Source organism: Streptomyces sp. NBC_00258, from assembly GCF_036182465.1.
GTDB lineage: Bacteria > Actinomycetota > Actinomycetes > Streptomycetales > Streptomycetaceae > Streptomyces.
Genome location: NZ_CP108081.1, coordinates 5975196 through 6090538, shown reverse-complemented (window position 1 = coordinate 6090538; position 115343 = coordinate 5975196). Strand labels below are relative to the sequence as shown.

The 115343-nt window shown below is 69.8% G+C and carries 101 protein-coding genes, 2 tRNA genes, 3 rRNA genes and 1 riboswitch (2 of these 107 cut by a window edge); of the genes, 56 read left to right on the top strand and 50 right to left on the bottom strand.

The genetic code is table 11. From position 1 onward, the window contains the following. Positions 1-177 carry the 5' portion of a metallophosphoesterase family protein gene (locus tag OG718_RS27020; protein WP_143643640.1) on the bottom strand. 1398 nt of this gene lie to the left of the window's left edge, so the window shows 177 of its 1575 coding nt (coding positions 1-177); the start codon lies at positions 175-177; the stop codon falls past the left edge of the window. Positions 178-302: 125 nt separating this feature from the next. On the opposite strand from OG718_RS27020, the gene OG718_RS27015 reads away from it, so the two are divergent. The 5 genes from OG718_RS27015 (at position 303) to OG718_RS26995 (ending at position 5742) form a co-directional block, all read left to right on the top strand. Continuing rightward, positions 303-653, top strand: coding sequence for a metallopeptidase family protein (locus OG718_RS27015; protein ID WP_055613650.1), 351 nt, complete (start codon positions 303-305; stop codon positions 651-653). A gap of 121 nt (positions 654-774) precedes the next feature. Continuing rightward, positions 775-1296 carry a hypothetical protein gene (locus OG718_RS27010; RefSeq protein WP_143643641.1) on the top strand — a complete coding sequence of 174 codons (522 nt, stop codon included), beginning with the start codon at positions 775-777 and terminating at the stop codon, positions 1294-1296. A gap of 290 nt (positions 1297-1586) precedes the next feature. Further along, positions 1587-3788 carry a DEAD/DEAH box helicase gene (locus tag OG718_RS27005; RefSeq protein ID WP_328845380.1) on the top strand — a complete coding sequence of 734 codons (2202 nt, stop codon included), beginning with the start codon at positions 1587-1589 and terminating at the stop codon, positions 3786-3788. Positions 3789-3956: 168 nt separating this feature from the next. After that, on the top strand, positions 3957-5492 hold the full coding sequence (locus OG718_RS27000; RefSeq protein ID WP_143643643.1) for an amino acid permease: 1536 nt from the start codon (positions 3957-3959) through the stop codon (positions 5490-5492). 177 nt (positions 5493-5669) lie between these two features. Further along, positions 5670-5742: transfer RNA gene (locus OG718_RS26995), tRNA-Lys, on the top strand. A gap of 63 nt (positions 5743-5805) precedes the next feature. On the opposite strand, the gene OG718_RS26990 is transcribed toward OG718_RS26995, so the two are convergent. From OG718_RS26990 to OG718_RS26980, 3 genes are all read right to left on the bottom strand, one after another. Then, the gene (locus OG718_RS26990) at positions 5806-6213 is read right to left on the bottom strand and encodes a RipA family octameric membrane protein (protein ID WP_143643644.1); all 408 of its coding nucleotides are present in this window, start codon (positions 6211-6213) and stop codon (positions 5806-5808) included. An 88-nt stretch (positions 6214-6301) separates the two neighbouring features. Beyond that, positions 6302-6928: a GTP cyclohydrolase II gene (locus OG718_RS26985; protein ID WP_143643645.1), complete on the bottom strand. Its 627-nt coding sequence runs from the start codon at positions 6926-6928 to the stop codon at positions 6302-6304. A gap of 132 nt (positions 6929-7060) precedes the next feature. Next, positions 7061-7597: a MarR family winged helix-turn-helix transcriptional regulator gene (locus OG718_RS26980; RefSeq protein ID WP_143643646.1), complete on the bottom strand. Its 537-nt coding sequence runs from the start codon at positions 7595-7597 to the stop codon at positions 7061-7063. A 140-nt stretch (positions 7598-7737) separates the two neighbouring features. Between OG718_RS26980 and OG718_RS26975 the strand changes: the two genes are divergently transcribed. From OG718_RS26975 to OG718_RS26955, 5 genes are all read left to right on the top strand, one after another. Further along, entirely contained in the window at positions 7738-8877 is a 1140-nt protein-coding gene (locus tag OG718_RS26975) for a dihydrofolate reductase family protein (protein WP_143643648.1), read from the top strand. A 160-nt stretch (positions 8878-9037) separates the two neighbouring features. Continuing rightward, positions 9038-9111, top strand: a tRNA-Met gene (locus OG718_RS26970). Between the two features lie 142 nt (positions 9112-9253). Further along, positions 9254-10360, top strand: coding sequence for a PP2C family protein-serine/threonine phosphatase (locus OG718_RS26965; protein WP_443055144.1), 1107 nt, complete (start codon positions 9254-9256; stop codon positions 10358-10360). A 306-nt stretch (positions 10361-10666) separates the two neighbouring features. Beyond that, positions 10667-10824: riboswitch (cyclic di-AMP (ydaO/yuaA leader) on the top strand. 11 nt (positions 10825-10835) lie between these two features. Then, entirely contained in the window at positions 10836-11885 is a 1050-nt protein-coding gene (locus OG718_RS26960; RefSeq protein WP_143643652.1) for a M23 family metallopeptidase, read from the top strand. 96 nt (positions 11886-11981) lie between these two features. After that, complete coding sequence (locus OG718_RS26955) at positions 11982-12926, top strand: aldo/keto reductase (RefSeq protein WP_143643654.1); 945 nt, start codon at positions 11982-11984, stop codon at positions 12924-12926. Between the two features lie 70 nt (positions 12927-12996). Here OG718_RS26955 and OG718_RS26950 read toward each other — a convergent pair whose 3' ends face one another. From OG718_RS26950 to OG718_RS26935, 4 genes are all read right to left on the bottom strand, one after another. Beyond that, the gene (locus OG718_RS26950) at positions 12997-14295 is read right to left on the bottom strand and encodes a PrsW family intramembrane metalloprotease (protein ID WP_306938830.1); all 1299 of its coding nucleotides are present in this window, start codon (positions 14293-14295) and stop codon (positions 12997-12999) included. Positions 14296-14390: 95 nt separating this feature from the next. Beyond that, the gene (gene trmB, locus OG718_RS26945; RefSeq protein WP_328845379.1) at positions 14391-15233 is read right to left on the bottom strand and encodes a tRNA (guanosine(46)-N7)-methyltransferase TrmB; all 843 of its coding nucleotides are present in this window, start codon (positions 15231-15233) and stop codon (positions 14391-14393) included. A gap of 255 nt (positions 15234-15488) precedes the next feature. Then, positions 15489-16700 (bottom strand): L-2-hydroxyglutarate oxidase, encoded by a 1212-nt coding sequence (gene lhgO / locus OG718_RS26940; protein ID WP_328845378.1) that lies wholly within the window; start codon positions 16698-16700, stop codon positions 15489-15491. A gap of 205 nt (positions 16701-16905) precedes the next feature. Next, positions 16906-18330, bottom strand: a complete 1425-nt coding sequence (locus OG718_RS26935; RefSeq protein WP_143643663.1) for an MFS transporter — start codon at positions 18328-18330, stop codon at positions 16906-16908. A gap of 775 nt (positions 18331-19105) precedes the next feature. Here OG718_RS26935 and OG718_RS26930 point away from each other — a divergent pair. After that, the gene (locus OG718_RS26930) at positions 19106-21199 is read left to right on the top strand and encodes an asparagine synthase-related protein (protein ID WP_143643665.1); all 2094 of its coding nucleotides are present in this window, start codon (positions 19106-19108) and stop codon (positions 21197-21199) included. 231 nt (positions 21200-21430) lie between these two features. Next, positions 21431-24856 carry a BTAD domain-containing putative transcriptional regulator gene (locus tag OG718_RS26925; protein WP_328845377.1) on the top strand — a complete coding sequence of 1142 codons (3426 nt, stop codon included), beginning with the start codon at positions 21431-21433 and terminating at the stop codon, positions 24854-24856. A 55-nt stretch (positions 24857-24911) separates the two neighbouring features. Here the strand turns inward: OG718_RS26925 and OG718_RS26920 are convergent, their stop codons facing one another. Both OG718_RS26920 and OG718_RS26915 read right to left on the bottom strand, forming a co-directional pair. After that, a complete protein-coding gene (locus tag OG718_RS26920) occupies positions 24912-26852 on the bottom strand; it encodes a sigma-70 family RNA polymerase sigma factor (RefSeq protein ID WP_328845376.1) in 1941 nt (646 codons plus the stop codon). A 300-nt stretch (positions 26853-27152) separates the two neighbouring features. Then, positions 27153-27947, bottom strand: a complete 795-nt coding sequence (locus tag OG718_RS26915; protein ID WP_143643670.1) for a TetR/AcrR family transcriptional regulator — start codon at positions 27945-27947, stop codon at positions 27153-27155. Positions 27948-28325: 378 nt separating this feature from the next. On the opposite strand from OG718_RS26915, the gene OG718_RS26910 reads away from it, so the two are divergent. The 3 genes from OG718_RS26910 to OG718_RS26900 all read left to right on the top strand — a co-directional run bounded on the left by OG718_RS26910 (position 28326) and on the right by OG718_RS26900 (position 32347). Continuing rightward, positions 28326-29690: an NAD(P)/FAD-dependent oxidoreductase gene (locus OG718_RS26910; protein ID WP_143643672.1), complete on the top strand. Its 1365-nt coding sequence runs from the start codon at positions 28326-28328 to the stop codon at positions 29688-29690. A gap of 123 nt (positions 29691-29813) precedes the next feature. Then, positions 29814-31460 (top strand): ATP-binding SpoIIE family protein phosphatase, encoded by a 1647-nt coding sequence (locus tag OG718_RS26905; protein ID WP_143643674.1) that lies wholly within the window; start codon positions 29814-29816, stop codon positions 31458-31460. Between the two features lie 56 nt (positions 31461-31516). Next, the gene (locus OG718_RS26900) at positions 31517-32347 is read left to right on the top strand and encodes a class I SAM-dependent methyltransferase (RefSeq protein ID WP_306938824.1); all 831 of its coding nucleotides are present in this window, start codon (positions 31517-31519) and stop codon (positions 32345-32347) included. An 82-nt stretch (positions 32348-32429) separates the two neighbouring features. Here the strand turns inward: OG718_RS26900 and OG718_RS26895 are convergent, their stop codons facing one another. After that, the gene (locus OG718_RS26895; RefSeq protein WP_328845375.1) at positions 32430-33701 is read right to left on the bottom strand and encodes an MFS transporter; all 1272 of its coding nucleotides are present in this window, start codon (positions 33699-33701) and stop codon (positions 32430-32432) included. A 147-nt stretch (positions 33702-33848) separates the two neighbouring features. On the opposite strand from OG718_RS26895, the gene OG718_RS26890 reads away from it, so the two are divergent. The 4 genes from OG718_RS26890 (at position 33849) to rrf (ending at position 40279) form a co-directional block, all read left to right on the top strand. Next, positions 33849-34397, top strand: coding sequence for a MarR family winged helix-turn-helix transcriptional regulator (locus OG718_RS26890; RefSeq protein WP_143643678.1), 549 nt, complete (start codon positions 33849-33851; stop codon positions 34395-34397). A 701-nt stretch (positions 34398-35098) separates the two neighbouring features. After that, positions 35099-36627: ribosomal RNA gene (locus tag OG718_RS26885) — 16S ribosomal RNA — on the top strand. 316 nt (positions 36628-36943) lie between these two features. Next, a 23S ribosomal RNA gene (locus tag OG718_RS26880) occupies positions 36944-40066 on the top strand. Positions 40067-40162: 96 nt separating this feature from the next. After that, a 5S ribosomal RNA gene (gene rrf, locus OG718_RS26875) occupies positions 40163-40279 on the top strand. Together the 16S, 23S and 5S rRNA genes form the textbook arrangement of a ribosomal RNA operon. Before the next feature lie 92 nt (positions 40280-40371). Here the strand turns inward: rrf and OG718_RS26870 are convergent. The 4 genes from OG718_RS26870 to OG718_RS26855 form a co-directional block, all read right to left on the bottom strand. Further along, positions 40372-41040: a response regulator gene (locus tag OG718_RS26870; RefSeq protein ID WP_306938823.1), complete on the bottom strand. Its 669-nt coding sequence runs from the start codon at positions 41038-41040 to the stop codon at positions 40372-40374. Continuing rightward, complete coding sequence (locus OG718_RS26865) at positions 41037-42287, bottom strand: sensor histidine kinase (protein ID WP_328847837.1); 1251 nt, start codon at positions 42285-42287, stop codon at positions 41037-41039. The genes OG718_RS26870 and OG718_RS26865 overlap by 4 nt, the downstream gene beginning before the upstream one ends. A gap of 205 nt (positions 42288-42492) precedes the next feature. After that, positions 42493-43266 carry an ABC transporter permease gene (locus OG718_RS26860; protein ID WP_143639384.1) on the bottom strand — a complete coding sequence of 258 codons (774 nt, stop codon included), beginning with the start codon at positions 43264-43266 and terminating at the stop codon, positions 42493-42495. Further along, positions 43263-44177: an ATP-binding cassette domain-containing protein gene (locus OG718_RS26855; RefSeq protein ID WP_143639386.1), complete on the bottom strand. Its 915-nt coding sequence runs from the start codon at positions 44175-44177 to the stop codon at positions 43263-43265. Before OG718_RS26855 ends, OG718_RS26860 begins: the two co-directional genes overlap by 4 nt. Before the next feature lie 95 nt (positions 44178-44272). On the opposite strand from OG718_RS26855, the gene OG718_RS26850 reads away from it, so the two are divergent. Next, positions 44273-44863 (top strand): GNAT family N-acetyltransferase, encoded by a 591-nt coding sequence (locus OG718_RS26850; RefSeq protein WP_328845374.1) that lies wholly within the window; start codon positions 44273-44275, stop codon positions 44861-44863. Positions 44864-44874: 11 nt separating this feature from the next. Here OG718_RS26850 and OG718_RS26845 read toward each other — a convergent pair whose 3' ends face one another. The 7 genes from OG718_RS26845 to OG718_RS26815 all read right to left on the bottom strand — a co-directional run bounded on the left by OG718_RS26845 (position 44875) and on the right by OG718_RS26815 (position 54019). Further along, the gene (locus OG718_RS26845) at positions 44875-46446 is read right to left on the bottom strand and encodes a type VI secretion protein (protein ID WP_328845373.1); all 1572 of its coding nucleotides are present in this window, start codon (positions 46444-46446) and stop codon (positions 44875-44877) included. 14 nt (positions 46447-46460) lie between these two features. After that, positions 46461-47885, bottom strand: a complete 1425-nt coding sequence (locus OG718_RS26840; protein ID WP_143639392.1) for an ATP-binding protein — start codon at positions 47883-47885, stop codon at positions 46461-46463. A gap of 12 nt (positions 47886-47897) precedes the next feature. After that, positions 47898-49457, bottom strand: coding sequence for an SCO6880 family protein (locus tag OG718_RS26835; RefSeq protein ID WP_143639394.1), 1560 nt, complete (start codon positions 49455-49457; stop codon positions 47898-47900). After that, positions 49454-50779 carry a hypothetical protein gene (locus OG718_RS26830; RefSeq protein WP_143639396.1) on the bottom strand — a complete coding sequence of 442 codons (1326 nt, stop codon included), beginning with the start codon at positions 50777-50779 and terminating at the stop codon, positions 49454-49456. Before OG718_RS26830 ends, OG718_RS26835 begins: the two co-directional genes overlap by 4 nt. Then, entirely contained in the window at positions 50769-51608 is an 840-nt protein-coding gene (locus OG718_RS26825) for a hypothetical protein (protein ID WP_143639398.1), read from the bottom strand. The genes OG718_RS26830 and OG718_RS26825 overlap by 11 nt, the downstream gene beginning before the upstream one ends. 191 nt (positions 51609-51799) lie before the next feature. Further along, positions 51800-52108 carry a hypothetical protein gene (locus OG718_RS26820; protein ID WP_055613376.1) on the bottom strand — a complete coding sequence of 103 codons (309 nt, stop codon included), beginning with the start codon at positions 52106-52108 and terminating at the stop codon, positions 51800-51802. Positions 52109-52684: 576 nt separating this feature from the next. Further along, on the bottom strand, positions 52685-54019 hold the full coding sequence (locus OG718_RS26815; RefSeq protein WP_328847836.1) for a S53 family peptidase: 1335 nt from the start codon (positions 54017-54019) through the stop codon (positions 52685-52687). 356 nt (positions 54020-54375) lie between these two features. Here OG718_RS26815 and OG718_RS26810 point away from each other — a divergent pair, with 356 nt between their 5' ends. Both OG718_RS26810 and OG718_RS26805 read left to right on the top strand, forming a co-directional pair. Then, complete coding sequence (locus OG718_RS26810; protein WP_143639400.1) at positions 54376-54759, top strand: ArsR/SmtB family transcription factor; 384 nt, start codon at positions 54376-54378, stop codon at positions 54757-54759. Beyond that, complete coding sequence (locus tag OG718_RS26805; RefSeq protein ID WP_328845372.1) at positions 54756-55406, top strand: SRPBCC family protein; 651 nt, start codon at positions 54756-54758, stop codon at positions 55404-55406. Before OG718_RS26810 ends, OG718_RS26805 begins: the two co-directional genes overlap by 4 nt. Before the next feature lie 7 nt (positions 55407-55413). Here the strand turns inward: OG718_RS26805 and OG718_RS26800 are convergent, their stop codons facing one another. From OG718_RS26800 to OG718_RS26790, 3 genes are read right to left on the bottom strand one after another with little or no spacing between them, the layout of a single operon-like run. Next, positions 55414-55659, bottom strand: coding sequence for a DUF397 domain-containing protein (locus OG718_RS26800; protein WP_328845371.1), 246 nt, complete (start codon positions 55657-55659; stop codon positions 55414-55416). Then, the gene (locus OG718_RS26795; RefSeq protein ID WP_143639406.1) at positions 55652-55840 is read right to left on the bottom strand and encodes a DUF397 domain-containing protein; all 189 of its coding nucleotides are present in this window, start codon (positions 55838-55840) and stop codon (positions 55652-55654) included. The genes OG718_RS26800 and OG718_RS26795 overlap by 8 nt, the downstream gene beginning before the upstream one ends. A 9-nt stretch (positions 55841-55849) precedes the next feature. Then, positions 55850-56695: a helix-turn-helix domain-containing protein gene (locus OG718_RS26790; protein WP_186001254.1), complete on the bottom strand. Its 846-nt coding sequence runs from the start codon at positions 56693-56695 to the stop codon at positions 55850-55852. A 198-nt stretch (positions 56696-56893) separates the two neighbouring features. On the opposite strand from OG718_RS26790, the gene OG718_RS26785 reads away from it, so the two are divergent. The 5 genes from OG718_RS26785 (at position 56894) to OG718_RS26765 (ending at position 61816) form a co-directional block, all read left to right on the top strand. Beyond that, positions 56894-57316, top strand: a complete 423-nt coding sequence (locus tag OG718_RS26785) for an ATP-binding protein (RefSeq protein WP_328845370.1) — start codon at positions 56894-56896, stop codon at positions 57314-57316. A 68-nt stretch (positions 57317-57384) separates the two neighbouring features. Further along, on the top strand, positions 57385-58128 hold the full coding sequence (locus tag OG718_RS26780) for a trypsin-like serine peptidase (protein ID WP_328845369.1): 744 nt from the start codon (positions 57385-57387) through the stop codon (positions 58126-58128). A gap of 22 nt (positions 58129-58150) precedes the next feature. Next, positions 58151-59887 carry a serine/threonine-protein kinase gene (locus OG718_RS26775; protein WP_328845368.1) on the top strand — a complete coding sequence of 579 codons (1737 nt, stop codon included), beginning with the start codon at positions 58151-58153 and terminating at the stop codon, positions 59885-59887. A gap of 36 nt (positions 59888-59923) precedes the next feature. Continuing rightward, positions 59924-60931, top strand: a complete 1008-nt coding sequence (locus OG718_RS26770; protein ID WP_328845367.1) for a C40 family peptidase — start codon at positions 59924-59926, stop codon at positions 60929-60931. 183 nt (positions 60932-61114) lie between these two features. Next, complete coding sequence (locus OG718_RS26765) at positions 61115-61816, top strand: phosphatase PAP2 family protein (protein ID WP_328845366.1); 702 nt, start codon at positions 61115-61117, stop codon at positions 61814-61816. 134 nt (positions 61817-61950) lie between these two features. On the opposite strand, the gene OG718_RS26760 is transcribed toward OG718_RS26765, so the two are convergent. Further along, positions 61951-63504, bottom strand: coding sequence for an FAD-binding oxidoreductase (locus tag OG718_RS26760; protein WP_328845365.1), 1554 nt, complete (start codon positions 63502-63504; stop codon positions 61951-61953). A gap of 506 nt (positions 63505-64010) precedes the next feature. Here OG718_RS26760 and pstS point away from each other — a divergent pair. The 4 genes from pstS (at position 64011) to pstB (ending at position 68133) form a co-directional block, all read left to right on the top strand. Further along, positions 64011-65135, top strand: coding sequence for a phosphate ABC transporter substrate-binding protein PstS (gene pstS, locus OG718_RS26755; RefSeq protein ID WP_143639417.1), 1125 nt, complete (start codon positions 64011-64013; stop codon positions 65133-65135). 104 nt (positions 65136-65239) lie between these two features. Then, entirely contained in the window at positions 65240-66241 is a 1002-nt protein-coding gene (pstC, locus tag OG718_RS26750; protein WP_143639418.1) for a phosphate ABC transporter permease subunit PstC, read from the top strand. Continuing rightward, a complete protein-coding gene (pstA, locus tag OG718_RS26745) occupies positions 66238-67308 on the top strand; it encodes a phosphate ABC transporter permease PstA (protein WP_143639420.1) in 1071 nt (356 codons plus the stop codon). The genes pstC and pstA overlap by 4 nt, the downstream gene beginning before the upstream one ends. A gap of 48 nt (positions 67309-67356) precedes the next feature. Further along, positions 67357-68133, top strand: coding sequence for a phosphate ABC transporter ATP-binding protein PstB (pstB, locus tag OG718_RS26740; protein WP_055612687.1), 777 nt, complete (start codon positions 67357-67359; stop codon positions 68131-68133). A gap of 307 nt (positions 68134-68440) precedes the next feature. Here pstB and OG718_RS26735 read toward each other — a convergent pair whose 3' ends face one another. Continuing rightward, positions 68441-69439 (bottom strand): inorganic phosphate transporter, encoded by a 999-nt coding sequence (locus OG718_RS26735; RefSeq protein WP_143639422.1) that lies wholly within the window; start codon positions 69437-69439, stop codon positions 68441-68443. A gap of 7 nt (positions 69440-69446) precedes the next feature. Further along, positions 69447-70067 (bottom strand): DUF47 domain-containing protein, encoded by a 621-nt coding sequence (locus OG718_RS26730; protein ID WP_055614694.1) that lies wholly within the window; start codon positions 70065-70067, stop codon positions 69447-69449. Positions 70068-70270: 203 nt separating this feature from the next. Between OG718_RS26730 and OG718_RS26725 the strand changes: the two genes are divergently transcribed. Further along, positions 70271-70645: a metal-sensitive transcriptional regulator gene (locus OG718_RS26725; RefSeq protein WP_143639424.1), complete on the top strand. Its 375-nt coding sequence runs from the start codon at positions 70271-70273 to the stop codon at positions 70643-70645. A 125-nt stretch (positions 70646-70770) separates the two neighbouring features. Here OG718_RS26725 and OG718_RS26720 read toward each other — a convergent pair whose 3' ends face one another. The 9 genes from OG718_RS26720 to OG718_RS26680 form a co-directional block, all read right to left on the bottom strand. Further along, complete coding sequence (locus OG718_RS26720) at positions 70771-70965, bottom strand: hypothetical protein (RefSeq protein WP_186001256.1); 195 nt, start codon at positions 70963-70965, stop codon at positions 70771-70773. A 100-nt stretch (positions 70966-71065) separates the two neighbouring features. Then, positions 71066-71905, bottom strand: a complete 840-nt coding sequence (locus OG718_RS26715) for a hypothetical protein (RefSeq protein ID WP_328845364.1) — start codon at positions 71903-71905, stop codon at positions 71066-71068. A gap of 344 nt (positions 71906-72249) precedes the next feature. Continuing rightward, positions 72250-72684: an NUDIX hydrolase gene (locus OG718_RS26710; protein ID WP_143639429.1), complete on the bottom strand. Its 435-nt coding sequence runs from the start codon at positions 72682-72684 to the stop codon at positions 72250-72252. A gap of 23 nt (positions 72685-72707) precedes the next feature. Further along, positions 72708-73763: a CHAD domain-containing protein gene (locus OG718_RS26705; RefSeq protein WP_328845363.1), complete on the bottom strand. Its 1056-nt coding sequence runs from the start codon at positions 73761-73763 to the stop codon at positions 72708-72710. Beyond that, entirely contained in the window at positions 73744-75975 is a 2232-nt protein-coding gene (locus OG718_RS26700) for an RNA degradosome polyphosphate kinase (protein ID WP_260695326.1), read from the bottom strand. Before OG718_RS26700 ends, OG718_RS26705 begins: the two co-directional genes overlap by 20 nt. Positions 75976-76300: 325 nt before the next feature. Then, complete coding sequence (locus OG718_RS26695; RefSeq protein ID WP_260695327.1) at positions 76301-77185, bottom strand: hypothetical protein; 885 nt, start codon at positions 77183-77185, stop codon at positions 76301-76303. Beyond that, positions 77182-78198 carry a hypothetical protein gene (locus OG718_RS26690; protein WP_328845362.1) on the bottom strand — a complete coding sequence of 339 codons (1017 nt, stop codon included), beginning with the start codon at positions 78196-78198 and terminating at the stop codon, positions 77182-77184. Before OG718_RS26690 ends, OG718_RS26695 begins: the two co-directional genes overlap by 4 nt. Beyond that, positions 78195-79217, bottom strand: coding sequence for an ABC transporter ATP-binding protein (locus OG718_RS26685; RefSeq protein ID WP_143639435.1), 1023 nt, complete (start codon positions 79215-79217; stop codon positions 78195-78197). The genes OG718_RS26690 and OG718_RS26685 overlap by 4 nt, the downstream gene beginning before the upstream one ends. Continuing rightward, a complete protein-coding gene (locus tag OG718_RS26680) occupies positions 79214-79603 on the bottom strand; it encodes a GntR family transcriptional regulator (protein WP_143639437.1) in 390 nt (129 codons plus the stop codon). Before OG718_RS26680 ends, OG718_RS26685 begins: the two co-directional genes overlap by 4 nt. Positions 79604-79740: 137 nt before the next feature. Between OG718_RS26680 and OG718_RS26675 the strand changes: the two genes are divergently transcribed. From OG718_RS26675 to OG718_RS26650, 6 genes are all read left to right on the top strand, one after another. After that, entirely contained in the window at positions 79741-80283 is a 543-nt protein-coding gene (locus OG718_RS26675) for an RNA polymerase sigma factor (protein WP_306938803.1), read from the top strand. 44 nt (positions 80284-80327) lie between these two features. Next, positions 80328-81185, top strand: coding sequence for a zf-HC2 domain-containing protein (locus OG718_RS26670; RefSeq protein ID WP_328847835.1), 858 nt, complete (start codon positions 80328-80330; stop codon positions 81183-81185). Further along, positions 81185-81349: a hypothetical protein gene (locus tag OG718_RS26665; RefSeq protein ID WP_266758707.1), complete on the top strand. Its 165-nt coding sequence runs from the start codon at positions 81185-81187 to the stop codon at positions 81347-81349. Before OG718_RS26670 ends, OG718_RS26665 begins: the two co-directional genes overlap by 1 nt. Before the next feature lie 84 nt (positions 81350-81433). Then, a complete protein-coding gene (locus tag OG718_RS26660) occupies positions 81434-82312 on the top strand; it encodes an ABC transporter ATP-binding protein (protein WP_327396171.1) in 879 nt (292 codons plus the stop codon). Continuing rightward, the gene (locus OG718_RS26655) at positions 82309-83853 is read left to right on the top strand and encodes an ABC transporter permease (RefSeq protein WP_328845361.1); all 1545 of its coding nucleotides are present in this window, start codon (positions 82309-82311) and stop codon (positions 83851-83853) included. The genes OG718_RS26660 and OG718_RS26655 overlap by 4 nt, the downstream gene beginning before the upstream one ends. Then, positions 83850-84521 carry an ABC transporter gene (locus OG718_RS26650; protein WP_143639445.1) on the top strand — a complete coding sequence of 224 codons (672 nt, stop codon included), beginning with the start codon at positions 83850-83852 and terminating at the stop codon, positions 84519-84521. The genes OG718_RS26655 and OG718_RS26650 overlap by 4 nt, the downstream gene beginning before the upstream one ends. 91 nt (positions 84522-84612) lie before the next feature. Here OG718_RS26650 and mshD read toward each other — a convergent pair whose 3' ends face one another. After that, positions 84613-85539, bottom strand: a complete 927-nt coding sequence (gene mshD, locus OG718_RS26645) for a mycothiol synthase (protein ID WP_328845360.1) — start codon at positions 85537-85539, stop codon at positions 84613-84615. A gap of 226 nt (positions 85540-85765) precedes the next feature. Between mshD and OG718_RS26640 the strand changes: the two genes are divergently transcribed. From OG718_RS26640 to OG718_RS26625, 4 genes are all read left to right on the top strand, one after another. Continuing rightward, positions 85766-87577, top strand: coding sequence for a bifunctional metallophosphatase/5'-nucleotidase (locus OG718_RS26640; protein WP_143639449.1), 1812 nt, complete (start codon positions 85766-85768; stop codon positions 87575-87577). A 91-nt stretch (positions 87578-87668) separates the two neighbouring features. Next, positions 87669-88916 (top strand): LmeA family phospholipid-binding protein, encoded by a 1248-nt coding sequence (locus OG718_RS26635; RefSeq protein ID WP_143639451.1) that lies wholly within the window; start codon positions 87669-87671, stop codon positions 88914-88916. 233 nt (positions 88917-89149) lie between these two features. Further along, positions 89150-89278 carry a hypothetical protein gene (locus tag OG718_RS26630; RefSeq protein WP_328845359.1) on the top strand — a complete coding sequence of 43 codons (129 nt, stop codon included), beginning with the start codon at positions 89150-89152 and terminating at the stop codon, positions 89276-89278. A gap of 139 nt (positions 89279-89417) precedes the next feature. Next, positions 89418-91205, top strand: a complete 1788-nt coding sequence (locus tag OG718_RS26625) for an ABC transporter ATP-binding protein (protein WP_328845358.1) — start codon at positions 89418-89420, stop codon at positions 91203-91205. A 93-nt stretch (positions 91206-91298) separates the two neighbouring features. On the opposite strand, the gene OG718_RS26620 is transcribed toward OG718_RS26625, so the two are convergent. The 5 genes from OG718_RS26620 to OG718_RS26600 form a co-directional block, all read right to left on the bottom strand. Further along, on the bottom strand, positions 91299-93440 hold the full coding sequence (locus OG718_RS26620; RefSeq protein ID WP_328845357.1) for a pectinesterase family protein: 2142 nt from the start codon (positions 93438-93440) through the stop codon (positions 91299-91301). A gap of 137 nt (positions 93441-93577) precedes the next feature. Beyond that, positions 93578-94426, bottom strand: a complete 849-nt coding sequence (locus OG718_RS26615) for a hypothetical protein (RefSeq protein ID WP_328845356.1) — start codon at positions 94424-94426, stop codon at positions 93578-93580. 161 nt (positions 94427-94587) lie between these two features. After that, positions 94588-94770: a hypothetical protein gene (locus tag OG718_RS26610; RefSeq protein WP_143639458.1), complete on the bottom strand. Its 183-nt coding sequence runs from the start codon at positions 94768-94770 to the stop codon at positions 94588-94590. A gap of 322 nt (positions 94771-95092) precedes the next feature. Then, the gene (locus tag OG718_RS26605) at positions 95093-95920 is read right to left on the bottom strand and encodes an intradiol ring-cleavage dioxygenase (protein WP_328845355.1); all 828 of its coding nucleotides are present in this window, start codon (positions 95918-95920) and stop codon (positions 95093-95095) included. Between the two features lie 197 nt (positions 95921-96117). Then, on the bottom strand, positions 96118-97287 hold the full coding sequence (locus tag OG718_RS26600; RefSeq protein WP_328845354.1) for a class I SAM-dependent methyltransferase: 1170 nt from the start codon (positions 97285-97287) through the stop codon (positions 96118-96120). A 364-nt stretch (positions 97288-97651) separates the two neighbouring features. On the opposite strand from OG718_RS26600, the gene OG718_RS26595 reads away from it, so the two are divergent. Together OG718_RS26595 and OG718_RS26590 are read left to right on the top strand one after the other, a co-directional pair. Then, positions 97652-98344, top strand: a complete 693-nt coding sequence (locus OG718_RS26595; RefSeq protein WP_328845353.1) for an RNA polymerase sigma factor — start codon at positions 97652-97654, stop codon at positions 98342-98344. After that, positions 98341-99450: a CU044_5270 family protein gene (locus OG718_RS26590; RefSeq protein WP_306938788.1), complete on the top strand. Its 1110-nt coding sequence runs from the start codon at positions 98341-98343 to the stop codon at positions 99448-99450. Before OG718_RS26595 ends, OG718_RS26590 begins: the two co-directional genes overlap by 4 nt. A 21-nt stretch (positions 99451-99471) precedes the next feature. Here OG718_RS26590 and OG718_RS26585 read toward each other — a convergent pair whose 3' ends face one another. The 4 genes from OG718_RS26585 to OG718_RS26570 form a co-directional block, all read right to left on the bottom strand. Continuing rightward, complete coding sequence (locus OG718_RS26585; RefSeq protein ID WP_143639466.1) at positions 99472-100929, bottom strand: sensor histidine kinase; 1458 nt, start codon at positions 100927-100929, stop codon at positions 99472-99474. Continuing rightward, complete coding sequence (locus OG718_RS26580; RefSeq protein WP_328845352.1) at positions 100926-101657, bottom strand: response regulator transcription factor; 732 nt, start codon at positions 101655-101657, stop codon at positions 100926-100928. The genes OG718_RS26585 and OG718_RS26580 overlap by 4 nt, the downstream gene beginning before the upstream one ends. A 105-nt stretch (positions 101658-101762) precedes the next feature. After that, a complete protein-coding gene (locus OG718_RS26575; protein WP_328845351.1) occupies positions 101763-101948 on the bottom strand; it encodes a hypothetical protein in 186 nt (61 codons plus the stop codon). A gap of 68 nt (positions 101949-102016) precedes the next feature. Continuing rightward, a complete protein-coding gene (locus OG718_RS26570) occupies positions 102017-103174 on the bottom strand; it encodes a S1C family serine protease (RefSeq protein ID WP_328845350.1) in 1158 nt (385 codons plus the stop codon). Between the two features lie 249 nt (positions 103175-103423). Between OG718_RS26570 and OG718_RS26565 the strand changes: the two genes are divergently transcribed. Further along, positions 103424-105181 carry a trypsin-like serine protease gene (locus OG718_RS26565; RefSeq protein ID WP_328845349.1) on the top strand — a complete coding sequence of 586 codons (1758 nt, stop codon included), beginning with the start codon at positions 103424-103426 and terminating at the stop codon, positions 105179-105181. 172 nt (positions 105182-105353) lie between these two features. Here the strand turns inward: OG718_RS26565 and OG718_RS26560 are convergent, their stop codons facing one another. Both OG718_RS26560 and OG718_RS26555 read right to left on the bottom strand, forming a co-directional pair. After that, the gene (locus tag OG718_RS26560; protein WP_143639483.1) at positions 105354-106376 is read right to left on the bottom strand and encodes a LacI family DNA-binding transcriptional regulator; all 1023 of its coding nucleotides are present in this window, start codon (positions 106374-106376) and stop codon (positions 105354-105356) included. A 23-nt stretch (positions 106377-106399) separates the two neighbouring features. Beyond that, positions 106400-107224, bottom strand: a complete 825-nt coding sequence (locus tag OG718_RS26555; RefSeq protein WP_143639485.1) for a response regulator transcription factor — start codon at positions 107222-107224, stop codon at positions 106400-106402. A gap of 278 nt (positions 107225-107502) precedes the next feature. Here OG718_RS26555 and OG718_RS26550 point away from each other — a divergent pair, with 278 nt between their 5' ends. From OG718_RS26550 to OG718_RS26515, 9 genes are all read left to right on the top strand, one after another. After that, a complete protein-coding gene (locus tag OG718_RS26550; RefSeq protein ID WP_143639487.1) occupies positions 107503-108396 on the top strand; it encodes an alpha/beta hydrolase in 894 nt (297 codons plus the stop codon). Positions 108397-108478: 82 nt separating this feature from the next. Further along, positions 108479-108733, top strand: a complete 255-nt coding sequence (locus tag OG718_RS26545; RefSeq protein ID WP_143639489.1) for a MoaD/ThiS family protein — start codon at positions 108479-108481, stop codon at positions 108731-108733. Positions 108734-108740: 7 nt separating this feature from the next. After that, a complete protein-coding gene (locus OG718_RS26540) occupies positions 108741-110054 on the top strand; it encodes a hypothetical protein (protein WP_328845348.1) in 1314 nt (437 codons plus the stop codon). A 328-nt stretch (positions 110055-110382) separates the two neighbouring features. Then, positions 110383-111150 (top strand): LmeA family phospholipid-binding protein, encoded by a 768-nt coding sequence (locus OG718_RS26535; protein WP_143639493.1) that lies wholly within the window; start codon positions 110383-110385, stop codon positions 111148-111150. 254 nt (positions 111151-111404) lie between these two features. Then, a complete protein-coding gene (locus OG718_RS54450) occupies positions 111405-111485 on the top strand; it encodes a putative leader peptide (protein WP_350310325.1) in 81 nt (26 codons plus the stop codon). Between the two features lie 157 nt (positions 111486-111642). After that, positions 111643-112482 (top strand): sulfurtransferase, encoded by an 840-nt coding sequence (locus OG718_RS26530; RefSeq protein WP_143639494.1) that lies wholly within the window; start codon positions 111643-111645, stop codon positions 112480-112482. Positions 112483-112526: 44 nt separating this feature from the next. Then, positions 112527-112814, top strand: coding sequence for a DUF1416 domain-containing protein (locus tag OG718_RS26525; protein ID WP_055617549.1), 288 nt, complete (start codon positions 112527-112529; stop codon positions 112812-112814). A gap of 467 nt (positions 112815-113281) precedes the next feature. Then, the gene (locus OG718_RS26520) at positions 113282-113542 is read left to right on the top strand and encodes a DUF3099 domain-containing protein (protein WP_143639496.1); all 261 of its coding nucleotides are present in this window, start codon (positions 113282-113284) and stop codon (positions 113540-113542) included. Between the two features lie 9 nt (positions 113543-113551). Next, entirely contained in the window at positions 113552-113968 is a 417-nt protein-coding gene (locus tag OG718_RS26515) for a VOC family protein (RefSeq protein ID WP_328845347.1), read from the top strand. 41 nt (positions 113969-114009) lie between these two features. Here the strand turns inward: OG718_RS26515 and OG718_RS26510 are convergent, their stop codons facing one another. Next, positions 114010-114372: a DsrE family protein gene (locus OG718_RS26510; protein ID WP_328845346.1), complete on the bottom strand. Its 363-nt coding sequence runs from the start codon at positions 114370-114372 to the stop codon at positions 114010-114012. Between the two features lie 158 nt (positions 114373-114530). Between OG718_RS26510 and OG718_RS26505 the strand changes: the two genes are divergently transcribed. Together OG718_RS26505 and OG718_RS26500 are read left to right on the top strand one after the other, a co-directional pair. After that, on the top strand, positions 114531-115256 hold the full coding sequence (locus OG718_RS26505; RefSeq protein ID WP_328845345.1) for a hypothetical protein: 726 nt from the start codon (positions 114531-114533) through the stop codon (positions 115254-115256). A gap of 32 nt (positions 115257-115288) precedes the next feature. After that, on the top strand, positions 115289-115343 hold the 5' portion of the coding sequence (locus tag OG718_RS26500; protein ID WP_328845344.1) for a hypothetical protein. It continues 746 nt past the right edge of the window; 55 of the gene's 801 nt are visible here — the first part of the coding sequence; its start codon is at positions 115289-115291; the stop codon falls past the right edge of the window.

The following is a 115343-nucleotide window of genomic DNA, read 5'->3' as shown; positions in this document are numbered from 1 at the left end:
GCCGAACAGCACCACGGTGACGAGGCCCAGGGCGCGGACCCAGGGATGCGGTTGGTGGACGAGTTCGACGACGGGGGCGACGGGGTGTGTGCGGCGTGCGCGGTAGCGGCGTACGAGGGCACGGGGAACCCTTCGTACACGGTGCAGAGCGGTGGCGGCAGCGGGGACGCGGGCCATTGGTCCCGTATGCCCAGATGCGGGGGCGGGTATGCGGCGCGGCTCCCGCTCCCGGGCGTGCCCCGGGGTGTGTTCTCGTCGCCGCGTCCCGTGGCGTCCGCGCGTCGGTACCGGACAATGGCCCTGTGCTGGAGATGACGCGCGAGGAGTTCGAGGAACAGGTTGCCGAGGCGTTGGACCGGATTCCGCCGGAGCTGACGCGGCTGATGGACAACGTGGCGGTGTTCGTCGAGGACGAGCCGCCCGCCGACGACCCCGAGCTGCTCGGGCTCTACGAGGGGACTCCGCTGACCGATCGCGGCGAGTGGTACGCCGGGGTGCTGCCCGACCGGATCACGATCTACCGGGGGCCCACGCTGAGGATGTGCGCGACGCGGGAGGAGGTGGTGGCCGAGACCGAGGTGACCGTGGTCCACGAGATCGCCCACCACTTCGGCATCGACGACGCGCGGCTGCACGCCCTCGGGTACGGGTGACGCATCTCTCGTACGTATTTCTGGGGCGGTTCTCCCGTGTCTCTCGGGCGTTGGCGTGTCTTCTTGCGGGCGGCGGGAGTTGGGCAGGGGGACTCCCCACACCGCCCGGAGGTGGCTGCCCGTGCGCGCCAAGTACGTACCTGTCCGTCTGGTCGCCGCCGCCCTGGCCGTCGCCGCGTCCGCCGGCTGCATGAGCGTCGGTGACGACGAGGGCGACCACGCGAAGCCCTCGCACTCGGCCGGGCAGCGGGGCGGTGAGGCGCCCGACGGTGGCTCCGCGGTGAGCGGCGGGGGCCCCGGCCACCGCGGGGCGAGTGACGGAAAACACGGTCCGGCGAAGCCCCATGAGTCGGCGTCGGGGTCGGCGTCCCCGTCCGCGGGGGAGAGCGGGACGGCCGCTCCGCCCAAGCAGGGCAAGGACGGCAAGGACGGGAAGAAGCCCAGGCCGGGGGCGGCCTCACCGACGAAGGCTCAGCCCACGCCGACGCGACCGGCCCCCGAGCCGACGCCCACCAAGGAGGAGCCGCCGCCTCCGTCGCCGGACCCGACCACCGCCGAGCCGTCGTCCTCGGCGCACCCCGAGCCCGAGCCGCAGCTCGTGGAGCGGCGCGAACCGGCACCCCAGGCCGGTGTCGAGGCCTGAAAGGGCCTGGTCACAGTGCCTGAACGGGCCTGGTCACAGGGGGTGCGCCCGGGTTCGGCGAGAGAGCCCGGATGCGGTGTGACCAGAGCCTCTCGGAGCCGGTTTGCCTTACCGGGTGGGGGGTGCGTATGGTGGTAGATCGTTTGATCCCATTGCCCGGCGCCAGTTAGAGCGCGCCGTGTGGCGCGTACTCTCCCTTGCCGTGGCTGACCGCATTGAGGCGGTCGTTTGCGAAATCACGGAGTTGACGGGCGCGTGCCGTACGAGACTCCGGAAGGTTTCGCATTCGCATGTCCATTTCCAGTACTGATCACGTCGTCGTGCCCGAGAACGAGAACATCGGGGACGCTGTCGACGAGACTGCCGCGCCTGCGGCTCCCGAGGTTCCCGAGGTCACCTTCAGCGACCTCGGTCTGCCCGAGGGCGTCGTGCGCAAGCTCGCGCAGAACGGCGTGACCTCCCCCTTCCCGATCCAGGCCGCGACCATCCCGGACGCCCTGGCCGGCAAGGACATCCTCGGCCGTGGCCGCACCGGCTCCGGCAAGACCCTCTCCTTCGGTCTGCCGATGCTCACGCAGCTCTCCGGCGGCCACACCGAGAAGAAGAAGCCCCGCGGCATCATCCTCACGCCGACGCGTGAGCTCGCGATGCAGGTCGCGGACGCCCTCCAGCCGTACGGCGACGTGCTCGGCCTGAAGATGAAGGTCGTCTGCGGCGGTACGTCGATGGGCAACCAGATCTACGCCCTGGAGCGCGGTGTCGACGTCCTCGTCGCCACCCCGGGCCGGCTGCGCGACATCATCAACCGCGGCGCCTGCTCCCTGGAGAACGTCCAGGTCGCGGTCCTCGACGAGGCCGACCAGATGTCCGACCTGGGCTTCCTGCCCGAGGTCACCGAGCTGCTCGACCAGATCCCGGGCGGCGGCCAGCGCATGCTGTTCTCGGCCACGATGGAGAACGAGATCTCCACGCTGGTCAAGCGCTACCTGACCAACCCGGTCACGCACGAGGTCGACAGCGCCCAGGGCAACGTCACGACGATGTCCCACCACATCCTCATCGTGAAGCCCAAGGACAAGGCGCCGGTCACCGCCGCGATCGCCTCCCGCAAGGGCCGCACGATCATCTTCGTCCGCACCCAGCTGGGCGCCGACCGCATCGCCGAGCAGCTCTGCGAGTCCGGTGTGAAGGCCGACGCGCTGCACGGCGGCATGACGCAGGGCGCCCGTACCCGCGTCCTCGAGGACTTCAAGAAGGGCTACGTCAACGCGCTCGTCGCGACCGACGTCGCCGCCCGCGGTATCCACGTCGACGGCATCGACCTGGTCCTGAACGTGGACCCGGCCGGCGACCACAAGGACTACCTGCACCGCTCCGGCCGTACGGCCCGCGCGGGCCGCTCCGGCACGGTCGTCTCGCTCTCCCTGCCGCACCAGCGCCGCCAGATCTTCCGGCTGATGGAGGACGCGGGCGTCGACGCCTCGCGCCACATCATCCAGGGCGGTACGAGCTTCGACCCGGAGGTCGCCGACATCACCGGTGCCCGGTCGATGACCGAGGTCCAGGCCGAGTCCGCGGGCAACGCCGCGCAGCAGGCCGAGCGCGAGGTCACCGACCTCACCAAGCAGCTGGAGCGCGCGCAGCGTCGTGCCGTCGAGCTGCGCGAGGAGTCGGACCGGCTGATCGCCCGTGCCGCGCGTGAGCGTGGCGAGGACCCGGAGGCCGCGCTCGCCGAGGCCGCTGCCGTGGTCGAGGCCGCCGCGGCGGCCGTCGCCGAGCAGGCGGTGGCCGAGGAAGCCGCCGCTGCCGCGCGTGCGGAGCAGCCGCGTCAGCGTCGTGACGAGCGTGGCAACTACGAGCGCCGTGACCGTCGGGACGACCGTCCGTCGGGTGGCTTCAACCGTGACCGTCGTGACGAGCGTCCCTCCGGTGGCGACCGCGGTGGTTTCCGTCGCGATGACCGTCCGTCGGGTGGCTTCAACCGTGACCGTCGTGACGACCGTGGCGGCGACCGTGGTGGGTTCCGTCGGGACGACCGTCCGTCGGGCGGTTTCAACCGTGACCGTCGTGACGAGCGTCCCTCCGGTGGCGACCGCGGTGGTTTCCGTCGCGATGACCGTCCGTCGGGTGGCTTCAACCGTGACCGTCGTGACGACCGCGGTGGTGACCGTGGCGGCGACCGTGGTGGGTTCCGTCGGGACGACCGTCCGTCGGGCGGTTTCAACCGTGACCGTCGTGACGAGCGTCCCTCCGGCGGCGACCGCGGCGACCGTGGTGGCTTCCGCCGCGACGACCGTCCCTCCGGTCACAGGGGCAGCGACCGTCCGTTCAACCGTGACCGGCAGGGCGACCGTCCCTCGGGCGGCGGCTTCCGCTCCGGCGGCCACGACCGCCCCTACGGCCGTCGTGACGACCACCGCGGCGCCGGTTCCGGCTCGGGCCCGTCCTTCGGTCGCCGTGACGACAAGCCGCGCTGGAAGCGCAACGGCTGACGTCGCCTGAGCGGCGACTGCTGAACAACTGAAGGGGCCCGGACGACCAAGGTCGTCCGGGCCCCTTCGCATGCCTGGGCACGGGCGACGATGTGCGTGTACGGCACGTCATTTTTTGGCCAATCGCCTGGCGCATGTCGTACCCCCGGCAGGGGAATTGCTGGGGGCATGACAGATGACGCCAAGGCAAGTGGGCTGTCGGACGAGGAACGTCTCGCGCAGCTCGGCTACACGCAGGTCCTCGCCCGCCGCATGTCGGCGTTCTCCAACTACGCGGTCTCCTTCACGATCATCTCGGTGCTCTCCGGGTGCCTGACGCTCTATTTGTTCGGCATGAACACCGGCGGGCCCGCAGTGATCACCTGGGGCTGGGTGGCGGTCGGTCTGATGACCCTGTTCGTCGGGCTCGCGATGGCCGAGATCTGTTCGGCGTACCCGACCTCCGCCGGCCTCTACTTCTGGGCCCACCGCCTCGCCCCACCGCGTACGGCCGCGGCCTGGGCGTGGTTCACGGGCTGGTTCAACGTGCTCGGCCAGGTCGCGGTGACCGCGGGCATCGACTTCGGCGCGGCCTCGTTCCTGGGCGCGTATCTGAACCTGCAGTTCGACTTCGAGGTCACCCCCGGCCGTACGATCCTGCTCTTCGCCGGGATCCTGGTCCTGCACGGCCTGTTGAACACCTTCGGCGTACGCATAGTCGGCCTGCTCAACAGCGTCAGCGTGTGGTGGCACGTGGTGGGCGTGGCGGTCATCGTGGGCGCGCTGACGTTCGCGCCGGACCACCACCAGTCCGCCTCCTTCGTGTTCACGGAGTTCGTGAACAACACGGGCTGGGGCAGCAGCTTCTACGTGGTGCTGCTCGGCCTGCTGATGGCGCAGTACACCTTCACCGGCTACGACGCCTCGGCGCACATGACGGAGGAGACGCACGACGCGTCGACGGCCGGCCCGAAGGGCATCGTGCAGTCCATCTGGACATCCTGGATAGCGGGCTTCGTCCTTCTCCTCGGCTTCACCTTCGCGATCCAGTCGTACGACGGTGCCCTCGGCTCGCCTACCGGGGTGCCGCCCGCCCAGATCCTCCTGGACGCGCTCGGCGCCACGGCGGGCAAGCTCCTCCTGCTGGTGGTGATCGGCGCCCAGCTGTTCTGCGGCATGGCGTCCGTGACCGCCAACTCCCGCATGATCTACGCCTTCTCGCGCGACGGGGCCCTGCCGTTCTCGCACATCTGGCACACGGTGAACCCGCGCACACGCACGCCCGTCGCGGCGGTGTGGCTCGCGGCGCTGGGCGCGCTGGTGCTCGGCCTGCCCTACCTGATCAACGTGACCGCGTACGCGGCCGTGACGTCCATCGCCGTGATCGGCCTCTACATCGCGTACGTCATCCCGACCCTGCTCCGCCTGCGCAAGGGCGAGGCATTCGACCGCGGCCCGTGGCACCTGGGCCGCTGGTCCCGCCCGATCGGCATAGTGGCGGTGGCGTGGGTGGGTGTCATCACGATCCTCTTCATGCTGCCCCAGGTCTCCCCGGTCACCTGGGAGACCTTCAACTACGCCCCCATCGCGGTCCTGGCCGTCCTCGGCTTCGCCGCGGCCTGGTGGTTCGCCTCGGCCCGCCACTGGTTCCTCAACCCGGACCACGAACGCACCCACGCCCGAGAGGCGGCCCGCGCGGGCACCCCGGACCCGATCGACCCGTGACACCGCGCGCCACGCCGCGCACCACCCTTCCGGCCTCCGCCGGAGCCCTGCCGAGCCCCTCCGACCCATCCGGCGTGGCCGCGTCACCGATACCCGATCGGAGTCTCGGCCACGTCCGGCTATGCTCGTTCCTGCATCGACACGGGTCGGTGCGTGCATCGGCGCGGTCCGACGCACGGACCCTTAGCTCAATTGGCAGAGCAGTGGACTTTTAATCCATTGGTTGTGGGTTCGAGTCCCACAGGGTCTACGCGAGAGCCCCCAGCTCAGAGACATTTCTGAGGTGGGGGCTCGCTTGTGTTCCGAGGGCTGCTCACGTGATCAACAGCAACGCCCCCCACATCACCACGGCCAGGCACGGCAGGACATAGGCGATCAGGGTGATCGACATGCCCCGCCTGCGGCCGGTCCAACTTGTCCAGGTGGCCGCGTAGTCGGGGAGGCGTTGTAGCGCTCTCGCCTGTACGTGGCGGTAGTAGAGGCGGTGGCGGTGGCCGACGTAGAGCCAGGTGAGGGCCAGTACGAGGCCGAAGGCGGCCAGGACCCGGGCCGCCGCGAGGTGTTGCTCCGAGGCGAGGAGCGTCGTGTGGGCCACGGCGAAGAGCGACTGGCCCACCAGGAAGAGGTTGCCGCGCTGGAACAGCATCGTGTTCTCGTGCAGCGTGTGCTGCCAGAGCCGGCTGTCCTCGGCTATGCGCTGAGCTTCGCTGTCGTCCCCCATGCCACTGTTCTGCCCTACGGTCGCGCGGAGCCACCCCTTCCGTGGGCGTGGTCGCGCGAAACCGCCCTTCCGTGAGCGGTGTCCGGGGTCAGCCCGCCGTCAGTTCCGCCAGCGGCAGTGTGTGCTGGGTCTGGAGGACCTTCGCGCGGAGGTAGCGGACGTTGTGGGCCGTGGTGAAGACGCCCGTCGGGACGCGGTGGCCGACCGTGATGCCCAGGTCGCGGAGTTGGTTCGCCTTGTCGGGGTTGTTGGACAGGAGGTCCAGCTCCGTGATGCCGAGAGCCTTGAGCATCTGGGCCGCCGCCGTGTAGTCGCGGGCGTCCTCGGGAAGGCCCAGGGCCGTGTTCGCGGCGTACGTGTCGAGGCCCTCGTCCTGGAGGGCGTACGCGTCGAGCTTGTTGTAGAGGCCTATGCCCCGGCCCTCCTGGCGGAGGTAGAGGAGCACGCCGCCGCGGATCGCGATCTGCTCGACCGCCTCGCGGAGCTGGGGGCCGCAGTCGCAGCGGGACGAGCCGAAGGCGTCGCCCGTCAGGCACTCGGAGTGGAGGCGGACCAGGGGGGTGGCCGAAGGGGTGCCGAGGATCATCGCCACGTGTTCCTGGCCGTCGGTCAGGCCGTGGAAGGTGACCAGTTCGGCATCGACGCTGTAGCCGTCGTGGAAACGCAGCGGCACCCGGACGCGCGAGCGCTGGGTGGCGGCGGGGTAGTCGGGCATGCGGTTCTCCCGGTCCGATCTCATCTGCTTCAGATTTGAAGCAGCTCCTCGGATCGAGACACTACCCCATGCTTTAAAGTTGAAGCAACGGATATGAGTGGTTGTGGTGCGAAGCATGTGCCCCTGTGGGCCTCATGCTTCGCCGACGGCGGACCCTCCCGCGCAGGGGCTCGACCGGCGCCGCCACGGGACGTCGTCCGGGGCCGCCTGCGGGCCGTCCCCCTCCAGGCCCCGCGCGATCCCCGTACAGATCTCCTCCAGCTGTCCCACCTGCTCCGGCGTGAGCTTGTCGAAGAGCGTCGCGCGGACCGTCTCGACATGGCCGGGGGCCGTGCGCTCCAGGAGGGCCATCCCCTCGTCCGTGAGGATCGCGATGCTGCCCCGCTTGTCCATGCTGCAGTCCTCCCGGCGTACCGCCCCGTCCTTCTCCAGGCGGGTCACCGCGTACGTCAGCCGGCTGCGGGTGATCTTCGTGCTCTCCGCGAGGTCGGTCATGCGCAGGCTGCGGCCCGGCGCCTCGGAGAGGTTGGCCAGGATGGAGTAGTAAAGGTGTGGCATGCCGGCCTCCTGTTGGAGCTGCCGGTCGATCGCGTCCTCCAGGAGATGGGACGCGGCGATGTAGGCGCGCCAGGCGCGCTGCTCCTCGGGGGTGAGCCAGCGGGTCGTCATGCCCCCAGTGTAGGTTTGTTTCAAACTTGAACCAAGCCCGGATGTCGAGCCCAGGCCGCCGTCCGGCCGCCGCACCGATCCGGGCAAGCCCCGGCTCTGCCTCCGAGAGAGTCCGAGAGAGTCCGAAAGAGAGCGCGTCCATGCCTCACCCCTACGTCCTGTTGTCCGCCGCCGTCTCCCTCGACGGCTGCCTGGACGACACCGGCCCCGGACGGCTGCTGCTCTCCGGGCCGGCCGACTTCGACCGGGTCGACGAGGTACGGGCCGAGTCCGACGCGATCCTCGTCGGCGCGGGCACCCTGCGCGCCGACAACCCCCGGCTCCTCGTCAACTCCGCCGAGCGCCGCGCGGCCCGGGTCGCCGCCGGACGCCCGGAGTACCCGCTGAAGGTCACCGTCAGCGGCAGCGGCGACCTCGACCCCGACGCCAACTTCTGGTCCACGGGCGGCGAGAAGATCGTCTATACGACCGAGGGCGGGGCGGCGAGGGCCGCCGAAGCCCTGCGCGGGCTCGGCGTCGACGTCGTCCCCGTGGGCCCGGACGTCGACTGGCGGGCCGTGCTCACCCACCTCCACGACGTACGCGGCGTACGGCGGCTCATGGTCGAGGGCGGCGGCCGCGTCCACACCCAGCTCCTCCGGCAGGGCCTCGCCGACGAACTGCAGCTCGCCCTCGCGCCCCTCGTCGTGGGGGAACCGGACGCGCCCCGGCTGTTCGGGCCCGGCGACTACCCGGGCGGCCCCCGCAACCGCCTGCGGCTGGTCGAGACGCGGCCCGTGGGGGACGTCGTCCTCATGCGGTACGTCCCCACCGCGCCCGGCAGCGGGACCGTGCCCTCCGCCGCCGACCACCGGTGGCTGGCGCTCGCCTGCGAACTGGCCGCCGAGTGTCCGCCCTCGCGGACCGCGTTCAGCGTCGGCGCGGTCGTCGTCGCGGCCGACGGTACGGAGCTGGCCCGCGGGTTCTCCCGCGAGTCCGACCCCGTCTCGCACGCAGAGGAGGCCGCCCTCGCCAGGATCGAGCCGGGTGATCCGCGTCTCGCGACCGCCACCGTCTACAGCAGCCTGGAGCCGTGTGCCCGCCGCGCGTCACGGCCCGCGCCCTGCGCCCGGCTGATCCTCGACGCGGGCGTACGCAGGGTCGTGACCGCCTGGCGGGAGCCGGACACCTTCGTGACGGGCGCGGACGGGAGCGGGCTGCTGGCCGCGGCCGGCGCCGATGTCCTGGTGCTCCCGGAGTACGAGGCCGACGCGAAGGCGCCCAACCGGCATCTCGTCTGACCGGCCCGTTTCCCGCCGGCCGAGCCATGCGCACAGCCGACGCGCACGATCGACGGACACCGCCGACCGGCACGTTTCATGCCAAACCGCTCGGTTAAGCGCGGGCGACATCAACGCGTGTGCTTCGGGTCCCGCGGATGGCGTACAGTGGTCTTAACGACGCGGGGTGGAGCAGCTCGGTAGCTCGCTGGGCTCATAACCCAGAGGTCGCAGGTTCAAATCCTGTCCCCGCTACTGAAGGCCCGAGGCCGGAATCCGATCAAGGATTCCGGCCTCAGGTGTTTCCCCGGGTACTTCCTCTGATGTCCCCAGGTGCCTTCACTCGCCCGGTCCTCGTCCGCTCGCCCGCCACGTCCGCTCCCGGAAGCCTGGACAGGTGGAGGAGCAGGAGCCGGTGCGCGTCGAGACCGCGGAGAGGACCGCCTCGTACCAGCGCACCCTCGTCCGCGCGCTGCCGGCGCTGCTGATCGTCGCCGGTGTCTGCTACGACCTCCTCACCCCGCAGGACTTCACCGCGGCTCCCTTCTTCACGGCCGCAGCACTCATCGCCGCATCCCTCTTCTCGTTCGGCGCCACGGTGTGGACGGGAATCCTGGCGACCGCGGGCATGGCCCTCGTCCACCTCAGGTTCGCCTTCGACGCGGGCGCGGCCACCGAGGTCCTCACCGTGGCCACGGCCGCCGTGCTCGCCGTCGGCATCAACCGGCTCGTGGGCCGCGGCAACGCGCGCCTCGCCACCGCCCGCGAGATCGCGGAGGCCGCCCAGTGGGCCGTACTGCCCGAACCGGCGGCGCGGATCGGCGGCCTCGAGATCGCGGCACGGTACGAGGCGGCTCAGGAGGGCGCGTTCATCGGGGGCGACCTGTACGCCGTGCAGGACACCCCGCACGGCGTACGGCTCCTCGTGGGCGACGTACGGGGCAAGGGCATGGGAGCGGTCGCCGTCGTGGCCGTGCTGATCGGTGCCTTCCGTGAGGCCGCCGAGCAGGAGTCGACCCTGGAGGCGGTCGCCCAGCGGCTGGAGCGGGCGCTCGCGCGCGGGGGCGTCCGGCGCGACACCATCGAGCTCGTCGAGGACTTCACCACCGCCGTGCTCGCCGAGATCCCGCACGGCACCCCGGTCGTACGCCTCGTGAACCGCGGCCACCCCGGGCCCCTCCTGCTGTACGGCGACGGGGAGGTGCGCACGCTCGCCGCGGCGGAGCCCGCGCTGCCGCTCGGGACGGGGGAGTTGGGGACCTGGCCCGACCGCGCGCAGGAGGAGGAGTTCCCGGGCGGGGCCATGCTGCTCTTCCACACGGACGGGCTGTCCGAGGCGCGGGACCGGCGAGGCGTCTTCTTCGATCCGGCGCGGCGACTGTCCGGGCGGGGCTTTCCCGGGCCCGACGCGTTGCTCGCCGCGGTACTGGACGACGTCCTGCGGCACACCGGGGGCGGCGGTGCCACCGACGACATGGCACTGCTCGCGGTGCGGCGGCCGTGAAAGCACGGCAGTCGCGAGGGCACGGCGGCAGTCGCGATTGCGGCCGGCGTGAGATACATCGCTCTTGCGGCGACCTTTATCACCGTTGGTAGTCGAACGGAATCCCTCCGCTCAACAACTGACGCACCATCAACAGGACTCCCGTACCTGAATGGCGATCAACTCGCCCGATTTACCCCGCTCATGACCTGAAAGTCCAGGCCAAGAGCCTTAACGATCATCAGGAACAGCTTGGAATCCGGTGCCCGGGTCTATTAACGTTCGATAACGCAGCGCGGTCGTCCCAGCCGTCACAAGAGTCGGCTCCGTGCGCACGCGCCGAATCCCGCAAGGGAACCGGGGAACCACCACTTGGGGTGAATCGCACGTCATTCGCGGTGTAGCGCACCGCGGGTTGACGCGCGTAGGAGACCTTCCTGCTCCGAACCCGTCAGCTAACCCGGTAGGCGAGAAGGAAGGAAAGGAGTGCGCCTACGTGGCGTCCAACCGGTCTGCCCCCACACCCTCGTTCGTGCCGGATGAGTTGACGGGTGAGTCCTCGGGTGAGAAGAAGCCCGACACCTTCGCCTACGGCGCCCGTAAGGACGAGGAGACGTGGGAGGTCTGGAATCCCAGCGCGGAGACCGTCCTTCCCGTCCGCGGCAGGCACCGCGTCTCCAAGCAGCGCGGCGGAGGACTCGCCCGTAGCTCGACCGTTCTGGGCGTCGGTGTCATAGCCGCCGTCGGTGCGGGTGGCATGGCCACCGCGCAGACCGGCAAGCCTCCGGTGTCGATCTCGATCCCCGACCTGCCGAACGTCGGCTCGCCGTTCTCGGACGACGACGCCCCCGAGGGCTCCAGCACCCCGATCACCGCCGTCGGCCTCACCACCGCCGACGCCGAGCAGGGCAACTCGGACGCGGGCGAGGCCCTGCGGGCCCGCATCATGCTCCAGGCCGAGCAGCAGCAGGACCAGGTGGACCGCGAGGCCCAGGAGGCCGCCGAGTCCGCCGCCGCGAAGAAGGCCGCCACGCTGGCCGCCAAGGAGCGGGACGCCGCCGAGGCCAAGGTCGCCGCCGCCAAGAAGAAGGCGGACCAGGAGGCCAAGGAGAAGGCCGAGGCCGCGCGCCTCGCCGAACTCGCCAAGCAGTTCACGCTGCCCACCTCCTCGTACACGATCACCTCGACCTTCGGGCAGTCCGGTGCGCTGTGGTCGTCCGGTCAGCACACGGGTCTGGACTTCGCCGCTCCCACGGGTACCCCGATCAAGGCCGTTCACAGCGGCACGATCAAGGAAGCCGGCTGGAACGGCTCGTACGGCTACCGCACGGTCCTCGAACTCGATGACGGTACGGAGGTCTGGTACGCGCACCAGTCGTCGATCGGTGTCAGCGTCGGGCAGAAGGTGAACACCGGCGACATCATCGGCCGCGTGGGCGCGACCGGCAACGTCACCGGGGCGCACCTCCACCTCGAGGTCCACACCAGCGGTGGCGACGGCATCGACCCGATGGCCTGGCTGCGGGGCAAGGGGCTCACCCCGTAAGGCGGGCTCACCCCGTAAGCGGGCCCGACCCGTTGGGCGGGCCTGAGGGGTCCTGGGTGCGGAATACGGCCGTCCGGTACGGCCGTTGACCCATCCATGACCTCTCTCCGCAAGCTGGGTTCGTCCGATCTCGACGTCTTCCCGCTCTCCCTCGGCGGCAACGTCTTCGGCTGGACCGCCGACGCGGCGCGGTCCTTCGCCGTGCTCGACGCGTACACCGCCGCGGGCGGGAACTTCGTCGACACCGCCGACACGTACTCGGCCTGGGTGCCGGGCAACGAGGGCGGTGAGTCGGAGACCGTCCTCGGCGACTGGCTCGCCGCGCGCGGCAACCGCGCCGACGTCGTCGTCGCCACCAAGGTCGGCGCGCACCCCGAGTACAAGGGTCTGTCCGGGGCGAACATCAAGGCCGCGGCCGACGCGTCACTGCGGCGGCTGAAGACGGACTACATCGACCTGTACTACACCCACTTCGACGATCCGTCCGTGCCGGTCGAGGAGATCATCACGGCCCTGGACGAGCTCGTCCGCGCCGGCAAGGTGCGCGCGATCGCCGCGTCCAACCTCTCTCCCGAGCGGCTCCAGGAGTCCCTCGACCTCTCCGACCGCGAGGGCCTCGCGCGGTACGTCGCGCTGCAGCCGCGGTACAACCTCGTCTCCCGCGACTCGTACGAGGGCCCGCTCCGGGACGTCGCCTCCCGGGCCGGTCTGGCCGTCGTCCCCTACTCGTCGCTCGCCTCGGGCTTCCTCACCGGCAAGTACCGTCCGGGTGCCGTGGTCGAGAGCGCCCGGGCCGGATCGGCGGGGGCGCATCTGGAGTCGGAGCGGGGGCAGCGTGTGCTGAGCGCGCTCGACGAGGTCGCGCGGGAGCGTGGGGTCGAGGTCGCCACCGTGGCTCTGGCCTGGCTGGCTTCCCGGCCGACCGTCGTCGCGCCGATCGCCAGCGCTCGTACGGTGGAGCAGCTTCCGGCGTTGTTGGGGGTGGCCGGGCTTGTCCTCACGGATGCGGAGCTGGGGAGGCTGACCTCGGCTTCTGGCTGAGGCTGAGGCTGAGTTGGGTGGGGTTGCGGTTGCGTTTTTGGGTTCGCGACGCGTTTTGGGGCTGCGCCGATCAAGAGCGGTACGGGTTGTACGTGTACGTGTACGGCGCCGGGTGGCCGTAGCCCTGCCACTGCGGTGCCACCTGTGCCGGCGCCGTCGCCCGGGCCGCGTACAGGAGGGCCGGGCGCGACGGTTCGCGGCGCGTCCACAGCTCGTGGAGCAACTCCCGTTCCCGTACGACGAAGTCGGCGCCCGCGCGGCCCTTGCGGCCCCGGTGACGCAGGAACGCCAGCGACGTCGCGTACGCCTCGTACTCCGCGACCGCCCTGCCCGCCGCGCGTCCGCCGTGGTGCGTGGCGTATTCGCGGGCCAGCCGCCGTGCCTTCATCGAGCCGAGGACGAACGGCTCGGGGGCCGCGAGCCAGCCCGCCATCGCGTACGCGGGGAGCTCGGAGCGGATCGTGCCCAGTTCGCGCTGGCGGGTCCAGATGACCAGCCAGGTCAGCAGGCCGAACGCCGGGACCATGAAGGCCGCGTAGACCGCGAAGAAGCCGTACTCGCCGAACGTCGACGAGCCGTTCCACATCGCGTGCATGCCCATCGCGAGCAGCAGCCCGATGATCGGGAGCAGTACGCGGCGTACCTGGTGGCGGTCCGCGGACAGCGCCGCGATGCCGAAGCCGATGCCGGTGAGCACGGTGAACAGGGGGTGTGCGAACGGCGACATGATCACACGTACGAAGAAGGTCGCCGCCGTGACGGAGGCGATGCCGCTGCCGCCGCTGAGCTGGTCCGTGCCGAACGCCGTGCCGAGGTAGAGGATGTTCTCGGTGAACGCGAAGCCGGTCGCCGTGACGCCGGCTATCACCACGCCGTCGAGGATTCCGGTGAACTCCCGTCTGCGGAACAGGAAGACGAGTAAGACCGCGGCCGCCTTCGCCGACTCCTCGACTATCGGCGCTATGACCGTCGCGCCCAGGGTGTCGGCGCTGGACGGGTCCGCTGTCGCCGTCGCTATCCATCTCGTCGCGAAGCTGTTCGCGACGATGGCTATCAGCGCGGCGGCGCAGGCTCCCCAGGCGAAGGAGAAGAGGAGGTTCCGCCACGGGCCCGGTTCCACCCGGTCCAGCCAGCGGAACGCCGCGACGAGGAGCGGGACGGGCAGTACGGCCAGGCCCAGGCCCACCAGGAAGCCCTCGGTGCCGGTCTGTTTGCGGACCAGGGCCAGGATGACGAGGCCGGAGAGGGCGAGCAGGGTGGTCAGGGCGCTGTAGCGGACCCACTTGCGCTGCCACCAGTGCGCGGCGCCTCCGGCGGGGATGCCGGGAGGGAAGCCGGGATGCGGTGGGAACGGGGGACCGGTGGCCATGACAAAGACCCTAACGAGGGAGGGGCGTGGGCCGCGAGAGCGCACTGTCGGGGCTCGGGGGCGGTGCGTGATGTGGCTCCGCCGTGTGGGCGCCTTCAGCCCGTACGTCGTGTGGTGTGCGGCGTGCGGACTTGGTCGCTGTCCGCGGTATGCCGTACGCGGCGGAAGAGCAGATCGTTCACCACGTGTCCCTTGTCCAGGCCCTGGCCCTCGAAACGCGTCAGGGGGCGGAAGTCGGGGCGTGGCGCGTAGCCGCCGTCCGGCTGGGTGTTCTCGAAGTCCGGGTGGGCGGTCAGGACTTCGAGCATGACCTCGGCGTACGGCTCCCAGTCCGTCGCGCAGTGCAGCAGTGCGCCCGGCTTGAGGCGGGACGCGGCGAGGGTGAGGAACTCCGGCTGGATCAGGCGGCGCTTGTGGTGGCGCTTCTTGGGCCAGGGGTCCGGGAAGTAGACGCGGAGGCCGTCGAGGGAGTCCGGGGTCAGCATCTCGCGGAGCAGGATGATCGCGTCGCCGTTGCCCACGCGGAGGTTGGACAGGCCGGCGCGGTCCGCGAGGTTCAGGAGGTTGCCCTGGCCGGGGGTGTGGACGTCCACGGCGAGGATGCCGGTGGCGGGGTCCTCGGTTGCCATCTGTGCGGTTGCCTCGCCCATGCCGAAGCCGATCTCCAGGACGACCGGGATGTCGGCGCCGAAGAGATCCTTGAGGTCGAGGGGGTGTCGTCCGTCGATGTCCAGGCCCCACTTGGGCCACAGGCGCTGGAGCGCGTCCGCCTGGCCCTGGGTCACTCGGCTTCTGCGGGGCTGGAAGCTGCGGATTCTTCGCTCGAAGTGGGAGCCGGCGGGGTCGGGGCGGGGGCCGTCGGGGAAGCGGGGTTCGCCCTTCGGGCGGGGCTTCCTCGGGGCGTCCGGCTTGTTGGGGGGCGTGGAGGAGTCAGACACAGTGTGTCGATTTTACGGGGTGGAGGGCGGGGGGTTCGGGGTGGCTCGGGGTGGGTGTGCGGTTCGTTGTGGGTCGGGGCCGTGCCGGTACGTCGAGTCCGCCGCTTTCCGGGTGTACGGCTGCGGTTTTGGAGGGATGCGTTCTCTGGAGGAGCCGTATGCGGCGGACTGCGACATACCGGCACGGCCCCTTCCGGTCGGGGGTCCCTCTCCCGCCGTCTTGGCTCCGGGGTCGGCCGAGCGTCCGGGTGAGGCTCAGGTGGCCGTCATTGAACTGAGGGCTCGGGCCGCGATCTCCCGGCCGATGGGGAGGGATGCTGTGGCCGCGGGGGAGGGGGCGTTCAGTACGTGGACCGTGCGGGGGGATTCCTGGATCAGGAAGTCGTCCAGGAGGGTGCCGTCTCTCAGGACTGCCTGGGCTCGGACGCCCGCGGCGGAGGGGATCAGGTCGTCGGGGGTGGCGGCGGGGAGCAGGCGGCGGACTGCCTTGGTGAAGGCGTGCTTCGACGCCGAGCGGTGTACTTCGCCGGCCCCGTAGCGCCAGTGGCGTCGGGCTATGCGCCAGGAACCCGGCCAGGTGAGGGTCTCTGCCAGTTCGCGGGGGCGTACGGTCCGCCAGTCGTAGCCCTCGCGGGCCAGCGCGGGGACCGCGTTGGGGCCGATGTGGACGCTTCCTTCGATGCCCCGGGTGAGGTGGACGCCGAGGAAGGGGAAGGCCGGGTCCGGGACGGGATAGACCAGTCCGTGGACAAGATCGGGGCGGGCCAGCGTGTAGTACTCGCCTCGGAAGGGGACGATCCGCATTTCGGGGTCGTCGCCCGTGAGGCGGGCGATTCTGTCGCAGTGGAGGCCGGCGCAGTTGACCAGGACCCGGGCGCGGATGATCGTGCCGTCGTGGGTGCGGACCGCCACTCCGAGGTCGGGGCGGCGGTCGATGTGCGTGACCTCCGAGTTGTACCGGATGTGGGCGCCGGAGGCGTCCGCGAGCCGGCGGGCCACGCCCACGAAGTCGCACACGCCCGTCGTGGCCACGTGGATCGCGGCGAGGCCCCGCACCTGGGGTTCGTACTCGGCGATCTGGGAGGCGCCCAGCTCGCGGACCGGAATGCCGTTCTCCCGGCCTCGCTGGACCAGTGCGTGCAGGCGGGGCAGCTCCTCGCGCTCCGTGGCGACGATCAGCTTGCCGGTGACGGCGTGGGCGATGCCGTACTCCGCGCAGAACTTGACCATCTCGGTGGCGCCCCGCACGGCGAAACGGGCCTTGAGGGAGCCCGGGCGGTAGTAGATCCCGCTGTGGATGACGCCGCTGTTGCGCCCCGTCTGGTGCCGGGCCGGGCCCGGTTCCTTCTCCAGCACCGTCACCCGCGTGCCCGGCGCGGCACGCGTGATCGCATACGCCGTCGACAGACCGACGATCCCGCCGCCGATCACCAGCACGTCACAGTCGTAAGCGACCTTCCGCCCCATCTGTCCGCCCCACCTCCAGCCTCCGACTCCCACCCCCGATAGTGCACTGCGCCACTGACAACCCGCTCAAACCCACAGGATGGCAGGGGCCAGCACCGGAGGCAGGTGGCCCCGGCCACGTCATCGGACGCGCGTGGTCCCCGTTACTACACCGGAGGCGCGTGGTTCCTGTCACTTCATGGTGCCGGTCATGCAGGGCGCGCCCCTAGGCCGGTGCCATGAGCAACGGCCTGGCCCGCTCGCGCAGCTCCACCACCCGCGGCTCGTCCCCGTACGGCTCCAGGCGGTGGAGGAGATCCTTCACGTACTCGGTCGTGCGGGCCGACGAGATGCGCCCGGCGACCTCCACCGCCCGCACCCCCTGCTCGCACGCCGCATCGAGGTTGCCCGACTCGAGTTCGGCGACCGCCGACACCACCAGGCGCAGCCCGTGCGAGCGTACGAACTCCTCCGTCGGCTTCGACAGGGCCTGCTCCGTGAAGCGGCGGACCTGGCGCGGGGCCTTCAGGTCGCGGTAGCACTCGGCCGCGTCGGCGGCGAAGCGGTCGTAGCCGTAGAAGCCGAGCCAGGACGGATCGTGGTCGCCGTCGCGGGCCCGTTCCAGCCAGCCCTCGGCGGCCTTCAGGGCGCCGCCGGCCGCCTGGGCGTCACCCGCGCGCGCGTGGGCCCGTGCTTCGACCAGGCGGAAGAAACTCATCGTGCGGGCGGTGGCCAGGCCCCGGTTGCGCTCCAGGGCGGCCTGGGCGAGGTCGACGCCCTCGTCGCCGAAGCCCCGGTAGGTCGCCTGGAGGGACATGGAGGCCAGTACGTAGCCCCCGAGGGGCACGTCGGCCGCGGCGCGAGCCAGGCGCAACGCCTGGATGTAGTAGCGCTGGGCGGCCTCCTGCTGGCCCGTGTCGAACGCCATCCAGCCGGCCAGGCGGGTGAGTTCGGCGCTGGCTCCGAAGAGGGCCCGGCCGACCTCGTCCGAGTACGAGCCCAGCAGCAGGGGTGCCGCCTCGACTCGTAAGCACTCCGGCACCATGGACGAACGCCAGTCGCCGCCTCCGTACTTGGAGTCCCAGCGCCTGGCGTCCTCGGCGGCCTCCCGCAGCTTCTGTACGTCGCTGTGGCCGACTTTCAGCGGTGCTCCGGAGCCTTCCAGCGGGCTGGCGTCCCGTGCCACCGAGCTGTCGGCCGGGGTTATCAGCCACCGGGACGCGGGAGTTGCGTATGCGCTCACTGCGAATGATCCGGCGAGCGACTGCCAGATGCCGCCGGAGCCTGCCCGGCGCCCGGCGAGGTCGAGACGGTAGAGGTCCGTGGCCGATCGCACGGCCTGTCCCACGTCACGGGGGAAGGCGAGGCCCACCTCCGGTGCGGGATCCGCGTCCGCCAGGCCGATCTCGTGGAGCGGCACCGGGCGGCCGAGCTTCTGGCCGATGGCGGCGGCGATGAGGTGTGGCGCGGCACCCTGCGGCACCATGCCTTTCGACACCCAGCGCGCCACCGACGTCTTGTCGTAGCGAAGAGTCAACCCGCGTTGAGCGCCAAGATCGTTGACGCGTCGGGCGAGTCCTGCGTTGCTGATTCCCGCGAGGGCGAGAACGGCGCCGAGTTTTTCGTTCGGCCCGCGTTGCTCCCTGGACATTGCGCCACCCCTCGACACAGACGGCTGCCGCGCGGGTGGTGGCCCAGCGGCATTCGTGCTGCGTCTTCCCGGGCGCCAACCCCTGGAACCCCACCCGCAAAAGCACGTGGCCGAGCCCTCAGGAATATGCCTCCCGCGAAAACACAGGCAAACACAGGGTAGTTCGCCGCATCCCAAGCGTTAAGGGGCATTGTTCCGGATGGCGGGATTGTGGCCCGTGGGCAAGTACGGAGCGTCGTATCGTGCTCCCGCTGTGTGGCCGTGCGCCCGTCCGTGCGCTCTTCTCCGGCCATCGGGGGAGCGCTTCCATGGATCGTGCGTGGGTCGGCCCGCTGTACTGGATCCAGTGGGCTGGGGGACACCGCCGCCTACATCCCCGCGGGCGGCGGACAGGTCCGGGAGGCGGACTCCGCCTCCCGGACTGTGCGTTGCGCACAGCATGTACGGAGCGTGTGCACGCGTGTTCGTCCATCACCGATTTGGCTGAATATCGCCCATGCCTTCCGAGGTCAAATACGCCTCCCACCATGGCACTTGAGGGCGCGTTAGGTGTTTTCGGGGAGCGTACCGAGGGCGCATTCACGTCGTCGTCCTTGGGTAAATTCTGTGCGATCGCCGCTCGTCGCGCGTGCGTTCGCTTTTTCGCGGGCATCTCCCAGGGGCGCACTCCGGGGAGCACAAGCGGCCGCACCGGCCCTCCCGGGCGCATTCTTCGTGGCAGCATGGTGACCGGTTCGTACGGTGCACTGGTTGTCCACAGCCTGTGGAGGCGGCGATGCGGTGGTTGGTGGGATGGAGCAGTACCGCCGCTCGTGCGCCCGAGATCGGTTCGGCGGGAGCGACGGGCAGCGACGGCGAGACGGTGCACCCGGTGGGGTCCCAACTCCTGTGGGGCGACCCCGATCCGCTCTGGGCGGTCGGTGACTGGCGCCCCGACGAGGTGCGTGTCGTCAAGGCCGACGAGCAGAACCGCATGGCGGTGCTCGGTACCTGCGGAGCCTCCGACGAGGAACTGCGCGTGGGCCTGTTCGCCGCGCGCGGCGGGGCACTTCGGCATCTGACGGCCTGGTCCGGCAGCTACACGGCCGTCGTCCAGGTGGGCCGCCGCCTCATGGTCTGCGGCGATCTGGCAGGCGTCAGGCCGGTGTTCTACACCCCCTGGGCGGGCGGCACGGCGTACTCGACCGCGGCCCTCCCCCTCGCCGACCTCATCGAGGCCAACCTCGACTTCGGGCACCTGGCGGCCCTGCTCGCCGCTCCCGACGTACCGGCCGCGCTCCAGGACTCGACGCCGTACGAGGGTGTGCGGCGCATTCCACCCGGGCACGCGCTGATCCTGCGCGCGGGCGCACGAGAGGTCGCCGGGTACGAGCAGGTGGCCTCCCTCGCCGTCGCGGCCGCGATCACCGACCCCGACAGCGCGGTGAACGCCGTACGCGACGCCCTGGTCGAGGCCGTGCGCACGCGGCTCGCCGCCCCCAGGCACGTACCCGGGGCGGACATAGACCCCGGTCCCGTCCCCGGCATGGGCCCCGCCGAGCGGCGCGCGGCGCGCGGCATGCCCGTGCCCGGCATCGGAGCCGACCTCTCCGGAGGACCCGCTTCGGGCACCCTCGCCCTCCTCGCCGCCGGTCTGCCCGGCGCGCCGGGCACCGTCCTGGGCCATGGCACGGGTGCCGGCGAACGCCTCCTCGCGGTCACGTTCAACGACCTCGCGGTGCAGGGCCGCGAAGCCGAACTGGAGCGGGCGGGCACGCTGGCGGCCAATCCGCGACTGCACCACGTGGTCGTCGCGGGCGGCGAAGAGGTCCTCCCCTACGCCGAGTTGGAGGGCCCGCTGACGGACGAGCCCGGACCCTCGCTGGTGACCGCCGCCCGGCACCGCGCGCGCCTGGCGTCCGGCAGCGCGGACCACTTCACGGGGTACGGCGCCCGTCAGGTCCTCGACGCGCACCCGGCCCGCCTCGCCGACCTGCTGATGGACCGCAAACGACGCCATCTGGTGCGCCCGGTCGCGGCGTTGGCGAAGGCCGACGGTTCCGTCATGGTCCCCGCACGCGTGTACGGCGCGGCGCGCAAGCTGTCCCGTACGCCGTATCTCGTCGGCATAGAGGGACTCGCCGACCGGCTGCTGCACAAGCGGTTCGAGGAGCCGGGAGGTGCCGTGGGGGCGTCGCTCGCCGCGCTCACGTGGGCCAGACCCGGGCCCGCCGCGCGCTGGCTCACCGGCGAGGCCCTCGCTGAAGTATCGGTTCGCCTGGCGGGTGCGACGACCCGGGGCGGAGTCGGTCCCGGTCAGCGTCCGGGCGACTTCCGCGCGCGCTCCGCCCTGGCGCGGCACGCCTCGGACCTCCGGATCCTGGAGCAGGCCGCGGAGGTCCGCTTCCAGCGGCTGCACGCCCCGTTCCTCGACAACCAGGTCGTACGTGCCTGTCGTGCCCTTCCCGAGGCGCTGCGGGTGCAGCCCGGGGCGCGGGCCGCGATCCTCCGTACGGTCCTCGAGGGCGCCGGTGTGGCCGATCTCCCGCCCGGCTGGGGTGCTCCGTCCCACGCGTCCTCCACGGCCGCGGCCCGTACGGGGCTCCGGGTCGCCGTGGACGATCTCGTCGCCCTCTTCGACACGCCCCTGCTCGCCCAGGCGGGTCTGGTCGAGGCCCGAGTCGTCCGCAAGGCTCTCCGGGCCGCGGCCGACGGCGAGGCCCTCCCCCTGGAAGGCCTCGCGGATCTGGTCTCCCTGGAGCTGTGGCTCCGCCGCCTGCTCGAACGCCGCGGCACCTGCTGGACGGGGACCCCCGCGCGTCAGCGGGCCGTCCCTGCGGGGATCCGGCCTCAGCAGGGGGCGTTGGGGGCGGGGGCGCGGAGGGGGTAGCGGGGTGGACTTCGCCCCCGCCGCCCCCGAACCCCCGCTCCTCATACGCCGGAGCGGCTGAAGATTTCGGGGCCAGGCCGACATTTCAGCCCGTCCGGCGTCTGAGGACGAGCGCGTTCAGCGCGATACGGGGGTCCAGGGGCGGAGCCCTCGGTAAAGGACGGGAATGGGTAGGGGCGGCGGGGGCGAAAAGAGTCGGCTCCGCCGGGCCGGACCGGTGACAATGGCCCCGTGCGGTACAGAATCCTGGGCGTCACCCAGGCAACGGACGCCCAGGGCAACGACGTGCCCCTGGGCGGCCCCCGCCTCCGCGCACTCCTGACGGCGATGGCATTGCGAGCAGGCCGAACCACATCTCCGGAGACCCTCATCGACGAGGTCTGGCCGGACAGCCCCTCGCACGCCGCCCCCGCCGCACTCCAGGCCCTCGTCGCCCGCCTCCGCAGAGCCCTCGGCAGGGACGCGATCACATCGGAGCCGGGCGGCTACCGCCTCGCCGCCACCCCCGAGGACGTGGACCTGTTCGTCTTCGAACGCCTGGTCCGCGAGGGCAGGGCGCAACTGGACGAAGCCCCGGAGACAGCGGGCCGCACCCTCCGCGAGGCACTCTCCCTGTGGCGGGGCCCCGCCCTGGCCGACCTCCCGGACCGTACGACGGCCGCGACCCGCCCGGAATCCCTCCGCCAGGAGGCGACACGCGCGCGCGTGGAGGCGGACCTGCGCAACGGCCACGCCCACGACGCCGTACCGGAACTGAGGGAACTCACCGAGACCCACCCCTACGACGAGTCCCTGCACGCCCTCCTCATCAGAGCCCTGCGCGACACCGGCCGCGCGGCGGACGCCCTGGCCGCGTACGAGACGGCCCGCCGGGCCCTGGCGGACGGCCTCGGCACCGACCCGGGACCGGAACTCCGAGCCCTGCACGGGGAACTGCTGACGCCTCGGCCGCCCCCGGTCGCCACCCCGGGCCCGTACACCCCCACCTCTCCCTCAAGAGCCGACCGCACCGGCAACATCCGCCCCCGCCTGAACTCCTTCGTGGGCCGGGAACCCGAACTCGACGCCATCCGTTCCGAATTGCACAGGGTCCGTCTCGTCACCCTCACGGGACCGGGCGGATCCGGGAAGACCCGCCTCGCCGAGGAAGCCGCCGCCGGGCATCCACAGGCATGGCTGGCCGAGCTCGCCCCGCTCGACCGGCCGGAGGCGGTGACAGGCGCGGTCGTCAGCGCCCTCGGTCTGCGCGAGACCGTGCTGATGACCCACGAGATGACGGTGCAGCAGGACGACCCGGTCGCCCTGCTCATCGAGTACTGCGCCCCGCGCAGCCAACTCCTGATTCTTGACAACTGCGAACATGTGATCGGTGCAGCGGCCGAGCTCGCCGAGACCCTCCTGACCCACTGCCCGGGCCTCACGATCCTCGCCACCAGCCGCGAACCCCTGGGCGTGCCCGGCGAGTCCGTGCGCCCGGTCGAGCCCCTGCTCCCCGATCCGGCGCACCGCCTCTTCACGGAGCGGGCGGTGGCGGCGCAGCCGGACGCCGACGTCACCCACGACCCCGCCGCCGTCGACGAGATCTGCCGCCGCCTCGACGGCCTGCCCCTGGCCATCGAGCTGGCCGCCGCCCGGCTGCGCATGCTCACCCCGCGCCAGATCGCCGACCGCCTCGACGACCGTTTCCGCCTCCTCACCTCCGGGAGCCGCACGGCGCTGCCCCGCCAGCAGACCCTGCGCGCGGTCGTCGACTGGTCCTGGGACCTGCTCGACGAGCCCGAGCGGACCGTCCTGCGCGAGGTATCCGTCTTCGCGGGCGGCTGGGACCTGGACGCCGCCGAGGCCGTGTGCACCGGCCCCGTGGCCGAGATCGTCGGCGCGCTCGTCGACAAGTCCCTGGTCGTCGCGACGCCCGGCCGGCGAGGGACCGGCGGTATGCGCTACCGCATGCTGGAGACGATCCACGAGTACGCCGCGGAGCGCGCCGCCGAGACCCCCGAACTGCGTGCCACGGCCGAGCGCCGGCACCGCGCGTGGGTCCGAGCGCTGGTCGAGGAGGCCGATCCGCTCCTGCGGTCCGCCGACCAGCTCCGGTGGATCCGCCGCCTGGAGTCCGACCTGGACAACATTCGCGCGGCACTCCACCGCAGCCTCGTCGCCGCCGACGAGCCGGAGACGGGCTCCATCGTCCTCGCCATGGGCTGGTTCTGGTGGCTGCGCAACTTCCGCCGGGAGGGCGCGACCTGGGCGGACCAGGCCCTGCGCCTGGGCACGGCACTCGACAAACGCTCCTCCGGCTCCTCCGACTCTTCAGACCTCCGCGGTTCCTCAGACCTCCGCGACTCGTCCGAAGCTCACCCGTCCGGCTCGTACGACCCCTCCGACGTACCGGCATCGACCCCGCCCGTCTGCGAGAGACGTATCCCGGAGGGGGTGCTCGACCTCGACGCCGTCGATCCCATGGAGGCCTACCTCGCCGACCCCGAGGCCGAGAAGGATCACCCCTCGCACCGGATCCGCATGAAACTGCGCATGCTGGATCTCTTCCTGAGAGCGGAGCTCGGCCAGGTCCCGCTGAAGGACGAGCGGACGCAGGAGTACGCCAGGGGCGTGCGGGCCACCATGGCGCGGGGCGGTCCGGACGCAGCGCGGTTCCCCGGCATCATCTGGCCGCTGATGGCGTTCGTTCTCGGCAACACCGAAGGCATCCGCCACGACATGGAGGTGTCACTGGCCAACTGCCGGGAGCACGGCGGTGACTGGGAGATCGGTGCGGCCCTGCTGTTCGGCATCCATGTGGCCGTGGACAGCCCCGGCGGTATGGAGGGCGTCGACGAGACCCTCGTGGAGCTGCGGGCCGTCGCCCGGCGCACCGGGGACCGCTGGATGCTCGCCCAGGTGAGCAGCGCGGGCGGCGAGACGGCCATGGCCCGCAGCCGTTTCGACGAGGCGAAGAGCGAGTTCGAGGACGCCATGCGGCTCGCGGTCGAGGTGGGGGCGTATGTGGAGACGCCGTTCCTCATCGCCCGCCTCGGCGAGATCGCCTACTACGTGGGGGACCGGGCCAAGGCTCTCGCGGCACTGGACGAGGCGACGGCCGCGGCCGATCGCTACGCGGTGCCGGACTCCAGGGCGTTCGTCCTTCTCATGCGGTCGCAGATGGCCTACGACGACCAGGACTTCGTACAGGCCCGCGAGCTGTACGGGGCGGCCCGCGTGGAAATGGAGCGTGGCACACCGCCGGCCCAGTTCCTCGCCGCGCTGAACGGCCTCGACGCGGTGCTGACCGCGGTCGAGACGAGCCCCGGGCACGGGCTGCGCAAACTGGCCGACACCCTGCGCGAGGCCACGTCCACGCGGTGCTCGGAGGTGGTCCTCGCCACGCTGGCCGAGCGGGCGGCGGGCGTCCTCAGCGACATCGACGACCACGCGCGCGTGGTCCGCCTCCTCGCCGCGGGCTCGCGCTGGCGCCAGGGCCACCCCCGTCCGTTGCCCTACAGCCGGGACATCGACCGCATCGAGACCGCCGCCCTGTCCCACCTGGGCCGACGGGCGTACGACACCGAGCGGCGCACCGGCGAGACGCTCACCCCGGACGACGTCCTGCGGGAACTGGCCGAGGCCTCGGCGACCGTCACGCACACCGGCACCCGCTGACGCGGCCAAGGACCCCCCGGCTGCCCGACACCCCGGCGCAGGCGGGACCACGCACTCACCGACAGCGGAAGCGCGAATCCGCCCAGTCCGCCAACGCCACCGAGTCGAAGGGCGAATGCGGCTCGACGACCAGGCGGATCGTTTTCCTGCCGGTCAGATCCACATGCACGGGCACCGCGCCATGACCGCCCTGAACCAGCCCCGACTGCCACATCCGGGCCCCGTCCGCGAAGACGGAGAACCGCACCTGACCGAGCCCCATCGTCATGTCGTCGACACCGACCACCGCGTCGTACGAGGAACACGTGCGGTTGAGATCGATGGTGACCGAGGAGGCGCCGTGGACGGTGACACCGTTCGCGTACGAGGTGTCGGCGATCGACATGCCGTACCGCTGCCAGACCCAGCTGCTCTCGCCGAGCCGCATCTCGGGCTCGGTGCCGTCACCGGTGACGCCGTACTCCAGCTGGTTCCACTGGAAGACCGCAGGGGGCGCCGGCGGAGGGGGCGGCTTCGGGGCCGGTGCGGGGGGAGTCGTGGGCGTCGGCTTCGGCGGGGGAGTCGGTTTCGGAGTGGGCTTGGAGGTGGGCGTCGGCTTGGGGGTGGGACTCGGCGTCGGACGCGACGAGGGCGCCACGACCGGCACCGGCCGGCTCGGCGCGGGCTCCGCCTTCGGGGGCTTCGGCGACGGCGACGGAACGCGCGGTTCGACGACGGGCGGGGACGGATCAGGCTTGGCCACGGGGTCCTTGGGCTTCACCTCGTCACCGGCCAGCGCGAGCGCCACCACGGCGACGGCCGCCGCGACGACACCGGCCGCGATCCCCGCCTTCACAGGCGCCCCGAGACCCTCGGCGGCGGCCCCTCCACCTGCGCCGGCCCCTCCGGAGCTGCCGCCCGCCGCCGACGCGGCCCCCGCGGCACCGGCCGCACCCGCGCCGGCACCGCCGGCGATGAGCGCGGCCGCCTTCGCGTACCCGGCGGCACCGAACCAGCCGATGACGGCGATCGGTACGACCGCGGGAATCCCGCCGGCGACTTCCTTGATCTGACCGGCCGCGAGCCGGCACTTGGCGCACTCCTCAAGGTGCTTGCGCAGCCCGCGCTCGGCACGGGTGCGCAGCCCGCCGCGCGCGTACGCGCCGAGCCGGTCGGCGTAGCGTGCGCACTCCTCGTCGGTGGTGAGCGTGACGCTCACATGGGCCTGGAGATACGCCTGCTTGAGGCCTTCCCGGGCCCGACTGGCAAGGACACGTGTGCCGTTGGCGTCCAGCCCGAAGAGCGTGGCGACCTCGCTCGGGGACTCGTCCTCGACCTCGGTGTGCCAGAGCACGGCCTGCCACCGCTCCGGCAGCGACCGGAACGCCTGCATGGCCATCGACTGCTCGGCCTCGTGCATCGCCCGTACGTCCGCGCCCAGGTCCAGGGTGTCGTCGTCCGACACCTCGGAGCCGCGTGCGGCCTGCGCCGCGAACACGGCGAAGTCGTCGACCAGGTGCTCGCGCCTCGCCGACTTGGTCCAGCTCGCCGCGACGCGTCGTACGGTCGTCAGCAGATAGGCGCGTACGGCGTGCTCGGGGCCGCGCCCGCCGCGTACGGCCTGGAGCATGCGGGCGAAGACCTCGGCCGTGAGGTCGTCGGCGGTGTGGGCGTCCCGGCAGCAGGTGCGTGCGTACCGGCGGACGGCGTCCGCGTGGCGCCGGAACAGTTCCTCGTACGCCGTGTCGTCTCCCGAGCGCATCCGCTCGATCAACTCGGCATCGGCGGACGGCAACTCGATCGGGGGCGGCAGTACACCGCTGTCGTGCCACTCGCGCCGCTCCCGCTGCGGCGGAACGCCGGTTTCCGGGACGGCACCTCTGGCCGACACGTCCTCCGGGGATCCGGCAGGAGTGCCCTTCGGCCGGCCTCCCTGGCTCGGCACCTGCGGCGACGGCAGCCCACCGGCCTCCGCGCCACCCTCACCGGGTGACTCGTCCCGCCCGTCAACGCTCATCGCGGAAAGCCCCCGCCTGCACACTCGGACCCGAACATCCGGGAAAGAGTGCCACACGGACCCACCGCTGTTACCCGGAGGAACGGACCAACCACTCGTCCGTGGAGACTTGCCGAACCACAGCACTACCGTTCACCCGAACGGGGAAGACTCAACCACCTTCCCTGCCAAGCAGGTTGACGAAAGCGCGCCCCGTCAGGGGTGCGGGGAACTGCGCGACAAGCCCCCACAGCCCCGCACCCGACAACGAACCCACACCCGCCACCCTGGCCGGAGGCACCCGAACCCGCGCCCGCGCCATCAGGCAGGCCGAGACCGAAGCCCCTCCAGCAGAATGTCCAGCAACCGAGCCGACGCAGCCGCCTGCTGGGCCGCGTCCGGCAACGAAGGCGCCGCCGTGGCGATCACCAGCAGCACATCCGAGACCGTGACGTCCGGACGCAGTTCGCCCGCCGCCCGCGCCCGATCGACGAGCCGGCCCACGACCTCCAGCAGCTGCGCCGCACCGGCGTCGTCCTCGATCGCCACGACCTCCACGGTCTCCTGCAGGGGAGCCGGCCGCTGCTCCACGAGCCGCAGCTCGGGCGAGAGCGGCTGGGACCGCTGCTGCGGCACCCGTGTCTCGTCGAGGACCGTGCCCTCTGCTCCCTCGTCACTGACGCCGACCCGCAGGATCTGCGGAGGCAGCAGCCGTCCGGCACCCGAGGCCACCGAGGTCCGCAGGAAGCGCGAGAGCGCCGACCACGGCTCGTCCTCCTGACCCAGCGCGGAGCGCGCCTGGTCGGTCAGCCGGGAGGTCTCCTCCTCGGCTATCCGCCGGACCAGGACGTCCTTGCTCGGGAAGCGCCGGTACACCGTGCCGACACCGACGCGGGCGCGCCGCGCCACGTCCTCCATCGGAGCGCCGTACCCCAGCTCGCCGAAGACCTCACGTGCCGCTCGGAGTACGTGCTCCAGATTGCGCTGTGCGTCCACGCGCAGTGGCGTCGTGCGCGACGGGTCCCCCACGCCGCGTCCGTTCGATGCCGCCGCACTGATCGCGCCGCCCGTCCCGATGGCAGACGCGGAAGACCATTGAGTGTCCTGAATGTGCATATGTGTTCCCCCGGTAATGACGTCTCCCCCCGGAGACTCTCCCCGCCATTGACAGCCGGAGCGAGCGGAACAGCCTTCGCCGCGCGGTCTCGCCGCACGGACCCGTCGAGCGCATCCCCCTACACCCCGATGACACACGAACATAGTTGAGTGGGGGTCAATTCAGAAGGGGCAGGTTCCGTACAGAGCGCCCCCCGATCGGACTACGGGCCGCTTACGTCCCGGTTGCGCCCCCTACTTCCACCCCGCTCACACCCGCTGACCTGCGAAGCTTCCCCGCACTCCGGCAAATCGGCCAACCGTGCGCGTCTCAGGCGCGCGGTCACACAAATTGACGGGCCTGTGGACAAACTCCCGTAGCCGGTGCGTCATGGGTGAGTGAAGGAACGTGCGCGCATTCTCGTTGTCGGCGGCGGCTACGTCGGGATGTACACCGCTCTGGGGCTCCAGCGGAAGCTGAAACCCGAGCTCAGGCGGGGCGACGTGGAAATCGTCGTGGTGACGCCCGACCCGTACATGACCTATCAGCCGTTCCTGCCCGAGGCCGCCGCGGGCTCGATCTCACCGCGTCATGTCGTCGTGCCGCTGCGCCGCGTCCTCGACCAGTGCCGGGTCGTCATCGGCGAGGCCGCGTCCATCGACCACGCCAAACGCACCGCGACCCTCACCACCCTCGCCACCGAGGAGGAGGGCACGGGCCCCGAGCAGATCACGTACGACGAACTCGTGCTGGCCCCCGGCTCCGTCTCCCGGACCCTCCCGATCCCCGGGCTCGCCGAGTACGCCATCGGCTTCAAGACCGTCGAAGAGGCCATCGGGCTGCGCAACCACGTCATCGAGCAGATGGACATCGCCTCCTCCACCCGCGACCCCGCGATCCGCGACGCCGCCCTGACCTTCGTCTTCGTAGGCGGCGGTTACGCAGGAGTGGAGGCCCTCGGCGAGCTGGAGGACATGGCCCGCTACGCCGCGCGCTACTACCACAACGTCAAGCCCGACGACATGAAGTGGATCCTCGTCGAGGCCTCGAACCGCATCCTCCCCGAGGTCGGCGAGGAGATGGGCAAGTACACCGTCACCCAGCTGCGCCGCCGCAACATCGACGTACGCCTGGAGACGCGTCTCGACTCCATCGCGGACCGGGTCGCCGTCCTCAGCGACGGGGCGCGCTTCCCGACGCGTACGGTCGTGTGGACCGCCGGCGTGAAACCGCACCCCGTCCTCGCGGCCACCGACCTCCCGCTGAACGAACGCGGCCGCCTGAAGTGCACCGCCCAGCTGACCGTCGACGGCACCACGCACGCGTGGGCCGCGGGAGACGCCGCGGCCGTCCCCGACGTCACCGCCGCCGAGCCCGGCACGGAGACCGCCCCCAACGCCCAGCACGCCGTGCGCCAGGCCAAGGTCCTCGCCGACAACATCGCCCGCTCACTGCGTGGCCAGCCCCTGGAGACGTACGCACACAAGTACGTCGGCTCGGTCGCCTCCCTGGGCCTGCACAAGGGCGTCGCGTTCGTCTACGGGCGCAAGCTGAAGGGCTACCCTGCCTGGTTCATGCACCGCGTCTACCACCTGAGCAGGGTGCCCACCTTCAACCGCAAGGCCCGCGTGCTCGCCGAATGGATCCTGTCGGGGCTCTTCAAGCGGGAGATCGTCTCCCTCGGTTCGCTCGAACATCCCCGTGCGGAGTTCGAACTCGCGGCCGGTGGAAAGCCTCCTCAGAACCCGAAGGGGTCGTCCTGACCGGACCCAGGAACTCCATCCGCCGCGCCCGCGTCTGACGGATGTCGGTCCGGTCGGACACACTGGTCCACACCATGGGCGGGCCGACCGCTCGCCCTTCAAACCCACGAGGCCTGTCCCACTGTGAACTTCACGCGCTGGAGCGCCCGGCTCCCCGGAACGCAGCGCCGCGCGGCAGCGCGGACCGAGGATTCGCCGACGGCGCTCCCTTCGGAGGGCTCCGTGCCCGCGGCACGCGCCGAGCGGCTGACCGACTCGGCGCTCCTGCCCGCCGTCGACGAGCTGCCCGTCCGCGAGGTCCTCGACCGCATCCCGGCCCTCGTCGCCCTGGTCCACGGCCCGGACCACCGCCTCGCGTACGTGAACGACGCCTATGTGGCCGCCTTCGGTGTCCGCCCGGCCGGCGAGCCCGCCCGCGACGCGCTGCCCGAGCTGGCCGAGCTCGGCCTGCTGCCGCTCCTCGACCAGGTCCTGCGCAGCTCCAAGCCCCGCACGGTCAAGTCCCGCAAGGCCCCCGGCGGCCGCTCGTACACGTTCACGTGCACACCGGTCGAGGTCTCGGCCACCCCCGAAGGCGGTGGCGTACTGATCTTCGCCGCCGACGTCACCGACCACGCCGAGGCCGCCGAGCGGCTGCGCGCCAGCGAGCGCCGGCAGCGCGAGACCGCCGTCACCCTCCAGCGTTCCCTGCTGCCCCAGGAGCTCGAAGAGCCCGACGACCTGCGCGTCGCCGCGACGTACCACCCGGGCGGCACGGAGGCCGCGGTCGGCGGCGACTGGTACGACGTGATCACCCTCGGCGGCGGCCGCACCGCCCTGGTCATCGGCGACGTCATGGGCCGCGGCGTCCGCGCGGCGGCCGTCATGGGCCAGCTCCGCACGGCCGTCCGCGCCTACGCCCGCCTCGACCTGCCCCCGCACGAGGTCCTCCAGCTCCTGGACGGCCTCGCCATGGAGATCGACGCCAACCAGATCGCCACCTGTGCGTACGCGGTCCACGACCCGAACGAGGGCCGGCTGGTGTACGCCTCCGCCGGCCACCTCCCGATCCTCGTCCGCGACGAGAGCGGCACGGTCCTGCGCGCCGACGAACCCACCGGCCCCCCGCTCGGCACCGGCGGCTGGATGCACGCCTCCGGCTCGATCCCGCTCGGCCCCGGCTCCACCGCCGTGCTCTACACCGACGGCCTGGTCGAGCGCCGCGACGCGGACCTGGACGAGGGCATCGCCTCCCTGGAGCGCGCCCTCGCCGGCGCCACGGGCACCCCCCAGGTGGTCTGCGACCGCCTGGTCCGCTCGGCGGGCGTGACCGCAGACCACGACGACGACGTCGCCGTCCTGGTCCTCCAGCACCCGGCCCGTACGGGACCGGACGGCGACCTCTTCCGCAACGCCGCACTGGAGCTGCTCGGCGGCGTCGAAGCGGCCCCACGCGCGCGTGCCTTCGCCTCCGGCGTCCTCACCAGCTGGCGCTTCCCGACGGACCTGCACGACCTCGGCGTACTGGCCGCGAGCGAGCTCGTCGCCAACTCCCTCCAGCACGGCACCCCGCCGATGCGCCTCAGACTCCGCCGCACCGACCGGCGCCTCATCGTCGAGGTCACCGACGGCGACGACCACCTCCCGCGCCGCCGCCGCGCCGAGCCTGCCGACGAGTCCGGCCGGGGCATCGCGATCGTCGCCACCATCGCCTCGAACTGGGGCTCCCGCCGCACCCCGGGCGGTGGCAAGGCGGTGTGGTGCGAGTTCGCACTTCCGCGCACCACCTGACCCAGGAGCCGCGCGCCATCTGGTCGGACCCGCCCAGCGGTGCTAGTAGCTCACCCATGACCAGCTCACCCCAGGCAGACGAAACGGGCTTTCAGCTCAAAGGCAGCGCTCCCGAGCGCTACGAGGAGTACAGCGCACCGATCATGGCGCCGTTCGTCGAGGCGCTGCTGGACGCAGTGGACCTGTGTCCCGGCCACCAGGTCCTCGATGTCGCCTCCGGCACCGGCTTCGTGGCCCGCGCGGCCGCCGCCCGGGTCGGCCCCACGGGCCATGTCGCGGCCGCCGACTTCAGCGAGGCCATGCTCAAGGTGGCCGCCGCCAAGGCACCCCGCATGTACCCGGACATCGAGTTCACGGTGGCCCCCGCCGACCGCCTCCCCCATCCGGACGACACCTTCGACGCCGTCCTCTGCCAGCAGGGCGTCCAGTTCTTCCCCGACCTCGGCGCGGCTCTAGTCGAGGCGTCCAGGGTCCTGCGCGTCGGCGGCCGGTTCGCCGCCACCGCCTGGGCCGCCCGGGACCGCTCCCCTTACTTCGAGGCCCACCACCGCGCCATCACCGAGTACGGCGGCCCGGAGGCCGAGGCGCACTTCGCGATGGCCTTCTCCTGCCCCGCCGAACGCCTCACGGCGGCCCTCACCGACGCGGGCTTCCACGACGTGGTCAGCCATGACATCACCTTCGGCATCACCCTGCCCCCGCTCGCCGACTTCGCCCGCGGCCACCTCTCGGCCGTCCCCTGGGGCCAGGCCATCGAGGACGCGGGCGGCCCGGACCGTCTCGCACAGGCCGCCGCGGCGGTGGCCGCGGCCCTCACCGACCACACGAACCCCGACGGCACGGCAACACTCCCGTTCACGTCCACCCTGGTGACAGCCATCCACTGAGCACCTCCACGCGAACAGCAGAACGGCCGCCACCACATCCGTGGTGACGGCCGTCCTCAATTCCGCGGGTTTACTACGCGCGTCAGGCCGCGGTCTGCACCGACTCGGCCGAAGCCCCGCCCCGCGCCACAACCCGGCTCTTCGCCAGCGACGGCTGATTCTGTACGGGAGTGAGCTGCTTCCCCAGCCGCACCGCCAGGAACGTGATCCCCAGCGAGAACAGCAGAAACGTCACGACGTACGGAGCGTGCAGCGAGGCCCCCATGGGCCCGCCCACCGCAGGACCGACCGCGAGCGCCAGCTGCTTCACCAGGGCGAAGGCGGAGTTGTACTGCCCCGCCATACCGCTCGGCGCCAGATCCGCGACCAGTGGAGCCACGGTCGGCGACAGCATCGCCTCCCCGAGCCCGAACAGCGCGTACGTCGAAACGAACGCCGCCGTCGCCATGGTCTGGCTGGCGTGCCCGAGCCCTGCGTACCCGGCGACGACCCAGGCGAAGGCCCAGATCAGGCCGACAGCGCCGATCACCCGGGACCGCTTCCGCCGCTCGACGAACCGCAGCACGGCGAACTGGGCGACCACGATCATCGCCGTGTTCGCGGCAAGCGCGGTCCCGAGCGCGGACGTGGAGATCCCCGCCGCCTCGACGCCGTACGCGCTCAGCCCCGACTCGAACTGCCCGTAGCAGGCGAAGAACAGCACGAAGCCCACCACACACAGCTGCACCATGGCCCGGTTGCCGAGCAGCTGCTTCCAGCTGCCCCTGGCCCCTCCCGGAGCTCCCTCGACCTGGGGCGCACGCGGCATCCGTACGGTCAACATGACCACCACGAGCAGCAGGAACATCGCCGCCTCGATCGAGAACAGCAGCGTGAACGAGCTCGCCCGCGAGGCGTCGACGAGATGACCGCCGATGAGCCCGCCGACCCCGAGCCCGAGGTTCTGCAGGAAGAACTGCGTGGCGAAGGCGCGCGACCGCGTATCGGCCGACGAGAAGTCCACGATCATCGTCGCGAGCGCCGGCTGCATCACGGCCTGACCGGCACCGAGCGCGGCCGCGGACAACAGCACGGTCGTCGAGCTGCTCGCGAGCCCGAGGCTCAGCGCGCCGACGGCGGCGGTGATCAGGGCGGTGAGCAGCACCGGCAGCGGGCCCCGGCGGACGATGGCCCGCCCGGCGAACGGCAGCACCACGAGTGCGGCCACGGCGAAGACGGCGAGCACGAGACCCGCCGTCATCGCACCGAGATCCCGTACCTGCGCCACATAGACGTACAGATACGGGACGGTAAAGCCGAGCCCGAACGCGCTGAGTGCGTTGCCCACATGGATCCGGCGCATCTCAGCGCCCATCGCCCTGGTCACTTTCACCTGCCTTGGTAGAGAAGTCTTACGTCTGCCTCAGGAGTTAGAGGTGAAGACTTCGAAGCTAAAGTAAGAAGCTAAACAGTACATCCCGAAGGACTTCAACGCCAAGCGGGCGCGTGCCATACTGCGGCCATGGGTGACACCCGCCGCGTCAGCGAGCCGACGATCGAAGAGCAGATCGCCGCCTACCAGCGCGAGTTCCAGGACCTCGACCCCCAGGTCGAGAAGATCGTCTCGGCGCTGGGCCGCCTGAACCGCCGCATGAACGTCGCCTACGGCCGCCAGACCGCCACCCTCGGCATGAGCAACGCCGAGTGGGAGGTCCTCAAGGCCCTGGTCCTCTCCGGCGCCCCGTACCGAATGGGCCCGAGCGACCTCGCCAAGCGCCTCGGCCTCACCCCGGCCGCCATGACCCACCGCATCGACCGCATGGTCGCGGAGGGCCTGGTCACCCGGGAGCGCGACGAGTCCAACCGCGTACGCGTCATCGTCGAGCTGACCGAAGAGGGGCGCGGGAAGTGGCTGGAGGCCATGCGCCTCGCCACGGTCTTCGAGGAGGACCTCCTCCAGGACCTCTCCCCGGAGGACCGCGGCGTCCTCGGCGAAGTGCTGACCCGGCTGCTGCGCCGCGTGGAGCACGCCCAGCCGGACGCCGGCGGCCGGCTCACCGACCTTGACTGAGGCCCGAGTTGGGCCTCGGCTCCGGCTCGGACTTCCTGCCCGCCTCTGGTTTGCCGGATGGCCGCCCGGGGGAGACTTGACACTCCCCTCGCCGATCCGTAAGGTTCTTCGAGTTGCCACGGGGCCGTAACGGTTCTGCGACAGCACCTCCGCCGCAGAAGCGGCACACCAAACCATCAGCACGATCTCCTCAACGGGGCGAATTCGGCGTGCCCGAATTCAATTCGATTTGGGGCTGGCAGCCCGATTAGGAACTGCCGAGAGGATCCGCTAACGTTTGGAACGTCGGAACGGCTCAACAGCCGCAAAGATAAACCCGGTTGACAGGGAGTCAGGCCCGAAAGGATCTGATACAGTCAACACCGCCGGAAGGTCGAAAGGCCGGAAAGTACCGAGGAAATCGGATTGGAAAACGGTCTGATAGAGTCGGGAACGCAAGACCGAAGGGAAGCCCGGAGGAAAGCCCGAGAGGGTGAGTACGAAGGAAGCGTCCGTTCCTTGAGAACTCAACAGCGTGCCAAAAATCAACGCCAGATATGTTGATACCCCGTCTCCGGCCATCACGGCCGGGACGAGGTTCCTTTGAAAAAGTCCTGCCGGGCATTGTTCCGGTAGGCGCACAGCGAGGACGCTGTGAACAGTCGGGCTTATTCCGCCCGGTTGTTCCGCTCTCGTGGTGTCATCCCGATTACGGGAATACATTCACGGAGAGTTTGATCCTGGCTCAGGACGAACGCTGGCGGCGTGCTTAACACATGCAAGTCGAACGATGAAGCCCTTCGGGGTGGATTAGTGGCGAACGGGTGAGTAACACGTGGGCAATCTGCCCTTCACTCTGGGACAAGCCCTGGAAACGGGGTCTAATACCGGATAACACTTCCACTCGCATGGGTGGGGGTTGAAAGCTCCGGCGGTGAAGGATGAGCCCGCGGCCTATCAGCTTGTTGGTGAGGTAGAAGCTCACCAAGGCGACGACGGGTAGCCGGCCTGAGAGGGCGACCGGCCACACTGGGACTGAGACACGGCCCAGACTCCTACGGGAGGCAGCAGTGGGGAATATTGCACAATGGGCGAAAGCCTGATGCAGCGACGCCGCGTGAGGGATGACGGCCTTCGGGTTGTAAACCTCTTTCAGCAGGGAAGAAGCGAAAGTGACGGTACCTGCAGAAGAAGCGCCGGCTAACTACGTGCCAGCAGCCGCGGTAATACGTAGGGCGCAAGCGTTGTCCGGAATTATTGGGCGTAAAGAGCTCGTAGGCGGTCTGTCACGTCGGATGTGAAAGCCCGGGGCTTAACCCCGGGTCTGCATTCGATACGGGCAGACTAGAGTGTGGTAGGGGAGATCGGAATTCCTGGTGTAGCGGTGAAATGCGCAGATATCAGGAGGAACACCGGTGGCGAAGGCGGATCTCTGGGCCATTACTGACGCTGAGGAGCGAAAGCGTGGGGAGCGAACAGGATTAGATACCCTGGTAGTCCACGCCGTAAACGGTGGGAACTAGGTGTTGGCGACATTCCACGTCGTCGGTGCCGCAGCTAACGCATTAAGTTCCCCGCCTGGGGAGTACGGCCGCAAGGCTAAAACTCAAAGGAATTGACGGGGGCCCGCACAAGCAGCGGAGCATGTGGCTTAATTCGACGCAACGCGAAGAACCTTACCAAGGCTTGACATCGCCCGGAAAGCATCAGAGATGGTGCCCCCTTGTGGTCGGGTGACAGGTGGTGCATGGCTGTCGTCAGCTCGTGTCGTGAGATGTTGGGTTAAGTCCCGCAACGAGCGCAACCCTTGTTCTGTGTTGCCAGCACGTCCCTTCGGGGATGGTGGGGACTCACAGGAGACTGCCGGGGTCAACTCGGAGGAAGGTGGGGACGACGTCAAGTCATCATGCCCCTTATGTCTTGGGCTGCACACGTGCTACAATGGCAGGTACAATGAGCTGCGATGTCGCAAGGCGGAGCGAATCTCAAAAAGCCTGTCTCAGTTCGGATTGGGGTCTGCAACTCGACCCCATGAAGTCGGAGTTGCTAGTAATCGCAGATCAGCATTGCTGCGGTGAATACGTTCCCGGGCCTTGTACACACCGCCCGTCACGTCACGAAAGTCGGTAACACCCGAAGCCGGTGGCCCAACCCCCTTGTGGGGAGGGAGCTGTCGAAGGTGGGACTGGCGATTGGGACGAAGTCGTAACAAGGTAGCCGTACCGGAAGGTGCGGCTGGATCACCTCCTTTCTAAGGAGCACTTCTTGGCTGTCGGCTTGCCGATGGTCCAGAGGCCAGTACATCGGCGTACGTCCGGTGCTGGTTGCTCAAGGGTGGAACGTTGATTATTCGGCACTCTCAGTCATCTCGGGCTGCAAGTACTGTCCTTCGGGGCGTGGAAAGCTGATCACGAGTGGCGAGGGTGCCGGGCACGCTGTTGGGTGTCTGAGGGTACGGACTTTATGTCTGGATCTTCAGTGCCGGCCCCGGTAAAAATCTGCTTCGGCGGGTTGTGACGGGTGGTTGGTCGTTGTTTGAGAACTGCACAGTGGACGCGAGCATCTGTGGCCAAGTTTTTAAGGGCGCACGGTGGATGCCTTGGTACCAGGAACCGATGAAGGACGTGGGAGGCCACGATAGTCCCCGGGGAGCCGTCAACCAGGCTTTGATCCGGGGGTTTCCGAATGGGGAAACCCGGCAGTCGTCATGGGCTGTCACCCACATCTGAACACATAGGGTGTGTGGAGGGAACGCGGGGAAGTGAAACATCTCAGTACCCGCAGGAAGAGAAAACAACCGTGATTCCGGGAGTAGTGGCGAGCGAAACCGGATGAGGCCAAACCGTATACGTGTGAGACCCGGCAGGGGTTGCGTGTACGGGGTTGTGGGATCTCTCTTTCACAGTCTGCCGGCTGTGAGACGAGTCAGAAACCGTTGGTGTAGGCGAAGGACATGCGAAAGGTCCGGCGTAGAGGGTAAGACCCCCGTAGTCGAAACATCAACGGCTCGTTTGAGAGACACCCAAGTAGCACGGGGCCCGAGAAATCCCGTGTGAATCTGGCGGGACCACCCGCTAAGCCTAAATATTCCCTGGTGACCGATAGCGGATAGTACCGTGAGGGAATGGTGAAAAGTACCGCGGGAGCGGAGTGAAATAGTACCTGAAACCGTGTGCCTACAAGCCGTGGGAGCGTCGCTCATCAAGTTTACTTGGTGGGTCGTGACTGCGTGCCTTTTGAAGAATGAGCCTGCGAGTTTGCGGTGTGTTGCGAGGTTAACCCGTGTGGGGAAGCCGTAGCGAAAGCGAGTCCGAACAGGGCGATATAGTAGCGCGCTCAAGACCCGAAGCGGAGTGATCTAGCCATGGGCAGGTTGAAGCGGCTGTAAGAGGTCGTGGAGGACCGAACCCACCAGGGTTGAAAACCTGGGGGATGACCTGTGGTTAGGGGTGAAAGGCCAATCAAACTCCGTGATAGCTGGTTCTCCCCGAAATGCATTTAGGTGCAGCGTCGTGTGTTTCTTGCCGGAGGTAGAGCACTGGATAGGCGATGGGCCCTACCGGGTTACTGACCTTAGCCAAACTCCGAATGCCGGTAAGTGAGAGCACGGCAGTGAGACTGTGGGGGATAAGCTCCATGGTCGAGAGGGAAACAGCCCAGAGCATCGACTAAGGCCCCTAAGCGTACGCTAAGTGGGAAAGGATGTGGAGTCGCAGAGACAACCAGGAGGTTGGCTTAGAAGCAGCCACCCTTGAAAGAGTGCGTAATAGCTCACTGGTCTAGTGATTCCGCGCCGACAATGTAGCGGGGCTCAAGCGTACCGCCGAAGTCGTGTCATTTCAGCATATAGGGCCAACGCCCGCTGGGATGGGTAGGGGAGCGTCGTGTGCCGGGTGAAGCCGCAGCGGAAGCTAGTGGTGGACGGTTCACGAGTGAGAATGCAGGCATGAGTAGCGATACACACGTGAGAAACGTGTGCGCCGATTGACTAAGGGTTCCTGGGTCAAGCTGATCTGCCCAGGGTAAGTCGGGACCTAAGGCGAGGCCGACAGGCGTAGTCGATGGATAACCGGTTGATATTCCGGTACCCGCTGTGAAGCGTCAAACAGTGAACCAGGCGATGCTAAGTCCGTGAAGCCGCCCTGGAGCCTTCGGGCAAAGGGGAGTGGTGGAGCCGACGGACCAGACCTGTAGTAGGTGAGTGATGGGGTGACGCAGGAAGGTAGTCCAGCCCGGGCGGTGGTTGTCCCGGGGTAAGGGTGTAGCCCGGTGTGTAGGTAAATCCGCACACCAACAGGGTGAGACCTGATGCCGAGCCGATTGTGGTGAAGTGGATGATCCTATGCTGTCGAGAAAAGCCTCTAGCGAGTTTCATGGCGGCCCGTACCCTAAACCGACTCAGGTGGTCAGGTAGAGAATACCGAGGCGTTCGGGTGAACTATGGTTAAGGAACTCGGCAAAATGCCCCCGTAACTTCGGGAGAAGGGGGGCCATCACTGGTGATCCGTTTTACACGGTGAGCTGGGGGTGGCCGCAGAGACCAGCGAGAAGCGACTGTTTACTAAAAACACAGGTCCGTGCGAAGCCGTAAGGCGATGTATACGGACTGACGCCTGCCCGGTGCTGGAACGTTAAGGGGACCGGTTAGTGCACTTTCGGGTGTGCGAAGCTGAGAACTTAAGCGCCAGTAAACGGCGGTGGTAACTATAACCATCCTAAGGTAGCGAAATTCCTTGTCGGGTAAGTTCCGACCTGCACGAATGGCGTAACGACTTCTCGACTGTCTCAACCATAGGCCCGGTGAAATTGCACTACGAGTAAAGATGCTCGTTTCGCGCAGCAGGACGGAAAGACCCCGGGACCTTTACTACAGTTTGATATTGGTGTTCGGTTCGGCTTGTGTAGGATAGCTGGGAGACTGTGAAGTCATGGCGCCAGCCATGGTGGAGTCGTCGTTGAAATACCAGTCTGGTCGTGCTGGATGTCTAACCTGGGTCCGTGATCCGGATCAGGGACAGTGTCTGATGGGTAGTTTAACTGGGGCGGTTGCCTCCTAAAGAGTAACGGAGGCGCCCAAAGGTTCCCTCAGCCTGGTTGGCAATCAGGTGTTGAGTGTAAGTGCACAAGGGAGCTTGACTGTGAGACCGACGGGTCGAGCAGGGACGAAAGTCGGGACTAGTGATCCGGCGGTGGCTTGTGGAAGCGCCGTCGCTCAACGGATAAAAGGTACCCCGGGGATAACAGGCTGATCTTCCCCAAGAGTCCATATCGACGGGATGGTTTGGCACCTCGATGTCGGCTCGTCGCATCCTGGGGCTGGAGTCGGTCCCAAGGGTTGGGCTGTTCGCCCATTAAAGCGGTACGCGAGCTGGGTTTAGAACGTCGTGAGACAGTTCGGTCCCTATCCGCTGTGCGCGTAGGAATATTGAGAAGGGCTGTCCCTAGTACGAGAGGACCGGGACGGACGAACCTCTGGTGTGCCAGTTGTCCTGCCAAGGGCATGGCTGGTTGGCTACGTTCGGGAGGGATAACCGCTGAAAGCATCTAAGCGGGAAGCCTGCTTCGAGATGAGTATTCCCACCAACTAGATTGGTTAAGGCTCCCAGTAGACGACTGGGTTGATAGGCCGGATGTGGAAGCCTCGTAAGGGGTGAAGCTGACCGGTACTAATAGGCCGAGGGCTTGTCCTCAGTTGCTCGCGTCCACTGTGTTGGTTCTGAAACCACGAACAACCCCATACCCGTGTGGCCACGCGGTGTGGTGCGGTATTCACAGTTTCATAGTGTTTCGGTGGTCATAGCGTGAGGGAAACGCCCGGTAACATTCCGAACCCGGAAGCTAAGCCTTACAGCGCCGATGGTACTGCAGGGGGGACCCTGTGGGAGAGTAGGACACCGCCGAACAAATTTTAATGGGAAAGCCCCCGCACTTCGGTGCGGGGGCTTTCTTGCGTTCAGGGGCACTTTTTTCCCGACACTCCTTTCCCCGGTCCTTTTCAGGACGGCTCCACCAGTCTTGTGTCGTACGCCAGGATGACCGCTTGGATGCGGTCCCGGGAGCCCGTCTTCGCGAGGATTCGGCTTACGTGGGTCTTCACCGTCGATTCGGCGAGATGGAGGCGGGCGGATATCTCTGTGTTCGTCCAGCCCTGGCCGACGACCGTCAGGATTTCGCGTTCGCGGTACGTGAGGGAGCTGAGACGCGGGTCCTGGCCGGGGGTTGTTTCCGGGCCCGGCGTGGGGAGGTGCTCGGCGTAGGCGTCGAGCAGGCGGCGGGTGAGGCTCGGGGCCACGACCGCGTCGCCCGTGGCCACCGCGCGGATGCCGGCGAGGAGTTCCTCGGGCTGGGCGTCCTTGATGAGGAAGCCGGAGGCGCCCGCCCGCAGGCCGGCGTACGCGTACTCGTCCAGGTCGAACGTGGTCAGGATGAGTACGCGGGTGCGGTCTCCGGAGGAGACGATGCGGCGGGTCGCCTCGATGCCGTCGAGGCCGGGCATGCGGATGTCCATCAGAGCGACGTCCGGGTGGAGTTCGGCCGTCATGCGGATCGCCTCGCTGCCGTTGGACGCCTCGCCCACGACCGCCATGTCGTCCTGGCTCTCCAGGAGCATGCGGAACCCGAAGCGCTGCAGAGGCTGGTCGTCGACGATGAGCACGGTGGTCACTGCGGGGTTTCCTCCGGTAGGTGAAGGTGGACGCGCCAGCCCTGTTCCCGGAGCGGGCCGGACTCAAGTGTGCCGCCGTACAAGGCTGTTCGTTCGCGCATTCCGGTGAGGCCGCGGCCTCCGGCGCCGTTCCCGTGGCCTGTGCTTCCGCGGCCGGTGTCGGTCACCGTCGCGGTTACGGCGCCTCCGGTCCCGTACGACACCGAGACCGTCGATGTCGCGTCCGGGCCGCCGTGCTTGAGGGTGTTCGTCAGGGCTTCCTGGATGACTCGATAGACGGTGAGCTGGCGGCCCGGGGGGAGGGCGGTGGCTCGGCCGTGGACGGTGGTGCGGACGGGGAGGCCGGCGGAGCGTACGCCTTCGATGAGGTGGTCGAGGTCGGTGAGGGAGGGCTGGGGGGCCATCTCGACTCCCTGGGGTTCGAGTCCCGGGGGTTCGGCGCCTGGTGGCTTTGTTCCTGAGGGATCCGTGCGCAGTACGTCCAGGAGGCGGCGGAGCTCGCCCAGGGCCTGGCGGCTGGTCGTGCCGATGGCGGTGAGGGCTTGGGCGGCGCGTTCGGGGTTCTTGGCGGCCGCGTACGAACCGCCGTCCGCGAGGCTGGTGATGACCGACAGGTTGTGGCCGATGATGTCGTGCATCTCGCGGGCTATGCGGGTGCGTTCGGCGGCGGTGGCGAGGCGGGCCTGCTGGTCGCGTTCCACCTCCAGTTGGGCGGCGCGTTCGACGAGGGAGGTGAGGTACTCCTGGCGGGTGCGGTAGGAGACGCCGACGATGGCCACCATGGCGAGGCGGGTCGCCTGCGGGACGATGGTCTGGTCCGGGCTCTGGTCGGCGCCCTGTTCGACCGCGTTGCGGAAGCCGTCCACGATGATCGGTATCAGGGTGACGGCGTAGGACGCGAGCAGGGTGCGCAGTGCGGTGTGCAGCGCGATGTTGAACGTGACGACGAGCAGGGTCAGGCTCGACTGGAGGTCGGTTCCCGTCCAGGCGTTCACCACGGCGAGCGGCAGCATCGGCAGGAGGATCGCGACGGGATGGCTGCGGCGCCACAGGAGCGGGACGGTGAAGCCCAGCGACAGGGTGACGACCAGCCAGGTGGGCGCCTGTGGGTTCTGGGTGATGTACCGCCAGCCGCCGCCCAGGACGTCGGTGAAGGCGGCGGTCACGAAGGAGCCCGTGACCAGGACGTCCCACACCAGCGGGTGGCGCCGGTCGAAGGCGCGCACCCGGTGGCTGAGGCGGTGGATCTGGCGGGTGGCGGGCTGCTGGCGGGCTCCGTCGGGCGACCAGCCCCGCCAGGACTGGTCGCGCCAGGCCTGGTCCCGGCGGGCGCGGTCACGGCGGCTCTGGTCGCGGGCCCTGCGCAGCCAGTTCCGGTGCCAGTTGCGGGGCCGGTCCCGTGTCTCGGTCACGGTTCCATCCTCGTACGGGAGCCGGTGGTACGGGAGTTGGTCATACGTCCCGTCGCTTGAGAAGCAGGGCCGCGGTGCCCAGGATCGCCGCCGTCCACAGGGTGAGGGCGAGGAGGGCGGGGCCCGTGGCCGCGTAGTCGGGGGAGTCGTGGAGGGTCATCAGGCCCTCGGCCGCCCTGCCGGGGAAGTACTTGGAGGCGCTGTCCATGGCGTCGTACGGGAACATCCTGAGGATCTCCGGGAGGACGGTGACGCCTCCGATGAAGGCGGTGATGCCGCCGGGGACCGAGCGGAGCAGGGCGCCCAGGCCGAGGCCGATGAGGGCCAGGGAGGTCAGACCCGCCGCGCTGCCGAGGAGGGTGCCGAAGACGCCCGGGTCGGTGAGGGACAGCGCCTTGTCCGTGCCGTCGAGGAAGAGCTGCCCGGCGGTGAACGTGCCGAGGAGCGTGGCGAGCGTGGCCGTGAAGGTGACCGCGGCGACGACGCCGGCCTTGGACCAGAGGACGGGGAGGCGGCGCGGTACGGCCACCATCGTGGAGCGGACCATTCCCGTGCCGTACTCGCCCGCGATGAACAGGACGGCGACGACGGCCAGGATGATCTGCGAGAACTGCGTGCCGAAGAGCAGGAACTGGACGGGGTCGATGCCGGTGATCTCGCCGCGGTCCTGTTCGTACGACGCGCCCATCGCGATGCCGACGCCGAGGGTCAGGACGGTCGCGGCGGTCAGCATGATCCAGGTGGAGCGGACCGTCCACAGCTTGTGCCATTCGGAGCGCAGGATGCGGGACGGGGTGAGGGCGAGGGTGGTCATGCCGGCTCCAGGTGGGCTGCGTATTCGAGGGAGTCGCGGGTCAGGTCCATGAAGGCCGCCTCCAACGAGGCGGCGTGCGGGGTGAGTTCGAAGAGGGGGATGCCGTGGGCTGCGGCCGTGCGGCCGATGTGTTCGGCGTCCGTGCCGCGGACTTCGAGGGTGCCGGGGGTGGAGCTGGTGACGTCCACGTCCGGGGCCGCGAGGAGTTGGGCGAGCGGGCCGGCTTCCGGGGTGACGACCTTGACCGTGCCCGCGCCCGATTCGCGTACGAACGTGTCGACCGTCGTGTCGGCCAGCAGGCGGCCCCTGCCGATGATGATCAGGTGCTCGGCGGTCAGGGCCATCTCGCTCATCAGGTGGGAGGAGACGAAGACCGTACGGCCCTCCGCGGCAAGGGACTTGAGGAGGTTGCGGATCCACAGGACGCCCTCGGGGTCGAGGCCGTTGACCGGTTCGTCGAGGATCACGGTGGCCGGGTCGCCGAGCAACGCGGCGGCGATGCCGAGGCGTTGGCCCATGCCGAGGGAGAAGCCCTTGACCCGTTGTCCGGCCACGTCGGTCAGGCCGGTGAGGTCCAGGACGTGGGCGACGCGGCTCCTGGGGATGCCGTGGGTGAGGGCGAGCGCGACCAGGTGGTGGTGGGCCGTGCGGCCCGGGTGGACCGAGCGGGCCTCCAGCAACGCGCCGACCTCGTGGAGGGGTGCGCGGTGGTCGGCGTACGCGTGGTCGCCGACCGTCGCGGTGCCGCGCGTCGGGGCGTCCAGGCCGAGGATCATCCGCATGGTCGTGGACTTGCCGGCGCCGTTGGGGCCGAGGAAGCCGGTGACCGTGCCAGGGCGGACGGTGAAGGTGAGGTCGGACACGACGGTCTTGTCGCCGTAGCGTTTGGTCAGTTCGGAGGCTGTGATCATGCCTTCGATGGTCCGCCGGGCGGGTGGTCGGGGGCGTCGGACGACGGCGGGATATGAGGTGAAGGGTGTAGTACCCCGGTATTACGGTGACCCTCATGAGTCCCGATGTTCGTTCTGATGACCGTTTCGATGCCCCGGCGGACCATGTGGTGCGTCCGATACGTGCCGACGAGTGGCCCGCGGCGAAGGAGCTGCGACTGGCCGCGCTGCGGGATCCGGTGGCGCACCTCGCCTTTCTGGAGACGTACGAGGCTGCCGTGGGCCGGCCCGACAGCTTCTGGCGGGAGCGGGCGGCCGGGGCCGCCGAGGGAGTGCGTGAGCGGCAGCAGATGGTGGCCGTGGCGCCCGACGGACGGTGGGTCGGGTCGGTGGTCGTGCTCGTCGAGGAGGCGGGGGCGCAGGGCCCGTTCGGGGATGTGAACGAAGTACGCCAGGGGCATCTCGTGGGCGTCTATGTGCGGCCCGAGGTGCGGGGGCGGGGGCTCACCGAGCGGCTCTTCGCGTACGCCCTGGAGTGGGCGTGGGAGGTCGCCGGGGTGGAGCGGGTGCGGTTGTTCGTGGACGAGCGGAACGGGCGGGCCGAGGCCTTCTACCGGAAGTTCGGGTTCGTGCCCACGGGGCAGAGCGTTCCGGTGCCCGGGGATCCGGGCGCGCGGGAGCTGGAGTTCGTGTTCAAGCGGCCCTAGGGGGCGGTGGCTCAGACCGGGAGTTCGTGGTGGGGCCAGCGGGAGCGGGCCTGTTCGCGGGAGCGGAGGAGGGCCAGGACGGGGAGGCCTCGGTCCAGGCCTGTGCCCGTGCCTCCGCTCGCGGACAGGAGGTCCGGGAGCTGGGGGAGCGGGGCCACCGCTGCCACGTCGTCCAGTACGAGGGTCAGTGGTGGGTCGAGGCGACCGGAGGATGACCGTTCGGCCATGCGCCGGCCGCGCTCGACCACGCTTGAGGCGAGGGCCGTCAGCAGGGGCATCGCGCCGGGATTCGCCCTGGGGTCCTCGATGGGTTCACCGACCACATAGAGCGTGCCCCCTTCGTCGACGAAAGAATCCAGGGTGAGGCTGTCGGTTCGGTTCGGGGTGCAGGCTTCGCGGACATTCACCGTGAACAGGGCGGACAGGGCCCGGGCCGTCAACTCCTGGGCGATGTCCCGGCGTTCGGGGTGCGAGGTGAGGGTGGCTTCGAGTTCGCCCGCGGAGCCGGAGGCGGCCTTGGGGTTCGTACGGAGGATGCGTACGGCGTCCTGGACCTGGGTGCCCTGGGCCCAGCGGTGGACGTGGCGGATGGTGCGGCCGTCCACGGCGGCGGCGTGGAGGTAGCTGCGCAGGAGTGTCTCCGCGGTGTCGGCGACCGTCTGGTCGATCTTCGCGGTGGGGCGGACCGGGGCGAGGAGCGCTGCCGCGCGGGCCCCCGCGGTGTCCTTGTTCTCGCAGCCGGCGGACGGGGACCAGTGGAGGCGGGCCGGGGTGTCGCAGAGGTGGGAGGGGTCGTAGAGGAGGACCGGGCCCAGTTTCGCGCGGGCGTCCTTCGTGTCCGACCAGAGGGTGGGGTTGGAGGTGATGACCAGGGCAGGGCCGTCGGCGTCCCGGATCGCCTGGACGGCGAGGGGGTGGCGGGTTTCGGGCGGGCCGAGGATCAGAGGGCCCCGCGGTGTGGGTACGCCCACCGCCCCCGCGCCTTCGGCGGGGATGCTTTCCCACCCACCCAACCGATTACCGTCGGCCACCGAGGGAACCGACTCCAGCGGCGGCTCCGCCGCACGAACAGGCTCGGCCGCCGATACCTGCTCCACCGCAGGGCGCGGAGCGGCCTCACGGGGCACGCTCTCGGACCGCGGCTGAGGCTGCTGCTCCGCCTTTGCCTCCGGCTCGGGAGTGGGCTCCGGCATGGCGGACGCGGCCAGTGCCCTCCGCCTGGCTCTCCCCGCCCGCCACCTCGCCGCCGTTCCCATGACGAACACCGTCAGGACCAGCAGGACCATCAGTTGGCCGATGAACAGGCCCCAGAAGAGGCCGTATCCGGAGAGCTGGGTCTTCGGGGTTTCGGGCCAGGCGGCCGCGATGTCGTGGGGGGCCTCGACGAGTTGGCGCATGGCCAGGGGCGTATGGCCGAAGGTGACCTCGGCGGGCCAGGAGCCGTGGGCGAAGAGGCCGGCCAGGCCGGTCGCCGTCCACACCATGACGGTCATGCCGAGGACGAAGGCGAGGACGCCGATCAACAGTCCGTCGGGGATGCCGCCTTCGCCGCCGCGGTGGCGGTCTCGATCGTCCGGTCTCATCTCGGGCCGCTCCTCTACGCCACCGTGGACTCGGACGAGCCGTCGAGATCGCTCAGGTGTTGCTCCATGAACGCCGCCGCGCGTTCCTCCGCCTCCAGCTCGGCGGCCCGCAGGGCGTCGTCCGCCAGGTGGTCGGCCGACGACTCCGTCATGGCGCGGTCGGTGAAGACGAGGGGGCGTTCGGTCTCGGTGATCAGGTGTTTGACGACCTGGACGTTGCCGTTGACGTCCCAGACGGCGATGCCCGGGGTGAGGGTGGGGATGATCTCGACTGCCCATCGGGGCAGGCCGAGTACCCGCCCGGTCGATCGGGCCTCATCCGCCTTCTGGGCGTAGATCGTCCTGGTGGACGCCATCTTGAGGATCGCGGCGGCCTCCTTCGCCGCGGCCCCGTCGACCACGTCGGAGAGGTGGTGGACCACCGCCACGAACGACAGGCCCAGGCGCCGTCCGAACTTCAGCAGGCGCTGGAACAGCTGGGCCACGAACGGGCTGTTGATGATGTGCCAGGCCTCCTCGACGAGGAAGATGCGCTTCTTCCGGTCGGGGCGGATCCAGGTGTGCTCCAGCCACACGCCGACGATCGCCATGAGGATCGGCATGGCGATGGAGTTGCGGTCGATGTGGGACAGGTCGAAGACGATGAGCGGCGCGTCGAGGTCGATGCCGACGGTCGTCGGGCCGTCGAACATGCCGCGCAGGTCACCGTCGACGAGGCGGTCGATGACCAGGGCGACGTCCAGGCCCCAGGCCCGTACGTCGTCTATGGCGACGTTCATCGCCTCCGCCGACTCCGGTTCGGGGTGGCGCAGTTGCTCGACGATGTCCGTCAGTACGGGCTGGCGCTCGACGATCGTCTCGTTGACGTAGGCGTGCGCGACCTTGAGCGCGAAGCCGGAGCGCTCGTCCAGGCCGTGGCCCATCGCGACCTCGATGATCGTCCGGAGCAGGGCGAGCTGTCCGGTCGTGGTGATCGCGGGGTCGAGCGGGTTGAGCCGGATGCCCATGTCCAGGGCGGCGGTCGGGTCGAGCCGGATGGGGGTTATACCCAGCTGCCGGGCGATGAGGTTCCACTCGCCGTCCCCGTCCTCGCCCTGTGCGTCGAGGACGACGACCTGCCGGTCCTTGAACCTCAACTGCCGCAGGACGTACGTCTTCTCCAGGGCCGACTTGCCGTTGCCGGACTCGCCGAGGACCAGCCAGTGGGGTGCCGGGAGCTGCTGTCCGTACAGCTGGAAGGGGTCGTAGATATAGCCCTTCCCGGAGTAGACCTCGCGGCCGATGATGACGCCGGAGTCGCCGAGGCCGGGGGCCGCGGTCGGCAGGTAGACGGCCTGGGCCTGGCCGGTGGAGGTGCGCACCGGCGGGCGGGTCGTCTCGACCTTGCCGAAGAGGAAGGACGTGAAGGCCTCGGTGAGGACGGACAGCGGATCCCGCATCAGTACTCAGCCCTACCTTCGGATGCCGGTGGCGAACGGGAGTGTGTTCACGAAGGCGCGGTGGTGCTCTCGGTCGCACCACTCCAGCTTCAGGTACGACTTGCCTGCCGAGGCCCTTATGGTCCGCTTGTCGCGGGCGAGTGCCTCGGGGTTGCGGGACGAGACGGTGATGTAGCCGACGAGGTTGACGCCGGCCGCGCCGCTCGCGAGGTCCTCGCCGCGCTGGTCCATGCGGTTGTGCGAGGCGACGTCGCGCGGGTCGACGGTCCGGTTCATCTTGGCCTGGCGGCTGGCCTCGGCGTCGTCGTTCGTTTTCTCGGTCAGCATCCGCTCGATGGCGACCTCGGTGGGTTCGAGGTCCATCGTCACGGCGACCGTGCGGATCACGTCGGGGGTGTGGACGAGCAGCGGGGCGAGGAAGTTGACGCCCACCGGGGTCATCGGCCACTCCTTGACCCAGGCCGTGGAGTGGCACCAGGGGGCGCGGGTGGAGGATTCGCGGGTCTTGGCCTGGAGGTAGGTGGGCTCCATGGCATCCAGCTCGGCCGGCCAGGCGTTGCGCTTCGTCATCGCCTGGATGTGGTCGATGGGGTGGTCCGGGTCGTACATCGAATGCACGAGGGAGGAGAGCCGGCCCTGTCCGAGCGGCTGGCGCACCCGGATGTCGGCCTCCTGGAGGCGCGAGCAGATGTCGGTGAGCTCGCGGGCCATGACGACGGCGAGTCCGGAGTCGCGGTCGAGCTTCTTGCCGCCCTGCGGGCGCGCGGCGCGGGCCATGGCGTGGCCCTCGGCGGCGAGTTCGCGGGAGTAGTGCATGCAGGCGACGAGGTAGGCGCGGTGCTGTTCGCTGCTCGTCGACACCATGGACTGGAGCTGGTCGTACGACTGCTGCAGCCAGCCGGGGGCCTTCTCGTCGCCGCGTACGACGACGTCCTTGGCGTGGGCGTCCGGGTCGGCGGGGAGCGTACGGGCGAGCATCTGGAGGCGGGTGACGAAGCCGTCGCCGTTGGCGACGTGCTTGAGCAGGGTGCCGAAGCGGTCGACGAGGGTTTCCTGGTCCTCGCTGTCGCGGAGGCCGACGCCCGGGCCCTCGATCTCGATCGCCGCGGTGACGGTTTTCCGGTCGGCGTGCAGGAGGACGGCGATCTCGTCGGGGCCGAAGGGCGCGGCGAGCCAGGTGATCCGTCCGATGCCGGGCGGGGGGCCGACCTCGACCTCGCGGCCGTCGACGCGCGTCCCGGACTCCATGACCTTGCTGCGGTAGGCGGTGCCCTGGCGCAGGCTGCGCTTGTAACTGCGGTTGATCTCGAACCACTTGTAGAAGGTCCGCCGCTTGTACGGCACGTAGACCGCGGCCAGTGCCAGCATCGGGAAGCCCACGAGGGACACGATGCGCAGGGAGAGCACGGGAACGATCAGACCGGACATCATGCCGAGGAACGCGCCCACGATGATCAGCGCGATCTCGCCGGACTCGCGGTTCCGGCCGACGATCGCGTTCGGCCGGGCGCGGCCGATCAGATATGTCCGGCGGGGCGTGACCGCATGGGACACGTGGGACTCGGTCGTCAACGCCCTTCACCTCCCGTGCGGTTGTTGCTGTTGCTGTTGCGTGTGTTGGCGGCGTGGGGGGTGTTCACCGGGCTGCTGCGTGGCGGGGGTGCGGCGGAGGGGACAGATCCGCCGCCGCCCGAGGAGCCGCGCGAGCTGTGGGCGGCGACGCCGCCGGAGGCGGGGTTGGAGGGGCGGGCACCGGCGCCTCCGCCTCCGCCGCCGTTGTTGTCGGCCCGGGCGCTGTGGGTCTTGATGCCCTGGGCGACGAGGGTCGCGGGCGAGCTGATGACGGCCGCGGCCTTGCCTTCGGCGCCCTGCATGATGCGGTTGTTGCGGGAGTTGGCGATCTCGTCGCCGAAGCCCGGTACGAAGCGGTAGATCATCGCGCTCGCGAAGATGGCGAGCAGGATGATGGCGAGGCCGGAGACGACGGCGGAGAACGCGTCGGGCCCGTCCTCGGCGGAGAGCGCGCCGGCGAGGCCCAGGACGATCACGATCACCGGTTTCACGAGGATGACGGCGATCATGATGCCCGCCCAGCGGCGGACGTGGCCCCAGAGGTTCTTGTCGACCAGGCCGGCGTAGACGACGGTGCCGAGGAGCGCGCCCACGTAGAGGAGGGCGGCGCGGATGACGAGCTCCAGCCAGAGGACGCCCGCGGCCAGGATCGACACGAGCGACACGACGATCAGCATGATCGGGCCGCCGCCGATGTCGGTGCCCTTGTTCAGGGCGCCGGAGAAGTTGCCGAAGAACGTGTCCGTCTGGTTGCCGGTGGTCTTGGCGAGGACCTCGGCGATGCCGTCGGTCGCCGACACGACGGTGTAGAGGATCAGCGGGGTGAAGGCCGAGGCCAGCACCGTCAGCCAGAGGAAGCCGATCGCCTCGCCGATGGCCGTGCTGAGGGGGACGCCCCGGACGGCACGCTTGGCCACCGCGAGAAGCCACAGGAGGAGGGTCAGGATCGTCGACGCGGCGAAGACGACCGCGTACTGCTGGAGGAACGTGGTGTTCGTGAAGTCGACGGTGGCCGTGTTCTGGACCGCGTCGCTGAGCTTGTCGATGGTCCAGGAGGCGGCCTTCGCACAGCCCTTGGCGAGGGAGGCGAGGGGGTCGAGGGTGTCGGTGACTGAGGGGGTGGTGCCGGGATCGCCGCCGCCGGAGTCGCTCTCGCAGATCCTCTTGGCCTCGCCCGAGAGGAGGCCGCAGGTGTTGTCGCCGGACGGTGTGGGCGTGGGCGTGGGGGCCGCGGCGGCACGCGAGGCCAGCAGGACGGCGACGGTCTGTACGGCTGCGAGGGTTGCCGCGACCTTGCGCACGCGATGTGTGCTACCGGGCATACGTGAACCCTCCGTACTCCTCGACGGCCTTCGAGATCTCCTCGGATGTCGAGACCTTGTTGTCGCCGTTGACCGGCGCGGGACCGCTCTTCTGGGAGAAGCTGTCGACCTTCCAGTCCCCGTCGGTCCACCGCAGTTGGAGCGTCATGGTGAACCAGTCGTTGCTGACCGGGTTCTTCGAGTCGTCCCCGGCCGTGCCGAACACGCCCGTGCACCAGACCTCGACGGTCGCCGCGTCGGCCGAGTGGTCGGTGACCTTGGTGCCGACCGGCATGGTGCGCGAGACGTAGGTCCGACCCGCGGCCGCGTTGCCGTTCTCGTCCAGGCCGACGTTGCTCAGGAACTCCTTGGAATACGCCTTGTCCAGCTTGGCCTGCAGCGCGGACACCTTGTCGGGGACGAACACCTGCTGGACGATCTCGCCGCGCCGGGCGGGCTTGAGGATGTCGGCCGAGACCAGCACCACCGAGTAGTTCGCGGCCGCGGACTCCGCGCCCTGCTGGTTGTGCGTGAACCCCGACGGGATGCCGCCCGCCTTCGTCTGCACCGGCTGGTCTCCGGAGGCGGCAGTCGGGGCGGATTCCGCCTTGTCGCCGCTCGACTCGTTCGAGGCGGAATCACCGCCACCACGGTTCGCGAAGGCGATGGCGGCAATCAGGAGCACCACCACTCCCACCACCGTGACGAGGCTGCGGGACGACGAACGGCCGCCGCGTCGTGCGCCGCCGTAGACGTCACCGGCAGTGTCGGGGAGTCGTGTGCGGGTCTGGCCGGTGCCTCCGTATCCGCCGTCGTCGCCGCGCGCTCCGTGCTCGTCGCCGAGACTCATGCCGCGTACGCCCCCTCAACCTCTTGCTGAACCGCGTAGTACGACGGTAGCCGCGCTGGCTTCGGCGCGGGCGCGGTGTGGTGACTCGACATCAGGGAAACGCAACCTCAGCCGGTGGGCACGACGGACGGGTGGGTAGAGGGAGACCGGGCGTGCCCGGCCGGGTCTGAGGACGCCGAGCCGGCGGCCGCCTAGACGGCCATGCCGTACACGATGGTGAAGACGGTGCCGAGGGAACCGATGATGAAGACCCCGGTGAGACCCGCGACGATGAGGCCCTTGCCTTGTTCGGCACTGAACGTGTCGCGGAGGGCCGTCGCGCCGATGCGTTGCTTCGCCGCGCCCCAGATCGCGATACCGAGGCACAGCAGGATGGCGACCGCCATCACGACCTCGATCATCACCCGCGCCTCGTTGCCCAGGCTGCCGAAGGGGCCCCAGTCCGGGGCAATCCCGCCGATGATGGTGTTGATGTCGCCCTTTTCGGCTGCGAAAAGCATGTAAGTCACCGCCCCTTGTGGGTTGTTCTGCACCCCCTGCCACTCTGCGCAGAGGTCAGGGCCATTGTCGCCGACAATGACGCTGTCGCATGTCGACTTGGCGTCATTGATTGGCGGGTTTCGTACGGATCCCCTGTCACCGGCCCTCGCGGGGCCCTGACGGGAGCGGGGGTCGGTATACAAGGAGGCATATCGTCACTCTGTGTATCACGGCAGGTCACGCCGGGCAATGAAGTGGAACCGGAAGTCGAACCGGAACCTGAGGTGTGGTTCCGTCGTTAGCCCCTCTTATCCGGCTCACTTCGGGCGGTGACCGACTCCGCCCGCCCATCGAGCCCGACCCCGTCCCATGTGCGCCGGTCCGTCGTGCCGATGTTCTCCGGGTCGTACGTCTCCTGGTGAGTAGACGCCGTCCGTTTTGCGCTGGGGGAAGGCTATCCCGGGTCGGGGCGTGGGGATGTGGCGGGGTGTCACCCGCAGGCCATGGCAAAGGGCCGGGCACGGCGATGGTCCGGGCATGGCAACGGGCCGGGGGTCGATGAGCCCCGGCCCGCTGTTCCGTCGGTTGAGTGGCCGTCAGCCGGTGAAGGCCGAGAGTCCCTCAGGTGTGCCCAGGCCCGTCGGGCCGTCGTAGCCCGACCTGGCCGTGCAGAGGTAGCTCGTGGTGCAGGTGCCGTTGCTGCCGCTGGTCACGTCGTTGAGGGCGGAGGTGCCGGCTGCCGCGTACGGGAACTTCGCCGGGTAGGAGCTGGTGGAGGGGGTGCCGGCGAGGGCGTACACGCCCGCGATGATCGGGGCCGAGGCGCTCGTACCGCCGAAGGTGTACCAGCCGGCCGTGACGCCGTAGGAGTCGTAGACCGAGACGCCCGTGGCCGGGTCGGCGACCGCCGAGACGTCCGCGATCGCTCGCTTGGTGCAGCCCGTGTCCGTCTGCCAGGACGGCTTCGTGTCGTACGCGGAGCAGCCCGAGCCGGTGCCTTCGGTGCTGCTGGTCGACCAGACCTTCTCGCTCCAGCCGCGGGAGGAGGAGTCGGAGGAGAGGGCGGTGCCGCCGACCGCGGTCACGTACTGGGAGGCCGCCGGGTACTCGGCGCCGTAGCCGCTGTCGCCCGCGCTGACCGTGATCGCGACGCCCGGGTGCTTGAAGTACGAGGTGTCGTAGGAGGCGTCGGAGGACGACTCGCCGCCGCCGTAGCTGTTGGACACGAACTTCGCGCCGAGTGTGACCGCCCTGTTCACGGCTGTGCCGAGGTCGGCCATGGAGGACGACTTGGCCTCGACCAGCAGGATGTTGCAGTTGGGGCAGGTCGCGCTCGCCATGTCCAGGTCGAGGGAGATCTCCTCGGCCCAGCCGCTGTCGGCGGTGGGGAGGGAGGTCGTGGAGCCGGTCTGACCGACCTTCTTGAAGCAGCCGTTGGCCGTGGTGCACGAGGAAAGGCCGTAGTACGAGCGGTACTTGGCGAGGTCCGCCGCGGCGTTCGGGTCGTCGTACGCGTCCACGATCGCGATGGTCTCGCCGGAGCCCTTGGAGGCGGCGGCGGACGTCAGGCCGTACGCGTCCTGGAGGTCGCTCGGGCCGTAGCCGGAGGGGGTGGAGGCGTCCGCGGCCTTCGGTGTGACGCCGTCCGTCCTCGCCTCGGCCTTCTGGAAGGCGGTCGTGCCGCCGGTGACGCGCAGCGCCTTGCAGGCCATCCGGCCCTTCGTGGGCGTGGCGCACGCCCGGGTCCATGTCACCTTGCCGGCCGACGGCTTGGCGGTGGTGGTGGCGGGTGCGGGAGCCGCGGTCGCCTGGCCGGTTGTGGCCAGTCCGGCGAGGACGAGTGCGGTGGCGGCGACCGCGGCGGATCCGATGCGGCTCCATCGGCCGCGTACGGAGGGCCTGTTGGAAGGCGTGTCGGTGGATCTTCTGATGGATCCGGCGGGTCCGCCGGACGGGGTGTGGGGGGTCGTGGAACGCAACGGACAGCCTCCTGGGCGTGGTTGACCGGGGCGGTGCGGGTGCGGTGTCGCCGGTGCGGTGTCCCCGGCGGAGGGCCTGGGTCGAAAGGATCAAGCGGCCCGCGGACGACCATCCCTTGTTGGGTACGTGACAACAAGGCGCGTCCCGGAATCCTGACTTCCGCCTTACCGAACCCGGCGCCCGCCTTACTGATCAATGGCTGTGCGATGGCCAGGGGCTGGCTGTGGCTTGACCCGGCTCACAGGAATGACAAGCGGTGCCTTCATTCGCTTGCGCTTATATAAGTGAGCGGTGATACGTTGGTGTCGTGCACGCATTCGACGTACTCGGGGATCCCGTACGCCGCCGGATCCTTGAGCTGCTCGCCGACGGTGAGATGAGCTCCGGGGCCGTCTCGGAGGTCATGAGGGAGGAGTTCGGCATATCGCAGCCGGGCGTCTCGCAGCATCTGAAGGTGCTGCGGGAGAACGGCTTCGCCACGGTCCGGCCGGAGGGGACCCGGCGGCTCTACGCGGTCAACTCCGACCCGTTGCGCGACATCGACGCGTGGCTGGCCCGCTTCCGGCACTTCTGGACCCCCCACCTGGACGCCCTGGCCACCGAACTGGCCCGGGGCAAGCGCGAGCGCCGGCTCCGTGAGTCCGCCGACGGCCCCGGCGACGAACCCGTACAGCAGAGGAGCACCCCGTGATCGACGTCAACCACCAGATCAACGCCGTGCGGCGCCGTGTCATCGAGGCCGGCGAAGGCCATGTGGTGACCCTGAGCCAGACGTACGACTCGACCGTCGAGGACCTCTGGGACGCCTGCACCAACCCCGAGCGCATCCCGCGCTGGTTCCTGCCCGTCACCGGCGACCTCCGCGTCGGCGGCAAGTACCAGCTGCAGGGCAACGCCAACGGCACCGTCGAGAGCTGCGACCCGCCGCGGGGCTTCACCGCGACCTGGGAGTTCGCCGGGGACGTCACCTGGATCGAGCTCCGGCTCATCCCCGAGGCGGACGGCGGTACGCGCTTCGAACTCGACCACATCGCGCCCGACGACGACCAGAAGTGGGCCCAGTTCGGCCCCGGAGCCGTCGGCGTCGGCTGGGACATGGCCCTCATCGGCCTCACCCTGCATCTGTCCTCCGGCGAGGCCGTGAACCCCGAGGAGGCCATGGCCTGGTTCGGCACCGAGGAGGGCCTCCGGTTCGTCACCCTGAGCAGCGAGGGCTGGTACGCGGCGAGTGTCTCCGACGGTGAGGCGGAGGAGGTCGCACGGGCGCGGGCCGACCGGACGACTGCGGCGTACACCGGGGCCGAGGTCGACGCCGATGGCGATACCGAATCGGACTGACGTCGGTCTAGGGTGACCCGTTCCCCACGCCCTCCACGCCCTCCACGAAGTGGTCGAACTCGCCTGCCTGTACGCCGAGTACGAAGGCGTCCCACTTCTTCTGGGTCGTCGTGACGACCGTCTCCGGGTCGCTGGTCTCGCGGATGTAGACGAGGTCGTTGTCGCCGAAGGCGAGCTCGATCCAGGGGCCAGGGCCGGTCGCCTCCGGCGGGGCGGCGCGTTCCCAGATGAGGTCCGCGGGGATGTCAGACATGGGTCGGGTTCTCTTTGAGTACGCGGATGAGGGCGGCGAAGGCCTGGGGGGTGGCCCCGAGTATGGAGTGGGTGGGGTCGCCGCTCTCGGTGAGGTGGATGGCTTCGGCCGTGGAGGCCGTGTGTATGCATGAGTCGCCCTCGGAGCAGTAGGACGACTTCTGCCAGGTGTGCGGAGTCACGGGAGTTCCTTAGAGGTCGTGGATCACGGCGTGGATCAGGTCGCGGGTCTTGCCGGGTGAGAGAGCGACGCCGTTCAACTTCTCGAAGAGGTTCCGGTACTTGCGCAGTTGGGCCTCGGCGTCCAGGAACGTGAGGCCGTGAGACTGGTCCAGGTGCACGGTGTCGAGCTCCGGTACCGGGCCGTGCGCGTAGAAGATGGACTGGCCCGATCCGGGGTAGGCGCCGACCTCGAAAGTGATGGCGCGCAGGGTGATGTGCTCCCGCTCGCTCGCGTCGAGCAGATGCTTGAGCTGCTGTCGGGACACGGAGGGCCCGCCGATCTTCATCCGCAGAGCCGCCTCGTGAATGATCGCCTCGTAGGGAGTGGGGTCGTCCCGATACAGCACGGCCTGGCGCTTGATGCGGAACGAGACACGGTGCTCGATGTCCGGTGGGGAAAGCTCCGTGACTGCGTGCCGGAAGATTTCACGAGCATGGTCGACGGTCTGGAGCAGGCCGGGAATGCGTGCAGTGAGGGTCGTGCGGAACGACTGGGAGTTGTGCTCCAGTTCGGCCAGGTCGAGCAGCGGGCTGGGCAGGATCTCGCGGTACGTCTCCCACCAGCCGCGCTTGCGGCCACCAACCATCCCTGCGATGGCTTCCACCAGGGCCTTGTCTGAGCACTCGTACTGGCAGGCCAAAGTGCGTACGCGCTCTGCACTGACACCGAGCCGGCCGGTCTCCATGTTGCTGACCTGTGCTTGCGGCATGCCGAGGAGCTGAGCAGCCGCCGTTGAGGTCAGGCCTGCTTGTTCGCGCAACTTGCGCAGCTCGGCCCCGAGCCGGAGTTGACGTCCCGTCGGGTTGGTCCGCACGGCGATGCTCCTCGATCTTCCGTGCTGCAAGTCACCCACACGGATGGTTGTACTTATTCTTCACCGCTATCCGGTGAAGAATATAACTATTGCCGCTACCTTGATTGTCAGGCGCCCCGCTCAGAAGTACCCCGCTCGACGGAGCGACCGCGGTCACTGAGCAACCGTCCAACTCCCCTCCGTGATCGGAGACTTCCGATGGCCACCGTATCCCCGTCCTGGGCCTACACCCTTCAGCTCCCGCACGATCCCCGCGCTCCGGGCATCGCCCGTGCGACCCTGCGCACGGTTCTTGCCGCGCACGACCTCGCCCGGCTCGCCCCCACGGCGGAGCTGCTCGCCGCCGAGCTGCTCGCCAACGCCCATCTCCATACCAACGGTCCGTACGCCCTTCGCCTGCGCGCCGCCGAGTCCGGGCGGCTGCGGATCGGCGTGTGGGACTCCGACCCGACCGTCCCGCGGGGCTTCGACGCCCCCGGTGCCGTACCGCCGGACACGTCCGAGAACGGGCGCGGGCTGCACCTCGTACGGGCGTGCGCGGACACGTGGGGCGCGTACGCGCTGGGCGGAGACCGGGGCGGGAAGCTGCTGTGGGCCGAGTGTGCCGAATCGGGGCGCTGACCGGTTCATACGGGATTCTCAGGCAGGGGTGAGGATTCCTCTCACCCCGCCCGGCAAGGCTTCCTCCGATGAAGCGCCCCGTCCGTCTCCCCCTCCTCGTTGCCGTCGCGCTGCTGGCCACCGGGTCGGTTCCCGTGGCGGCGGCGCATGGGCGGGTGCGTACGCCCGAGCCGCTCGGCGTCACCGTGACGGCTCCCGTGAGTGCCGGGAACGCGCGGGTCGGAGTGCTTGTCAGGGGTGGGGCGCACTACTGCACCGCGTCCGTCGTGCACAGCGAGGGGCGGGATCTCATCGTCACTGCCGCGCACTGTCTGACCGGGAGTGGGAGCGGGGGCATCGAGTTCGTGCCTGGTTATCGGGAGGGGAAGGCGCCGTACGGGGAGTGGGCCGTGGCGCGGACGTATGTCGGTGACGGGTGGAAGGGGCGGCAGGACGAGGACAGCGATGTGGCGTTCGCTCGGCTTGTCTCCCGAGGTGGGGAGGAGATTGAGGATGTCGTCGGGGGCAATCGGCTGGTTGCCGGGCGGGGGCGTAGTCCGGTGGGGCGGGCCGTGACCGTTGTCGGGTATCCCAGGGCGCGGGAGGCGCCCGTGTGGTGCACGAACATCTCCACGGCGTACGGCGACAGTCAGCAGCGCATCGAGTGTCCGGGGTACAGCGGGGGCACGAGCGGGAGTCCGTGGATCGACGCGGAGGGGCGGGTCGTGGGGGTGCTGGGTGGGTTCCAGCAGGGCGGTACCACCGATGACGTGTCGTACAGCGTTGTTCTTGGGGGCGAGGCCGCCGCGTTGTACGGGGAGGCAGCGAAGTGACCCGTGTGAAAAGGTCAGTTGGGTGGAGGCACTCAGAGAGCGGGACCCTGCCCACATAGGCGCGTACACGTTGCTCGCCCGGCTGGGGGCGGGCGGGATGGGGCAGGTGTACCTCGGGCGGTCGCCCGGTGGGCGGCTCGTGGCGATCAAGGTCATCCGGGACGAGATCACCGACCATCCCGAGGCGCTGGCGCGGTTCCGGCGCGAGGTGGAGACGGCTCGGGCGGTGCGGAGCGCGTACACGGCGAACCTGATCGACGCGTCGCTGGACGCCGCGCCCTACTGGCTCGCCACGGAGTATGTGTCGGGGCCGACGCTCGGTGGGGCGGTGGCCGAGCGGGGGCCGTTTCCCGCGGACAGCGCGCGACGGCTGTTCGCGGCTCTTGCCGAGGCCCTCGCGAGTGTCCACGGGTACGGCGTGACGCACCGGGACCTCAAACCGCAGAACGTGATCCTCTCCCCGCAGGGGCCGCTGCTCATCGACTTCGGCATCGCGCGGGGTACGGCGGACACGGCGCTCACCCAGACCGGGTTCACCCCGGGCACGCCCGGCTTCACCGCGCCCGAGGTGCTGAAGAACAATCAGGTGGGCTCGGCGGCGGACGTGTTCGCGCTGGGCGCGACGATCGCGTACGCGGCGACCGGGAGGGCGCCCTTCGGGGCGGGACACGCGCACGCCGTCTCCTACCGGGCCGTGCACGAGGACATCGACGTGACCGGAATCGAGCCGGGGCTGGCCGCGCTGATCCGGGAGTGCGTCGCGAAGGACCCCGCCGAACGACCCGGTCTCGACACCGTCATCGCCCGCTGCGCCGTCTCCGCCGCGCTCGCCGACGACCCCTTCTACCGTCCGCTGGCCGGCACCGGCGACACCGCGCCGCCCGACCTCCCGGCGGCCGTCGCCGCCGGGCTGGTCCCCGCCGGGCACGGGGCGGCGACTCCGCCCGCGTATCGGCCCACGGTCGGGCCGGGATACGTGCCGACCGTGGGGCCCGGATACGTCCCGACGGCCGTGCCTTCGTCGGCGCCCGCCCGCAGGCGCCGTGCGCCCGTGGTGGCCGGGATCGCGGGTGCCGTGGTTCTGGTGGCCGCGTCGGTCGTGGCCTGGCAGATGCTGCCCGACGACCAGGGGAACGAGCGGGGAAGCGGTGGATCGGGGGCTTCGCCGTCGGCGTCGGCGGGTGCCGGGGCGCAGAAGGTTCCGACGTTCATCGAGGACAACAAGATCTCCCGCGACGTCTGGACGCTCTCCGACGAACCGGACGAGGCGGCACACGGCATCGGTGAGTGCGTACAGGTCGGTGCGGTTGATCCGCCCAAGGAACTCCAGTACAGCGCGGGTGACGTGGACGAGCTCACACGCGCCGACGTGAGCGGGAAGGCGAAGATCCTGTTCCGGTTCAAGTACGCGGAACTGAACAACAAGGCACCCGAGCCGTACCACGTCTCGGTCGGTGTGAAGCCGCCCCACGACATCGACCCCGATACGGGCAGGCCGTACGAGGACGTGATGGCCGAGAACAAGACGATCGGCTACACCAGCAAGCCGGTGGACATCTACCGACACTGGCGGACCGGCGCGTACGTCGAGCTCACGTACCCCGACGACTTCCAGGAACACGCGGCGGGCCAGACCTGGGACGCGATCCCCGTCGCCAACGACCCCGGTGACTGGACCGTGGTCTTCTACCACGTCAAGGGGAGCCCCACCGACTACGAAAGCATCGGTTGCACCGGCTTCAGGGTGGGAAGCTCCTAGACTGACGTGGGCTAATTACGGAGCTGCGGAGGGCGGTTGACGGTGCGTAAGGCGTGGATCGTGGTGACCGTCGCAGCGGGGGCGGGGCTCAGCTTCGTCATGGTGCTGGTCGTCGGGGTCTACATGGTCGCCGGCAACCTCGGCAACGGCGTGGGGCAGGGGGCCCGTGGCCTGGCCAAAGGGGCCGTACCGGCCGCGTACCAGGCGCTCGTGCAGAAGTGGGGCAATCTGTGCACCGCCATCAATCCCGCGCTTCTCGCCGCGCAGCTCTATCAGGAGAGCGGGTTCAATCCCAACGCCAAGAGCCCGGCCGCCGCGCAGGGGATAGCGCAATTCATCCCGGGAACGTGGGCGACGCACGGAATCGACGGTGACGGTGACGGCGACCGCGACGTATGGGATCCGAATGACGCGATTCCATCGGCCGCGAAGTACGACTGCACACTCGCGAAGTACGTGAAGGACGCGCCCGGCGACCCGACGAAGAACATGCTCGCCGCATACAACGCGGGGGCGTACGCCGTCATCAAGTACGGGGGCGTACCGCCGTACAAGGAAACGCAGAACTACGTGAAGACGATCACGACACTGGAGGAGAGCTTCGCCGCTCCGGTCACCCGTGTCGACCCCTCCGAGCAAGCCGCCGGGGCCATTTACTACGCGCAGAAGAAACTGGGGACGCTGTATCTCTGGGGTGGGAACGGTACCGCTGACCAGGGCGGACGTTTCGACTGTTCGGGGCTGACCAAGGCCTCGTACGAGAGTGTGGGGATCACCCTGCCCCGGGTCGCCAACGACCAGTACAACGCCGGGCCGCACCCGAGCCGGGACGAGCTGCTGCCCGGGGATCTGGTGTTCTTCTCGGACGACCTCACCAACTCCCGGGCCATCCGGCACGTGGGGATCTACGTGGGCGGCGGGTACATGATCAACGCGCCCCGGGCGGGTGCCGTGATCCGGTTCGACCCGATCGACACCCCCGACTACTTCGGGGCGACCCGGGTCACCGAAGATGGCGCGAAAGCGTTGCCCACCTCTGTGTGAAACCCTCCCCTGAGCTGCGGCGATGTATCTCTCTTCGATAACGTCTGAGTGATCATTCGGTGGAGGGTGGAACGTATGGAAGGGGAGTGTGCGTTCCTGTTCTCGTAGCCGACGACGGGGGTTGATGGCGCGCCGCACCCGATGGGTGCGTCGGGAAGAAGATGACGAAGGGGCCGTTGCACCATGGCTGGACTCGCCGAATCCGGTTCGAACCCTGACGTCGACCTGCTGTACGACATCAATGGTCTCGCCAAAGACGCGCCGCACTGGTTCGACCGCGTCATGGAGTTCGTGGGCGAGTGGGGGCTCCTGCTCGCCATGGTGATGCTGGTGCTCTGGTGCTGGCTCACCGTGCGGAAGCGGGGCGGGGAGGACGCCGCCTCGTCCGTCGCCGCGCTGATCTGGGCGCCGCTCGCCGCCGGCGTCGCCGTACTCGTGAATGTGCCGATACGGGGATTTGTTGAGCGACCTCGGCCCTTTGTCGACCATGACGGGCTGGATGTTCTTATCGGCGGCAAGAGCGACTATTCGTTCGTGAGCGATCACGCGACTCTCATGATGGCGATGGGGGTCGGGCTGTTCGTCGCGAATCGGAAGTTCGGGCTCGTGGGGATAGTGCTGGGTCTGTTCGGCGGGTTCTGCCGGGTTTATATGGGCGTGCACTATCCGACGGATGTGATCGGTGGCTTTGCGCTCGGGACCGCGGTGGTTCTGCTGCTTTCGCCGCTTGCGATGGCTTTGCTGACGCCGGTTGTGGCTGCGGTGGAGAGGTCGCCCCGGGTGGGGTGGTTGGTTCGGGCGCGCGGTGCCTCCGGGGAGCGGGGGAAAGTGATTCCCGGGGCTCGGAGTGAGGTTGAGGCGGAGGAACGGGATCTGGCGGCGTAGGTGGGGGCTTCTGGCGTTCGTTGCCGGGTGCGCGCCCGGTGGGGGCTGGTCGCGCAGTTCCCCGCGCCCCTGAAGGACAAAAGATTGCGCCGTTCCCCGCGCCCCTGAAGGGGCGCCCCCGGCCAGCCCGTGCCCTACAGCGACTGTGGGAACTTGAAGAAGTCCTTTGGGTCGTACTTCTTCTTCAGTGTCTTCAGGCGGGGGGCCGCCTGGCCGTAGTACGCCTTGCGCCAGTCGGTGAGGGTTGGGTCCGTGTAGTTCTGGTAGGCCGCGCCCGAGGCGTGGGGCTTCATCGCCGTGTGGGCCTCGGTCAGCCAGGAGTTGGATGTCGTGCCGGAGGTTCCCGGGCGCCACGCGGCGATGTACTGGGCCAGCATGCGGGAGCGGCGGTGGACGAAGGCCGTTGCCGTGGGGTCGACTCTGTTGATTGCGCCGCCCAGGGCTGTCAGGGCGATGCTGCCCGTGCCTCCGCGGACCCCCGATATCTGGGAGAGCAGGGTCCGGATGCCCGCCGCCGAGATAGAGCGGTCGAAGAAGTCCGAGCGGCCCGCGTAGGTCTCGCGGCCCAGTGCGCCCTGGGGGGAGCGGCCCGGTGTCGCGCCCGGGAGGTGGCACTGGGCGTTCTCCGGGAAGGTCGAGCAGCCCGCGTACACCTCCATCGACTCCTCGTAGGAGCGGCGCTTGAGGGAGACGCTGCGGGCGGAGGCGCCGATGCGGTCGGCGAGGCGGTCCACCGCGTTCTGGAGTTCGCCGTACGTGCCCAGGGAGAAGGCGGAGACCGAGACCGTGGGGGTGCCGCCGGCCGCGTTCTCGAAGTGGCACGAGGACCAGATCTCGTCGGGCTGGTCGGGGCCCCACTCCTGCCAGGCCCTGAGGACGGCGGCGGCCCTGGACCACGGCCAGGACATGAACGCCGAGACGCCCTGCGGGGCCGGGTGTGTCCTGAAGCGGAGCTCGGTGACGACGCCGAAGTTGCCGTTGCCCGCGCCGCGCAGGGCCCAGAAGAGGTCCTTGTTCTCGGTCGCGCTCGCGGTGAGCTGCTTTCCGTCCGCCGTCAGCAGCGTCGCCCGGGTGAGGCTGTCGCACGTCAGGCCGTACGCCCTCGACACGACGCCGTGGCCGCCGCCCAGCGTCAGGCCCGAGACGCCGACCGTCGGGCAGGAACCGGCCGGGATCGTGACGCCCTTCGCCGCCAGCGCGCGGTAGACGTCGATCAGCTTGGCGCCCGCGCCGACCACGGCCTCGTCGCCGGAGGCCCGGACCTTGGAGAGCTTCGAGACGTCGACGATCAGACGGCCGTCGCCCGAGGACCAGCCCGCGTACGAGTGGCCGCCGTTGCGGATCGAGACGGGGACGTCGTGGGCCCGGGCGTACGCGAGCGTCGTACGGATGTCCTCGGCGTGGGCGACGTACGCGACGGCCGTCGGCCTGAGCGAGTCGAAGCGGGTGTTGTAGAGCTGGCGGGCCGCCGCCCAGTTGGCCTCGCCGGGGCGGACCAGAGGGCCGTCCAGATCGTGGGCCAGGGCCTTCAGGCCGGCCGCGGCTGCGGTGCTCGTCGTCTTCAGTGGCGTACCGGACGTACGGGCCTCCCCACCCGCCCGCGGCCCGGAACCCCCGCCGGTGCACGCGGCCGAAACCGCCGTCGCCGCGAGCGCGGCGCCGCCACCTATGAACGTACGCCGTTGCATGTGCGCCTCCCGTTGTTCCCGTGGAACGAGACGGGTCCACGGTCCGGCGGGTTCCACGGGCGGGTCCCGGGAATCGCGTTTGCGACTGCTCGGGACCGCCGACTTTCGGCCATGGGGAGCCGGAGCGTGCGGGGCGGGTGGAGGGGTGAGAGGAGGGGAGGGAGGGGTGAGGAGCGGCCGGAAGAGGGGAGTGATGCTTCCGAAGGAGGGGGTTCCGGAAGTCGGGACCCTCACGTGTTCTCCCCGTGAGCGTTCCGTGACCTCACCGCACTGACGGCAGGGGTTCACCCTCCGTTCACTCACGGCCATTGGCCGCTTCACCTGATCTGCCTAATTTCGGCCTTACCCGGTGCGTGGTGCGAGTGGAAGCCCGCTCACGTATCGGTCGATATCAGTTGATAGCAGCAGTACGACGCAGTACGACGGCAGTCTCGTGCGGACGAGAGGCTGCACCACGACCTCGCACGCCGCCAGTAGACGGCGGCTCCTGGAAGGAACTCCCGAAAGTGAAGCTTCAGCGCAAGAACCGGCTTCGCGCCCTTTCGCTCGGTGCTGTCGCCGTCTCCGGCGCCCTGGCGCTGACGGCGTGCGGCTCCGACGACACCGGCGGCGGCAGCGGCGACGAGAGCGCGCCCGCGGCCAACAGCGCCATCAAGTGTGAGGACGCCAAGGGCGAGCTGCTCGCGGCCGGCTCCTCCGCGCAGAAGAACGCGGTCGACGCCTGGGTGAAGCAGTACACGGCCTCCTGCAAGGACGTTCGGATCAACTACAACCCGAACGGCTCCGGCGCCGGTATCACCAACTTCCTCCAGGGCCAGACCGCCTTCGCCGGTTCGGACTCCCCGCTGGACGCCGAGGAGATCACCAAGTCCGCCGAGGTCTGCAAGGACAGCCAGGCCATCGACCTGCCGATGGTCGGCGGCCCGATCGCCGTGTCGTACAACCTCCCGGGTGTGGACGGCCTCGTCCTGGACGCCCCGACCCTGGCCAAGATCTTCGACGACAAGATCAAGACCTGGAACGACGCCGCGATCAAGAAGCTGAACCCCGACGCGGACCTGCCCAGCACCAAGATCCTGACGTTCCACCGCTCGGACGACTCCGGCACCACGGACAACTTCACCAAGTACCTGAAGGCCGCGGCCGCCGCGGACTGGAAGTACGAGGGTGGCAAGGCCTGGCAGGCCAAGGGCGGCCAGTCCGCCACGGGTTCCTCCGGTCTCGCCCAGCAGGTGACCCAGACCGCCGGCGCGATCTCCTACATGGAGCTCTCGTACGCCAAGGACGCCCAGACGGTCCACGTCAAGACCGATGCGGCCACGCCCGTCGAGGCCACCGTCGACAACGCCACCAAGGCGATCGCCGAGGCCAAGGTCGTCGGCGAGGGCAAGGACCTCGCCCTCGAGCTGAACTACGAGCCCACCGCCGAGGGCGCGTACCCGATCACCCTCGTGACGTACGAGATCGCGTGCGAGAAGGGCAACAAGGCGGAGACCCTCGCCGCCACCAAGTCCTTCCTCACCTACCTCGCCAGCGAGGAGGGGCAGGCCATCCTCAAGGACGCCAGCTACGCCCCGATGCCCGAAGAGATCATCACGAAGGTCCGCACGACCGTCGCCGGCCTGAGCTGACCCAAGTGTGCGGCCCGCACCGGTAGCAACCGGAGCGGGCCGCACCGTCCGGTGCACCGCCGCCTGGAGCCCGCACCCCGAGGTTCCGCAGACCGGAGAACTCCATGGACATATCTACTCAAGACGCACCAGTCCCTCCCCCCACCACACAGACCGCCGAAGAGAAGCGCAACGCACGCGGTGCCACCCGCCCTGGAGACCGGATCTTCCTCGGTCTCTCGCGAGGCTCGGGCATCCTGCTCCTGGTGATCATGGCCGCGATCGCGGTCTTCCTCACCTACCGTGCCGCTCTCGCCATCTCCGAGGACGAAGCCAACTTCCTCACCGCCTTCGAGTGGGAGGCCAACGCCGACCCGCCGAAGTTCGGTATCGCGGTCCTCGCCTACGGCACGGTCATCTCCTCGATCATCGCCATGGTGATCGCGGTCCCGATCTCCGTGGGCATCGCGCTGTTCATCACGCACTACGCCCCGCGCAGGCTCGGCGGCCCGATCAGCTACGTGATCGACCTGCTGGCCGCCGTCCCGTCCATCGTGTACGGCCTCTGGGGCGCCCTCGTCCTCGTACCGCACATGGACGGCCTGTTCGGCTGGCTCGACTCGTACTTCGGCTGGACCGGCATCTTCGACTGGCAGGGCGGCCCCGCGCGCTCCCTGTTCACCGTCGGCATCCTGCTCGCGATCATGATCCTGCCGATCGTGACCAACGTGAGCCGTGAGGTCTTCCGCCAAGCGCCGCAGATGCACCAGGAAGCCGCGCTCGCCCTCGGCGCCACGCGCTGGGAGGTCATCCGGATGTCGGTGCTGCCCTTCGGCCGCTCCGGCGTCATCTCCGCCTCGATGCTGGGCCTCGGCCGCGCCCTCGGCGAGACGATGGCCGTCGCCACGGTGCTCTCGCCGAGCTTCCTCATCGAGACCAGCCTGCTCGACCCGGGCGGCGGCACCTTCGCCCAGAACATCGCCAGCAAGTTCGGTGAGGCCACCGAGACGGGCCGCAACGCCCTGATCGCCTCCGGTCTGGTCCTCTTCGTCATCACCCTGCTGGTCAACGGCGCGGCCCGTGCGATCATCGCCCGCCGCAAGGAGTACTCGGGGGCCAACGCATGAGCAACGTCGTCATGGACAAGCGCCCCGAGCGTCCCAGCAGCAACCTGCAGGGCGCGCGGCTTCCCAAGTGGACCCCGTGGGCGGTCGCCGTGGGCTCCGTGGGTCTGGGCCTCGGCATCAGCGCGGCCGCCGGGCTGGAGAGCAGCATCCAGTGGGCGCTCATCGCCGCGCTGCTGTTCGTCCTGGTCAGCTACGGTCTCGGCGTCAAGGTCGAGGGCAGCCGGCAGGCCAAGGACCGGTTCGCCACCAGCCTCGTCTGGGTCGCGTTCCTCCTCGCCGTCATCCCGCTGGCCTCCGTCGTCTGGGAGACCATCAGCCGCGGTGTGAAGGTGCTCGACTTCTACTTCCTGAGCCACTCGATGGGTGTGGTCGCCGACTCGGAGGTCGGCGGTGGTATCAACCACGCCATCATCGGAACCCTGGAGCAGGTCGGCCTCGCCACGGTGATGGCCGTGCCGGTCGGTGTGCTCACGGCGGTCTACCTCGTCGAGTACGGGCGCGGAAAGCTCGCCCAGACGGTCACCTTCTTCGTCGACGTCATGACGGGCATCCCGTCGATCGTCGCGGGTCTGTTCATCCTCGCCATCATGATCGAGCTGGAACTGGAGCCCTTCGGGTTCGCCGGTTCGCTGGCCCTCGCCATCCTGATGATGCCGGTGGTGGTCCGCTCCACGGAGGAGATGCTCAAGCTCGTACCGAACGAGCTGCGCGAGGCCTCGCTGGCCCTGGGTATCCCGAAGTGGCGCACCATCATCAAGGTGGTTCTGCCGACGTCCATCGGTGGTATCACCACCGGTGTGATGCTCGCGGTCGCGCGCATCGCCGGTGAGACCGCGCCCGTACTGCTTCTGGTGTGGGGCAGCGCCTTCATCAACAACAACCCGTTCGAGGGTGCTCAGGCGTCGCTGCCGCTCTACATCTACCAGCAGTACGCTCAGAGCGCCGGCAACGCGGCGGCCTACGACCGTGCCTGGGCCGCGGCGCTCGTGCTGATCATCATCGTCATGATCCTCAACCTCGGGGCCCGCGGCATCGCCCGCTGGAAGGCCCCGAAGACCGGTCGCTGACGCGGCCATACAGCGACCAGACTTACCCCCGCGAAAGAAGTAGATCCCATGGCCAAGCGAATCGACGTAAGCGGACTGACCGCTTACTACAGTGCCCACAAGGCAATCGAAGACATCTCGATGACCGTCGAGCCGCGTTCGGTGACGGCCTTCATCGGTCCGTCCGGCTGCGGCAAGTCCACGTTCCTGCGCACGCTGAACCGTATGCACGAGGTCACGCCCGGTGGGCGGGTCGAGGGCAAGGTGCTCCTGGACGACGAGGACCTGTACGGGCACGGGGTCGACCCCGTGGCCGTGCGCCGCACCATCGGCATGGTCTTCCAGCGGCCGAACCCGTTCCCGACCATGTCGATCTTCGACAACGTGGCGGCCGGGCTGAAGCTCAACGGCTCCTACAAGAAGTCCGAGCTGAGCGATGTCGTCGAGAAGTCGCTCAAGGGCGCGAACCTCTGGAACGAGGTCAAGGACCGGCTGAACAAGCCGGGGTCCGGCCTCTCCGGTGGTCAGCAGCAGCGTCTGTGCATCGCGCGGGCGATCGCTGTCGAGCCGCAGGTTCTGCTGATGGACGAGCCCTGCTCGGCGCTCGACCCCATCTCGACGCTGGCCATCGAGGACCTGATCGGTGAGCTGAAGGAGCGCTTCACGATTGTCATCGTGACGCACAACATGCAGCAGGCCGCGCGGGTGTCCGACCGGACGGCGTTCTTCAACCTCTCGGCGGTCGGTCAGCCCGGGCGTCTCATCGAGATCGACGACACGGAGCGGATCTTCTCCAACCCGTCCGTTCAGGCCACGGAGGACTACATCTCCGGGCGGTTCGGCTGAGCGGTCGCGCTCCGCTCACTTTCCCGACCCCCCGCGGTGCTGCATGGCGGTGCCACCGCGGGGTCCGATAGGGCCCGCCCCCGGCTTTTGGGGGGGGCGGGCCCGTCGGCTTTTTCTCTCGCCCCCGCCGCCCCTACCCGTCCCGTCCCTGGGGGCTGCGCCCCCAGACCCCCGCTATCGCGCTGACGCGCTCGTCCTCAAACGCCGGACGGGCTGAAATTCAGCCCCTCCGGCGTTTGAGGAGCGGGGGTTCGGGGGCTGGCCCCCGAGACGGGACGGGTAGGGGCGGCGGGGGCGAGAAACGGCCCTACACGAACGCCAGGTTCACGATCCAGAAGCTCGCCGCCGCGACAAGCGCGGCCGCCGGCATCGTGATGAACCAGCCGAGGATGATGTTCTTGGCGACGCCCCAGCGGACGGCGTTCACGCGCTTGGTGGCGCCGACGCCCATGATGGCGGAGGTGATCACGTGCGTGGTCGAGATCGGGGCGTGGAACAGGAACGCCGAGGTGAACATGATCGACGCACCGGTCGTCTCCGCGGCGAACCCCTGCGGAGGATCCAGCTCGATGATCTTCCGGCCCAGCGTCCGCATGATGCGCCAGCCACCCGCGTAGGTGCCCAGGGACAGCATCACCGCACACGCGATCTTGACCCACACCGGGATCGGGTCGCCCGCGTCCTCGACATCCGCGATGACCAGGGCCATCACCACGATGCCCATCGTCTTCTGGGCGTCCTGGAGGCCGTGGCCGAGGGCCATACCGGCCGCCGACACGGTCTGCGCGATACGGAAACCGCGCTTGGCCTTGTGCGGATTGGACTTGCGGAACATCCACAGGATCGCGCACATCACCAGGTAGCCGGAGACCAGACCGACGATCGGCGAGATGAACATCGGGATGACGACCTTCTCCAGGACGCCGGACCAGATGACCCCGATCCCGCCCGCGAGCGCCGCCCCCACCATGCCGCCGAACAGCGCGTGCGAGGAGGAGGACGGGAGGCCGAAGTACCAGGTGACGAGGTTCCACACGATCGCGCCCACCAGCGCGGCGAACAGGATCCACATGCCCTTGTTGCCGTGCGGTGTCTCGATCAGGCCTTCACTGACGGTCTTGGCGACCCCGCTGCCGAGGAACGCGCCGGCGAGGTTCATCACAGCGGCCATCGCCAGTGCCGCCCGCGGTGTCAGCGCGCGCGTGGACACGGACGTGGCGATGGCGTTGGCCGAGTCGTGGAAGCCGTTGGTATAGGTGAATCCGAGCGCGACACCAATGGTCACGATCAAGGCGAAGGTGTCCATGAAAAGGTCAGGACTCCTTGACCGCGATGGTCTCCACCGTGTTGGCCACGTGCTCGAAGGCGTCGGCGGCCTCCTCCAGCACGTCCACGATCTGCTTGAGTTTCAGTACCTCGATGGCCTCGTACTTGCCGTTGAAGAGCATGGCCAGCAGCTTGCGGTGGATCTGGTCGGCCTGGTTCTCCAGGCGGTTGACCTCGATCCAGTACTCGGTGAGGTTGTCCATCGTGCGCAGGTTCGGCATGGCCTCGGCGGTCAGTTCGGCCGCCCGTGCCAGCACCTCGATCTGCTGCTCGACACCCTTCGGAAGATCCTCGACGTTGTAGAGGACGACCAGGTCGACGGCCTCCTCCATGAAGTCCATGATGTCGTCGAGGGACGAGGCGAGGTTGTAGATGTCCTCGCGGTCGAACGGCGTGATGAACGAGGAGTTCAGCTGGTGGAAGATCGCGTGCGTGGCGTCGTCACCGGCGTGTTCCGCGGCCCGCATACGCTCGGCGATCTCGGCCCGGCCGGAGGCGTCCGCCCCGAGCAGTTCCATCAGGAGCTTCGAGCCCGTGACGATGTTGTCCGCGGATGCGGCGAACATGTCGTAGAAGCTCGTCTCCCTGGGGGTCAGACGAAATCGCACTTGGGGTCCTCGGATTGCTTCGGTTTCGGTCAGGCTGATGCTAGGCGCATCATCCGGCCACGGCTAACCGGCCGCCCACCAGTGTCGCCCATCGGGCACAGTGATCAGCACGGGGTCCTTCGAGGACGTTGGCCAAGGGCCCTATACCCAGCAAAGTTCGTTACCATATACCCGGTAGGGGTATCAGTCAGCAGGAGGACGCGATGACGACCACCGAGGCCGGCGCCACAGTGCCCTCCGGGGATGCGCAGGAGGCCGCCGGGGCCCAGGAGATCGTGACCGACCACGACCGCGGGATCCACGGCTACCACAAGCAGAAGGACGAGCACCTCAAGCGGCTGCGGCGCATCGAGGGCCAGATCCGTGGCCTGCAGCGCATGGTCGACGAGGACGTCTACTGCATCGACATACTCACCCAGGTCTCCGCCTCGACCAAGGCCCTCCAGTCGTTCGCCCTCCAGCTCCTGGAGGAGCACCTCCGTCACTGCGTCGCGGACGCTGCCCTCAAGGGCGGCACCGAGATCGACGCCAAGGTGGAGGAGGCCACGAAGGCCATCGGACGACTCCTGCGCACGTGACCCTCCGGGGGTGAGCCGGTTGTAGGGGCCTGTGTGTTGTCTGCCGGTGCGTCGTGGCTGGTCGCGCAGTTCCCCGCGCCCCTAAAAGACTGCGCAGTTCTCCGCGCCCCTTGCAGGGGCCGGTGCTACCTGTCGGCCTTCTCGCCGTGTGTCTCCAGGAAGCGCTCTTCGGCCAGCTTCAGGACCTCGTCGATGCGGTCGGGGCTGAGCCGGTCCTCGCGGGCGGCCGAGGCGGCGATGATCAGGTCGCCGCACAGCTCGATCTCGGCGAGGGCCACGTGGTCCTGAACTGCCGTACCGCGCGCCGGAGCCACGTGCATCACCTCTTCCTGCCGTCACCGACTTCCTAGAGTAGGGAGCGGCCCACGGACGGCGCATGGCACCAACGGACCATTTCCGGCCCCGCACATTCCGGCCTCCCTATTCGGCGATCCGTCCGGCGTAGATGTCTTTCGCGTCCGGCAGCCGTACGTCGACGGGGGTTCCGAAGTCGTACAGCAGGGTCGTCGAGGAGACGGCGACCGTACCCTTCTGCTGGCCGTTGACGAAACTGAAGCGGTGACGGACCTTGCGGATGCGCCCCTCGTCGTCGAGGTAGACGTCGAAGGGGACCGTCGCCGTGGCGAAGCCCTTCGCCGCCGCCCGCAGGGACGCCCGGCTCCCGGGAGAGGCATCGCGCGCCGCGGCGCCGAGATCGGCGGTACCGCGGTAGTGCCGTACCGCGGTGCCCGCGACCGACGTCCTGCCCACGTACGTCGCCTCGCGCGTGCCCCGCAGCAGTTCCGCGGCGGCGAACGGGTCGGTCGCGCCGCCCGTGACCAGGTTCCCGTCGGAGAGCGTGGCCGTGTCGACGCGTACCCACTTGTCGGCCGGGACGCCGGCGCCGCGGTTCTTCATGTAGAGGGCGCCCGGCGCGAGGAGCTCGGTGATCGGGCGGCGCTCGTCCACGCCGGCCGGGTCCTGGGGGAGGAGCACCTTCAGACGGCCCACCTGGGCCCCGTAGTCGTAGACGCCCTCGCCGCGGATGGTCACGCGGGTGCCGCCGGTGGCCATCTCCATCGACGTACGCGCCTTGGAACTGCCTGCCCCGACCAGGTTCTCCGCGCTCCCGTGGAGGATCCCGACCGGGTCCTCGGCGCCCCTCGCGTCCTCGGCGGCGGCCCCGCTGCCCGAGCATCCGGCTGCGCAGACCACCAGCCCCGCCGTCGCGGCGGCCAGGGCGACAGCGCTGCCCCGCAGTCTCAGTTGCCGCTCCACCATCGCCTGCCAACCCCCAGCCGGGTCGTCCTCGCGCGGGCCTCCTGTCGTTCCGCTTAACGACGGGTGGGGGGTGTTGTCACGCGGTGACCCGGCCCGGGGTGGCGTTCACTCGCGATGGGTACCGTTGTTCCCGTGGCGCATCAGGAGCAGAGCACCCCTCCGGAACATCACACGACGACGGTCGACCAAGGCCGTTTCTGCCTGGCACGCTGCACCTGCGGCTGGAGAGGCCCGGCCCGTCGCGCCCGCAGCCTGGCCCGCACGGACGCGGAGGCCCACTCAACGGCTCCGGCCTAACCAGCCCCCGCGAACCCGCAGCCAAACAACGTGCAGGCCGCGCAGCGCTAAGCGTGCCGCAGCACAGCCAGCAGCTCGTCGACGAGATCCTTGTCACGGGGATGCGTGAGCCGGTGCCGGGCTCCCGTCGGCGGCAGCCACAGGATGCGGTCGACCTCCCGGTTGGGCGCGAAGCGCCCCTCCGTCGCCTCGGCGGCCCAGTAACTCACCTGCTTGGGGCGGTCGTTGGCCATGTAGTGGAGCGTGGCAAGCCGGGGACCGGTGGCACACCGGTAGCCGGTCTCCTCCTCCACCTCGCGCACCGCGCCCGCGAGCGCGTCCTCGGCGCGTTTCAGCTTCCCCTTCGGATGCGACCAGTCGTCGTACTTCGGCCTGTGGACCAGGCAGATCTCCAGTTCGCCGTCGAAGGGCGAGCGGCGCCACAGTACGCAGCCCGCCGCGAGCACGGGGTCTCCGTTCGTCGCGTGCACTGGGCCTCCCATCGCGTGTACGGGGCCTCCGCGGGTCACGGAGTGCCGACCGTCTCCCTCAGCCAGGCCCGCTGAAACGCGAACCTGGCCGCTTCCACCTCGTGTCGCTGGTCGGCGTGGAGCACCCCGAGCGCGTACGCCGTCGCCGGGGCGATCCGCGGGGTGCGGGCCGCGGAGGCGGCCGCCGCGGCGGCCTCGGCCGCGTCGCGGTGCCGGTCCAGGGCCTGGCCCGTGGTCAACAGGCGTACGTCCACGGGGGCTTCGTCGCCGAACTGGACCTCGCGCGCATAGCGGTGCAGGCGCAGCAGGAGCCGGACCTGGTGCCAGGGGGAGTCCTGGGGCTGCGGGGCCGTGTCGGCGGAGAGGCCGTGGACGAGGGCCTCCGCGTTGTAGGGGTGGCCCGCGGTGATCAGGGGCAGCCCGGCCACGGCGTCGCAGAGGCGTTCCTCCGCGGCGGCGGCCAGGGGCTTGAGTCCGGTGACGGACGCGGACGCGGTCAGCGGGACCTCGCTGGCGAGGACGGCGACGTTGTCGGCGACGGCGTGGAAGCGGGAGGAGCCGAGCGCTTGCAGTGCGGCGGAGTGGGCCCTTGTGCGGGCCAATGTCAGCTGGCGCTCCAGAAGGGCGCCCGCCTTGGCCGCTCCGACGGTCAAGGCGCCTTTTTCCGACGGGAGTTGGGCGCGAGCGCCGGGATGCGCGCCGGGATCCGAGGCCTGGCCCGGGAACGCCGACGAGCCCGACAGGCGGTGCAGGGCCGCCAACAGGCGTTCCAGGCGGGCCCCGTACGCGTGCTCGCGGGCCAGTGTCCCCGACAGCCAGGCCAGTTCGGGGCGCATGCCCTCCGACCAGACCTCGTCGAGGAGCGGCCGGAACGTGTGCAGCGTGCCGCTGATGCGGCGGGCCGAGCGGCGCAGGGCGCGCGCCGCGTCCACGGCCTCCTCCGAGCCGTTCGTCGCCGTCGCCGTCGCACCGCCGGTCTCGCGGTGCTGGCGCAGCGCTCGGAGGAACTCCGTGGCCTGGGCCTGGAGATAGGCCGTCAGGGTGTCCCCGGCCACGGGTCCGGCCGTGGGGTCAAGGTGTTGCTGTGCCACGCCGGCGCCTCCGGGCGTCTATGAGCATCTCCTGGACGTTGCGCAGCGGCTGGCCGTCGGCGTCGGTCGCGTGCCGGGTCCATTCGCCGTCGGGACCGAGGTGCCAGGAGGAAGTGGTGTCGGACATACCGGTCTCGAACAGCCGGTTGAGGGCTGCCCGGTGAGCGGGGTCGGTGATCCTGACCAGGGCTTCGATACGGCGGTCGAGGTTGCGGTGCATCATGTCGGCGCTGCCGATCCACACCTCGGGCTCGCCGCCGTTGCCGAAGCCGAAGACCCGGGAGTGTTCGAGGAAGCGGCCGAGGACGGACCGTACGCGTATGTTCTCGGACAGGCCCGGGACTCCCGGTCGTACGGCGCAGATTCCGCGCACCCACACGTCCACCGGCACGCCCGCCTCGGACGCGCGGTAGAGGGAGTCGATGAGTGCCTCGTCCACCATGGAGTTGACCTTGATGCGGACGTAGGCGGGACGTCCGGCACGGTGGTGCTGGACCTCCTTGTTGATACGGGCGATCAGGCCGTCGCGCAGGGACTTGGGCGCGACGAGCAGCCGGCGGTAGGTCTCGCGGCGGGAGTAGCCGGAGAGCCGGTTGAAGAGGTCCGAGAGGTCCGCGCCGACCTGTGGGTCCGCGGTCAGGAGTCCCAGGTCCTCGTACAGCCGGGCGGTCTTGGGGTGGTAGTTGCCCGTGCCGACGTGGCAGTAGCGGCGGAGGGTCTCGCTCTCCTGGCGCACCACCAGCGAGAGCTTGCAGTGGGTCTTCAGGCCGACGAGGCCGTAGACCACATGGCAGCCCGCCTCCTCCAGCTTCTTCGCCCACTTGATGTTGGCCTGCTCGTCGAAGCGGGCCTTGAGCTCGACCAGGACCAGCACCTGCTTGCCGGACTCGGCGGCCTCGATGAGCGCGTCGACTATCGGAGAGTCGCCGGAGGTCCGGTACAGGGTCTGCTTGATGGCGAGGACGTCCGGGTCCTCGGCCGCCTGCTCCAGGAAGGCCTGGACGGAGGTGGAGAACGAGTCGTACGGGTGGTGGAGGAGTACGTCCCGCTCCCTGAGCGCCGCGAAGATGTCCGGCGCCGACGCCGACTCGACCTCCGCGAGGTCGCGGTGGGTGCCCGCGATGAACTTCGGGAACTTCAGCTCGGGCCGGTCGAGCTTGCCGATGCCGAAGAGGCCGGTGAGGTCCAGGGGACCCGGTAGCGGGTACACCTCGGCCTCGGTGATCTTCAACTCCCGTACCAGCAGGTCGAGTACGTACCGGTCGATGGACTCCTCGACCTCCAGGCGCACCGGCGGTCCGAGGCGGCGCCGCATGAGTTCCTTCTCCAGGGCCTGGAGAAGGCTCTCGGTGTCGTCCTCCTCGACCTCCAGGTCCTCGTTCCGGGTGACGCGGAACGTGTGGTGCTCCAGGACCTCCATGCCCGGGAACAGTTCCTCCAGGTGGGCCGCGATGACGTCCTCGATGGGGACGTAGCGGTCCGGGGAGGCCTCCAGGAAGCGGGAGAGCAGCGGCGGGACCTTGACGCGCGCGAAGTGGCGGTGGCCGGAGACCGGATTCCGTACGACCACGGCCAGGTTCAGCGACAGGCCCGAGATGTACGGGAAGGGGTGCGCGGGGTCGACCGCCAGCGGGGTCAGCACCGGGAAGATCTGGTGGCGGAAGAGCGTGAAGAGGCGGGCCTGCTCCTTCTCGGTGAGCTCGCTCCAGCGGACGAGGTGGATGCCCTCCTCGGCGAGCTGGGGGGCCACGTCCTCCTGGTAGCAGGCGGCGTGCCGGGCCATGAGCTCACGGGAGCGGGCCCAGATCATCTCCAGCACCTCACGGGGCTGGAGTCCCGAGGCGGAGCGGGTGGCCACGCCGGTGTGGATGCGGCGCTTCAGACCGGCCACGCGGACCATGAAGAACTCGTCCAGGTTGCTGGCGAAGATCGCCAGGAAGTTCGCCCGTTCGAGGAGGGGTGTGTTCGGATCCTCGGCGAGTTCGAGGACCCGTTCGTTGAACGCGAGCCAGCTGCGCTCCCGGTCGAGGAACCGGCCCTGCGGAAGCTGGACGCCGTCCTGCACCGTGTCCTCGTACGCGTCGAGGTCGGCGTCGAGGTCGGGCTCCAGGTCGGAGACGTTCGCGGCCACCGTGTGCGGGCGGTGCGCGGCTATGGAGCCGACGGACGGCTGCGGGTGCTGGACCTGTGCGCTGGCGTTGGGCTGACTCATGAACCCATTCTTCCGCGCCGGGGCGGAAACGGGCGCGTCGGAGAGAGCGGGCGGGAGCGCTACGGGGATGTGCGGGCTTCCGTTCTCCCTCACGGACGAGGGCTCGTGCTCCGGCGGAGGCGAGGGCTCGGGCGCGGCGGGGTTCATTGCCTGAGCGTCGCAAGCCCGTCTGAATGACCGGTTACGGCGACATGACGTGCGGGATAGCGGGGGGCGGCTCCCCGGCGTCGGGGCCGCGCCCCGCTAGGGGCGCGGGGCTGTGACATATGCGGCTCGGCCGCGTGGGCGCGACCAGCCACACACGGCCCGCAGGTACATGCACTCCTCAGCCCGTACGGCGCCGAAGCACCCAGAATGCCGCCCCCGTGGCAAGAACGGCGACCCCGAGCACGATCCCGGTCTCCACGAGATGCATCGGCCAGTAGTGGGACCGGGGATGGAAGCGACCGGTCCCGTCCCCGATCTGCCACACGTCCCGGGACATCTCGACCCCCTTCGTGGGGGCAGGCGTAACAGGAGGCCAGAGATCCTCGCGGTACTTCTCCAGGTTGTGGTTGATCAGGTACATCACCCCGCAGGCGATCCCCAGCGCGGGCAGCGACCGCCGCAGCACGACCCCGGCGAGCGCGCCCACACCCAGCCCGCACAACCCGTACGCCACCAGGGCGGGCCCCCGCGCGGCGAACACGTCGTTGAAGGTCCAGTCGTCGCCCATGAGGTCCCGGTTGGCCGCCCAGGCCCACCGGAACACGAACACGAACACCGTGCCGCCGGCCACCAGCAGCACCGCCGGAACGGCGAGCGTGACGGCCAGCCACCGCGTCGGCGAGACGGACTGCGTCCAGGCGAGCTGCGCGGTGCCGTTCTCCAGCTCGCGCCCGATCAGCGCGCCGGCGGCGAACGCGGCGACGGCGAAGAAGCTGTAGTAGACGAGGGTGGAGGCCCAGCCGGTGGTCCCGCCGTAGTCGACCGCCGCCCTGAAACGGCACAGGCTGGAGTCGTGGCCGCAGGCGGCGATCCGGTCCCGTACGGAGTCCGCGTTGATCCCGGCCTCCCACACCAGCGCGCCGAGGGCGGCCAGCATGAAGGCGCCCCACACGACGAGCGCCGCGCGGTGCAGCCGCAGCACGGCCCACGGCAGCCCCTTGACGGGCCCGCCGGACGGCACCCCGGTGTCCTCGGCTGTTCCCTTGACGGCGAAGGCACTCATACGGCGACTCCCTCGGTGGCGGTACGGCGACGGAGCAGGACGAACGCGGCGGTCACCGCGAGGGCGGCCACGGCCAGCACGACCCCGGTCTCGGCGAGCTGGAGCGGCCAGAAGTGGGACTTCGGGTGGTAGGTGGCCCAGATGTCGTCGAGGCCGCCGCGGGTCAGGCAGCGCTGGAGGTCGGCCGCGCCGTCGGAGACGGTGCAGGCCATGTTGTTGCCGATGCGCGTGCCCTCGTCCGTGATCACGCCCTGGTCGAGCCGGAGGGCCTTGTCCGGCAGGTTCAGGGCCTTGGCGCCGGTGACCGTGACCGTCGGCCACAGGCTCAGGCGGTACTCGTTGGCCAGGTAGAACACGGCCAGCAGGGCTGCGAAGGCGACGCCCAGAGCGGGCAGCGCGCGGCCGACGACCAGGCCCGCCAGCGCGCCGAGGGCCAGGCCGCACAGGGCGTAGGCGAGCGGAAGGGTTCCGCTCGACGGGTAGATGCTCCCGTCGTACCAGTCCACCGAGCGCAGCCACGTGTCCTGGTTCCACACCAGACGGTGCAGCGGGACCAGTACGGCCGAGCCCGCGGTGATGAGCAGCGCGGGCACGGCGAGTTTCGCGGCGAGCCAGCGGGTGGGGGAGACGGACTGGGTCCAGGCCAGGTGCGCGGTGCCGGTCTCCAGTTCGCGGGCGATGAGGGCCGCGCCCGCCCAGACGGCGACGAGGAAAGGGAGGCAGGCGACGGCGAGAGTGCTGTACGAGACGGCTGTGTCGTACCTGTCGAGCGCCGGGCCGCTGGGGAAGTAGCAGGCCTCGGAATTCGCGCGGCACCGCTCCCTGCCCTCGGTCTCCGCGGCGTCGAAACCCGGACCGTACGCCCACAGCATCGTCGCCGACAGGACCACGACCAGCAGCAGCCAGAGCCACAGGGCCGACCGGTGCAGGCGCAGCACGGACAGGGCGAGGCCGCGGCCGACGCCCGGGGAGGCGCTGGAGGAGGTGTCGGTGGAGGTGAGGAGAGTCGTCATGCGCGCGCGTTCTCCTCGTTCTCCCGGTCTTCTCCGGTCTCTCCGGGCTTGCCGCTCTCTTCGGTCTCTTCGGCCGCTTCCGCCTCGCTCCCGCTCTTCTCCTCGCCCGCTTCGGTGTCCTCGGTGAACAGGTCGGGTGCCTCCGGGTTGCGGAGATGGGCCAGGAGCACCTCCTCCAGGGTGGGCGCGGCGGTCTGCCAGTCGTCGGACAGTGGGCCGTCCGGGCGGATCAGGGCGGTGAGCTGGCGGCCCGCGTCGCGCGATTCGACGACGGTGTGGCCGGTGAGGTCGCGCGCCGGGCCGGTGACCAGGGTGTGCGCGGCGAGCAGCTCCTCCGGGTCGCCGCCGAGCCGGATCCGGCCGCCGCCCATGAGGAGCAGGTGGTCGCAGACGCCCTCCAGTTCGGCGACGACGTGCGAGGACATCACGATCGTCGTGCCGTGCTCGGCGGCCTCGCCCAGCAGCGCCCCGAGGAGTTCGCGCCGGGCCAGCGGGTCGAGGTCGGCCATCGGTTCGTCCAGCAGCATCAGCTCGGGCCGCTTGCCGAAGGCCAGGGCCAGGGCGACGCGGGTGCGCTGGCCGCCGGAGAGGGAGCGGATCCTGGCGGTGGGTTCGAGGGCGCCGTCCCGGGCGCCCCGCGCCGTGGGGTGTCCGTACGCGATGCGTTCCGCGGCCGGCCCGTCCCAGCGGGCGCGGTTCAGCTCGGCGCCGAGGCGGAGCGTGGCGGCGACCGTCAGCTGGGGCGGCAGCGGCTTGCCCTGGGCGACGTACGCGAAGCGCTCGCGGGCCGCGGCGGGGCTGGTGCCCAGGACGGTCAGGGTGCCCTCGGTGGGGCGTATCAGACCGGCCGCCAGTTGCAGGAGCGTCGACTTGCCCGCGCCGTTCGGCCCGACCAGGGCGCAGATCCGGCCGGCCGGCAGCCGGAAGGAGCAGTCCCGCAGCACATGGCCGCGTCGGCGCCGATACCGCTTGCCCAGCCCGGCCGCTGTCAGCGCGACCTCTTCCCCGACCCTGTTCATCGCTCCCCCTCAGGGCATTTCTCGTCCAGTACGGAGGCGAAGAGCGCGCTGATGTCCTCGCGCTCCAGGCCTTCCTTGCGTGCCTCGTCCAGCCAGGCGGTCAGCTTCGAGCGCAGGGCGGTGTGGTCGGCGGGTGCGGCGCCCAGTGAGCGCCGTACGAAGGTGCCGAGGCCGCGTCTGGCCTCGACCAGGCCCTCGCGCTCCAACTCGCGGTAGGCCTTCAGGACGGTGTTCGGATTGATCGCGGTGGCCTCCACGACCTCACGGGCCGTGGGGAGCTTGTCGCCCGGTTCGAGAACGCCAAGACGCAGGGCCTGCTTGGTCTGCTGGACGATCTGGACGTACGTGGCGACACCGCTGCGCCGGTCGATGCGGAACTCGACCACGCTCGACCACCACCCTTTCACTAATTGAGTAGTGAAAGGGTGGTGGATGGTCGGGGGCCTGTCAAGGTGAATGCCGGGTTCCGGAAAGTTCTCGCGGAGTCGTGAACCGATCGGTGGGGCTCGTGCGATGAGGGGGTGTGAGGGAAACGAGAAGCGACGGGGATCTGCTGCGGGCCATCGCGGCGGACGGTGACCGGCGCGCCTTCGAAGAGCTGTACCGGCGGTACGCGCCGTGGCTCGGAGCACGGCTGCGCGGGCGGTGCGCGGACGCCGGGATCGTCGACGACGTCGTACAGGAGACGTTCCTCGCGGTCTGGCGCGGCAGTGCCCGCTACCGCGAGGAGGGCGACGTGGCCGGCTGGCTGTGGCGCATCGGCTCGCGGCGGCTGATCGACGCGCTGCGGGGCGACGGCGCCCGGGGCCGCCTGCGGCAGGCGCTCGCACGGCTGCGGCACCGGGACGAGGCGTCCGCGGAGGAGCGCGTGCTCGCGGGGGTGGAGCACGGGGACCTCGCGGGCGCCCTGGTCCGGCTGTCGCCGGAGCTGCGGGCGGTCCTCCAGGCCACGGTCATCGACGGGCTGACCACCAGAGAGGCGTCCGTCCTGCTCGGCATCCCGCCGGGGACGGTCAAGACACGGGCCCTTCGGGCCCGCAAGCAGCTGCGGGAGGAGTTGGCATGAGCAGCGACACGAACGACACGAACGGCACGAGCGACGCGGACGGCATGACCTGGCACGTCACGGAGGACGACCTCCGGGCGTACGCACGGGGCGAGTTGGCGGCGCCGATGCTCTGGTCCGCCGACACACACCTCCTCGCCTGCGCGCGCTGCCGGGCACAGCTCGCCGAGGTGGGCGACCCGGTCGCCCTGGACGCGGGATGGGAACGGCTCGACGCCGAACTGGACGCACCACGGCCGGGGTTCCTGGAGTCGATGCTCGTCCGGATGGGCGTGGCCGACCACACCGCCAGGCTGCTCGCCGCGACGCCGGTGCTGCGCCGGTCCTGGCTGGGCGCCGTCGTCGCCGTACTGGTCATCACGGTGATCGTCGCCAACGCCGCCCGGACGCCCGAGTCCCCGGCGATGTTCCTCGCCCTCGCCCCGCTGCTGCCGCTGGCCGGGGTCGCGCTGTCGTACGGGCCGGTGCTCGACCCGACGTACGAGATGGCCGTGGTGTCGCCGATGCACGGGTTCCGGCTGCTGCTGATCCGCACGGTGCCCGTGCTGGCCGTCGCGCTCGTCCTGAACGGCCTCGCGACGCTCGCGCTTCCCTCCTACGGACTGCGGGCCCTGGCCTGGCTGCTGCCCGCGCTCGCGCTCACCGCGACCGGGCTCGCGCTGACGCCCCGGCTGGGTCCGGTCCTCGCGCCCGGCCTGGTCGGCGGAACGTGGGTCGCCCTGCTGCTGGTCGCGCAGCGGACGACCGAGGAGACCCTCGCGCCGTACACCGCGGCGGGGCAGGGCATCGCGGCCGCGGTCGCCGCACTCGCCGCCGGGCTCTTCTACCTCGGCCGTGACCGATTCGACTCGACCTCCGCGCACACACCGTTCGCGGGCTACACGGACGGAGGTGCCGCGTGATGTCCGACGCCACGCGCAGGAGGCTCAAGCTGCTCAAGGCCGGGCTGCTGATGACCGCTTCGGTCGTCCTCCGGGTCCTCCATTTCATCGCCGTCCTGCTCCCGAAGAGCTCCGGCAACCGCAGTTCCTCCTCCTCTTCTTCCTACGACGGGGGCGACGGGTGAGGGTGACCGCCCTCCTTCCGGCGCCGGTGCCGTATCCCGGCCGCCGCCTCCCCCTGCTTCCGCTCTCTTCCACAGGAGTCACGCATGTCTGACCTTCCTACGACGCCGACGGTGTCCGCCTCCGGGCTGACCCTCCGCTACGGCGGAACGGCCGCGCTCGACGACGTGTCGGTGCGGCTCGGCGAGGGCGTCACCGGGCTGCTCGGTCCCAACGGGGCCGGAAAGACCACCCTGTTGAGGGTCCTGGCCACCGCCGTGCCCCCGGACAAGGGAGCGTTCACGGTGCTCGGCAACGACCCGGGCACGACCGCCGGACGGCAGGAGGTGCGGCGCGCGCTGGGCTATCTGCCGCAGGCACCCGGCTTCCACCCGGACTTCACGGCCTTCGAGTTCGTCGACTACGTGGCGATCCTCAAGGAGCTGACGGACCGCACCGCGCGCCACCGCGAGGTGCGGCGGGTCCTGGACGACGTCGCGCTGTCCGACGTACGGGGCAAGCGCATCAAGAAGCTCTCCGGCGGGATGCGCCAGCGGGTCGCGCTGGCCGCCGCCCTCGTCGGTGACCCCGGTTTCCTGGTCCTCGACGAGCCGACCGTCGGACTCGACCCCGAACAGCGCATGCGCTTCCGGGAGTTGATCGCCCGGGCGGGGGAGGGTCGGACCGTGCTGCTCTCCACTCACCAAACCGAGGACGTCGCGATGCTCTGCCACCGCGTGATCGTCATGGTCCGCGGCCGGGTCCGCTTCGAGGGCACCCCGGCCGAGCTGACCGCACGGGCGGCGGGCCGGGTGTGGAGCAGCACCGAACGCGACCCGGGCGCGTGGGCCGGATGGCGCACCGGCACCGGCTCCTTCCGCAATGTCGGCGAGCCCCCCGCGGGCGCCGACCTGGTCGAACCGACCCTGGAGGACGGCTACTTGCTCACCCTCGACGGTGAGGACTCGGAGGTGGCGGCCGCATGAGCACCGTTCTTGAGACACCCGTCCGGGCCGTCGAACCGGCGCACCCGGCACGCCCCTGGGCTGCCGTGTTCGCCCTCGCCCGCTTCGAGGCGCGCGAGCTGCGCATGATCGCCGCTTCCCTCGGCGTCGCCGTTCTGTACGTCGCCTGGGTCGTGCGGCAGGTCACGCAGCGCCAGGGCGACTACCCGGTGCTCCAGGACGTCGACCGGGACACGCAGGGCATGCCGGTGCTCGTCGGGCTGGTCGTCATGCTGGGCGTCAACCGTGCGGTCCTGCGCTCCCACCGGCGCGACACGGACCGCCACTTCGACGTGCTGGTGGTCGAGCCGTGGCGGCGCACGGTCGCCCACGCGCTGTCGATCGTCCCGGCCGTCCTGTTCACGGCGGTGTGCGTGCTCGTCCAGTTCACCTGGGCCGCGCTCAAGCCCGGCGCGGTCGGCCACGGTTCGCCCGCCGAGCTCGCCGTCGGCCCGCTGACGGTCCTGCTGTTCGGCGTGGTCGGTGTCCTTCTCGCCCGTCTGTTCCGCTCGGTCTTCGCCGCGCCGGTCATCCTCGTCCTCCTGCTCTTCGGGATGCTCTTCGTGGCGCCCTCGTCCGGCTCCAACTGGACGAGCTGGCTGGGTCCGGTCGTCACCGAGAGCGGCTCCTCCCCGTTCCCCTCCGACCTGCTGGGCCGCCCCGCCGGCTGGCACGTCCTGTACCTCGTCGGGCTCGTCCTGCTCGCGGCCCTGGTCGCGGTGCTGCTCAGCGGCGGGCGTACGACGGTCGTCAAGGTGGCCGTCGCCGGATCGCTCGCCCTCACGCTGGTGGGCGCTGTCGGCCAGTCCAGCGGCACCCCGGCCGGGTCGACACCGGCCCGCGAGCGGGCCACCAACGCTCCGGAGAAGGTCCAGTCGTGTCTGAAGCGCGGCGGGTCGACGTACTGCGCCTTCCCCGAGTGGACGGGCCGCACCGCCGACTGGGCCGAGGTCGTCGACCGGGTCCAGAACCTCGCGGGCGGCAGCGCCGGGGGCGAGCGGCTGACCGTACGGCAGCGCATCGACGCCACCTACGGGCTGGAGACCGACACCCTGATCTCCCCGTCGACCACGCCCGGCCAGGTGACCGTCGGCACGGACTGGGGCGGCAACCGCGTCCCCGAGTTCGCCGCCGCCGTGGCGTCCGTGCTGGTGGCGGGGAACGAGAAGGCGGGCAGCGAGGTGTGCGACGCCCGCATGGTGACGATCATGTGGCTGGCGCTGGGCGGAGAGTCCGACCCGATGACCTCGCTCCGCAACGTCCGCCTCGACGACAGCGTCTCGGGCTCCGCCATCGTGCTGTCCCCCACGGAATCCATGAGCATGAGCGCCGAACAGACCCGCATCGTGGTGGATCTGCTCAAGAAGCCCCGCTACAGCGTCGCCGGCAAGGTGAAGGCCAAGTGGACGGAGCTCACCTCGCCGAAGACGTCGACGGCGCGGGTGGCGGAACTGCTGGGAGTGCCGGCCGCGGACGAGTCGGCGGCCGGGGCGGAAGCGGACGGTGACTCGTGCGACGAATGACCGTCATGACACGCGCCCTGCTCACCCCCGTGTGGCGCTCGCTGCCCTGGCGTGCGCTCGCGGCGGGCGGCGCGGCGGGCCTCCTGCTGGCCGCCGTGCCGCGCCTGCTGTCCGGCGCCCCCGACCCGTGGCTCGGCCTCCTCGCGCTGCGGGGCGCCGCGCTCGCCCTCGCCCTGGGCCTCGCGTTCCTGCTGGACGACCCGGCCCGGCACATCACCTCGGCGGTGCCGGTCGGGCGCCCGCTGCGCGTCGGTCTGCGCGTGGCACTGGCCGCCCCGTTGGCCGCGCTCTGCTGGACGGCGGCGGTGTTCCTCGTGCCCGAGGAGGCCCGGCCGCCGGTCGGCGCCCTCACCCTGGAGGCGATCGCCACCGCCGTGTTCGCCCTCGCCGGCGCGGCCCTGATCATCCAGCGCTCGACCGTCACCGAGCCGGGAGCGGCGGTGTCGGCCTGGCTCCTGTCCACCGCGGCCGCCGCATTCCTGCTCCTGCCCGACGGCTGGGCTCTCCTGGTCACCCCGGACGACCCCCGCTGGGCCGACACCCACGAACGCTGGGCGATTCTGCTGGCGGTGGCACTGGTGGTGGGCACGAGGGCGTGCGTGGAACCGCTACGAGCGTGGCGTCTGGGTTCGCTCGGGGGCAGGGCCCAGCAGGCAGCGCCCCATTAGGGGCGCGGGGCTGTGACATGTGCGGCTCCGCCGCCCGGGCGCGACCAGCCCCCACCGGCCGTGACTATGAATCGGTCCGCAGCCCTCCGATTCAGGACTCCGTCCGATACATCAGATCCGTCTCGTGCGTGACGAACCCGAGCCGCTCGTAGACAGCCACAGCCGCCTTGTTGTCCGCGTCGACGTACAACATCGCCGTCGGCACCCCCCGCCCCTCCAGATACCGAAGCCCGATCGTGGTGAGGGCCTTGCCGAGCCCACCCCCCTGCGCACCGGGCCGTACGCCCACGACGTACACCTCGCCGAGCCCCTCCTCCGGATGGACCTTCGTCCAGTGGAAGCCGACCAGTTCCTCGTCCCGGAAGGCGAGAAAGAACCCGGCCGGATCGAACCACGGCTCACCCTTGCGGTCGTCGAGGTCCCGCTGGGTGAGCGAACCCTGCTCAGGGTGGTGCGCGAAGGCGGCGGCGTTCGCGGCGAGCCACGCCGCGTCGTCCCGGCCGGGCACGAACGTCCGTACGTGCACGCCGTCCGGTAGCTTCGGGCCGGGCAGGTCCAGGTCCGTCAACGGCCGCTGCATCTGCCGCAGTTCACGGAAGAGCGTGAGGCCGAGGACCTGGGCGAGATGGCGGGCCGCGGAGTGGCCGCCGTGGGCCCAGACACGCACCCGCTTGCCGGACTCGGCAAGCAGCGCGTTGCCGAGCGCCCGCCCGTGACCGTGCCCGCGGTGCGCAGGGTGGACGACCAGTTCGGCGGCCGGGGCCTCGATGGGATCGGTGTCCTCCAGCTGCGCGTACCCGACGAGCCGGTCCTGGGAGGTCAGCAGCAGATGCCGGACCCCCTCCCGGGCGCCGCCGCGCAGCTGCAGCCGGCCCTGCTCGGACACCGCCTGCTGTCCGTCGGCCCGGGCGGCCTCCGCGAGCAGCGAGAGCACGGCCTCGGTCTGCTCGGGGCTCAGTGCGGACAGGATGTCGAGGGAGCGGGCCGGGACAGCCGGTGCGGTGTCTTCGCTGGTCATGAGTACGAGAGTACGACGTGTCCGGTTCATGGCGAAGTGGCCCAACAGGTGAGTGCGCCTCCAGTGCGCCGCAAGCACGCCGTCGGGCCGCCACCTGTCCGGTTCGCGGTGAATCGCCCCGCGCGGCAACCAGTCCGTAACCCTGAACCCCCTGTCGCGCTACGCGCGTTGACTCTAGGCTGCGCCGGGACGGGGCCCACATATCAGCCGACCCACAGGGGGGCGCATGTCAGCCACACCTCATCCCTACCGACGCAGACGCCGGACCACCCGCTTCCTCGCGGCGGCCGCGGGCGTCGCCACCGTCGGCGCCCTCGTCGCCGCGATGCCGGCGTCCGCGGGCGAGACGGGCAAGAAGAAGCCCGGCCACCAGAAGCCGGGCCGCTACCAGGACGTCCAGCTGCTCTCCTTCAACGACCTGCACGGCAACCTGGAGCCGCCGGCCGGCTCCTCGGGCCGGGTCACCGAGCTTCAGCCGGACGGCACGAGCAAGACGATCGACGCGGGCGGTGTCGAGTACCTGGCGACGCATTTGCGCCAGGCCCGCGAAGGCAACAAGTACTCGGTCACCGCGGCCGGCGGCGACATGGTCGGTGCCTCCCCGCTGATCTCCGGGCTCTTCCACGACGAGCCCACCATCGAGGCGCTGAACAAGCTCGACCTCGATGTGACGAGCGTCGGCAACCACGAGTTCGACGAGGGTGCCAAGGAGCTGGGCCGCCTGCAGAAGGGTGGCTGCCACCCCACGGACGGCTGCTATGTGAAGGGCAAGAAGTTCAAGGGCGCCGACTTCCCGTACCTCGCGGCGAACGTCCTCGACGAGAAGACCAAGAAGCCGATCCTCAAGCCCTACTGGGTGTGGAAGAAGAACGGCGTCAAGGTCGGCTTCATCGGCGTGACCCTCGAGGACACCCCGGGTGTCGTCTCCGCCGAGGGTGTGAAGGGCCTCAAGTTCAAGGACGAGGTCGAGACGATCAACAAGTACGCCAAGGAGCTGGAGAAGCAGGGCGTCAAGTCGGTCGTCGCGCTGATCCACGAGGGCGGGCTGCCCGCCTCGGCGGCGTACAACTACGACTGCGACTCACCCGGTGGCGGCGACGGCATATCCGGCCCCATCGTGGACATCGCCAAGAACATCACGCCGAAGGTCGACGCGCTGGTCACCGGCCACACCCACGCCGCGTACGCCTGCACGATCAACGACCCGTCGGGCAAGCCCCGTACGGTCACCTCGGCCGCGTCCTTCGGGCGTCTCTACACCGACACGACGCTGACGTACGACCGCTGGACCGGCGACATCGCCCGGACCGCCGTCGCCTCCGCGAACCACGTGGTCACGCGTACCGTGCCCAAGGCCACGGACATGACCGAGCTGATCGCGAAGTGGAACACGCTCGCCGCGCCGATCGGCAACAAGCCCATCGGCTACATCTCCGGTGACATCTCCAACGTCGGCACCGAGTCCCCGATCGGCGACCTGATCGCCGACGCGCAGCTCGCGTACGGCAAGGAGCTGGACCCCGAGACCGACCTGGCGCTGATGAACCCGGGCGGTATCCGGGCGCCCCTCACCTTCAAGGCCAACGGCGCGGAGGGCGACGGTGTGGTGACCTACGCCGAGGGCTTCACGGTCCAGCCGTTCGCCAACACGGTGAACCTGCAGAACTTCACCGGCGCCCAGCTCGTCCAGGTGCTCAAGGAGCAGGTCACCGGCGTGAACGCGGCCTCCCCGAAGGTGCTCCAGGTCTCGAAGGGCCTCACCTACACGCTCGACCTGACGAAGACCGGCGCCGACCGTGTCGTCGCCGACTCGGTCAGGCTGAACGGTGCCGCGATCGACCCGGCCGCCACCTACCGCGTCGCGACGAACAGCTTCCTCGCGGGCGGCGGCGACGGTTTCACCACCCTGGGTCAGGGCACGGGCGACCTGGTGGGCGACGACGACCTCGCCGCCCTGGAGAAGTACCTGCTGGCGAACTCCTCGGCCACGAATCCGATCGCGCCGCCCGCGGCCGACCGGATCACCGTCGTGAAGTAGCCACCCGGTAACGGCGGTCTGTCCGTGAGGTAGATCGCAAACCGCCTATTCAAGTTGCGGGTGGGGTTGGTACGCATGGTCGAATCAGTTGATGCGTACCCCCCACCCCATCGCGGCGCATTCTCATTCCCCTCCGAACCCGTACGAGGATCTCGCCGCCCTCGACGACGGACCCCTTGAGGACTTCCTCCAGGTGGAGGAGCCGGCCGTGACCGAGGGGGCCGAGCAGGAAGCGGAGTGGGCACCGCCCAACCACCGCCGCGGCTCCCGGGACTCCGGAGCCCGCCCCCGCCGTCGCACCCGTCGGCGCCGGCGAAGTCCCTTCACCGGACTGTCCCTCGCCGTCAAGGCCGTCATCGCGGTACTCGTCCTCGCCGCCTTCCTCGCCCTCGGCGACCGCTGGGCTCTCCTGTACGCCGAGCGCACGGCGGCCGAGAAGGTACGGGACCAGCTGAAGCTGAGCGCGTCCCCCGAGGTCGAGATCGACGGCTTCCCCTTCGTCACCCAGCTCTTCGACCAGCGGCTCGACTCCGTGTCGGTCACCGTCCCGGACGTGGCGGCCGACCGGGTCTCCCTGGCGAAGGTCTCCGCCACCGCGACGGGCGTACGGGTCGACGGCGGCCCCACCTCCCTGCGCGGCGTCCGGATCCCGGAGCTGAACGGTGAGGTGCTGCTCTCCTTTGACGACCTGAACCGTGAACTCGGCGCGTCCCAGATGACGTTCACCGGTCACGGCGGCGACGAGGTGCGGGCGCGCGGCGTGCTGCCCGTCGCCGGGCACGACCTGCGGATGCGGGCGGACGCGCGGATCGAGCGCGACGGCGAGCGCGGCATCTCGACCGAGGTCGGCGGCATGCGCCTGGACATCGGCGACCTGGCCACCTTCCGTCCCGGCACCCGCGAGTCCCAGGGCCTGCACCTGACCCGCAAGTCCGCCACGCGCCTCGCGAAGGAGAAGCAGAAGGCCAAGGAGCTGCTGTCGGTGCCGTCGATCGCGAAGCGGATCGGTGTGCCGGACTCCGCGGTCAAGGAAGCACTGAGCGACGACTCCAAGTTCGAGGAGTTCACCGGCTCCCCGCGCTTCGCCGGCCAGCTGATGAAGATGAACCTCATCGACCTCGCCGTGGCGAACCCCGAGCTCCTCAAGCGCCTCGGCTTCGACCTGGCCCTCCTCGACGGGCTCTCCCGCCTGACCCGCCCCGCCCTCGTCGACCGCCTCTCCATCGGCTTCCGCCTCCCGAAGCCCCCGAAGGGCGAACTGAGCCTGCGGGACGTGCGCGTGCAGAAGGACGGGATCAGAGTGCGGGTCACCGGGCAGGGACTGGCGATCGGCAAGTAGCCCGCCAAGCAGGCCGCGCGGTGAATAAGTTCCGGGTGAGCGGCGTAATAAAGTCTGTGTGAATTGCCGTCCGGTTCCCGTGAGTTCCTGAAAATCGGTCTCAGCTGCAATTAATTGAGGTCTCAGCGGATTCGGCGATTTTCGCTTCTGCGGTCTCGTAGTGTTTTCCATGTCGAAGCCGAACAGGGCTTACGGCGAATGGCAATCCATCGCAGAAGAAGGAGGGACGTCTCATGAGCTTCCACAAGGTCACCCCGGTCAGGAAGAACCGCAAGCCCGCCGCCCCCAAGAAGCACGCCGCGAAGCCCGCGCCGCAGCCCGGTGCCAAGAAGCCGCAGCGTCGCCCGGTGGGAAAGAAGTAGCCACTGCCACGAGGCGGGGTCTCCGGATTCGTTCCGGAGACCCCGCCTCGGCCATTTTTCGGATCCGCTGACGGGGACCGGCGAACCAGTGACCCGGGGAATCAGGATCCCAGGGAATCAGGAAAGGGAATGTGACGGCATGCGGGAAGTCCGGGAGGCATTCGCGCGGTTCTGGCCGTTGACGCGCGGCGACCGCAAATGGCTGCTGCTGATCGTCGCGTGTGTGATCGTGTCGGCGCTGGCGGAGACGGCCTCGATCCTGCTCTTCGCGGAGCTGACCGATCACGCGCTGAAAGCCGGTTCGCTCGCCGCCTTCTGGGGGCCCGCCGGGGCCTGGCTCGGTGTGGCCGTGCTCGGCGCGGTCGTCGGGTACCTCGGGAACTCGCTCGCCGTCTGGACGGCCGAGAGATTCGTACTGCGGCTGCGCGCGAGCGTCTTCCGGCACGTCCAGGACCTGCCGCCGCACTTCTTCCAGAAACACCGGCAGGGCGATCTGGTCGAACGGCTCACCGGTGACGTCGAGGCCATCGAGCAGATGGTCGTCTCGGGGGTCGTGGGCACGGTCTCCGCCGTGTTCTCGGCGCTCTTCTACTCCGCCGCCGCCCTCTGGATCCGCTGGGACCTCGCCCTGGTCACCTTCCTCCTCGCCCCCCTCTTCCTCGTCGCGGCCCTCCGCTTCGCCGGCCGGATCAGGACCGCCGCCCAGGACGAGCGCACCGCCGACGGCGCGATCACCTCGGTGGTCGAGGAGTCACTGGGCAACGTCGTGCTCACCCAGGCCTACAACCGCCGCCGCGCCGAGGAGAAGCGCCTCGACCGTGAGGCCAGGGCCTGGCTGCGCGCCAGTGTGCGGGGCGCCCGCGCGAGTGAGCTGTACGAGCAGTTCGTCGAGGTCGTCGAAACGGTGTGCGTGCTCGCGATCATCGGGCTCGGCGCCTGGGAGATCGCCCAAGGACGCATGTCGCTCGGCCAGTTGCTCGCCTTCGCCGCCTTCCTCGGCTACCTCTACCCGCCGATCCGCGACCTCGGCCAGCTCGGCCTGACACTGACCGCCGCGACGGCAGGCGCCCGGCGGCTCCAGGAGATCCTGGACGCCGAGCCCGCCGTCACCGACCCCGCCGAACCGGTGCGGCCCTGGCCCGTACGCGGCTGGGTCAGCTTCCACGGCGTCTCCTTCCGCTACCCGGGCGGGCCGGAGCGCGACGCCCTGCACGACGTGACGTTCACCGCGCGACCCGGCGAGTTCGTCCTCGTCACCGGCCCGAGCGGCGCCGGAAAGTCCACGCTCTCCAAGCTCCTGACCCGCTTCTACGACCCCACCGAGGGCGTGATCTGCCTGGACGGCGTCCCGCTCACGGACGTACCCCTGGAGTTCCTGCGCGAGAACGTCGCCCTGCTGCCCCAGGAGACGCTGATCCTGCACGGCACGATCCGCGAGAACATCGGGTGCGGGCGGCCGGGCGCGAGCGACGAGGAGATCGAACGGGCCGCGCGGGACGCCGACGCCCACGCGTTCATCGGCGCGCTGCCGGACGCGTACGACACGGAGATCGCACCCGGCACGGCCGTCCTCTCCGGCGGCCAGCTCCAGCGCGTCGCCCTGGCCCGCGCGATCCTGCGGGCCGCCCCCGTCCTCGTACTCGACGAACCGACCACCGGACTCGACGGGCCCGCCGCCCGCAGGGTCGTCCAGCCGCTGCGGCGCCTGGTGTCCGGCCGTACGACCGTCATGATCACCCATGATCTGACCCTCGCCCCCGACGCCGACCGGATCCTGGTCGTGGACGGTGGACGGCTGGTGGAGGAGGGCACGCACGGGGAGCTGATGGCGCGGGGAGGGGTGTACGCGGGTCTTGCGGGGCCGATGACGGGCGTGGGCGTGGATGTGGAGACGGCCATGAGGCTGTTGCCGCAACCGTGCCCGTAGGGATGCGGCTGGGTAGGGGGGCGCCGGCTGGGGAGCGGCTCTTGGCTCGCGCTCCCCAGCCGGACGTGTGTCGACCGGCGTGACGTCGGGGCGTCAGGCGGTCGGGGTCCAGTTGCCCAGCCAGTCCGCGACCTCCTGGCCGGTGGCCTGGGAGTCGGTCAGCTGCGGGCGGTCGCCGCTCGCGGCGCCCGAGCCGGGGCCGGTGTTCCTGTACTCGGCGAAGCGGTCGTTCTTCCAGGAGAAGCCGCCCATGTCCGACCACGGGGTCGACTTGACCGCGGCGCTGAGCGTGGAGTTGCGGACCGTGGTCTGCGGGCGCAGGGTCGCGTCGCCGCCCGCGTGCCAGTTGCGGCCGAGGAAGAAGCTCCCGGCGGACACGTCACCGTTCACGACCGAGCGGTTGATGAGGATGCCCTTGCGGTCGGCGGCGGTGCTGGGTGCGGTGATGTAGCCCGCCGACGTGCCGTCCCAGCGCTTCTTCAGGGTGATGACGGACTGGTCGATCACGGCGGTCGCGCGCCCGAAGACGAAGTCGACGTTGCCGCTGACGTAGGAGTTGGCGACGTAGACCCGGCCGAGCCTGTCCTTGGCCGCGGTGTCCAGGAGGAGGGTGTCCTGGTCGCCGTCGACGATGATCCCGTCGAGGAGGACCTGGTCGGCGGCGGTGCGCAGCGCCACGGCCTGGTGACCGCTCAGGCTCTGGTTCCTCGCCTCGTCGAAGTCGTTGTTGATCGTCAGGTTGCGGGCCTGGAAGTCGTCGGCCTCGACGGCGACGGTCGCGCTGCCGCTGGTGCCGTACGTGCCGCCGCCGGGCTTCGCCGTACCGGCCGCGTTGTTGAAGACGATGACGGTGTCCTTGCGGCTGGCCCCCGTGCCCTGGACGGTCACGTGCGGCTTGTTCGCCGGGACCTTGACCGTCTCGCGGTACGTGCCCGGCTTGACCGAGATCACCACGCGGGAGGGGTTGTTCGCGGGGACGGCGTCGACGGCGGCCTGGACTGTTGTGAACTGGCCCGAGCCGTCCTTGGCCACGGTGAGAGTGGTGGCCGCTGCCCCGGTGGCCGCCTTTGTGCTTGCCGCGCCCGCGGTGCCGTTCGCGGTGCCGATCGTCGTACGCGGTCCCGTGCCGGCCGTGAGCAGTGCGGGCACGTCCGCCGTCCTGTCCGGCGTGTAGTCGTAGAACGACCTGGGGTCGAAGGCGGTGCCGCCGCTCTCGTTGCGGCCGCTGGTGCCGGAGAAGGTGTTGCCGCGCTGGACGATCGCGGCCGTGGCGTCCTTGGTGACCGGGTTGTTCATGCCCTGGAAGTAGCTGTTCTCCAGGACCATCTTCGTGCTGCCGCGCGAGTAGTTGCCGTAGGACGACTTGATGGTCGTGCCCGGGTCGTCCTGGAGGTAGTTGTTGTAGAGGTGCGCGTGGGCCGCGTTGTCCGTGGACGGGTTGCGCTGCTCGGTCTCGCGGAACCAGTTGTGGTGGATCGTGATGTCGGTGACGAGGTTCTCGGTCCAGCCGATGCCGAAGGTCTTGTTGTTGTCGCTGAACTTGTTCCAGGACACCGTCACGTTGGTGCTGTCCTTGCGGACGTCTATGAGCCCGTCGGCCATGTGGCGCAGGTCGTTGTGGTCGATCCACACGTGGTGGGCGCCGTCCATCTGGACCGCGTCGAAGTCGTGGTCCTTGTCGTTCCAGACGCCCTGGTAGGAGTCACGGATCGTCAGGTTCCGGATGATCACGTTGTGCACGCCGGTGCCGAGGAAGAAGCCGCCGCCGACGATCTGCCCGGACGTGCCCTGGCCCACGATGGTCTTGTCGGACCTGACCTTGATCTCCTTGCCGACCGGGTTCATGGTGATCGCCGAGGCCACGACGATGACGTACGGCTCCTCGGCGGTCGCGTACTTCTCCAGGTCGGCGAGGGTCTTCACGGTGACGGTCTGGCCGCCGCGACCGCCGTAAGTGCCGTTCTGGCCGAGCGAGTTGACGGAGGCGAAGCCGTCGGCGGTGTCGGCGGTCCAGGCCGGCGCGGCAACGGTGGCGGCAGTGATGGCCTTTGTCGCCGCGGTGGCAGTGGTCGCGGCGGACGCCGTCTGCCCGGCGCCCTCGCCGAAGACGCCGAGGCCGGTGCCGTAGGTCGTGGTCACGGCGGCGGTCAGGGCCAGTGGGATGCCGACCGTCAGCGTGGTCCTCCTTCTGCGGTGGCGGGGTCCGGCAGTCGTCCTGCCGCGGCGCTCACTCATGCGGCGTACCTTCCGTGCGGGGGTGGGGGGAGTCGGATCGCTGGTGAGTCGCCGCCCCGCACGGAAAGGTTGCCGGGTTCCTGTTGCTCGGGTCCTGTCGACCGGTTCCTGTCGCCGGGATCCCGCCTGCTCGCCTGCTAGGCGCAGGTCGTCGGATCCAGCTTCTCCTCCACCTTGTCCTCACGGCCGTCGGGCTGTCCGTTGGGCAGGAGCTTGTCGGAGGTGCCGTCGATGTAGTAGCCGTACGAGTAGATGGTCTGGTAGCCCCGGTCGCGCCAACTGTGCGCGGTCTTACGGCCGTCTCCCTTGTTCCACTGGTAGTCCTCGACGTAGAAGACCGGGTTCACCCGCACCACGCGCTGGTACGGCGTCCACGTCACGGCGACCTGGGTGCACGGCGGGATCGTCTTCTCGCTGCGGCGCTCGAAGGACGAGCTCTTCTCCCAGCCCCACTCGTAGGTGAAGCTGCCGCCCGCGGTGCCCGAGAAGATGCTCTTCGCGGCGGAGAGGCTGATCGAGGCACCGACGCTCTTCTTGGCGAACGTCTTCGTGCCGTAGCTGCTGACGAAGGTCTCCTTGTCGTCCTTCGAACCGCGGTTGCCGATCCACGGCGAGGTGCGGACAGCGGTCCCCTTGGTGGACCAGGTCGATGCCTGCGCGTACCCGCACCAGCCACGGAAGAGCTCCCACGGCCCGGCGGGCTCCCACAGCCCGAAGACGTCCCGCAGGTACTCGTCCTGGGTCTTGAACTCGCCGGTGTCGACGTTGAGGGCGCCGTAGACGCCCGTCAGGCTGGTCTCCTGGTTGCAGAGCCGCTCGATCATCGAGTCGGTGTCGCCGGGGTCGACGCCGCGGATGTTCGTCGCACCGCCCGGCCCGGCCGCCTGGGCGGGACCGGCGACGGTCATCAGACCGGACACGGCGAGCGCGGTGGACGCGGCCACCAGGGCGCTCTTCTTGAGGGCCGACTTGAGTACGGATCGCACGCTGAGCTCTCCTCCGGAGGACGGAACCCGGCGACGGAGGGGGGAACGGCGCCGCCGGTGGTCGACAAGAAGCGAACCCGCCGAACGTCACGGGGACATCGCGGCCGGATCAGAGATGCCTCAGAAAATCCGGTCCGGCCGGGACCCGGCCTCTCGGCCGGCTACCCGCGGCGGACGGCCTGCGGTGGCTCCGGCTCCCTGAGCGAGCGCGGAACCTGCGACTCCCAGCGCCAGTTGAGGAGGGCCGCGAGAACGACGAAGGACGCCGGCGGTACGCCGACGAGCAGCAGGACCACGGGTGCCTCGCCGTTGACGACGACCAGCCCCAGCACGAGCGCGAGCATGCAGAGGAGGACGACGACCGCGCCGGTCCACGCGCGCTCCCGGGCCTTGCGTGGCCCGCCCGTCGGCGGATGCGCGCCTCGACCTCGGGTCGGCGGTCCCAGGTCATGCCGCGATGCCTGGCCGCGGCGGTGAGAAGGTCCGCGACCTCGGCGCGCGGGTCGTCCAGTTGCAAGTCGTCGAGATGCGGAAGGCCCAGGCGGCGGCCGTCGTTCCCGTACAGGAGGGTGACGTGGCGGCGCGCCGAGGGGCCCCCGCCGCGCGGGGTGGGTTCGTCGCGGTTGTCCCTGGGGATCGTCAAGAGATGTGCCGACGGATGTACGCCTACACCGGCACCGTGAGAGTGGCCGTGTAGCCCTTCTCGACGCTGCCCTTCGTCGTCGCCAGTTGCTGGTCGTAGCCGTCGCTGAAGATGTTGTCGGTCTCCAGGGACAGCTGGCCCATGTTCTGGACGCTGCGGTCGTAGCCGTCCGTCGCGTACACGGTGTCGCACACGTCCTTGGGGAGGGCGAGCTGTGAAGTGGCCGTGATGGACGTGGCGTTGGTGGCGTCCTCCAGGCTGCCGTACACCTCGAAGTGGATGTGGGGCCAGCGGCCCGGGTAGCAGGCGGGGAAGATGCTGGTGAACGTGACCTGCCCCTTGGCGTCGGTCTCCTGGACGCCCCGCAGGTAGTTCTCCTCGGTGACGCCGTCGGAGTAGAGGGAGTAGTTGCCCTCCCGGTCGCAGTGCCAGAGGTAGACGGCGGCGCCCTCCTTGGGCGTCCCGCAGCCCGAGGCGGCATCGACGACGGTGAGGGTGACGGTCAGCGGCACCCCTTCCGCCTTGCCGCTCGCCGTCCCGAAGCTGGAGGTGATGTCCTTGCGGACGACACCGCTCTCCTTCAGGACGTTCACCCCGTTGGAGCCGTCACCGGGGTACGGGCCGGCGGTCTCGCCGGGGATGGTCTCGCACTCGGCGCTCCCCGAGGAGGCGGCGGAGGACGAACCGGCAGAGGGGTCGGAGGACGAGGCCGAGCTGTCCGAGTCGTCGCTGCTGCAGCCCACCAGCGGAACCAGGCCGACCCCGGCCAGCAGCCGGATCATCTTCCTTCGCTGAAGCGTCGGCAGGTCGAAGGAGAGACCTCTGTCGTGGTCGTGCAGTTCTTCACTCATGGCTGCTCTCCCTGTACCTGTCCACGGCCGCTTCCGCGTCCGTGCCGCCCGCTGCTTGAAAGTGACAGTAGGCGCATTGGCTGTGGGGCATCCATGGGGCGGCTGTTCGTGGGCTGAGGGGGTGGAGCAGCCGTGCGGAGCCCGCCGGGAAGTGCCACCCGGTGACCCGTACGGCTGCCGGAAGCGTCAGTCGGGGGTCAGTCGGGCGTCAGGCGCCACAGCGAGGTGACTTCGGCGGCCCGGGCGCGGTGGAGAGGGTCCGTGGTGTCCCGGGCCCGCGGGTGGTGAGGGCTCGTGTCGAGGCGGCCCGTCACGCGCAGGCCCGCCGAGCCGATGGCGGTCAGCAGTTCGGCGCGTGTTCTGAGGCCCAGGTGTTCCGCCAGGTCGGACAGGACGAGCCAGCCCTCGCCGCCCGGGCGGAGATGGTCGGCCAGGCCGTGCAGGAAGCCGTGGAGCATCGTGCCGTCCGGGTCGTACACGCCCTGCTCGACGGTCGAGGTCGGACGGGCGGGGAGCCAGGGCGGGTTGCAGACCACCAGGTCGGCGCGGCCGTCGGGGTAGAGGGCGGGGCCGCCGACCTCGACGCGGTCGGCGAGGCCCAGCCGGTCGGCGTTCTCGCGGGCGCACTCCAGGGCGCGCGGGCCGATGTCGGTGGCCACGACATGGGCGAGGCCCCGGCGGACCAGTACGGCGGCGAGCACCCCTGTTCCCGTACCCAGGTCGAATGCCCGGCCCCCGCGAGCGGCGGGGGGCAGCGGTGCCCGTGCGACCAGGTCGATGTACTCGCCTCTGACCGGGGAGAACACGCCGTAGTGGGGATGGATGCGGACGCCGTCCCCGAGGGCCGGTACCTCCACACCCTTCTCGCGCCACTGATGTGCCCCGATGACACCCAGCAGCTCCGTGAGGGAGACCGCCCGATCGCCTCGCGGGGGACCGTACGCCTCGGTGCACGCCCGGCGTACGTCCGGAGCCCGGCGCAGGGAGAGGGAGTGGTCGTCCTCCAGGAGTACGACGAGCTTGCCCAGTACGCGGGCGCGGTGGCCGCGGGCCCGGCGGTGGAGGCGGAAGGACTCGGCCGGTGCGGCATCGGGCCGGATGGGGCTCGACTTCCGGTCGATACGGCGGCTCATCGCCTGGAGCAGCCGGCGCGCGTTGTGGAAGTCGCCCCGCCACAGCAACGCCGTTCCCTCGCAGGCCAGTTGGTACGCGGTGGCGGCCTTCGTGCAGTCGTCGGCGACGACGACGCGACGGGGAGGGGGTGCAGCGCTCTCGGAGTGCCAGCGGGCGGAGAGCGACTGGGCTGCCGGGGCGGACCGGTCTTCGGACCAGTGGGTCGTGGGTGTTGTCGTAGGCGTCGTGGACACGACGTACTCCTCGTGTTCGAACGTGCGGTGGGCACGAAGAGCACTTCGACGAGGAGCCGGGGAAGTGGGGAAGCCGCCGTGCGTGGCAGACGGCCCGTCTCGCGGTGTCGCGCGGTACGACGGGCTCGTAGGTCGGGCAGGAAGGGGCTACCGCTCCCGCGTCGAAGCGCGGGAGGGGACGTCGCCGAGGACCAGACCTGGAACCATGCCGAGCATCGCGGTCAGCCTTTCGGAGAGATGATGCCCGAGACTCGCACGGTCTTCTCCGCACGGGCAAACCCGGACCCGCCTTTCCCTCCCTTGTGACGCAGCTCACGGGAAGGCGGCCCTTCCCGCCGTACAGCTCATAGAGGTGACCACTCATATGCGAACCCGGATACGGGCCGGGGATTCGAGCGCTTTCGCCGAACTCTTCGACGCGTACGCCCGTGCGGTCTACAACCACGCCTTCCGGCTGACCGCGGACTGGTCGACGGCCGAGGACGTGATGGCCGCGACCTTCATGGAGGCGTGGCGGCTGCGCGACAGGGTCGACCCGGAGGGCGGCTCGCTGCGGCCCTGGCTGCTGGGGATCGCCACGAACACGGCGCGCAACCAGTACCGCAGCAACCGGCGCTACCGCCGTGCCGCGAACGCCGCCGCGGCGGCCGAGTTCGCCGTGCCCGACCACGCCGAGGAGGTCGCCGACCGCGTCGACGACCGGCACCGTCTCGCCACGGCCCTCACCGCGCTCGCGACCCTGCGCAGACCGGAGCGCGAGGTCATCACGCTCTGCCTGGGGGAGGGCCTGGACTACGAGGCCGCGGCGGAGGCGCTCGGCATTCCCGTCGGCACGGTGGCCTCCCGCCTCTCCCGCGCCCGCAGGAAACTGCGCTCGATCGCCGAGGCACAGCTCGCCCTTCCTCAACTCGCCATGCAGCAAGGGGAGTTGGCGCGTCCCGCCGCCGACATCGCGTTCAAGGAAGTTCGCGAGAAACGGGAAGGCGCCCGCCCCGCACGACAGACAAGAGGCGATCACGTAAATGCGATCCGGCCCGCACAGGAAGGAAACCGATGAACGCGAACACGTCCCGGCAGCACCCTGCCGAGTGGGACCAGGACGCACAGCTCCTGTCCCAGACGGCGCGTGACCTGCCGACGGGCCGCCACCAGTTCCACAAGGAGCGTCTGATGGCCCAGATCCACGAGCAGGTCCAGCGGGAAGAGCACACGGCGACGGCGACGGCCCCTCAGAAGGCCCGGCGTTTCCGGCTGCCGCGCCCCGCGATCACGCTGCCCGCGATGGCGGCCGCCCTGTCCGCGGTGGTCATCGCCGGAGTGGTGACGGTCGGCGGCGACGGCAGCGGGGTACGGGACAGCGGTGTGGCCACCGGACCGGCCCTGACCACCGACGTCGGTACCGCGTCCGCGAAGGGCGTGCCCCAGCTGATCGACCAGATCTCGCTGGCGGCGGCCGAGGGCGACCACCCGACCGTCAAGCCCGGCCAGTACATCTACATCGAGTCCGTGCTGGCGGACACCTTCGTGAAGACCGTCGACGACAAGTCCAGCCTGGCCAGCCATGAACTGCACCGCAGGCAGATGTGGGAGTCCCCGGACGGCGTCAAGGGCTGGCTGATCGACCCCGCCGTCAACGACAGCCCCGAGGGCGAGACCCTGAGCCTGCCCGACGAGCAGGGCAACACCCCGAAGGCGCACCTGGGCGGCCCGTCGTACGACTACCTGACCAAGCTGACCACCGACCCCGACAAGCTGCTGGCCAAGATCTACAAGGAGACCAAGGGCCAGGGAAACACCCCCGACCAGCAGGCCTTCGCCACCATCGGTGACCTCCTCGCCGAGAGCTACCCGCCGGCCGAGCTCTACCCGGCGCTGTTCGAGGCCGCCGCCAAGATCCCGGGCGTCGTCGTGGTCGACGACGCGGTGGACGCCGCCGGTCGCCACGGGGTGGCGGTGGCCCGGCTGGACGAGACCAGCGGGCAGCGCGAGGAGTGGATCTTCGACAAGAAGACCCATGTCTATCTCGGTGCGCGCAATGTCCAGGTGAAGCAGCTCACGGAAGAGGGCGTCCTGATCAAGGCCGGCACGGTGAACTTCACCATGGCCATCAAGAACCGTGCAGTGGTCGACGGAATGAAGCAGACCCCGTCCCAGGCGGGCTGAGACCGGCCCCCGCGGGCCGCGTCAGTCCAGCGCGGGCGGCGGTGTCGGGGCGCCGGGCAACCGGATCGTCGCCACCGTGCCGCCGCCCTCGGCCGGGCTCAACGCCACGTCGCCGCCCGCCTGTTGGACCGTACGGGCCACGATGGACAGGCCGAGGCCGGAGCCGGGCAGGGCCCGTGCGCTGGGGGAGCGCCAGAAGCGGTCGAAGACGTGCGGGAGTTCGTCGGCGGGGATGCCCGGGCCGTGGTCCCGTACCGTCAGTTCGCCGTCCTTGAGGGTGACGTGGACCGTGCCGCCCTCGGGGCTGAACTTCACCGCGTTGTCGAGGATGTTCACCATGGCCCGCTCCAGCGCGGAGGGCTCCGCCCGTACGAACCAGGGGTCCACGTTCGCCGTGATCGTCAGCTCCGGGCCGCGCAGACGGGCCCGGCGCAGGGCCGCCTCCACGGTGTCCTGCAACGACACCACCTGCACACGGTCCGCCGGCGTCCCCGCGTCCGACCGCGACAGCGTCTGCAAGTCCCCGATCAGAACGGCCAGTTCCGTCATCTGCGCCTTGACGGAGGCGAGCAGCGCCTTGCGGTCCGCCTCGGGGATGGGCCGCCCCGTCTCCTCACTGCGGGTGAGCAGCTCGATGTTCGTACGGAGGGAGGTGAGGGGGGTTCGTAGTTCGTGACCGGCGTCCGCGATGAGCTGCTGCTGCAACTCGCGGGAGTTCGCCAGCGACGCCGTCATCGAGTTGAAGGAACGGGAGAGGCGGGCGATCTCGTCCTCGCTATCCTCGTCCACCGGGATGCGGATGCCCAAGTCCTCGGTGCGGGCCACGTGTTCGACGGCCTCGGTGAGCTTGTCGACCGGCCGCAGGCCCGCGCGGGCGACCGCGAGACCGGCGGCGCCTGCGCCCAGGACTCCGATGCCGGAGACGAGGAGAAGGATCAGGGCGAGGTCGTTGAGGGTGGCGTGGGTGTTCTTGAGGGGGAGGGCGATGAGGAGGGCGGCCTTGGAGGTGGTCTGCGTGTTCGGGTCGTTGACGGTCAGCCCCGGCAGGATCAGGACGCGTACTTCGTTGCCGTCCGAGTCGGTGCCGTTGCGCGAGGTGCCCTGAGAACTGTCCGCCTTCTTGATCAGGTCCTTGTCGCCCTGGGTGACATCGACCGAGCCTGCGGAGAACGGCAGGACACAGGGCGTGCCGTCCTCCATGACCACCTCGAAATAGGTGTTCCGGGGGCCGTTGTCGGTGTCCTGCGGGGCCGTGGTCTGCGTGCAGTTGGTGACCGCGGCCGAGGCCTGGGCCTCGATCCCCCGCATGCCGACCGACTTCTGCAGATCGGCGTCCACCTGCTCGTACAGCTTTCCCTGCACGAGGAACCAGCACGTCACCGAGACGGCCGCCACGGCGAACGCCACCGCTGCCGCGACCAGAAGCGACAGCCGGGTCCGGATCGGAAGGGAGGTGAACCGGCGTACTACGCGTTTCACTCCGCCCCACCCGACCGAAGCACATACCCCACACCCCGCACCGTGTGCACGAGGCGCGGCTCGCCGCCCGCCTCGGTCTTCCTGCGCAGGTACATCACGTACACGTCCAGCGAATTGGAGCTCGGCTCGAAGTCGAAGCCCCACACCGCCTTCAGGATCTGCTCGCGCGTGAGGACCTGGCGCGGATGGGCGAGGAACATCTCCAGCAGGGTGAACTCCGTACGGGTCAGCTCGACCGGCCGCCCACTCCGCGTGACCTCGCGCGTCGCGAGGTCCATGCGCAGGTCGCCGAAGGTGAGCGCGTCGTCCGCGGGGGCGCCGACCGCCGCGGCCGCGTAGGAGCTGCGGCGCAGCAGGGCCCGTACGCGGGCGAAGAGTTCGTCGAGTTCGAAGGGCTTGACCAGATAGTCGTCGGCGCCGGCGTCGAGGCCGGTGACGCGGTCGCCGACCGTGTCGCGGGCGGTCAGCATGAGGATCGGCGTAGTGGTGCCCGCGCCGCGCATCCGGCGGGCGGCGGTCAGGCCGTCCATCCGGGGCATCTGGATGTCGAGGACGACCAGGTCGGGCCGGTACACCGTGGACTTCTCCAGGGCGTCCGCGCCGTCGACGGCGACCTCGGTGTCGTAACCCTCGAAGGCGAGGCTGCGCTGGAGTGCTTCACGCACGGCCGGCTCGTCGTCGACGATCAGGATGCGCTGGGGTTCACGGTCGCCTTCGGCGGGGCTCATCGCGGTCAGTTCCTCGGGTGCGGTGGGACGTGGTCGGGGCGCTGTCAGCCTCGCACGTTCAGGGCTTTTCTCGTAGCGCCCGCCGGGCCGTGAGCCCGGCAGGGATCAGCCTCGTACGGCCCGGCGGGTGCGGGCGCCGGCACCCCGGCGGGCGCCGCGCGGAGCGGCAGCGGCGGCCAGCTCGGGCGCACGGGGCGCCGGCGCGTGGAGCTCGTACGCCACTTCGAGGGCCAGGGCGAAGGAGGCCGGGTCGGCGCCCGTGAGGGTGTGGGAGACGTTCCTGATCTTCATGACGAACTCCGGGTCGGTGCGAAGGGAGTGAGTCGGAGGAGGTGATTCGGAGGGGTGCGGGCGGAGGGTCAGCTGTCGGAGCCGCCGGCCCGCAGGGTGTCCAGGTCGGCCTTGACGGTGTTGATCGGGATGGCGAACCCGAGACCCACGCTGCCGGCGCTCGACGAGGTGGCGTCCGCGGCGGAGTACATCGCGGAGTTGATGCCGATGATGTTGCCGTTCATGTCGATCAGCGCGCCGCCGGAATTGCCCGGGTTGAGGGACGCGTCGGTCTGGAGGGCCTTGTACGTGGTCGTGGACGAGCCGGTGTCGCCGTTGAACTCCTGGCCGCCGAACTCGAACGGCCACTGACCGCTGCCGCCGCCCTGCTGTTGCTGCTGCTGGCCCTGGCTCTCGTCCGTGGAGACGGTGACGTCACGGTTGAGCGCGGAGACGATGCCGCTGGTGACCGTGCCGGTCAGGCCCTCGGGGGAGCCGATCGCCACGACCTGGTCGCCGACCTTGACGCCCGTGGAGTCGCCGAGCGTCGCGACCGTCAGACCGGACGGCGCGTCCTCCAGCTTGATCAGTGCGAGGTCCTTCTTGCTGTCGGTGCCGACGACCTTCGCGGTGTACGACTTGCCGTTGCTCAGCTGCACCTTGATCTCGGAGGCGCCCGAGACGACGTGGTTGTTGGTGATGATCTGGCCGCCGCTGGTGATGATCACGCCGGAACCGGTGGACTGGCCGGCGTTCGAGGTGGCGCTGATCTCGACGATGCTCGGGCTGACCGCCTTGGCGACCCCGGCGACGGTGCCCTTCTCGCTGGTGGGCACGACGCTGGTGCTGGTGCTGCTGGTCGCCACCGTGTCGCTGCCGGTCAGCTCCTGGAAGGCGTACGCGGTGCCGCCGCCCACGGCCGCGGCGGCTATCGCGACGGCGGCGAGCAGCGCCAGCGGACCCTTGGCGCGCTTGCGGGGAGCGGCGGGAGCGGGGGAGACGGGCTCGGTGAGGAGTGCGGTGGGAGCGGCGCCCTGCTGCGCCGGCTCGTACGCCGGCGGGGGCGGCCACTCCGGGTTCACGGAGGAGGCGGAGGGGTTGGAGTAGTCGGAGGAGGAGCTCGCGGGGTGCGCGGGGGCGTACGGCTGCTGGGGGTACGCGGACTGCTGCGCGTCGCCCTGCGTGTACGCGGACTGCTGCTGGTCGCCCTGGGGGTACTCGCCGCTGCGGCGGAAGCTCTCGGTCATGACTCAGACTCTGACGCCCGACCATGAGAGCTCCCTGAGTGCTCCCTGAGAAGCCCGACAGAACCGCGTATGCCCGATATAAGGGCGCCGGAGGCCGCTGGAATCGGTGAAACAGGGGGTTGCGGCACGGTGATGTGAGGGAAGCGGCGGACGAATACTTGTCGGACCGCTGTGAAGGACGTGTGCAACGAGAAACGAGGGGCGCAATCTTGGTGGGTTCACGACACACCACCACCTCAGGAGCCCTGAGTGATACGTGCCCTGCGCGACCGTTGGAGACGCCCCGCCACGGCGTTCCCCGCGGCCGCTCTCGCGCTGGCGCTGAGTTGCGCCGGCGTCCTCGCGGCCCAGCCCGCGACAGCGGCGGACGACCCCACCGGGGGTCTGCCCGACGCGAACCTCTCGCAGCCCGCGAAACCGGCCGCCTCCGCAAAGGAGCTGCGCGACCGGATCGTCGCGGCGGCGAAGGCGACCGGCGAGGCCCCCGCGGACGCCTCGCCCAGCAAGTCCCCGTTCATCATCGGCGGCGGTGAGACCACCATCGCCAGTGCCCCGTGGATGGTCCAGCTCGGCTACTCCGACCCGGCCACCGGCGACGGCTACTTCTGCGGCGGCACCCTCGTCGCCCCGAACAAGGTCCTCACGGCCGCCCACTGCGTCGCGGGCCTCGACTGGGTGGGCAACGGCGCCGTCCTGGCCGGCACCACCGACCTCGACGACTACGCCACCGGCACCCCCGCGGGCGTCTTCCGCCAGTGGACCCACCCCCGCTACAACGACGCCACCGCCCAGAACGACATCGCGGTGCTCACCCTGGACCGCCCGCTGGAACAGCAGTGGCTGCGGCTGGCCGCGTCCGACGACAGCGCGCTCTACAAGGCCGGCACCGCGGCCACCGTCTACGGCTGGGGCCTGACCTCCGGCGCAGAGGACGCCACCCTCTCGACGAAGCTGAAGAAGGCGAGCCTGCCGCTGGTCGCCGACGCGACCTGCAACAGCGCCATGCAGGCGGTCCTCGGCGACGACGAGTTCATCGAGGGATCGATGACCTGCGCGGGCACCCCCGCGACCGGCGCCGACGAGGGCACCGACAGCCCCTGCAACGGCGACTCCGGCGGCCCCCTGGTCGTCGGCAACAAGATCGTCGGCATCGTCTCCTGGGGCGTGGCGGGCTGCACAGGCAAGGGTGCCTACCCGGTCTTCACCAAGGTCAGCTCCTACGCATGGGCGGCCCAGCCGCGCGTCGACGACACCGACGTGTCGTACGACGGCCGCGCCGACCTGCTGGCCCGCACGCCCTCGGGTGGCCTCTTCCAGCAGAACAGCAACGGCACCTCGCTCGCGCAGCGCGCCTATCAGGGCAACGGCTGGCAGACCGCCACCTGGGTCCTCCAGGCCGACCTGGACCGGGACTTCTACCAGGACCTGATCGTCCGCGACAAGACCGACGGCAAGCTGTACCGCAGCTACATGGACCACGCCGCCGGCGACTGGACCTGGATGCAGATCAGCTCGGTCTGGGGCGGTTACAAGTCGTACGCGATCCCCGGCGACATGACGGGCGACGCCCGCCCGGACCTGCTCGCGGTGGACGCCGACGGCTCGGTCTACCTCTACCCGGGACGCGGCAACGGCCAGTTCTACGGCAAGGTCAAGGTCGTCAGCGGCTCCTGGAAGAACGTGAAGATCTTCGGCCACGGCGATCTCTCGGGCGACGGCAAGCCCGACCTCCTCGTCCGCTCCACGGACGGCACCCTCTGGCTCTACCGCGGCACCGGCAAGGAGAAGACCCCCTGGTCGGCCCGTATCAAGGCTCGCACCGGCTGGAACTTCACCTCGTACGTCTCCAACGGCGACGTGACGGGCGACGGCGTGGCCGACATCATGACCCGCGACTCGGGCGGCACGCTCTGGCTCTACAAGGGCACGAACAAGGCGTCCACCGACCTCTTCGCGCCCCGCACCAGCCTGGGAACGGGCTTCAACCAGTACAACTTGCTGTTCTAGGGATCCGAGAACACGCACCAGCCCTCGCTACTCGGCGAGGGCCGGCTTTCCAGGGGCGCGGGGAGCTGCCTGCTTTCATGGGCGCCGGGAGCTGCCCGCTTTTTAGGGGCGCGGGGAACTGCGCGACCAGCCCCCACGCACCCGCAGCCAACCAACAACCCACCCGGCGGAGCTACTCACACCCGCAAGACCGCCGCACGACCAACTGGGACGGGAACAACTTCAACCGCTCCCGCCGAGCGCCGGCGACCCGCAGCCCGTCGTCGAGCACGAGGTCGACCGCCGCACGGGCCATCCCGGAGCGGTCGGAGGCGACCGTGGTCAGCGGCGGATCGGTGAGCGCCGCTTCCTTGACGTCGTCGAAGCCGGCCACCGCCAGCTCGCCCGGTACGTCGATGCGCAGCTCGCGCGCGGCACGCAGGACACCGATCGCCTGGTCGTCGGTGGAGCAGAAGATCGCCGGCGGACGGTCGGGACCGGACAGCAGCTGAAGCCCCACCTGATAGGCGTCGTAACGGTTGTACGGGGCCTCGAAGAGCCGCCCCTCCGTGGGGATCCCCGCCTCCTGCATCGCCCGGCGCCAGCCCTCGACGTGGTCGGAGACCGGGTCGCCGACGGAGGGGGTCTCCGCGGTGCCGCCGAGACAGGCGACGTACGCGTAACCGTGTTCGATGAGGTGACGGGTGGCGAGCTGGGCGCCGCCTATGTCGTCCGTGACGACCGCGACGTCGTCGATCAGCTCGGGCCGCTCGTGCAGGAGCACCACCCGGGCGTCCCACGCCTCGATCTCGGCGGCGGCCTGGTTGTTGAGCGCGTGGCTGACCAGGATCAGCCCGGAGACCCGCATGCCGAGGAAGGCCCGCAGATAGTGGACCTCGCGCTCGGCCACGTAGTCGGAGTTGCCGACCAGCACCATTTTCCCGCGCTCGGCCGCGGCCTGCTCGACCGCGTGCGCCATCTCCCCGAAGAAGGGCTGGCGCGCGTCCGGCACGATCATGCCTATGAGGTCGGTCCGCCGCGACGCCATGGCCTGGGCGACCCGGTCGGGGCGGTACGACAGCTCCTTGATCGCGGCGAGGACACGCTCGCGCGTGGCCGGGGCGACCGGCCGGGGTCCGTTGTTGATGACGTAACTGACGACGGCAGTCGACGTCCCTGCCAGCCGTGCTACGTCATCCCGAGTCACCTTGGCCACGCGCGGAGTCTACGCGGATGGACCTACCTCTGTGCAGGTCGTACGGGCTCCTGTGCCTCCACCGTGACCTCGGCGGTCTCGGTGGCGTCGAGGTGTGCCGACTCGTCCGTATTCCCGCTGCTCTCCGGCTCCGGCTGGGCCGCCTTGGCCTTCGCCCCGTCCGTAGCGCGGTCCGCCTTCTCCGGGGTGACGAAGCGGTAGCCGACGTTGCGGACGGTCCCGATCAGCGACTCGTGCTCGGGTCCGAGCTTCGCCCGCAGCCGTCGTACGTGGACGTCGACGGTCCGCGTGCCACCGAAGTAGTCGTAGCCCCAGACCTCCTGGAGCAGCTGGGCGCGCGTGAAGACACGGCCCGGGTGCTGCGCCAGGTACTTCAGGAGCTCGAACTCCTTGAAGGTGAGGTCGAGGACCCGGCCCTTGAGCTTGGCGGAGTAGGTCGCCTCGTCGACCGACAGGTCGCCGTTGCGGATCTCCATGGGGGAGTCGTCGTTGACGATCTGCTGGCGGCCCATGGCCAGCCGCAGCCGTGCCTCGACCTCCGCCGGACCTGCGGTGTCGAGCAGGACGTCGTCGATGCCCCAGTCGGCGGTGACGGCCGCGAGACCGCCCTCCGTGACGACGAGGATGAGGGGACAGCCGGGCCCGGTGGACCGCAGCAGCTGGCAGAGGCTGCGGACCTGTGGCAGGTCGCGCCGCCCGTCGATCAGGATGACGTCGGCACCAGGGGTGTCGACGAGAGCGGGGCCCTCCGCCGGAGCCACGCGCACGTTGTGCAGCAGCAGACCGAGAGCGGGAAGCACCTCCGTCGACGGCTGGAGAGCATTGGTAAGGAGCAGCAGAGAACTCATCGCGCCCCACCTGCCTGGGTCGTCACACGGTCTTGCACGGTTTGCTTGCCCATAACGTCTGGTTCCTCCTCGGTCCCTGCGAGGACGTTTGCGGCACTGCTTCGTACTGCTCGCGGCTCCCGCGCCCCTGGGCGCCGCAATTGCGCTCTGACATCGCACTTCCTGTCGCGATATTTCCCCTGGGAGTCGTATACAGCGTTCGTATACAACGCTCCAGAAAGCGCAAAAGGACCCGGGGGCTTCGCTGCCCGAGTCCTCTGCCCAGCAGAATAGCCCACATGAACCTAGGTCCGGCAGGTCATGTGACGCGATCTTTGATTCGTCCACGCCTTGAGACAACCCTGCGGCCACCTCGGCGCAGATCTCTGCGCACGGTCGACGGGGTCACGATCGATGCCGCGTACGACCCCGGAAGGGGTACGTCCGACACCGCGGACGACGTCCTGGGCGATGTCTCCGGTGACCTCGCCATCGTCGTCGCGCACGGCTTCACGGGCGACCTGGAGCGGCCGCACGTACGGCGGGCGGCGACCGCTTTCACGCAGTACGGGGCCGTCGTCACGTTCTCGTTCCGGGGCCATGGGGCCTCCGGCGGGCGTTCGACGGTCGGCGACCGCGAGGTGCTCGATCTCGCGGCGGCGGTGGAGTGGGCACGAGAGCTCGGTCACACCCGGGTGGCCACGGTCGGTTTCTCGATGGGCGGGTCGGTCGTCCTGCGGCACGCGGCCATCAATTCGGCCGGTGGCGAGGAGCACGAGGGGCGCACGGGAGCGCATACGGACGCGGTGGTTTCGGTCAGCGCACCCGCTCGCTGGTACTACCGGGGCACGGCCCCTATGCGCCGCCTGCACTGGCTGGTAACGCGCCCGACGGGCCGTGCCGTCGGCCGCTACGGCCTGCGCACCCGAATCCACCACCGCGAGTGGGACCCCGTCCCCTCCTCCCCGGTGGAGTCGGTCCCGCTGATCGCGCCCACGCCGTTGCTGATCGTCCACGGTGAGCAGGACGGCTACTTCCCGGTGGACCACCCCCGGATGCTGGCCGACGCCTCCGACGGCCACGCCGAGCTGTGGCTGGAGCCGGGAATGGGTCACGCGGAGAACGCGGCGGACGACGCGCTGCTGGCCCGCATCGGGCAATGGGCGGCGGGGGCGGCAGCGCCCGCGGGCTAGCCTTGGCGGTGCTTGTCAGCTTGTCACCCATTCACCGACCGACGGCCGACCGTCGACCGAGGAATCAGGAATCAGGATTCAGATGGCAAAGGGCACGGTGCGTTACTGGGCCGCCGCCAAGGCCGCAGCGGGCGTCGCCGAGGAGCCGTACGAGGCGGAGACCCTCGCGGACGCGCTCGACGCGGCACGCGAGCGACACCCCGGCGAACTCGTCCGCGTCCTGCGGCGATGCTCGTTCCTCATCGACGGTGACCCCGTGGGCACCCGCGGACATGAGACGGTACGGCTGGCCGAGGGCGGCACGGTCGAAGTGCTCCCGCCGTTCGCAGGAGGGTGACGGGACCATGAGCAACCAGCCGTACGAGGGGAACGGGAACGGGCCGTACGAGGGCCACGACCCCTACCAGCAGCAGCAACAACAACAGCAGCCGCCGTCCGGGTGGCCCGGCCATCAGCAGCAGTACGAGGCCGACGCCGACCCCGACCAGCAGCAGTACACCCAGCAGTGGGAGGGCCAGACCTGGGAGACCCAGGTCCAGCCGCCGATCACGCCCACCGCACCGGCACCGGCCGCGGACACGGCGTACTTGCCGCAGCAGACTCCGCACGGGCCGGGGGCCCAGCAGTACGCGGCTCAGTACGGCGCTCAAGGCGCTCAGGGCGGTCAGTACGGCGTCACGGGCCAGCCGATGCCGGCGGCGGAGACGGGTTGGAACCAGGCGGGACAGCCGCAGGGCTACCCGGGCTCGCAGGGACCCCAAGGTCATCAGGGCCATCAGGGCTACGGAAGCCGGCCGCCTGAGCCCGGCGCATCGGCTCCCGCGCCGGCCGCGGCTTCCGCTTCCGCCTCCGGCTCCGCGCCTGAGTACGGTCCGCCCACCGTCACCGGGAACCCCCGCCTCACCGCTGCCCAGCGGGCCCGTGCGGAGGGGCGTTCGCCGATCATCGAGCCCGGCCTGCAGCCGGCCGCGCTGACGGCGGTCCTCGGACTGCTGCTCGCCGGGGCTGCGGCCGTCGGGGAGTACGCACTGGCCGTACCGCTCGTGATCCTCCAGGCCGTGACCGCGGCGGGCTGGTTCCGGCTGAACGGGATGTGGCCCGCCAGGCAGGGCATCGCGCTCGCCTTCGCGGGGGCGCTCACCTCGGACGTCGCGCTGCTCGCGGCCGGGCGGGACAACGCGCCCGCCGCGATCCTCGGCACGCTCGGTGTCTGGGTCCTGCTGACCCTGGTCCTCCAGCTCCGCAGCCATGCGTCGCCGGACGAGCGGATGCAGGGGCTGATGGCCACGGTCGCCTCGGCGGCGCTGGCCATCGTCGCGACGGGGCACCTGGCGGCTGAGCCCGACGCGGTGACGGCGGGGGCGGTGGCGGTCGGGTTGGCGGTACTGGCCCGTGCGCTGCCTCTGCCGACGGTGGTCTCGGTGGCTGTGGCACTGGCGGCGGGGGCGGGAGCCGGGGCTGTGACGGGCGGGCTGACCGACCTCGGCGCGTCGTCGGGGGCGCTCCTCGGCGCGGGCGCCGCCGTCTGCGCCCTCATCGGCCACCGCGTCGCCAGCTACGACTACCCGTCCCGCTTCGTCCACTTCACCGCGGGCGTGGCCCTCCCCCTGGCCGTAGCGGCCCCGGCGATCTACGTACTGGGCCGGGCGCTGGCCTGACGAGGACGTTTCTCGCCCCCGCCGCCCCTACCCATTCCCGTCCCTTTTCGGGGGCTGGCCCCCGAACCCCCGCTCCTCAAACGCCGGAGGGGCTGACTACCAGCCCGTCCGGCGTTTGAGGACGAGGCCGTTCAGGCCGACAGCGGGGGTCTGGGGGCGGAGCCCCCAGGGACGGGACGGGTAGGGGCGGCGGGGGCGAGGAAAAGCCCTGGTCGCGGCGTCACCCCTGTCACAGCTGATCGACAACTCCCCCCGTCCCCCCGGCCGGAGGCACCGGCAGGGTTACTCTCGCGCCAGGAGACCGCCAAGGTGGGGGAACACGTAAACCATGCGAGCACTGCGAATACTTCTGATCGTGACCGTCATCCTCGGCGGCCTCTTCATCATCGCCGACCGCGTCGCCGTCGGCTTCGCCGAGGACGAGGCAGCGGACAGGCTGAAGACCAACGAGGGCCTGGCCACCACCCCCAGCGTCTCGATCAAGGGCTTCCCCTTCCTCACCCAGGTCGTCGGCGGCGAACTGGACGAGGTCGAGGTCGGCATCAAGAACTACGACGCCGACACGAGCGGCGCCACCGGCGGCACGGGCACCGCCAACGGCACCGCCCCGGACAAGATCCGTATCGACGACCTCACCGCCCAGATGCGAGGCGTCGCGTTCTCCGGCGACTACAGCTCCGCGAAGGCCGCCTCGGCGACCGGCACGGCGACGATCTCGTACGACGAACTCCTCAAGGCGGCGAAGGCCGAACCCGTGGACGTCGCGAACGGAGTCACCGCCAAGGTCGTCGGCCTCTCCGACGGCGGCAACGGCAAGATCAAGGTCGAGGTGGAGGCCACGGTGCTCGGCACCAAGCTCCCCCGCCCGGTCTCCGTGCTCAGCTCGGTCAGCGTCAAGGGCGACACCGTCCAGGTGCAGGCGGACTCCCTCCCCAACCTGGGCGTCCAGCTCGCCGAGGACCGGGTCCGCCTGATCACCGACTTCCGGCAGCAGATCGACGGCCTGCCCGGCGGCATCAAGCTCGACAAGGTCGAGGCGGCACCGAAGGGCGTCGACATCACGGTGAAGGGTTCGGACGTCAGCCTGGTCGGGTAGGGAGTCAGGGGCATCCGGCCACCCACCTGGACGAACCCCCGACTCGATCGAGTGCTCGTACGAGCAGCCGTCCGAAAGGCGAGACACCCCCGTCCGCACAGCAGATGTGCGAGAGATGTGACGACGGCCGCAACCCTTCCGGAGCCGGGAGAAAACGGGCCGAGCACCCTCCTCATCCCACATCCCGGACGATCGCGTCTCAGAATACGACACACCGGTGACATGCCCGCCCGTCCGTCCCTACGATCGACGTCATGAAGCGACAGGCGGATCTCACGAAGCGGCGGGCAGTAGACCTGTGCCGCGTCGCCGCCATGCTCTGTCGCACTTTCTGAGCGGAAGCGCCGTACTTCCGCGAGCCGGGCCCTTCGACCTCTCTCGTCGGGGCCACCCCTGCGCCGCGTACGCCATCGCAGCCATGACCGTCGAGCGCGTACCCGCAGCCCTTTCTGACGCAACGCCCCGCCGCAACTGCCCCGGAGGAGAACGAGCATGAGCCGCAGCGACGTCCTGGTAGACGCCGACTGGGTCCAGGACCACCTGGACGACCCCAGCGTGGCCATCGTCGAGGTCGACGAGGACACGTCCGCGTACGAGAAGAACCACATCCGCAACGCGATCCGGATCGACTGGACCAAGGACCTCCAGGACCCGGTCCGCCGTGACTTCGTCGACCAGGCCGGCTTCGAGAAGCTCCTGTCGGAGAAGGGCATCGGCAACGACACGCTGGTCGTCCTCTACGGCGGCAACAACAACTGGTTCGCGTCCTACGCCTACTGGTACTTCAAGCTGTACGGCCACGAGAACGTGAAGCTCCTCGACGGCGGCCGCAAGAAGTGGGAGCTCGACTCCCGCGACCTGGTCGCCGAGGTGCCCACCCGCGCCGCGACCGACTACAAGGCGAAGGCCCAGAACACCGCGATCCGCGCCTTCCGCGACGACGTCGTGGCGGCCATCGGTTCGCAGAACCTGGTCGACGTGCGTTCGCCCGACGAGTTCAGCGGCAAGCTGCTCGCGCCGGCCCACCTTCCGCAGGAGCAGTCGCAGCGTCCGGGCCACGTCCCGTCCGCGCGCAACATCCCGTGGTCGAAGAACGCCAACGACGACGGCACCTTCAAGTCGGACGACGAGCTCAAGGAGCTCTACGCCGAGGAGCAGGTCGACCTGGCGAAGGACACCATCGCGTACTGCCGTATCGGTGAGCGTTCCGCGCTCACCTGGTTCGTGCTGCACGAGCTGCTCGGTGTCGAGAACGTCAAGAACTACGACGGCTCGTGGACCGAGTACGGCTCCCTCGTCGGTGTGCCGATCGAGCTCGGCGCCAACAAGTAACCCAAGAACCCAAGGCCTGAAGGACTGAAGGACGGAAACGAAACATGTGTGGAGCGAAGGCCGGCGGCCCGGACGCCTCGACGATCAAGCCCGGTGAGACCACCATCCAGGGTCAGGTGACCAAGGACGGTGAGCCGGTGGTGGGCTATGTCCGCCTCCTGGACTCGACCGGCGAGTTCACCGCCGAGGTCCCGACCTCGGCGACCGGACAGTTCCGCTTCTACGCGGCCGAGGGCACCTGGACCGTCCGCGCCCTCGTTCCCGGCGGCACGGCCGACCGCACGGTGGTCGCCCAGACCGGCGGTCTGGCCGAGGTGGCCATCACCGTCTGAACCCGTCTCCGTCTGAACCACCTGACGGCGGACACCGTATAAACGGCCGAAGGGCCGCACCCCCGGGGGGTTGGACGCTTTCCGGTAATGGGGTGCGGCCCTTCGGCTTGCCCGCGGACAGACCATCCGGGCCTGCCCGGATCTACGCTGGATGTATGTACGCACGAAGGCGTCACGGCCCCTCCTTGACGCGCCTCTCGCGCTGCTTCGCAGGCTTCGAGGCGCTGCGCCGGACTCCGTCCGCCGGGTCGTGGCGTCGTCCCTGCCTCGCGGGGTGAGCCTTTGCGCGGGCCCGGATCTACGCTGGATGTATGTACGCACGAAGGCGTCACGGCCCCTCCTTGACGCGCCTCTCGCGCTGCTTCGCAGGCTTCGAGGCGCTGCGCCGGACTCCGTCCGCCGGGTCGTGGCGTCGTCCCTGCCTCGCGGGGTGAGCCTTTGCGCCGGCCCGGATCTACGCTGGATGTATGTACGCACGAAGGCGCCACGTCTATTTCGCCATGATGGGCACGTGCATCGGGCTGTTCGTGCTGGCCTGGGGAGTCGTGCGGCTCTGGTCGGTGCCCGTGGCCGTCGGGATGTGCGTCGTGGCCATGGTGATTCCCCCGCTCGCGGCGATGGCGGCGAATCGGCGCGGCCCCGACGACCGCTGGTGGGACGACCCGTCCGGCGATCCCAAGTCCGACGACTGGTGGGACGAGCTGGACGGCAAGAAGCGCCGCCAGTAGAAAACTGCCATGGCGCTCACGAATACCGGGAGCACGAACACCCGGACCGCGAAGGTGTCCACCGTTGTCCTCGACGCGCACGACGCGCACGAGCTGGCCGGGTTCTACGTGCGGCTGCTCGGATACGAGGTGCGCAGTGAGGAGCCCCACTGGGTGCTCATCGGGCCGCCGCCCGGCGACGAGGGCATCTCGCTCGCCTTCGAGACCGAGGCCGAGTACGTCCCGCCCGTCTGGCCGACCCGGAAACCCGGCGACCAGCAGATGATGCTGCACCTCGACATCGAGGTCGACGACCTGGCGGGCGAGACGGAGCGTGCCGTCGCCGAGGGCGCCACGCTCGCGGCCCACCAGCCGCAGGACGACGTACGCGTGCTGTTCGACCCCTCCGGGCACCCCTTCTGCCTCTGGGTGCAGACGCCGGAGTAGACGTCTCAGCACGTCTCAGCACTCTGTGGACGTACTCAGTATCAGTAGACGAGCGCCTGGGTCTCGTCCCCCATGGCCTCCTGGACGAAGACCTGGGCGCCCGCGATGCGTACGCCCTCGATGACGTCCTTCTCCGTGATGTCCCGGCGGGCGGCGCACTGTGTGCAGAGGGTGAGCCGGCCGCCGGCCAGGATCGAGTCGAGCAGGTCGGGGAGCGGGGCCGCGTGCGGCAGTTCGAACTCGGCGGCACGGCCCGGCAGTGCGAACCACGCGGACTCGCCCGTCAGCCAGAGCGACACGTCCACCCCGCTGGCCACGGCGACCGCCGCCACCGTGAACGCCTGAGAGCAGCGTTCGGGAGCGTCCGCCCCCGCCGTCACCTTGATCACGAGCTTCTTCGCCATGGTCGAATCGTAATCAACTCCCTTGCAACCTCACGCGTTGATCATGGGTCTCCTGTGCGCGCGGATACGGAATCCGCGCTTCGCGTTCTGTGGGGGACGTCTTGGAAGTACCTGAAGTGCCCGAAACGCTGGGTTTACTGGGTTCGGTGGAGGAACCGGTGCCTGCGGCGCGTGTACGCCGGCATGGACGTACGACGCTCCTCATCGCCACGGCTGCCGTGCTCGGGATGGTCGCCGGCACCTGCGTCGGATACCTGATCCAGGCCGACCGCGAGCCCACCGAGCTGCCATCGCTCTCGCAGCCGGTCGTCGCGCAGGCGAAGGGCGAGGGGCCCGATCCCTTGTCGGCCGCACAGGATCGCAAGGTGAAGACCGACGGCGACCTGCGCAAGCTGCTGATCGAGCGGCCGAAGGGCGCGCGGGACGGTGTCTACGCGACCGGCGACCAGGGCGGCTGGATGTCGCTCGCCGAGTACGCGTCCGGATTCACGAGGCCCACCAGCGCCTTCCGCAATCTCATCGGTGACGAGTTCCGACGGGCGGCCGTCACCAGTTGGCGCGTCGGCAGTACACGCAGCATCGAGATCCGTCTGGTGCAGTACCGCCAGGAGGAGGACACCGCGGCGGGCAGCCGTGCCGAGAGCCAGCGCTCCTGGACCGAGGAGAACAGCACCACGCGCAGTTGGCCCATCCCGGGCACGGGTGACGGCATGGCGTACGTCCACACCGAGCCCGCGCGGAACGAGGGCCGCCTCCCAGTCTACTCGGCCGAGGCGCACGCCTGGCGCGGCGACGTCGTCATGGAGGTCTGGGTCTCCGACACGAAACCGATCCCCAAGGAGACGATCACGGATCTTGCCGAGCGGCAGATGGGGCGGCTGTGAACGAGAACCCCGGCAGATCAGAAGACGGATCCTTGCCGCTCGCGATGGTGGACGACGAGATCGTCGAAGCCGCGCCTGAGAAGGAGC

Coding starts and splice junctions, on each gene's coding strand:
- OG718_RS27005 (WP_328845380.1), top strand. CDS start 1,587: ATGTCCATTTCCAGTACTGATCACGTCGTCGTGCCCGAGAACGAGAAC.
- OG718_RS27000 (WP_143643643.1), top strand. CDS start 3,957: ATGACAGATGACGCCAAGGCAAGTGGGCTGTCGGACGAGGAACGTCTC.
- OG718_RS26990 (WP_143643644.1), bottom strand. CDS start 6,213: ATGGGGGACGACAGCGAAGCTCAGCGCATAGCCGAGGACAGCCGGCTC.
- OG718_RS26985 (WP_143643645.1), bottom strand. CDS start 6,928: ATGCCCGACTACCCCGCCGCCACCCAGCGCTCGCGCGTCCGGGTGCCG.
- OG718_RS26980 (WP_143643646.1), bottom strand. CDS start 7,597: ATGACGACCCGCTGGCTCACCCCCGAGGAGCAGCGCGCCTGGCGCGCC.
- OG718_RS26975 (WP_143643648.1), top strand. CDS start 7,738: ATGCCTCACCCCTACGTCCTGTTGTCCGCCGCCGTCTCCCTCGACGGC.
- OG718_RS26955 (WP_143643654.1), top strand. CDS start 11,982: ATGACCTCTCTCCGCAAGCTGGGTTCGTCCGATCTCGACGTCTTCCCG.
- OG718_RS26950 (WP_306938830.1), bottom strand. CDS start 14,295: ATGGCCACCGGTCCCCCGTTCCCACCGCATCCCGGCTTCCCTCCCGGC.
- lhgO (WP_328845378.1), bottom strand. CDS start 16,700: ATGGGGCGGAAGGTCGCTTACGACTGTGACGTGCTGGTGATCGGCGGC.
- OG718_RS26935 (WP_143643663.1), bottom strand. CDS start 18,330: ATGTCCAGGGAGCAACGCGGGCCGAACGAAAAACTCGGCGCCGTTCTC.
- OG718_RS26930 (WP_143643665.1), top strand. CDS start 19,106: ATGCGGTGGTTGGTGGGATGGAGCAGTACCGCCGCTCGTGCGCCCGAG.
- OG718_RS26920 (WP_328845376.1), bottom strand. CDS start 26,852: ATGAGCGTTGACGGGCGGGACGAGTCACCCGGTGAGGGTGGCGCGGAG.
- OG718_RS26915 (WP_143643670.1), bottom strand. CDS start 27,947: ATGCACATTCAGGACACTCAATGGTCTTCCGCGTCTGCCATCGGGACG.
- OG718_RS26900 (WP_306938824.1), top strand. CDS start 31,517: ATGACCAGCTCACCCCAGGCAGACGAAACGGGCTTTCAGCTCAAAGGC.
- OG718_RS26895 (WP_328845375.1), bottom strand. CDS start 33,701: ATGGGCGCTGAGATGCGCCGGATCCATGTGGGCAACGCACTCAGCGCG.
- OG718_RS26890 (WP_143643678.1), top strand. CDS start 33,849: ATGGGTGACACCCGCCGCGTCAGCGAGCCGACGATCGAAGAGCAGATC.
- OG718_RS26860 (WP_143639384.1), bottom strand. CDS start 43,266: ATGACCACCCTCGCCCTCACCCCGTCCCGCATCCTGCGCTCCGAATGG.
- OG718_RS26855 (WP_143639386.1), bottom strand. CDS start 44,177: ATGATCACAGCCTCCGAACTGACCAAACGCTACGGCGACAAGACCGTC.
- OG718_RS26850 (WP_328845374.1), top strand. CDS start 44,273: ATGAGTCCCGATGTTCGTTCTGATGACCGTTTCGATGCCCCGGCGGAC.
- OG718_RS26845 (WP_328845373.1), bottom strand. CDS start 46,446: ATGAGACCGGACGATCGAGACCGCCACCGCGGCGGCGAAGGCGGCATC.
- OG718_RS26840 (WP_143639392.1), bottom strand. CDS start 47,885: ATGCGGGATCCGCTGTCCGTCCTCACCGAGGCCTTCACGTCCTTCCTC.
- OG718_RS26830 (WP_143639396.1), bottom strand. CDS start 50,779: ATGCCCGGTAGCACACATCGCGTGCGCAAGGTCGCGGCAACCCTCGCA.
- OG718_RS26825 (WP_143639398.1), bottom strand. CDS start 51,608: ATGAGTCTCGGCGACGAGCACGGAGCGCGCGGCGACGACGGCGGATAC.
- OG718_RS26820 (WP_055613376.1), bottom strand. CDS start 52,108: ATGCTTTTCGCAGCCGAAAAGGGCGACATCAACACCATCATCGGCGGG.
- OG718_RS26800 (WP_328845371.1), bottom strand. CDS start 55,659: ATGTCTGACATCCCCGCGGACCTCATCTGGGAACGCGCCGCCCCGCCG.
- OG718_RS26785 (WP_328845370.1), top strand. CDS start 56,894: ATGGCCACCGTATCCCCGTCCTGGGCCTACACCCTTCAGCTCCCGCAC.
- OG718_RS26780 (WP_328845369.1), top strand. CDS start 57,385: ATGAAGCGCCCCGTCCGTCTCCCCCTCCTCGTTGCCGTCGCGCTGCTG.
- OG718_RS26765 (WP_328845366.1), top strand. CDS start 61,115: ATGGCTGGACTCGCCGAATCCGGTTCGAACCCTGACGTCGACCTGCTG.
- OG718_RS26760 (WP_328845365.1), bottom strand. CDS start 63,504: ATGCAACGGCGTACGTTCATAGGTGGCGGCGCCGCGCTCGCGGCGACG.
- pstC (WP_143639418.1), top strand. CDS start 65,240: ATGGACATATCTACTCAAGACGCACCAGTCCCTCCCCCCACCACACAG.
- pstA (WP_143639420.1), top strand. CDS start 66,238: ATGAGCAACGTCGTCATGGACAAGCGCCCCGAGCGTCCCAGCAGCAAC.
- pstB (WP_055612687.1), top strand. CDS start 67,357: ATGGCCAAGCGAATCGACGTAAGCGGACTGACCGCTTACTACAGTGCC.
- OG718_RS26735 (WP_143639422.1), bottom strand. CDS start 69,439: ATGGACACCTTCGCCTTGATCGTGACCATTGGTGTCGCGCTCGGATTC.
- OG718_RS26725 (WP_143639424.1), top strand. CDS start 70,271: ATGACGACCACCGAGGCCGGCGCCACAGTGCCCTCCGGGGATGCGCAG.
- OG718_RS26720 (WP_186001256.1), bottom strand. CDS start 70,965: ATGCACGTGGCTCCGGCGCGCGGTACGGCAGTTCAGGACCACGTGGCC.
- OG718_RS26715 (WP_328845364.1), bottom strand. CDS start 71,905: ATGGTGGAGCGGCAACTGAGACTGCGGGGCAGCGCTGTCGCCCTGGCC.
- OG718_RS26710 (WP_143639429.1), bottom strand. CDS start 72,684: ATGGGAGGCCCAGTGCACGCGACGAACGGAGACCCCGTGCTCGCGGCG.
- OG718_RS26700 (WP_260695326.1), bottom strand. CDS start 75,975: ATGAGTCAGCCCAACGCCAGCGCACAGGTCCAGCACCCGCAGCCGTCC.
- OG718_RS26695 (WP_260695327.1), bottom strand. CDS start 77,185: ATGAGTGCCTTCGCCGTCAAGGGAACAGCCGAGGACACCGGGGTGCCG.
- OG718_RS26690 (WP_328845362.1), bottom strand. CDS start 78,198: ATGACGACTCTCCTCACCTCCACCGACACCTCCTCCAGCGCCTCCCCG.
- OG718_RS26685 (WP_143639435.1), bottom strand. CDS start 79,217: ATGAACAGGGTCGGGGAAGAGGTCGCGCTGACAGCGGCCGGGCTGGGC.
- OG718_RS26670 (WP_328847835.1), top strand. CDS start 80,328: ATGACCTGGCACGTCACGGAGGACGACCTCCGGGCGTACGCACGGGGC.
- OG718_RS26665 (WP_266758707.1), top strand. CDS start 81,185: ATGTCCGACGCCACGCGCAGGAGGCTCAAGCTGCTCAAGGCCGGGCTG.
- OG718_RS26660 (WP_327396171.1), top strand. CDS start 81,434: ATGTCTGACCTTCCTACGACGCCGACGGTGTCCGCCTCCGGGCTGACC.
- OG718_RS26655 (WP_328845361.1), top strand. CDS start 82,309: ATGAGCACCGTTCTTGAGACACCCGTCCGGGCCGTCGAACCGGCGCAC.
- OG718_RS26650 (WP_143639445.1), top strand. CDS start 83,850: ATGACCGTCATGACACGCGCCCTGCTCACCCCCGTGTGGCGCTCGCTG.
- mshD (WP_328845360.1), bottom strand. CDS start 85,539: ATGACCAGCGAAGACACCGCACCGGCTGTCCCGGCCCGCTCCCTCGAC.
- OG718_RS26640 (WP_143639449.1), top strand. CDS start 85,766: ATGTCAGCCACACCTCATCCCTACCGACGCAGACGCCGGACCACCCGC.
- OG718_RS26635 (WP_143639451.1), top strand. CDS start 87,669: ATGCGTACCCCCCACCCCATCGCGGCGCATTCTCATTCCCCTCCGAAC.
- OG718_RS26630 (WP_328845359.1), top strand. CDS start 89,150: ATGAGCTTCCACAAGGTCACCCCGGTCAGGAAGAACCGCAAGCCCGCC.
- OG718_RS26625 (WP_328845358.1), top strand. CDS start 89,418: ATGCGGGAAGTCCGGGAGGCATTCGCGCGGTTCTGGCCGTTGACGCGC.
- OG718_RS26620 (WP_328845357.1), bottom strand. CDS start 93,440: ATGAGTGAGCGCCGCGGCAGGACGACTGCCGGACCCCGCCACCGCAGA.
- OG718_RS26610 (WP_143639458.1), bottom strand. CDS start 94,770: ATGCTCGCGCTCGTGCTGGGGCTGGTCGTCGTCAACGGCGAGGCACCC.
- OG718_RS26605 (WP_328845355.1), bottom strand. CDS start 95,920: ATGAGTGAAGAACTGCACGACCACGACAGAGGTCTCTCCTTCGACCTG.
- OG718_RS26595 (WP_328845353.1), top strand. CDS start 97,652: ATGCGAACCCGGATACGGGCCGGGGATTCGAGCGCTTTCGCCGAACTC.
- OG718_RS26590 (WP_306938788.1), top strand. CDS start 98,341: ATGAACGCGAACACGTCCCGGCAGCACCCTGCCGAGTGGGACCAGGAC.
- OG718_RS26580 (WP_328845352.1), bottom strand. CDS start 101,657: ATGAGCCCCGCCGAAGGCGACCGTGAACCCCAGCGCATCCTGATCGTC.
- OG718_RS26575 (WP_328845351.1), bottom strand. CDS start 101,948: ATGAAGATCAGGAACGTCTCCCACACCCTCACGGGCGCCGACCCGGCC.
- OG718_RS26570 (WP_328845350.1), bottom strand. CDS start 103,174: ATGACCGAGAGCTTCCGCCGCAGCGGCGAGTACCCCCAGGGCGACCAG.
- OG718_RS26555 (WP_143639485.1), bottom strand. CDS start 107,224: ATGAGTTCTCTGCTGCTCCTTACCAATGCTCTCCAGCCGTCGACGGAG.
- OG718_RS26550 (WP_143639487.1), top strand. CDS start 107,503: ATGAACCTAGGTCCGGCAGGTCATGTGACGCGATCTTTGATTCGTCCA.
- OG718_RS26545 (WP_143639489.1), top strand. CDS start 108,479: ATGGCAAAGGGCACGGTGCGTTACTGGGCCGCCGCCAAGGCCGCAGCG.
- OG718_RS26540 (WP_328845348.1), top strand. CDS start 108,741: ATGAGCAACCAGCCGTACGAGGGGAACGGGAACGGGCCGTACGAGGGC.
- OG718_RS26535 (WP_143639493.1), top strand. CDS start 110,383: ATGCGAGCACTGCGAATACTTCTGATCGTGACCGTCATCCTCGGCGGC.
- OG718_RS54450 (WP_350310325.1), top strand. CDS start 111,405: ATGAAGCGACAGGCGGATCTCACGAAGCGGCGGGCAGTAGACCTGTGC.
- OG718_RS26530 (WP_143639494.1), top strand. CDS start 111,643: ATGAGCCGCAGCGACGTCCTGGTAGACGCCGACTGGGTCCAGGACCAC.
- OG718_RS26525 (WP_055617549.1), top strand. CDS start 112,527: ATGTGTGGAGCGAAGGCCGGCGGCCCGGACGCCTCGACGATCAAGCCC.
- OG718_RS26520 (WP_143639496.1), top strand. CDS start 113,282: ATGTACGCACGAAGGCGCCACGTCTATTTCGCCATGATGGGCACGTGC.
- OG718_RS26515 (WP_328845347.1), top strand. CDS start 113,552: ATGGCGCTCACGAATACCGGGAGCACGAACACCCGGACCGCGAAGGTG.
- OG718_RS26510 (WP_328845346.1), bottom strand. CDS start 114,372: ATGGCGAAGAAGCTCGTGATCAAGGTGACGGCGGGGGCGGACGCTCCC.